The 115,343-nt window shown below is 55.2% G+C and carries 102 protein-coding genes, 1 rRNA gene and 2 pseudogenes (1 of these 105 running past the window's edge); 34 read left to right on the top strand and 71 right to left on the bottom strand.

Translation table 11 applies throughout. The features are described from left to right. The 3 genes in view from FEAC_RS01500 to FEAC_RS01490 are tightly spaced (at most 51 nt apart) and all read left to right on the top strand, a layout consistent with a single transcriptional unit that may run on beyond the window. Positions 1–155: the 3' portion of a 4Fe-4S dicluster domain-containing protein gene (locus FEAC_RS01500; protein ID WP_081900951.1), read on the top strand. It extends 1,378 nt beyond the left edge of the window; only the last 155 of its 1,533 coding nucleotides appear in the window; its start codon lies off the left edge, out of view; its stop codon occupies positions 153–155. A gap of 51 nt (positions 156–206) precedes the next feature. After that, entirely contained in the window at positions 207–3,110 is a 2,904-nt protein-coding gene (locus FEAC_RS01495) for a molybdopterin-dependent oxidoreductase (RefSeq protein WP_035388361.1), read from the top strand. Between the two features lie 9 nt (positions 3,111–3,119). Next, complete coding sequence (locus FEAC_RS01490) at positions 3,120–3,959, top strand: molecular chaperone TorD family protein (protein ID WP_035388359.1); 840 nt, start codon at positions 3,120–3,122, stop codon at positions 3,957–3,959. Between the two features lie 97 nt (positions 3,960–4,056). Here FEAC_RS01490 and FEAC_RS01485 read toward each other — a convergent pair whose 3' ends face one another. Then, entirely contained in the window at positions 4,057–5,016 is a 960-nt protein-coding gene (locus tag FEAC_RS01485) for an NAD-dependent epimerase/dehydratase family protein (protein ID WP_081900941.1), read from the bottom strand. 330 nt (positions 5,017–5,346) lie between these two features. On the opposite strand from FEAC_RS01485, the gene FEAC_RS01480 reads away from it, so the two are divergent. Next, positions 5,347–5,859 (top strand): GtrA family protein, encoded by a 513-nt coding sequence (locus tag FEAC_RS01480; protein WP_035388357.1) that lies wholly within the window; start codon positions 5,347–5,349, stop codon positions 5,857–5,859. Positions 5,860–6,020: 161 nt separating this feature from the next. Here the strand turns inward: FEAC_RS01480 and FEAC_RS01475 are convergent, their stop codons facing one another. Continuing rightward, entirely contained in the window at positions 6,021–6,917 is an 897-nt protein-coding gene (locus FEAC_RS01475; RefSeq protein WP_035388355.1) for a hypothetical protein, read from the bottom strand. Between the two features lie 468 nt (positions 6,918–7,385). Next, positions 7,386–8,726, bottom strand: a complete 1,341-nt coding sequence (locus FEAC_RS01470) for an MBL fold metallo-hydrolase (protein WP_035388353.1) — start codon at positions 8,724–8,726, stop codon at positions 7,386–7,388. Between the two features lie 199 nt (positions 8,727–8,925). Between FEAC_RS01470 and FEAC_RS01465 the strand changes: the two genes are divergently transcribed. Continuing rightward, entirely contained in the window at positions 8,926–10,176 is a 1,251-nt protein-coding gene (locus tag FEAC_RS01465; RefSeq protein ID WP_035388351.1) for an MFS transporter, read from the top strand. A 10-nt stretch (positions 10,177–10,186) separates the two neighbouring features. On the opposite strand, the gene FEAC_RS01460 is transcribed toward FEAC_RS01465, so the two are convergent. From FEAC_RS01460 to FEAC_RS01445, 4 genes are all read right to left on the bottom strand, one after another. Continuing rightward, on the bottom strand, positions 10,187–11,425 hold the full coding sequence (locus FEAC_RS01460) for a type II secretion system F family protein (RefSeq protein WP_081900940.1): 1,239 nt from the start codon (positions 11,423–11,425) through the stop codon (positions 10,187–10,189). Continuing rightward, entirely contained in the window at positions 11,388–12,485 is a 1,098-nt protein-coding gene (locus FEAC_RS01455; protein ID WP_272866999.1) for a type IV pilus twitching motility protein PilT, read from the bottom strand. The genes FEAC_RS01460 and FEAC_RS01455 overlap by 38 nt, the downstream gene beginning before the upstream one ends. 30 nt (positions 12,486–12,515) lie before the next feature. Further along, positions 12,516–14,222 (bottom strand): GspE/PulE family protein, encoded by a 1,707-nt coding sequence (locus FEAC_RS01450; protein WP_081900939.1) that lies wholly within the window; start codon positions 14,220–14,222, stop codon positions 12,516–12,518. Between the two features lie 422 nt (positions 14,223–14,644). After that, a complete protein-coding gene (locus FEAC_RS01445; protein ID WP_160290304.1) occupies positions 14,645–14,956 on the bottom strand; it encodes a sigma factor in 312 nt (103 codons plus the stop codon). A 322-nt stretch (positions 14,957–15,278) separates the two neighbouring features. Here FEAC_RS01445 and FEAC_RS01440 point away from each other — a divergent pair, with 322 nt between their 5' ends. Further along, positions 15,279–16,268 carry a hypothetical protein gene (locus FEAC_RS01440; protein ID WP_035388341.1) on the top strand — a complete coding sequence of 330 codons (990 nt, stop codon included), beginning with the start codon at positions 15,279–15,281 and terminating at the stop codon, positions 16,266–16,268. A gap of 592 nt (positions 16,269–16,860) precedes the next feature. Here FEAC_RS01440 and aroE read toward each other — a convergent pair. The 13 genes from aroE to FEAC_RS01375 form a co-directional block, all read right to left on the bottom strand. Further along, the gene (gene aroE / locus FEAC_RS01435) at positions 16,861–17,712 is read right to left on the bottom strand and encodes a shikimate dehydrogenase (protein ID WP_052565174.1); all 852 of its coding nucleotides are present in this window, start codon (positions 17,710–17,712) and stop codon (positions 16,861–16,863) included. After that, positions 17,712–18,716 carry an endolytic transglycosylase MltG gene (gene mltG / locus FEAC_RS01430; protein WP_035388340.1) on the bottom strand — a complete coding sequence of 335 codons (1,005 nt, stop codon included), beginning with the start codon at positions 18,714–18,716 and terminating at the stop codon, positions 17,712–17,714. Before mltG ends, aroE begins: the two co-directional genes overlap by 1 nt. Continuing rightward, complete coding sequence (gene ruvX, locus FEAC_RS01425; RefSeq protein ID WP_035388339.1) at positions 18,709–19,113, bottom strand: Holliday junction resolvase RuvX; 405 nt, start codon at positions 19,111–19,113, stop codon at positions 18,709–18,711. Before ruvX ends, mltG begins: the two co-directional genes overlap by 8 nt. After that, positions 19,110–21,677, bottom strand: coding sequence for an alanine--tRNA ligase (gene alaS, locus FEAC_RS01420; RefSeq protein WP_035388338.1), 2,568 nt, complete (start codon positions 21,675–21,677; stop codon positions 19,110–19,112). Before alaS ends, ruvX begins: the two co-directional genes overlap by 4 nt. Continuing rightward, positions 21,664–21,906: a hypothetical protein gene (locus FEAC_RS01415; protein WP_035388337.1), complete on the bottom strand. Its 243-nt coding sequence runs from the start codon at positions 21,904–21,906 to the stop codon at positions 21,664–21,666. Before FEAC_RS01415 ends, alaS begins: the two co-directional genes overlap by 14 nt. Next, a complete protein-coding gene (locus tag FEAC_RS01410) occupies positions 21,906–22,259 on the bottom strand; it encodes a hypothetical protein (protein ID WP_035388335.1) in 354 nt (117 codons plus the stop codon). Before FEAC_RS01410 ends, FEAC_RS01415 begins: the two co-directional genes overlap by 1 nt. Before the next feature lie 140 nt (positions 22,260–22,399). After that, a complete protein-coding gene (locus tag FEAC_RS01405) occupies positions 22,400–24,598 on the bottom strand; it encodes a RelA/SpoT family protein (protein ID WP_236684577.1) in 2,199 nt (732 codons plus the stop codon). An 11-nt stretch (positions 24,599–24,609) separates the two neighbouring features. Next, entirely contained in the window at positions 24,610–25,707 is a 1,098-nt protein-coding gene (gene secF, locus FEAC_RS01400; RefSeq protein WP_052565172.1) for a protein translocase subunit SecF, read from the bottom strand. Positions 25,708–25,713: 6 nt separating this feature from the next. Beyond that, a complete protein-coding gene (gene secD, locus FEAC_RS01395) occupies positions 25,714–27,216 on the bottom strand; it encodes a protein translocase subunit SecD (protein ID WP_035388334.1) in 1,503 nt (500 codons plus the stop codon). Positions 27,217–27,275: 59 nt separating this feature from the next. After that, positions 27,276–28,385 carry a tRNA guanosine(34) transglycosylase Tgt gene (gene tgt / locus FEAC_RS01390; protein WP_236684576.1) on the bottom strand — a complete coding sequence of 370 codons (1,110 nt, stop codon included), beginning with the start codon at positions 28,383–28,385 and terminating at the stop codon, positions 27,276–27,278. A gap of 11 nt (positions 28,386–28,396) precedes the next feature. Then, on the bottom strand, positions 28,397–29,461 hold the full coding sequence (gene queA / locus FEAC_RS01385; RefSeq protein ID WP_052565170.1) for a tRNA preQ1(34) S-adenosylmethionine ribosyltransferase-isomerase QueA: 1,065 nt from the start codon (positions 29,459–29,461) through the stop codon (positions 28,397–28,399). Between the two features lie 333 nt (positions 29,462–29,794). Then, a complete protein-coding gene (locus tag FEAC_RS01380) occupies positions 29,795–31,288 on the bottom strand; it encodes a CoA-acylating methylmalonate-semialdehyde dehydrogenase (RefSeq protein ID WP_035388332.1) in 1,494 nt (497 codons plus the stop codon). After that, positions 31,285–32,571, bottom strand: coding sequence for an aspartate aminotransferase family protein (locus FEAC_RS01375; protein ID WP_035388331.1), 1,287 nt, complete (start codon positions 32,569–32,571; stop codon positions 31,285–31,287). The genes FEAC_RS01380 and FEAC_RS01375 overlap by 4 nt, the downstream gene beginning before the upstream one ends. Positions 32,572–32,681: 110 nt before the next feature. On the opposite strand from FEAC_RS01375, the gene FEAC_RS01370 reads away from it, so the two are divergent. Further along, positions 32,682–34,067: an aminotransferase-like domain-containing protein gene (locus FEAC_RS01370; RefSeq protein ID WP_052565167.1), complete on the top strand. Its 1,386-nt coding sequence runs from the start codon at positions 32,682–32,684 to the stop codon at positions 34,065–34,067. A 150-nt stretch (positions 34,068–34,217) separates the two neighbouring features. Here the strand turns inward: FEAC_RS01370 and FEAC_RS01365 are convergent, their stop codons facing one another. From FEAC_RS01365 to FEAC_RS01330, 8 genes and pseudogenes are all read right to left on the bottom strand, one after another. After that, positions 34,218–34,688, bottom strand: a complete 471-nt coding sequence (locus FEAC_RS01365) for an SRPBCC family protein (protein ID WP_052565166.1) — start codon at positions 34,686–34,688, stop codon at positions 34,218–34,220. An 11-nt stretch (positions 34,689–34,699) separates the two neighbouring features. Then, on the bottom strand, positions 34,700–35,812 hold the full coding sequence (locus tag FEAC_RS01360; RefSeq protein ID WP_052565163.1) for a glycosyltransferase family 4 protein: 1,113 nt from the start codon (positions 35,810–35,812) through the stop codon (positions 34,700–34,702). Next, entirely contained in the window at positions 35,812–36,798 is a 987-nt protein-coding gene (locus FEAC_RS01355) for an epoxyqueuosine reductase (protein ID WP_035388329.1), read from the bottom strand. Before FEAC_RS01355 ends, FEAC_RS01360 begins: the two co-directional genes overlap by 1 nt. After that, positions 36,795–37,052, bottom strand: coding sequence for a DUF4031 domain-containing protein (locus FEAC_RS01350; protein ID WP_052565161.1), 258 nt, complete (start codon positions 37,050–37,052; stop codon positions 36,795–36,797). The genes FEAC_RS01355 and FEAC_RS01350 overlap by 4 nt, the downstream gene beginning before the upstream one ends. After that, complete coding sequence (locus tag FEAC_RS01345; RefSeq protein WP_160290303.1) at positions 37,052–37,822, bottom strand: FAD-binding oxidoreductase; 771 nt, start codon at positions 37,820–37,822, stop codon at positions 37,052–37,054. Before FEAC_RS01345 ends, FEAC_RS01350 begins: the two co-directional genes overlap by 1 nt. Next, on the bottom strand, positions 37,822–38,049 hold the full coding sequence (locus FEAC_RS01340; protein WP_052565157.1) for a hypothetical protein: 228 nt from the start codon (positions 38,047–38,049) through the stop codon (positions 37,822–37,824). Before FEAC_RS01340 ends, FEAC_RS01345 begins: the two co-directional genes overlap by 1 nt. A gap of 533 nt (positions 38,050–38,582) precedes the next feature. Then, a pseudogene (locus tag FEAC_RS16230) lies at positions 38,583–39,325 on the bottom strand (transposase); the annotation flags it as partial. A gap of 149 nt (positions 39,326–39,474) precedes the next feature. Further along, a complete protein-coding gene (locus FEAC_RS01330; RefSeq protein WP_052565153.1) occupies positions 39,475–42,921 on the bottom strand; it encodes a bifunctional proline dehydrogenase/L-glutamate gamma-semialdehyde dehydrogenase in 3,447 nt (1,148 codons plus the stop codon). A 139-nt stretch (positions 42,922–43,060) separates the two neighbouring features. Here FEAC_RS01330 and FEAC_RS01325 point away from each other — a divergent pair, with 139 nt between their 5' ends. Continuing rightward, complete coding sequence (locus tag FEAC_RS01325) at positions 43,061–43,798, top strand: AraC family transcriptional regulator (protein WP_081900936.1); 738 nt, start codon at positions 43,061–43,063, stop codon at positions 43,796–43,798. Between the two features lie 711 nt (positions 43,799–44,509). Here FEAC_RS01325 and ruvB read toward each other — a convergent pair. The 11 genes from ruvB to FEAC_RS01270 all read right to left on the bottom strand — a co-directional run bounded on the left by ruvB (position 44,510) and on the right by FEAC_RS01270 (position 53,291). Next, positions 44,510–45,565 (bottom strand): Holliday junction branch migration DNA helicase RuvB, encoded by a 1,056-nt coding sequence (gene ruvB, locus FEAC_RS01320; RefSeq protein WP_052565151.1) that lies wholly within the window; start codon positions 45,563–45,565, stop codon positions 44,510–44,512. Then, positions 45,562–46,125, bottom strand: a complete 564-nt coding sequence (gene ruvA / locus FEAC_RS01315) for a Holliday junction branch migration protein RuvA (protein ID WP_035388325.1) — start codon at positions 46,123–46,125, stop codon at positions 45,562–45,564. Before ruvA ends, ruvB begins: the two co-directional genes overlap by 4 nt. Further along, the gene (ruvC, locus tag FEAC_RS01310; RefSeq protein WP_035388324.1) at positions 46,122–46,604 is read right to left on the bottom strand and encodes a crossover junction endodeoxyribonuclease RuvC; all 483 of its coding nucleotides are present in this window, start codon (positions 46,602–46,604) and stop codon (positions 46,122–46,124) included. Before ruvC ends, ruvA begins: the two co-directional genes overlap by 4 nt. A 137-nt stretch (positions 46,605–46,741) precedes the next feature. Then, positions 46,742–47,230 carry a peroxiredoxin gene (locus FEAC_RS01305; RefSeq protein ID WP_035388323.1) on the bottom strand — a complete coding sequence of 163 codons (489 nt, stop codon included), beginning with the start codon at positions 47,228–47,230 and terminating at the stop codon, positions 46,742–46,744. After that, entirely contained in the window at positions 47,231–47,980 is a 750-nt protein-coding gene (locus FEAC_RS01300; protein ID WP_035388321.1) for a YebC/PmpR family DNA-binding transcriptional regulator, read from the bottom strand. Between the two features lie 55 nt (positions 47,981–48,035). Beyond that, a complete protein-coding gene (pdxT, locus tag FEAC_RS01295) occupies positions 48,036–48,629 on the bottom strand; it encodes a pyridoxal 5'-phosphate synthase glutaminase subunit PdxT (RefSeq protein ID WP_035388320.1) in 594 nt (197 codons plus the stop codon). A gap of 12 nt (positions 48,630–48,641) precedes the next feature. Then, positions 48,642–49,529, bottom strand: coding sequence for a pyridoxal 5'-phosphate synthase lyase subunit PdxS (gene pdxS, locus FEAC_RS01290; protein WP_035388318.1), 888 nt, complete (start codon positions 49,527–49,529; stop codon positions 48,642–48,644). Between the two features lie 57 nt (positions 49,530–49,586). Further along, positions 49,587–50,423, bottom strand: a complete 837-nt coding sequence (locus FEAC_RS01285; RefSeq protein WP_035388317.1) for a M48 family metalloprotease — start codon at positions 50,421–50,423, stop codon at positions 49,587–49,589. 119 nt (positions 50,424–50,542) lie between these two features. Continuing rightward, complete coding sequence (locus FEAC_RS01280) at positions 50,543–51,616, bottom strand: glycosyltransferase family 4 protein (protein ID WP_052565149.1); 1,074 nt, start codon at positions 51,614–51,616, stop codon at positions 50,543–50,545. Continuing rightward, positions 51,613–52,473, bottom strand: coding sequence for a lysophospholipid acyltransferase family protein (locus FEAC_RS01275; RefSeq protein ID WP_052565147.1), 861 nt, complete (start codon positions 52,471–52,473; stop codon positions 51,613–51,615). The genes FEAC_RS01280 and FEAC_RS01275 overlap by 4 nt, the downstream gene beginning before the upstream one ends. A gap of 35 nt (positions 52,474–52,508) precedes the next feature. Further along, on the bottom strand, positions 52,509–53,291 hold the full coding sequence (locus tag FEAC_RS01270) for a CDP-alcohol phosphatidyltransferase family protein (RefSeq protein WP_052565144.1): 783 nt from the start codon (positions 53,289–53,291) through the stop codon (positions 52,509–52,511). Positions 53,292–53,419: 128 nt separating this feature from the next. Between FEAC_RS01270 and FEAC_RS01265 the strand changes: the two genes are divergently transcribed. Further along, positions 53,420–55,420, top strand: coding sequence for an elongation factor G (locus FEAC_RS01265; protein ID WP_052565142.1), 2,001 nt, complete (start codon positions 53,420–53,422; stop codon positions 55,418–55,420). 6 nt (positions 55,421–55,426) lie between these two features. Here FEAC_RS01265 and FEAC_RS01260 read toward each other — a convergent pair whose 3' ends face one another. The 4 genes from FEAC_RS01260 to npdG are packed head-to-tail and all read right to left on the bottom strand — an operon-like array spanning position 55,427 to position 59,624. Then, a complete protein-coding gene (locus FEAC_RS01260) occupies positions 55,427–55,915 on the bottom strand; it encodes an HIT family protein (RefSeq protein ID WP_035388315.1) in 489 nt (162 codons plus the stop codon). Beyond that, on the bottom strand, positions 55,915–57,846 hold the full coding sequence (gene thrS / locus FEAC_RS01255) for a threonine--tRNA ligase (protein WP_081900933.1): 1,932 nt from the start codon (positions 57,844–57,846) through the stop codon (positions 55,915–55,917). Before thrS ends, FEAC_RS01260 begins: the two co-directional genes overlap by 1 nt. Then, positions 57,843–58,964: a cysteine--tRNA ligase gene (locus FEAC_RS01250; RefSeq protein ID WP_035388313.1), complete on the bottom strand. Its 1,122-nt coding sequence runs from the start codon at positions 58,962–58,964 to the stop codon at positions 57,843–57,845. Before FEAC_RS01250 ends, thrS begins: the two co-directional genes overlap by 4 nt. Next, positions 58,965–59,624 (bottom strand): NADPH-dependent F420 reductase, encoded by a 660-nt coding sequence (gene npdG, locus FEAC_RS01245; RefSeq protein WP_052574644.1) that lies wholly within the window; start codon positions 59,622–59,624, stop codon positions 58,965–58,967. A 92-nt stretch (positions 59,625–59,716) separates the two neighbouring features. Here npdG and fabI point away from each other — a divergent pair, with 92 nt between their 5' ends. The 3 genes from fabI to FEAC_RS01230 all read left to right on the top strand — a co-directional run bounded on the left by fabI (position 59,717) and on the right by FEAC_RS01230 (position 62,371). Continuing rightward, positions 59,717–60,490, top strand: coding sequence for an enoyl-ACP reductase FabI (fabI, locus tag FEAC_RS01240; protein WP_035388311.1), 774 nt, complete (start codon positions 59,717–59,719; stop codon positions 60,488–60,490). 203 nt (positions 60,491–60,693) lie between these two features. Then, positions 60,694–61,518 (top strand): hypothetical protein, encoded by an 825-nt coding sequence (locus FEAC_RS01235; RefSeq protein ID WP_035388310.1) that lies wholly within the window; start codon positions 60,694–60,696, stop codon positions 61,516–61,518. A 178-nt stretch (positions 61,519–61,696) separates the two neighbouring features. Then, positions 61,697–62,371 carry an HAD family hydrolase gene (locus tag FEAC_RS01230; protein ID WP_052565138.1) on the top strand — a complete coding sequence of 225 codons (675 nt, stop codon included), beginning with the start codon at positions 61,697–61,699 and terminating at the stop codon, positions 62,369–62,371. A gap of 79 nt (positions 62,372–62,450) precedes the next feature. Here FEAC_RS01230 and FEAC_RS01225 read toward each other — a convergent pair whose 3' ends face one another. Then, positions 62,451–63,293 (bottom strand): deoxyribonuclease IV, encoded by an 843-nt coding sequence (locus FEAC_RS01225; RefSeq protein WP_052565136.1) that lies wholly within the window; start codon positions 63,291–63,293, stop codon positions 62,451–62,453. Between the two features lie 106 nt (positions 63,294–63,399). Between FEAC_RS01225 and FEAC_RS01220 the strand changes: the two genes are divergently transcribed. Genes FEAC_RS01220 through FEAC_RS01210 form a run of 3 tightly spaced genes read left to right on the top strand, consistent with a single transcriptional unit; the run spans position 63,400 to position 65,513 of the window. After that, on the top strand, positions 63,400–64,719 hold the full coding sequence (locus tag FEAC_RS01220) for a hypothetical protein (RefSeq protein WP_035388308.1): 1,320 nt from the start codon (positions 63,400–63,402) through the stop codon (positions 64,717–64,719). A gap of 3 nt (positions 64,720–64,722) precedes the next feature. Further along, on the top strand, positions 64,723–65,082 hold the full coding sequence (locus FEAC_RS01215) for a GNAT family N-acetyltransferase (protein ID WP_035388306.1): 360 nt from the start codon (positions 64,723–64,725) through the stop codon (positions 65,080–65,082). A 38-nt stretch (positions 65,083–65,120) separates the two neighbouring features. Then, positions 65,121–65,513, top strand: a complete 393-nt coding sequence (locus FEAC_RS01210) for an NUDIX domain-containing protein (protein WP_052565134.1) — start codon at positions 65,121–65,123, stop codon at positions 65,511–65,513. Between the two features lie 51 nt (positions 65,514–65,564). Here the strand turns inward: FEAC_RS01210 and FEAC_RS01205 are convergent, their stop codons facing one another. From FEAC_RS01205 to arc, 15 genes are all read right to left on the bottom strand, one after another. After that, positions 65,565–66,131, bottom strand: a complete 567-nt coding sequence (locus FEAC_RS01205) for a hypothetical protein (RefSeq protein ID WP_035388305.1) — start codon at positions 66,129–66,131, stop codon at positions 65,565–65,567. Positions 66,132–66,179: 48 nt separating this feature from the next. Next, the gene (locus FEAC_RS01200) at positions 66,180–66,704 is read right to left on the bottom strand and encodes a DUF4193 family protein (protein ID WP_052565132.1); all 525 of its coding nucleotides are present in this window, start codon (positions 66,702–66,704) and stop codon (positions 66,180–66,182) included. Positions 66,705–66,788: 84 nt separating this feature from the next. Continuing rightward, on the bottom strand, positions 66,789–68,384 hold the full coding sequence (locus tag FEAC_RS01195; protein WP_052565130.1) for an FAD-dependent thymidylate synthase: 1,596 nt from the start codon (positions 68,382–68,384) through the stop codon (positions 66,789–66,791). 72 nt (positions 68,385–68,456) lie between these two features. Next, the gene (locus FEAC_RS01190; protein ID WP_152623011.1) at positions 68,457–71,027 is read right to left on the bottom strand and encodes a DEAD/DEAH box helicase; all 2,571 of its coding nucleotides are present in this window, start codon (positions 71,025–71,027) and stop codon (positions 68,457–68,459) included. A gap of 38 nt (positions 71,028–71,065) precedes the next feature. Further along, complete coding sequence (gene tatC, locus FEAC_RS01185; RefSeq protein ID WP_052565126.1) at positions 71,066–71,791, bottom strand: twin-arginine translocase subunit TatC; 726 nt, start codon at positions 71,789–71,791, stop codon at positions 71,066–71,068. Between the two features lie 53 nt (positions 71,792–71,844). Next, positions 71,845–72,276 carry a Sec-independent protein translocase subunit TatA/TatB gene (locus FEAC_RS01180; RefSeq protein ID WP_035388304.1) on the bottom strand — a complete coding sequence of 144 codons (432 nt, stop codon included), beginning with the start codon at positions 72,274–72,276 and terminating at the stop codon, positions 71,845–71,847. Beyond that, positions 72,266–73,285: a tryptophan--tRNA ligase gene (trpS, locus tag FEAC_RS01175; protein WP_035388302.1), complete on the bottom strand. Its 1,020-nt coding sequence runs from the start codon at positions 73,283–73,285 to the stop codon at positions 72,266–72,268. The genes FEAC_RS01180 and trpS overlap by 11 nt, the downstream gene beginning before the upstream one ends. 394 nt (positions 73,286–73,679) lie before the next feature. Further along, positions 73,680–74,021 (bottom strand): hypothetical protein, encoded by a 342-nt coding sequence (locus FEAC_RS01170; protein WP_152623010.1) that lies wholly within the window; start codon positions 74,019–74,021, stop codon positions 73,680–73,682. A 604-nt stretch (positions 74,022–74,625) separates the two neighbouring features. Beyond that, on the bottom strand, positions 74,626–75,213 hold the full coding sequence (gene lepB, locus FEAC_RS01165; protein ID WP_035388299.1) for a signal peptidase I: 588 nt from the start codon (positions 75,211–75,213) through the stop codon (positions 74,626–74,628). After that, on the bottom strand, positions 75,210–76,565 hold the full coding sequence (gene pafA, locus FEAC_RS01160; RefSeq protein WP_035388432.1) for a Pup--protein ligase: 1,356 nt from the start codon (positions 76,563–76,565) through the stop codon (positions 75,210–75,212). The genes lepB and pafA overlap by 4 nt, the downstream gene beginning before the upstream one ends. Before the next feature lie 14 nt (positions 76,566–76,579). Continuing rightward, positions 76,580–77,266: a proteasome subunit alpha gene (prcA, locus tag FEAC_RS01155; RefSeq protein ID WP_035388297.1), complete on the bottom strand. Its 687-nt coding sequence runs from the start codon at positions 77,264–77,266 to the stop codon at positions 76,580–76,582. Then, positions 77,263–78,072, bottom strand: coding sequence for a proteasome subunit beta (prcB, locus tag FEAC_RS01150; protein ID WP_035388295.1), 810 nt, complete (start codon positions 78,070–78,072; stop codon positions 77,263–77,265). Before prcB ends, prcA begins: the two co-directional genes overlap by 4 nt. Before the next feature lie 35 nt (positions 78,073–78,107). Beyond that, the gene (locus FEAC_RS16060; protein ID WP_035388294.1) at positions 78,108–78,302 is read right to left on the bottom strand and encodes a ubiquitin-like protein Pup; all 195 of its coding nucleotides are present in this window, start codon (positions 78,300–78,302) and stop codon (positions 78,108–78,110) included. Between the two features lie 31 nt (positions 78,303–78,333). Then, positions 78,334–79,827 carry a depupylase/deamidase Dop gene (gene dop, locus FEAC_RS01140; protein WP_035388292.1) on the bottom strand — a complete coding sequence of 498 codons (1,494 nt, stop codon included), beginning with the start codon at positions 79,825–79,827 and terminating at the stop codon, positions 78,334–78,336. Between the two features lie 50 nt (positions 79,828–79,877). Further along, positions 79,878–81,626 carry a proteasome ATPase gene (gene arc / locus FEAC_RS01135; protein WP_035388291.1) on the bottom strand — a complete coding sequence of 583 codons (1,749 nt, stop codon included), beginning with the start codon at positions 81,624–81,626 and terminating at the stop codon, positions 79,878–79,880. A gap of 156 nt (positions 81,627–81,782) precedes the next feature. Between arc and FEAC_RS01130 the strand changes: the two genes are divergently transcribed. Continuing rightward, positions 81,783–82,019: a ferredoxin gene (locus tag FEAC_RS01130; RefSeq protein WP_035388290.1), complete on the top strand. Its 237-nt coding sequence runs from the start codon at positions 81,783–81,785 to the stop codon at positions 82,017–82,019. 326 nt (positions 82,020–82,345) lie between these two features. Here FEAC_RS01130 and FEAC_RS01125 read toward each other — a convergent pair whose 3' ends face one another. Genes FEAC_RS01125 through FEAC_RS01110 form a run of 4 tightly spaced genes read right to left on the bottom strand, consistent with a single transcriptional unit; the run spans position 82,346 to position 83,913 of the window. Continuing rightward, positions 82,346–83,155: a tRNA (adenine-N1)-methyltransferase gene (locus FEAC_RS01125; protein ID WP_052565124.1), complete on the bottom strand. Its 810-nt coding sequence runs from the start codon at positions 83,153–83,155 to the stop codon at positions 82,346–82,348. Next, a complete protein-coding gene (locus FEAC_RS01120) occupies positions 83,152–83,400 on the bottom strand; it encodes a hypothetical protein (protein WP_035388289.1) in 249 nt (82 codons plus the stop codon). The genes FEAC_RS01125 and FEAC_RS01120 overlap by 4 nt, the downstream gene beginning before the upstream one ends. A gap of 10 nt (positions 83,401–83,410) precedes the next feature. Then, positions 83,411–83,614: a hypothetical protein gene (locus FEAC_RS01115; protein ID WP_035388288.1), complete on the bottom strand. Its 204-nt coding sequence runs from the start codon at positions 83,612–83,614 to the stop codon at positions 83,411–83,413. Between the two features lie 2 nt (positions 83,615–83,616). Further along, positions 83,617–83,913: a phage holin family protein gene (locus FEAC_RS01110; RefSeq protein ID WP_160290301.1), complete on the bottom strand. Its 297-nt coding sequence runs from the start codon at positions 83,911–83,913 to the stop codon at positions 83,617–83,619. A 144-nt stretch (positions 83,914–84,057) separates the two neighbouring features. Between FEAC_RS01110 and FEAC_RS01105 the strand changes: the two genes are divergently transcribed. The 11 genes from FEAC_RS01105 (at position 84,058) to FEAC_RS01060 (ending at position 97,149) form a co-directional block, all read left to right on the top strand. After that, positions 84,058–84,792 (top strand): 6-phosphogluconolactonase, encoded by a 735-nt coding sequence (locus FEAC_RS01105; protein ID WP_052565122.1) that lies wholly within the window; start codon positions 84,058–84,060, stop codon positions 84,790–84,792. Positions 84,793–84,972: 180 nt separating this feature from the next. Beyond that, entirely contained in the window at positions 84,973–87,279 is a 2,307-nt protein-coding gene (gene cofH, locus FEAC_RS01100; RefSeq protein ID WP_052565120.1) for a 5-amino-6-(D-ribitylamino)uracil--L-tyrosine 4-hydroxyphenyl transferase CofH, read from the top strand. Further along, positions 87,276–88,289, top strand: coding sequence for an LOG family protein (locus FEAC_RS01095; RefSeq protein ID WP_052565118.1), 1,014 nt, complete (start codon positions 87,276–87,278; stop codon positions 88,287–88,289). The genes cofH and FEAC_RS01095 overlap by 4 nt, the downstream gene beginning before the upstream one ends. 285 nt (positions 88,290–88,574) lie before the next feature. Then, positions 88,575–89,633, top strand: coding sequence for an ice-binding family protein (locus FEAC_RS01090; protein WP_052565116.1), 1,059 nt, complete (start codon positions 88,575–88,577; stop codon positions 89,631–89,633). After that, on the top strand, positions 89,620–90,327 hold the full coding sequence (locus FEAC_RS01085) for a class F sortase (protein ID WP_052565114.1): 708 nt from the start codon (positions 89,620–89,622) through the stop codon (positions 90,325–90,327). Before FEAC_RS01090 ends, FEAC_RS01085 begins: the two co-directional genes overlap by 14 nt. A 443-nt stretch (positions 90,328–90,770) precedes the next feature. Further along, a complete protein-coding gene (locus FEAC_RS16225; RefSeq protein WP_419195359.1) occupies positions 90,771–91,064 on the top strand; it encodes a zinc ribbon domain-containing protein in 294 nt (97 codons plus the stop codon). Between the two features lie 496 nt (positions 91,065–91,560). Next, a complete protein-coding gene (locus FEAC_RS01080) occupies positions 91,561–92,631 on the top strand; it encodes a ferritin-like domain-containing protein (protein WP_035388285.1) in 1,071 nt (356 codons plus the stop codon). A gap of 136 nt (positions 92,632–92,767) precedes the next feature. Beyond that, positions 92,768–94,015, top strand: coding sequence for a carboxypeptidase-like regulatory domain-containing protein (locus FEAC_RS01075; protein ID WP_035388283.1), 1,248 nt, complete (start codon positions 92,768–92,770; stop codon positions 94,013–94,015). Next, on the top strand, positions 93,993–94,616 hold the full coding sequence (locus FEAC_RS01070) for a PulJ/GspJ family protein (protein WP_035388281.1): 624 nt from the start codon (positions 93,993–93,995) through the stop codon (positions 94,614–94,616). Before FEAC_RS01075 ends, FEAC_RS01070 begins: the two co-directional genes overlap by 23 nt. A gap of 13 nt (positions 94,617–94,629) precedes the next feature. Then, the gene (locus FEAC_RS01065) at positions 94,630–96,255 is read left to right on the top strand and encodes a hypothetical protein (protein ID WP_035388280.1); all 1,626 of its coding nucleotides are present in this window, start codon (positions 94,630–94,632) and stop codon (positions 96,253–96,255) included. Between the two features lie 603 nt (positions 96,256–96,858). After that, on the top strand, positions 96,859–97,149 hold the full coding sequence (locus FEAC_RS01060; RefSeq protein WP_052565112.1) for a hypothetical protein: 291 nt from the start codon (positions 96,859–96,861) through the stop codon (positions 97,147–97,149). A 236-nt stretch (positions 97,150–97,385) separates the two neighbouring features. Here the strand turns inward: FEAC_RS01060 and FEAC_RS01055 are convergent, their stop codons facing one another. After that, positions 97,386–98,396 (bottom strand): NADP-dependent oxidoreductase, encoded by a 1,011-nt coding sequence (locus FEAC_RS01055; protein WP_035392293.1) that lies wholly within the window; start codon positions 98,394–98,396, stop codon positions 97,386–97,388. Positions 98,397–98,398: 2 nt separating this feature from the next. Continuing rightward, positions 98,399–99,157 carry an HAD-IIA family hydrolase gene (locus tag FEAC_RS01050; protein WP_052565110.1) on the bottom strand — a complete coding sequence of 253 codons (759 nt, stop codon included), beginning with the start codon at positions 99,155–99,157 and terminating at the stop codon, positions 98,399–98,401. A gap of 174 nt (positions 99,158–99,331) precedes the next feature. On the opposite strand from FEAC_RS01050, the gene FEAC_RS01045 reads away from it, so the two are divergent. Then, a complete protein-coding gene (locus FEAC_RS01045; RefSeq protein WP_035392296.1) occupies positions 99,332–100,078 on the top strand; it encodes a hypothetical protein in 747 nt (248 codons plus the stop codon). A 153-nt stretch (positions 100,079–100,231) separates the two neighbouring features. Here FEAC_RS01045 and FEAC_RS15030 read toward each other — a convergent pair whose 3' ends face one another. Beyond that, positions 100,232–101,254: a tetratricopeptide repeat protein gene (locus tag FEAC_RS15030; protein WP_152623009.1), complete on the bottom strand. Its 1,023-nt coding sequence runs from the start codon at positions 101,252–101,254 to the stop codon at positions 100,232–100,234. 287 nt (positions 101,255–101,541) lie between these two features. On the opposite strand from FEAC_RS15030, the gene FEAC_RS01035 reads away from it, so the two are divergent. The 4 genes and pseudogenes from FEAC_RS01035 to FEAC_RS01020 all read left to right on the top strand — a co-directional run bounded on the left by FEAC_RS01035 (position 101,542) and on the right by FEAC_RS01020 (position 106,146). Continuing rightward, entirely contained in the window at positions 101,542–103,146 is a 1,605-nt protein-coding gene (locus FEAC_RS01035) for an ABC-F family ATP-binding cassette domain-containing protein (RefSeq protein WP_035391542.1), read from the top strand. A 64-nt stretch (positions 103,147–103,210) separates the two neighbouring features. Further along, positions 103,211–103,579, top strand: a complete 369-nt coding sequence (locus FEAC_RS01030) for a DsrE family protein (RefSeq protein WP_052565106.1) — start codon at positions 103,211–103,213, stop codon at positions 103,577–103,579. Between the two features lie 238 nt (positions 103,580–103,817). Then, a pseudogene (locus tag FEAC_RS16220) lies at positions 103,818–104,048 on the top strand (integrase core domain-containing protein); the annotation flags it as partial. Between the two features lie 709 nt (positions 104,049–104,757). Beyond that, positions 104,758–106,146 (top strand): FAD-binding oxidoreductase, encoded by a 1,389-nt coding sequence (locus FEAC_RS01020; protein ID WP_052565242.1) that lies wholly within the window; start codon positions 104,758–104,760, stop codon positions 106,144–106,146. A 290-nt stretch (positions 106,147–106,436) separates the two neighbouring features. Here the strand turns inward: FEAC_RS01020 and FEAC_RS01015 are convergent, their stop codons facing one another. The 3 genes from FEAC_RS01015 to FEAC_RS15415 form a co-directional block, all read right to left on the bottom strand. After that, positions 106,437–108,485: an ABC transporter ATP-binding protein gene (locus FEAC_RS01015; protein WP_035391547.1), complete on the bottom strand. Its 2,049-nt coding sequence runs from the start codon at positions 108,483–108,485 to the stop codon at positions 106,437–106,439. A gap of 8 nt (positions 108,486–108,493) precedes the next feature. After that, positions 108,494–109,903, bottom strand: a complete 1,410-nt coding sequence (locus tag FEAC_RS01010; RefSeq protein ID WP_052565105.1) for an NAD(P)/FAD-dependent oxidoreductase — start codon at positions 109,901–109,903, stop codon at positions 108,494–108,496. 388 nt (positions 109,904–110,291) lie between these two features. Further along, positions 110,292–110,474, bottom strand: coding sequence for a hypothetical protein (locus FEAC_RS15415; RefSeq protein WP_160290300.1), 183 nt, complete (start codon positions 110,472–110,474; stop codon positions 110,292–110,294). 317 nt (positions 110,475–110,791) lie between these two features. Here FEAC_RS15415 and FEAC_RS01005 point away from each other — a divergent pair, with 317 nt between their 5' ends. Both FEAC_RS01005 and FEAC_RS01000 read left to right on the top strand, forming a co-directional pair. Then, positions 110,792–111,694 carry an ABC transporter permease gene (locus FEAC_RS01005; protein WP_035391549.1) on the top strand — a complete coding sequence of 301 codons (903 nt, stop codon included), beginning with the start codon at positions 110,792–110,794 and terminating at the stop codon, positions 111,692–111,694. 96 nt (positions 111,695–111,790) lie between these two features. Beyond that, a complete protein-coding gene (locus FEAC_RS01000) occupies positions 111,791–112,732 on the top strand; it encodes an ABC transporter permease (protein ID WP_035391550.1) in 942 nt (313 codons plus the stop codon). A gap of 444 nt (positions 112,733–113,176) precedes the next feature. Here the strand turns inward: FEAC_RS01000 and FEAC_RS00995 are convergent, their stop codons facing one another. Together FEAC_RS00995 and rrf are read right to left on the bottom strand one after the other, a co-directional pair. Next, positions 113,177–114,994: an ABC transporter substrate-binding protein gene (locus tag FEAC_RS00995; protein WP_052565103.1), complete on the bottom strand. Its 1,818-nt coding sequence runs from the start codon at positions 114,992–114,994 to the stop codon at positions 113,177–113,179. Positions 114,995–115,252: 258 nt separating this feature from the next. Further along, positions 115,253–115,343, bottom strand: a 5S ribosomal RNA gene (gene rrf, locus FEAC_RS00990); the annotation flags it as partial.

The raw sequence follows: 115,343 nt of genomic DNA, 5'->3' as shown, positions 1-115,343 counted from the left end.
GTTTCCGATGGATCTTTCTCGCAGGCATCATTTTGAACCTGATTGCTATCGCCACACCGTTTGTGGGCATCGACCTTGGCGTAGCGGCGTTGCTATGCATTCTGCCTCTCGAGCACGCCTTTGTACAAGCTGGACAGGCGGTTCCACTCGCCTAATGGAGCGTAAAATCAATCTATCAATCGACCAAACACGCTAAGGAGCAACCAATGAGCGAACTAGCCAAGTTAAGCGACCGGCTCCGGGCAAAGCGCGAAGCTGTCGACGCCGCCGGAGAGACCTTCTACCAGGGCCCATCAAAAACTGACCTGGCGAGCTTTCCCCCTAAAGAACGTTGGGACGACTGGATAGAGCTGGATTCGCGTGAATGGCCACGGCGGGTTGAGCGTCACTCGATGCTGATACCGACGACCTGCTTTAACTGTGAATCTGCCTGTGGCCTACTCGCCTACGTCGATCCAAACACGCTCCAAGTCCGCAAGTTCGAGGGCAACCCAGAACACCCTGGATCACGTGGGCGTAACTGCGCCAAGGGGCCGGCCACGATTAACCAGGTCACTGACCCTGACCGCATCCTCTATCCGCTCAAGCGAGTTGGGCCAAGAGGACAAGGACGTTTCGAAAGAGTCACGTGGGACGAGGCGTTACGCGACATCGCCAATCGTATTAGAACTGCTATCATCGAAGAACGCCAGAACGAGATCATGATACACCTTGGTCGTCCTGGTGAAGATGGCTATACAGAACGCGTACTGGCGGCCTGGGGCGTCGATGGGCACAACTCGCACACCAACGTGTGCTCTTCGGGTGGACGAGCTGGCTATCACTACTGGAGTGGCATCGATCGCCCGAGCGCAGACTTTGCCAATGCCAAGGTGATCTATCTAATCAGCTCCCACCTTGAGACTGGACATTACTTTAATCCACACGCCCAACGGATCACCGAGGCGCGCCAGCGGGGAGCAAAGCTCATCGTCGTTGACACCCGCCTATCCAATACCGCAACGCACGCAGATCTTTGGATATCGCCATGGCCAGGAACGGAGGCGGCCATGAACCTTGCCTTCGCTAACTACATCATCCAAAATGATCGCTACGACCGTGACTTCGTCCGCTCCTGGTGGAACTGGCAAGAGTATCTCTCCGCCAAGGCTCCGACAGAGCCACAGACCTTTGAGAACTTTGAGGCCCATCTCAAAACGATCTACGCAGACTACACCCTCGAGTATGCGGCCGCGGAGACGCGAGTCTCGATTGACACACTACGGGAGGCTGCGGAGACAATAGCTACCGCCGGGACGGCGCTCGCTAGTCACAATTGGCGCTCAGCCGCTGCTGGCAACCTTGGTGGTTGGCAAGTATCGCGCACGATATTCCTACTCAACGCTCTTCTTGGTGCCGTGGCGACCACTGGTGGGACGAACCTGAATGCCTGGAACAAGTACATTCCGCGCCCGATTCACACGCCAAACCATCCCAATGTCTGGAATGAGCTCTCATGGCCACTGGAGTTTCCACTTGCCATGAACGAGCTTTCGTATCTCTTACCCCACCTCGTCGAACGCACCGGACGGCGCCTAGAGGTCTACATGACTAGGGTCTACAACCCAGTCTGGACCAACCCTGACGGCTTCTCATGGATCGAGATGCTCCTTGACGAGCGCAAAGTTGGTTGCTACGTGGCGCTAACACCGACCTGGAACGAGACTGCATTTTTTGCCGACTATATCCTCCCGATGGGACATGCCTCCGAACGACACGATAGCTTCTCCTATGAGCAGTATGACGGCCAATGGCTAGGGTTCCGTCAGCCCGTACTTAAGGTTGCACGTGAACGTCTCGGCGGACGAGTCTATGATACTCGCGAGGTCAACCCCGGAGAGGTGTGGGAGGAGAATGAGTTCTACATCGACCTCTCATGGCGCATAGACCCCGACGGCTCACTTGGAATACGCCAACATTTCGAATCTCGAGTGCATCCGGGGTCAAAACTCACTGTCGAAGAATACTACCGCTGGATGTTTGAAAACTCGGTACCTGGTCTGCCGGAAGCGGCGGCGACTGAAGGTCTGACCCCGCTCGAATTTATGCAACGCTACGGGGCATTCGAAATTCGGAACGGGGTAGGACAAGTCTTTGCGGAAGAGGTTCCGGCGGCGGAGCTAAGCGATCTGGCTATTACTGAATTCGGGCGAGTCTACTCTAGAGCACCCAAACCTGCGACATCGAATATCGTTCCCTCAGGAGATCCCTCACCTGACGACGACGGACGTCGGCCGGTTGGAGTTGCCGTTAACGGAGTCGTTCGCCGAGGCTTTCCTACCCCATCGGGCAAGCTCGAGTTCTACTCCACCACCTTGGCCGACTGGGGCTGGGAGGAGTACGCTACACCCACCTACATCAAGAGCCATGTCCATCCAGAACATCTCGCAGAGGATCAATTCCCACTTATCTCTACGTTTCGGTTGCCGGTGCAGATCCATACTCGCTCGGCAAACTCGAAGTGGCTAGATGAGATTGCCCACACTAACCCAGTATGGATCAATCCAATCGACGCCTCTCGCCTAACCCTTGGCGATGGCGACCTCGTCCGAGTGAACACCGACCTCGGGTACTTTGTCGCTAAAGCTTGGGTAACCGAGGGTATACGACCTGGTGTCGTCGCGTGTTCGCATCACATGGGGCGCTGGCGCATTGGTGATCTAGGCTCATCGGCGATGATGCGGTCGGTGAAACTCGAGAAGCACGGAACTCGGTGGGGACTCCAACCACAAGGAGGAGCAGAGCCGTATGAATCAAGTGATCCCGACACCGCTCGTATTTGGTGGACCGACATCGGTGTACACCAAAATTTAACCTTTGGTGTACACCCAGATCCGATATCTGGCATGCATTGTTGGCACCAGGTGGTCACAATTACTAAGGCTGAGCCAGGCGATAGCCACGGCGAAGTACATGTCGACACCTCGCGGTCAAGAGTTGTTTTTGATCGCTGGATGCAACTCACTCGCCCTGCACAAGACGTATCGCCCGACGGAACACGTCGGCCACGATGGTTATTGAGACCGCTGAAACCATCAGCACGCGCCTTCAAACTCCCCTCCTCCGTCTGAGACCGTGCTGTGCAACAAGAGAGTAACGCAGAACTCCTCGATGCATTGGCTGAGGTCATCGAGAATCCAGATCCACATCCAGCCATCCAGGAGGTATTAGGACTCGAGTGGACAAGGGACGGTTTTACAGAGCTATTTGACTTTGATCTGCCGCCATTTGCGAGTTACTACCTAACCATCGGCCCGATCCTTGGTGGCGAACCTGTTGGTTATCTACGAGGTATGCTTTCGGTCTACCTACGTCCGGAGTTACAGCCCTCACAGCCTGACTCACTCGCACTGCTGCTGCGATTACTGGCCCTACTGCTGCGTCAAAGGAGCGAAGATCGCGCTCATGTCATCTTCTACGAGGCACTAAGTCCGTGGCTCTACAACTACGCGCGTGCTGTCTCATCCTATGCACCCCATGGTCTGACAAGAATCGGTTCGCTCCTCGATGAGGTCTACCAGGACTGGAGTGCAACGATGCCATCGGCTCTATCGCTTCCCTACCTGTTGCGCAGCGCCCCGGAGCAGCTCATAATCAAAGATAGAGAGTCTGTACTTGACTCCCTACTCTCTCCAGTCGCCTCTGGGTTGATACTCCCTAGGTCCGAACTCATCAGGATTACACACCGTCATGGACTTGGAATGCGACCAGGTGGTCGGCGATTTAGTTTCGAATCGTTACTTGACACCTCCCCCAACGAGACACTGGGGGCGATACTCGGGACGATAGCCACTCAATTAGCCTGGTACCGCGACGTCGACTCACCGATAGCCCGCTGGTGGCATGGACGGCTCGCAGCCACACAATCTTCGGTCACCGAGTTGCTAAGTAGTTCTGAGTGGGCAGACCTTCTGCGCTGAACTCCAAGAGTATCGAAGCCCACTAAGAAGGAACCGTTTCACTTAGCAGTGGAGGGGGTTCTACCAGATGGAAGCAACTGCAGCTATCGTAGATGAGTTAGCGCGCGGCTCCGTTGGCAAGAAAGTCGGTCCAAGCCTGCCGGAGACCGTTTGCCAGATCGACATCGGCCTTGAGCCCGACACCACGAGCGCGGTCGAGCGAGATCCGAACACCAGGCATCTCGCCTGCCTTCGCGGGCACGCTACCTGGGCGCAACTCCTTGCCCACTACCTCACTCACAAGCCTGACCAGTTCGTTCACCGAGACACTCTCACCAGAACCGAATGATACTGGCCCAGCAAACTGGCCCTCTGCAAGGGTCAAAAAGGCGGCAACCACGTCTTGAACATTGACAAAATCCCTAAACTGCTGGCCATCACCGTAGACGGTAAAATCTCCCATCCCCTGGGCGTAACGGAAGATTCGGGGTACGATACTATCTTTCCGCCACATGTTTGGCCCGTATACGTTGGTCAAACGAACCGCCGCTACGCGCACGCCGTAACACTCGGTGTAGGCCGATCCCAACATTTCATCAGCCGCCTTGCTGGCCCCGTAAGGGGTAAGAGGTGCCAATGGAGACAGCTCGGTGATCATCTCGGCCTGACTAGCGCCAACCACCGCATTTGTGGAGGCGAGAACTACCCTGCCGATCCCATTGAGTCGACAGAACTCGAGCGCGTTATGAAAACCCACGAGGTTGGAGTTAAAAACGTCAACTGGATCCTTGATCGACTCGAGCACCGACGTGCGTGCGGCCAGATGCACGAGTGTATCTGCAGCATCAGGAATCTCACGAGCTAGCCTCTCCCAAGTTGATGGATCCTCGATAGCTCCTTGCACAAAACAATCGACGCCACCGATACGCGGCTGGTTCCTGTCCACTACGGTGACACTGGCACCCTCTGATTTCAATCTCTTAACGAGATGGGTCCCAATAAAACCGGATCCCCCTGTCACTATTGCATGACGAACCGCACTACCCTGCTCCAAAGTACCATCTTCCAATTTCCGCACCTAACCAATCCTGATAGCTACCTAACCAATCGAGGTAGCCGTCTCGACAACTGCGTGCAAGCGAGTCCATCACCAACGATCAGATCAATAGCCCTTGCCCTAGTAGAGCAGCTCTGGTTATCTACCCGCTGAATAGGTGAACGTTCTAATCACGTACCTAAATCACGTATCTGCTTAACAGTATCTGAGAGTCTAGTGGCACTAGCCAGCACTCATGAGCAACACGCCTGGGACACCTAACCGAATGGTAACATTTGAGCAGGTAATCAATACCATGTGCTGCGGCATTAAGTTGGAGGGCCGTCGCCAAGGCTGCTATACTGAACCCAAGTGGAACCGATTGAGTTAGTTGTTCAAAGACTTGCAACGCTGATTATCAGTGAAGAGCAATACCAGAGGATTCGAGCGCTCTGGTCGCGTTTTTGGCGCTATGCCACCGGCTCTCTCATAACAGCCATCTTCTCACAGTTGGTGCTCTTTCTGGTCTTTTCCGTGTTTCGGCTTGAGAATGCACGCGATTCAGCTATTACTGCCACCCTTGTCGGAGCAGTTCCCTCGTATTTCATAAATCGCTACTGGGCATGGGGTAAAACAAGTCCGTCATCATTCAGGCGCGAGGTGGTTCCCTACGTCGTGATGGCACTGATAAGCCTGGTCTTCTCGACCTGGTTTGTTGATTTCTCGCATTCTCATGCAGGCTTTTTGGGTTCGTCGCGGCTAGCCGTCGATATCGTTGTGCAGGGATCCTATCTGCTTTCGTTTGTTATTCTGTGGTTTGGTAAGTTCGCCTTCATGCACAAGTGGCTGTTCCGTAGTGCTCCTGCAACCGATTCGGTTCACTAGGTAGACGAGTTCTAGTAATCGCACGCCGGTGCTGAGAGGATCCGAGATCACGTCCGCGAATCAAGGAGAGCCCTCATTCTAGATTCCCGGACGCCCACCAGCCCTTCGACATCATCTGGTAGCCGCGGACACATTCTAGAGGAGTAATTATTCACTTGGAATTAGGAGCTCGCTAGCTCTCGAATACGGCTTCCTAGGCGCTCCCAATCGTCAAAACCTCTGCGCAAAAGGCGCTGTGACCCGTTTGGTTGAATAACCGCGTCAGCGCACCCTATCGGCCATTGCGATTCCGATAGAATGCCGTGGTATTGCAGGGCTGCTAATGGATCCACTAGCCGCACTGGATTACCACTCAACACAGCTAGATCCCTCGCGATTGCAGAGATCTCTCTCGTCCAGCCGCTGACGACGTATTCAGTTGATCGACCTCTTTTGAAGATGGCAGCAGCGCAATCGAAGATGGCAGCAGCAAGTACTACCTCTACCGTAGTGCTCGCCGATACCCCCACCACCACGCGCTCCTCCCCCCACACCGCACTGAGGCAACCATCGAGAGCAACCATCGACGCACCCCGAATCGCCGCACAGTCATGACCCAAGATTGCCAGTATCGGCTGTATATTCGCCGTTCCAGTCCATACACTCCGCGCCGAGCTAGACGACTCCATCACACTTGTCTCTTTCATCGCAATAGATCTCTCACCTACCACCACAGGCACATTATCAGGGTAACGAAGTCCAAGTGGGTCTAGGAGGTCTACGGCGTAGATCGCTAGGTCATCTGGCCGGAGGCAAAGCACGCCAGGCCCGATCGGCTCTACGTCGCAATCTCCGAGTCCAAGAGTCGACCTTACATCCTCCCCAACGCCCGCAGCCCTATCCAAAGGATGACCGACTACAGACACCAGCAACGATCGCGGGTTGGCTGCTCGTAGCCGCTCCCAGTCGTCTGGAGTATTTGGCCGCAACTGGCTCGAAGCACCTCCGGTTGAGCTAAAGACATAGACGTTAACAAAATCGACGAAGAAGACACGATCGATGGATTCCACAGAGTTCACCGCTATGACCCTAGCTCGCAGCCGCCAATTCAACCTCAAGACTTCCTATGACGTTGCAGACACCGTGGAAATGCTAGTGCTGGCGGCGGGGCTGTCAGGGGTAGTCATCCTCCTGGCTTGTAGCCGTGAGTAGGTCAAGACTTTGGCGCAGGACCGCTCAAGGAGCAAAGAAGGTCGCCATTAGAAAGAACGCCAGACTCCACTTCACTGTGACCTTTGGCTGAGAACCTCCACAGATTGGCAACAATCGACCGATCTGTCCCAACTGGAACAGGTCGATGATACTTCAAATAGCACATCCGAAGGTCAGCAGTCGCCACCTTGCAAGCTAGGTATTTGCCGACCCCGGTGCCAGCAGGCGCAACCAGACGATCTGCGAACTATATGCAATCGGCCCCTTGGGCAGAGTTGTACTCTGATCTACACGAGGTTCAGACCATCTAGACGAGATCGGTAGTTTTAAGCTAACTAGAGACGCGCCAGGCCATTAGCTAGATCATCGTTGATGACTACTACATTGAATCCACGCTGGGTCAACAACGAACCTGCAGCAGAGGCTCGGAATCCAGCCGCACAATGGACAACCACAGGGATGGAAGGATCGAGTTCGTCGATCCGATTCGCAACCTCATAAATTGGAATCTGTATCGCTCCAGGAAGCCGGTTTTGCCGGTGCTCAGAAGGGTTACGTACATCGAGCAACTGATGTGGTGTAGTACGTAGGTGGTCAAAGTACTCAGCAAAATCTATCGCCGTGATCGAACCCTCTCCGAGCACCAAACTCAGCTCCGCCGCCTCAACCTGACCGACTATCTCCTCGATACCGATAAACCCTAAAGACCTAACCGCAGCAACCGGATCAGATGAGCTATCGGTAACTAGTATGAATGCCGAATCACTCGGGAACATCCAGCCTAGGTAAGTCGAGAACGAACTCCCATACTCCATTAGATACGAACCCCGAGGGTGACTCGCGTAGTGCTCATGACGTGAACGAATGTCGATAGCTATGGCACCGGCACCGCAGAGTTCGGCGGCCTCAGGACCGCTCAGTCGTCGAGGCGCCATGGGTCTAAGTGCAGACGCACCTGCACGGTTGGCCGGTCCCATATGTCGATAGTAGGCAGGATATGGATCGTAACTAGCCATCAGCATCGCTACGAACTCGTCCTCGTCTGGGTACTTGAACACAATGTTGACACGACGCTCTCCACCAACGGTGCCGTCAGAGACCTCCTGCACCGATACCGCAGAACAAAATGATCCAAAACCATGGGTCGGCATCAGCTCCGTCTCGCTCGGCAACGAATCGGCTATCCGATGTGCAGATCGATACTGAGCTCGTGATAGCGGCTCGGTCATCTCTTCAGAGATCAGATCGGTACGACCTACGCTGCCATATAGCATCGACCCCCCACTCATAACCACTCCAGTCGGGTCACTCACCGAAGTTACCCGAAACGAAATGTGGTTCGGTGTATGGCCAGGGGTATGGAGGACTTCGACGTTCAGGGGGCCAAATTCAAAGACATCGCCGTCCCGTACCGCCACACGCTCAAAAGCCACCTGATCGTCCGCGTGGACAAGGTATGGTACGCCGAGCTCACTGGAGAGTGCCAATCCTCCGCTCACATAGTCATTGTGAATATGCGTGTCGCCCACTGCAGCGACAATCAGTCCATGCTCGGCGCAGATCTGGATGATTCGATCGATATCACGCTGCGGGTCCACGACAAACGCAACGGTCCCTTCAGCAACAACATAAGACCTATCGCCAAGCTCCGGTGTGGCCACGACAACAATATCCATGCAAACCTCTTCCTCTTCGACACAACCGTATAGATACCCTAGCCGGTATCCGAAAGTCTAGCAGCGACCGACTTTGCGATTGTCAACCGCGGAGAATGCTCGACGCCAAGGTGACTCAACTGGTGAGTTGGCTGAAGTGTCGCAGATCTGGGGTGTGGGACCCTTGATCGGACAGGCTGGCGGCTAGACTTGCAAGGCTATGTCTGAGGCCAACCACACCACACGCTCCACAACACGGGAGATTCTGCGAGATCCGGTAATTCAACGGCTCACGATCGCTCGTAGCTTCGTGTCGCTCGCCAACGGCATGCTCCCTGTCGCACTTAGTTTCACCATCCTCGAACTCCTTCACTCAGCAACAGACCTCGGCTTGATCCTCGGCGCTGAGACACTTACTATGGTGCTGGCGATCCTATTTGCTGGCGTCCTTGCTGATCGAGTTCCACGTAAGTGGCTCCTAGTGGCCTCCGATGGCCTCTTTGGAGTTAGCATGCTCGCCTCTGGTATCCTCGCAGTGTTCGCTATCAAGCAGCTCCTCTATTACGCTCTCGCAGCTGTACTCATTGGATTTGCCGACGCGCTATTCGTCCCGGCCTTTGAGGGATGGGCACAACAGGTGATCCCACCCGACAAACGACAGCAAGCAAGCGCTGTGCGTAGTGTCTATCGGAATCTCGGGAGTATCGCAGGCCCTTTCCTTGCAGCACTCTTGGTCGCAACCATCTCAGCTCCCTGGGCACTCGCCGTCGCCGGCCTCTTCCCACTGGTAGGAGGCGTGATCTTCATGAAAATGCCCTCAGGCTCTAACGCCAAAGTGCTGACAACATCACTGTTAAGTGAGCTACGCAGCGGTTGGGGAGCCTTTCGGTCGCGAACCTGGATATGGACAATAGATTTACAGTTCGCCATTTGGCACGTAGTGATCTGGGCGCCACTCATGGTTCTTGGACCAGTCTTGGCGGAACACTACTATCATGGCGCGACAAGCTGGGCATTAATCTGGGCTGGAGTGGGCATAGGAGGGGTGGCTGGCGGAGTCATTGCCTTTAAGTACCACCCAAGATTCCCAGTGAGAACGGGGACTATAGCGATGGTCGCGTTGATGCCGGTGATGGTTCTGCTGGCGTTCCATGCCAACATCTGGCTGACCAGCACAGCTGCTATCTTAGGTGGTGCTGGTCTCGAATTCTTTGGTGCCCTCTGGTCATATAGCTTTCAGACGCACGTACCCTCTAACGTCATATCCAAGGTTGCTAGCTTTGATTTCCTGGCCTCGGTGGGGTTCCTCCCCATCGGCCTAGCGTTGGCGGTGCCGCTGTCTCGTCTTGTCTCCGTCGAAGGTGTCTTTCTTATCGGCGCAGGATACCTGCTAATCTCCGCCTTCATAGTCCTTTTGGTACCCTCGGTTCGCCAATTGCCGAGGACACCTCCAACCGATACTAGCGAATAGTGGAGTAGTACTACTTCAGCAGTTTGATGATGTCGAGCATCGGGAGGTAGAGAGCAATCACCATGCCACCGACCACCGCTCCCAGAACGACGATGAGAAGTGGCTCTAGCAGCGAAGAGAGTGACTCGGTCATGGCCGAGACCTCTTGCGAGTAGAACTTGGCTATCTTCTCGAGCATGTTGTCCAGCGACCCTGACTCCTCGCCTACTGCGATCATCTGCGCTACCATAGGAGGAAAAATCGGGTGAGTGCCAAGTCGCTCGGCGATTCCTTCGCCCTGTGAGACCCCCCGCCTGGTATCCATGGCTGCCGCGGCTACCAGAGAGTTGTTCGCGACCTCACTCGCTATCTCCAGTGATGGAACCAACGTTACCCCACTGCGAATCAGGGTAGAGAGCGTGGACGCAAAGCGGGCTACAGCATACTTTTGAATCAACACTCCAAACACTGGGAGCTTGAGCACAAGTCGGTCAAGCATCGCCTTGCCACGTTTGGTTCGGCGCAACCGTATGAACCCGATCACAAGTGCAACATAGAAGAGAATTAGTAACGGAAAGAAGCTAACCACAAGGTGTGAGATGAACATCAAGATTCGAGTAGGCAGAGGCAGTTGGCTTCCAAGCGAGCTGAAGATGCTCTGGAAGGTTGGAACCACATAGACAAGCATTGCAGTGAGGATTACAATCACCAACACCACAACTACCGCTGGGTAGGTAAGTGCTGACTTGATTTTTCGTTGCAGTTCCACCCGAGTCTCGAGGGTTTCAGCTGCCTGGGTTAGCACTTTATCTAAGGTTCCAGATACCTCACCAGCTCGGATCATGGCCACAAACAGGGTATCAAATACCTTTGGGAAACCCGCTACCGCCTCAGAGAATGACCTACCGGCGGTAATCTCTTGACGAATCGTGGTCACCGCATCGCGAAGCGTTGGGTTATCGGTCTGCGTCTGGAGAATCGACAACGCTCGCACGATCGTAATTCCCGACTCGATCATCGTTGCAAACTGACGAGCAAAGACAGCTACGTCGGCGAGCTTTACCCTGTGCGAAAGACCGAAGTTGACATCGCGCTTGAGAACGGGCACACGTTTTGGGTTAACCGACACCGGCAATAGCCCAAGATCATGGAGATGGCGAAGGACCGCCTCACGACTGTCGGCATCGATTGCCCCCTGCTTTACGTTGCCCTTGGTGTCGCGGGCACGGTATTCATAGGTTTCGAGCACCCAACCCCCCCATCGCTTCATAGAGCTCTCGCTGGTTGGTAGTCGCAAGAAGTGCAGCCTCACGCGAGATGTGCCCTAATTTAACTAGCCTTATAAGTGCCGAATCCATAGTCTGCATCCCCATCTGTGCACTTGACTGCATGATCGAATAGAGCTGATGGCTCTTGGCCTCTCTTACTACGTTGCGTACCGCTGAGGTCGCCACCAAAACCTCCACCGCCACAGCCCGTCCTGGTTGATCACATCGTGGGATCAACTGCTGGGTGAGGATGGCCTGAAGTGAGGCCGCCAGCTGAACGCGAATCTGCGCCTGCTGATAGGAGGGGAAGACATCAATCATTCTATCGATCGCCTGCGGCGCATCTTGGGTATGCAAAGTTGCAAAGACCAGGTGGCCAGTCTCAGCTGCCGTAATCGCAGCAGCAATAGTCTCAAAATCACGCATCTCGCCAACCATGATCACGTCCGGATCCTGGCGCAGCACCTGGCGAAGTGCTGTGGCAAAGGCCTTTGTATCTGTACCAACCTCACGTTGATTGACAATCGAACTCCGATGTGAATGAAGAAACTCGATCGGGTCTTCAATAGTAACGATATGCCTACGCTGAGTGCGGTTGATTAGATCAACGATCGCTGCGAGGGTGGTGGATTTCCCCGAACCAGTAGGGCCAGTCACCAGCACGAGACCCTTTGGGATCTCTGCGAACGTCTTGACTACAGGTGGCAGCTCCAGAGTCTCCAACGCAGGTATCTGGTGAGGAATAACCCGGAAGACAGCACCGATACTCGATCGCTGTCGGAAGAGGTTGAGGCGAAACCGACCCAAACCTCGCAGCGAGTAGGCGAGATCTAACTCCCATGACTCCTCAAAGCGCTCTCTTTGCGCCTGGGTTAGAATAGCGTAGACACCGTCGCGAATGATCTCTGGGTCGAGCTCAGGTGCACCCTCTAACTCCCTGAGGGAACCATATACCCTAATCTGAGGACGCGCTCCCACCGAAAGATGGAGGTCGCTTCCTCGAGCCGCCACTAACTCACCGAGCAGCGAGTCGATCGAAATTTTATCGTAGGTGCCTAGCACTTGCCATACCCTTCCTTGAGTCTGGTGTCATCAGATCAAAACTCGTAGTATCTCTTCTATCGATGTAACACCCTGTAATACTTGAGTGAGACCAGCCTGGCGAAGAGTAATGAACCCTTGTGCGTTGGCGATCGATTGGAGCTCCTCTATGGGTGCACGGGCAGCGATCGCCCTGCCCATGGCTTCGGTTATCTCGAGCAACTCGTGCAGGGCTACCCGTCCGTAGTACCCAGTGCGTGAACATCGTACGCATCCTTGGGGTGCTGGATGAAAGAGCTGGAACGCCTCCTCGGAGGCTGGTGTGACGAAGCCAAGCTGATTCAGTTCATCTCTGCTGATAGTTGACGGAACCCGACAGTTGAGACAGAGTCGCCTAGCAAGGCGTTGGCCGATCACGGCTGTGAGAGCACTGGCAACCAGATAGGGCTCTACCCCCATCTCAAAGAGTCGCGTAGGAGTCGATAACGCATCATTTGTATGCAGCGACGTAAGCACTAGGTGGCCAGTGAGCGCAGACTCGATAGCGATCTCGGCGGTCTCACGGTCACGCACCTCACCCACCAGGATGATGTCAGGATCTGCGCGCAGTATCGAGCGCAGAGCCGAGGAAAAGGTGATGCCGGCACCAGCATTAACCTGAATCTGAGCGATGCCGCTCAGTTGATACTCCACCGGATCCTCTACGGTGATGATATTGGTCTCTACTCGATTGAGTCGATTAAGCGTCGCATACAGAGTGGTAGATTTTCCTGAACCCGTGGGCCCAGTGATGAGGATGGTGCCCCAAGGTTTATCGGTTAACCTGTCGTAGAGTCTGCGCACCTCTGGCAAGAAACCCAAGTCCTCAAGGTCGAGCCTAGCGGTCCCGGTGTCGAGCACCCGGATCACCACCTTCTCGCCGAGATAGGTTGGCAGTGTCGCCACTCGAAGATCAACTTTTTGCCCTTCGATGCCCACGCTGAAACGGCCATCTTGGGGTCGGCGGCGTTCAGAGATATCAAGGCCGGCAAGGATCTTGATCCGTGTCATCAGCTTGGCATGAACATTGGCGTTCAATCGTCCAACTTCGTGCAGTACCCCATCGATACGGAATCGGATGCGAATTGCCCCGTTGATCGGCTCGACATGGATGTCGGACGCACGATCGAGCACGGCCTGAGAGATCATCTGATTCACCAACGAAACGATCGGTCCATCCTCGACGACGTCGGCAACGTCAGCCTGTGATGCCTCATTCCTCTCTTCGGCTAGCTCTGAGAGGTCAAACTGCTCCTTAAGGTTCAGCTGCGATCGCTCAATCGTGGCAAGCAGCTGTGAATAGGCGACGACGACGAGGTGTAGATCCCGCCTCAAAACGGTCTTTAGATCATCCTTGGCCACCACATCAGTGGGATCGACCATCGCGACCATGATCGAACTCGACTCTTCACGAATTGGAAGCGCCAGATAGCGACGAGCAGCACGAGATGGAAGAAGGGCAACCACGCCAGGGTCAAAGCTGAGTCCGTTGAGATCAAGCTCTTCCACCCCATAGCGTTCGGACAAAAAGTGACACAGCGCCATCTCGTCAACTCGACGCTCCTCAACCAAGGCTCTGATCAAAGAGAGCTGTTCTCCCTTGGTGGTGAGAACCTCTCGCAACTCCTCCTCTGAGACCAAGCCGGCGTTGACAAGACCACGAGCGAGCGAAGACAGCTCAGGGGTGGTGAAGGTGCGCTGCACCTCGGGATCGCTCATACTCAAGGCATCGGTAGAAAACCATCTTTACCAAAGTTTCGGCTTCAATCGGTTTGGCTCCCATGGTGTGAACATTTATATTTCGGACAAGCCGAAGTCCATGGTGTTCGATAGAGGCTCTCCAGGTTGGCTTGTTTCAGTAACACATTCTGGCAGAGCCTCTGTGAGACCCCCCAAACTTTCCCTGGTACGTGGCCACACCCGACTGAATTCCCCACCTTCATTCGAAGTCAGGGTCGATCTCAGACATCTTCTTCCTCGCATACCACTTGGCGGAGGGTGACGAGCGCCCAGGCGGTGCGGGACTTCAAGCTTCCCGTGGGGATATCGAGCAGCCCTGCAGTGTCAGCCACGGAGAGGTCCTCGATGAATCCGAGGACGACCACCTGCTGCTGGCCGAGCGGTGACGTCTGCAACGCGTTTCACAGCTCGTCTTGGCCTGCCACCTGGTCTTCTGCGATATCAGGTGCAGGGTTGACCCGACGGCGCAGTTCTTCGCGGCGCACTACGAAGCGGTGCCGTCGCCAGCTGGCAGTGTCGTTGACCACGGCGCGCCGCAGGTACGCAGCCGGATCGTAGACCTGGCCTCGGACGAGACGAGGCCAGGTTCGGACATAGGCATCCGCCACGATGTCTTCAGCGTCGGAACGGTTCTCGCACAGCGCGTAGGCGGGGGCCACCAAGCGCCGGTGATAAAAGCGCACCAGACCTTCGAGCGCATCGCTGCCGGCCACGTCACCAGTATAGGCAGCAGAACATTTCGGCATCGAGCGAGCCGGTGCGAATGCCAACTCGGGACACCGGTGAAGCTCGTCTACACGGGAACTGGCCTGTCTCCTCGTCGCGTCTCATCTCTGTTGCCATCCACGAGAGCATTGACAAACAAGCACATCGATAGGTTCCACGCCAGAGGTGCTCGTCCACAGAGCGATTGGAGCACTGGCGAGGCGCCGCAGAGGTGGTCACGTCATCCACCACCGACAGGGGTGACGCAGCTGAAGAGGTGAGGGAACCTCCGCGGTGCTTGGTGCGTCTAAAATTACTATGATCTTCCGTATGTCGAAGTCGATCAGGATCCCAGCCCCTGACCCGAGCGACACTAGTCCTGCCGTCACCCACGTTCCGGGGACGAGCGGGCCCTCGAGAGCCCTGGTCGCCGGAGTAGCGCTCGGCGCAGCCGCGCTGGGCTTGGCCGCATGTGGGCCAGCTGGCGCCGGGGTCGCCTATGTCACCAGCCCGGCGGTCTCGGCGTCATCCCCGTCAGCGAGTGCGGTGGCTGGTGGCCGCTACACCAAGATAGTGGCGATGAGCGGACTGCAAGTCTCACCCCCGACCACTTCGGCCACCTCGGAACATCTCGGGCTCACCTGGGCCCAGGCGGCAACGGCGTTCGCGGCGACCTCCGCGGTCCAAGGGTCCCACGCGCAGGCGATCCTCGGCTACGGGCTCGTGACTCTCAGCGGATCGACGCTTCCGGGTGGGACGTCGCCTCTTGATCGCCGCGGCGCCTGGGTGGGGATCACCTGGGGTGAGACCACAAGCTGCCCCGCCGCGGCCGTCCCACCAGCAGGTTCCTCTACGAGCAGGGCCTCCTACCACCAGATCTTTACTGCGGTGGTAATCTACGGCCAAGGCGGTGACGGTGCGATCGTCTACACCAGTCGGGGGACCCCATCGTGTGGCGGCCCGCAAACCGGACCAACCGTCACAGCAGCCCGGGAAGTGCTGTCGATGCCGTGGCAGCAGACAACACCGCTACACAACGGGTCGGTTCGCGTCAGCTACCAGGCGCCGAGCTGTGCCACGCTGTTCTCAACCGCAAGCAGCGGCAACATGGGTGTGGGCAAGTACATCCTCACTGTGGAAGCCACCGAGCCCTTTGACCACGCCAGCTGCCCGACCACCACGCACACGACCAGCATCAGGCTATTTCCATCCCCAGTTCCACCTGGTGCCCCCGCCGTCCCGTCACATACAACCCTTGGTCACGGCCCGACCGGCCCGGTTAGCGTCCTCCAGACGGGTCGCATAGCCGGAGGCCCCTAGGGTTCCGGGGCACGTGGCGCTCCAAGACGCAGCGCCGGTGTTGGCTGGCATCCTTGGCGTCGTCGTTGAGATCGTCGGTTGTCCAACGTCCGGCTCCCGACATGTCGGGCCTGCAACGGTCACCATCCGCCGTTCTCGGCGTACGCTCGTCCAAGGTGAACACCGCAGTAGACGGCGCCTTCAGCCTCAATCATTCCGCCGGCATCTACGAGGTCACCGCGCACAGCCCGCGCTAGCACGGCGGCGCTGCGGTCTGTGACCCGTCTGTCGGAAGCACCACGGGGTCCAGCCCGGTCGGACCATCGACATCCAGATCGACTACGATGCCAGATGCCAGATGCCAACGGGATAGCAGATGTTCGGCTATAAACGGTAATCCGGTACCAAGATCAACCAGGGATCGGCAAGCCGTTGAGCGTTCTGAGGTGATTGTGGCCAGATTGAAGCCGTCATTTGGAGAACTCTAGGCCGCACAACCCGTGAACGGGCAAGAGAGGGCAACGAGTATTCCCTACGAATCGGCGGGAGAAGCACGCGGGTGTCGGCCAGCTCTCGAATCTAGCTAGTTGACGACGACCACGCTTCTCGTGCCTCAGGCGATGCCCGCATCATCTTGATCCAATGCTTCCAAAAACACATCTAAGCTCGGAAGGGCGTTGAAGAAATGCTCAAAGGCAAACCTAGCCTGAGCTGCGAGCATAGAGCGGCCCCCAAAACCAGAGACTCCCAACCGTTGAGCTGACTGAAGCAACGGCGTCAGAGTTGGTCGATAGACCATGTCATAGACGACATCGCAAGCCCCAAGCCTCGTCAACTCGATCGGCGTCTCGCTCTCCGCACCGCCGCCCTTCATACCAACCGTAGTTGCGTTTATGATCAAGTCAACCGACAACCCATCGGTCTTCTCGCACATCTGGATCGCGCCATCGAAGCCATTGGCTAACTCCAGAGCCCGATCTCTACTCCTACCGTTGACATAGACCTCTGCGGCCCCTGCATCTGTCATAGCTGATGCGGCTGCACGTGCAGCGCCACCAGACCCCAGAATCAGGATTCGTTTGCCATGAGGCTCGAAACCCACCACCGTTCGCAACGCCTCCAAAAGCCCGCGGGCATCGGTATTGTAACCAATTAGCGAACCTTCAGAGAAGACAATGGTATTTACAGCGCCGATCCGTCGCACCTCCGGATCCTCGACCTGCAACATACTCCGGGCCACCACCTTGAGTGGTGCAGTCAGGTTGCAGCCTCGAAATCCAAGCGTGACAAGCGATCGTAACGTATCAGCTAAGCCAGTAGTCCCAGTCTGGAAAGCCAGGTAACGACCTTGCAATCCAGAGTGTGCCAACCCAGTCTCGTGAAGAAGGGGGGACAGGCTATGGGCAATTGGATCACCAAGCACACAGGCTAAAGGAATAGCAGGTTTCGTATGTTCGCCGGACATCACCGCACACCGTACCGTGAGATCGCAGCTTGCTGCTGTCCGAAGGTATCGAAGAACGAGAGGTGCCGATGCCCACGAAGAGCAACGAAGTAAAGCCACGATCCTCGTTGCGGATGTAAAACACCCATAAGGCCAGCCGAATCGACAGCTCCGATAGGTCCTGGAGGGAGCCCGGTGTGGGAGTAGGTATTGTACGCAGACGGGTCCTTTAGTTGTGCGCCGGTGATTGGGTTCGAGTAGTTGGCGGTCGCAAAACGAACTGTGGAGTCCATCTGAAGTGGCATGCCTGCGGCGAGCCGGTTTAGGATCACGCGTGCAACCTTGGCATATCCGGTCGCAGAGTTGGCCTCCTTTTCGGCTATGGAGGCTGCCACGATCACCTGTGCCGCGCTCAAGGAGTGATAGTGTCCCGCGGGCGACAGCCCATCCGCCTCGAACACCTGGGCAGATCTATTCAACATCTGCTGAATAAGTTCCTTTGCCGTCCCAAGTGGATCGACAAAGTAAGTATCGGGATAGAGCAATCCTTGCAGACTCGTTGCATGAGCTAGAAAGGGGGAATGAAACACCGCAAGGTTGGTGCTTGCTCGCAGAAATGCCGATCCAGATAGGCTATTACCTGGTATTGACTTGAGCTCCGAGGCGATTGTCGACACCGTCATACCCGGCAATACTGTGAGCTTCAGCGAGGATGGTCCCGCCGTTAAACGTCCAAGGGTGCGAGCATAGCCCTCGTTCGTGCGCAGAAAATAGACACCAGCATCGATGACTCCGACACCCTTAATCGCTGAGTACGCCTTAAACAGGAACGGGGAACGTACCACCTTTGCCTGAGCGAGTCGATCAAAGATCGAGCTCACTGACTCCCCTGGGGTAACGATAACCGCCACTGGCTGCCCATGTGGACTCGGCTGCGACTCCACATAGAATGCAACGCCACCAACAACTACGATCAGCACAACAAGACCGGCCAACGCGGCCAATACCCAACGAAGTCTACGCATTACCTAGCCCGTCAAGGTATCGCTGCAATATATCAGCAGCAGCCAGATCATCGACACGACCACGTTGGTCGCGCATCGACACTCCCGCCTCGGTTAAGGCACGCTCGACACTTCGGCTTGAAAATCGCTCATCCACCTCTACGACCGGCAGGTCGACGATCCTACTGAGCTCAGCGATAAAACGTCGTGCCATACGCGTACTCTCGGTCTCGCCACCATCAAGTGACAGCGGGACTCCCACCACCAACACGTCAACCCCATACTCCTCGAGGAGCTGACGAACCCGGTCGAGCCAACCCTCCACCCTCTGAATCACCTCAAGCGGGAAACTCGCCTCGCCAACGCTGATTGCCATACCAATCCGACGCTCACCAGGATCAAACCCCGCAGCCCTCATTTCGCCGATTCGGATCCAGCACGGAGCTCCGCCAACGCCTGATCCAACTTAGCCACCTCGCGGCCACCGGAGAGCGCAAGCTCCCGTTGCGGGCCAACCCGACCACCAACCGCACTCGCAACAGGCTCTAGAACCTCATTGGCCGGGTGCAACTCCGGATCGATCGCCGTGGCTACAAGCGCAACTTTATGATCGACGACGCTCGCCAAGACGACAACCTCTACACCTTCTAGTCGTCGAAGTTCGAGGGCTACAAAACGGAGTTCTTGCCCGTTCAGACCATCGACACGCTCAATGATCCAGGAGGAGTTTCGCTTCGCCGCAAGCTCGCGGGAGATCGATCGCAGTTTCTCCTGTCGGAGATTGCCAAGCTCGGCATCCAGGGTCTTATTCTTTGCAACCAGGGCCTCCACGCGCTCAGTCAACGCCTCACGCCCACCAGGAAGTACCCTCTCAAGGGCATCGAGTTGGCGTTCGAGCCCATGGACAACATCGAGTGCCGCTAGCTGAGTCACCGCCTCGATCCGTCGCGTATTGGCTCCAATAGAACCCTCGGAGATTACCTTGAATAGACCAATCTCGCCAAGCGACCCGACGTGAGTACCACCACAGAGTTCGACCGAATGATCACCAGCGTGGACCACACGAACGACGTCTTGGTACTGGTCGCCAAAGAAGGCGATCGCTCCCTCGCGGACCGCGGTCTCCTTGTCCTTAACCTGAGTCACAACGCCGCTTGCGCTAACAACCTCGCCCATGATAAGACGCTCCACCTGTTGGATCTCATCGGCGGAGAGTGCCGACCAATGGGTGAAGTCAAAACGCAACCGATCGGGTGCTACCAGTGATCCCTGCTGGGCAACATGGTCACCAAGCACCTCACGCAATGCCCACTGGAGCAGATGGGTCGCGGTATGATTCGCTCGAACTCTCGCTCGTCTGCCAGCATCGACCACAAGTTCGACAGAGTCGCCTACAGCTAGCTCACCTTCGATCACCTCAACCCAATGTCGAATGACACCTTGCACCGGTTGATCGGTATCGATGACCTTAGCACGGAATCCGGCAGCGTTGATCCAACCGGTATCGCCGACCTGTCCGCCACCCTCGGGATAGAAAGGAGTCCTATCAACATAGACGGCCACTCGCTCTCCCTCTTGTCCAACGAACTGGATCTCGCCGACCGTCACCTCGGCCTCATAGCCAAGAAACTCTGTCTTACCGAAGGATTCCAGCACCCAGAGCGCACCCGTAGGCTGTTCACTCACCTCATCATCTCCAAGACCGGCTTGGCGAGATCGACTACGCTGTTCTGTCATCTCGCGCTGGAAACCCTCGAGATCCACCGGTACCCCACGATCTTGGGCGATCTCAGTCGTCAACTCGATCGGCACGCCAAATGTGTCGTGGAGTCGGAACGCAACCCCACCGCGTACCTCACCGCTCTCGATGGCCGCATTCAAGATCGGAGCACCGATGGCCAACGTCTGTTCAAATCGCCCCTCCTCACGAGTGGCGAGCTCAAGGATACGCTCCCGTCGGTCTCGCAACTCGGGGTAGGCATCTCCCATCGTATCGATCACCCCGGTCACGAGACGTTCCACTACTTGTTGGCGCGCTCCTAGAAGCTGCGCACGCAACACAAGACGGCGGATGATTCGTCGCAACACATAGCCCCTACCCTCGTTGGTGGGGACGACGCCATCAGCAAGCAGGAAGGTCATCGCACGCGAATGATCAGCAATGATCCTCAGTCCTACGTCATCACGGTGATCGACGCCGTAAGACCTGCCAGTGAGTGACTCAGCCTCCTGCAGGATCGGGTAGACAAGATCGGTCTCGAAAACTGATGGTCTCCCCTGAAGGATGGGAACGATTCGCTCTAGGCCGGCACCAGTATCGATACAAGGCTTCGGTAATGGGATAAGGTCGCCCTCGGATTGTTGGTCGAACTGCATGAACACAAGGTTCCAGATCTCGAGAAAACGCTCGTCAGAGCCGAACGCCGGCCCACCGTCGGCACCATACTCTACACCCTTGTCGTAGTAGATCTCAGAACATGGTCCACAAGGACCTGTATCCCCCATCTGCCACCAGTTGTCCTCTTCGAGTCGTTGAATCCGGCCCGGGTCAACCCCCACGCTATCGCGCCAGATCTCGGCTGCCTCGTCATCACTGGTGTGCACCGTTACCCAAAGCCTATCGGGCTCAAGCCCTAGAACGGAGGTGACAAGCTCCCATGCATACGGAATCGCTTGCTCCTTGAAGTAATCACCAAAGGAGAAGTTTCCGAGCATCTCAAAGAAGGTCAGATGCCTGAGTGTCTGGCCGATCTGATCGAGGTCGTTATGCTTGCCCCCTGCACGCATGCACTTTTGGATGCTTGTCGCTCTCTGATAGGGTGCTGGCTCCTCTCCGAGGAAGTAGCGTTTGAAGGGCACCATTCCAGCGACCGTAAATAGCACCGTTCGATCAAAGGGAATCAAGCTCGCGGATGGCACCTGAGTGTGGCCACGCTCGACGAAGAACTCCCCAAATGCTCGCCTGAGTTCATTTGAATCCATGAAACTCCCTTACCTCTCCCTCCAGGATCCGACCTTGACGTTGGTCACCACGGTAGGCTGCAACGCCTTCACGCACCGCCACCCGAACATCGGCTCGCATGCGCCGTAGAGCGCGCTCAGCCGACTGTTCTAACGGACGCCGTAGCACCGGTGTGGCCAGCATGGCCACTCGTTTGGCACCAAACGCGCCTACACCAACCCCCAATATGAACCAGCGACTACGCCGCATCAACTCAGCCCCTCCCTTCGATCCTTAAAAACCTTACGGCCGCGGTGGACAGCGAGTCGAAGTCGTCCTGCCGAGACAAATGGATATCCAATGGTGTTCACCACCGTCTTCGTCATTCGATCTATCGCCTGTACATCACTTGCCCGCTCCTCGAGCAGCTCCTTGGTCTCACTCGCCGTCGTGGTAGCATCATGAGCGAGAGTAGTGGCATACTTGATCAGATCAATCATCTCTTGACGCCACTCGCTTGCAAACGCATCCATCTGCGACTTCAGCGTCCTCACCTGCGCGATGAGAATGAGACAGATCACAAGCAGCACAATTGAGGCGATCGAAGCAATCAAAGAAACCAACGCGCGACCTCCAGGGCAAGGTTTGCGCCCAGTCTACCGACCTCAACACGCCAAAGGAACACGCCCGGGCTCGATCAATCTAGGGTAGCCGACTCAACCTAACCAGAACCCCCTACTCCTCCACAATCACCACTCGCGCCCTAGGGGGCAGGGGCTCCAGCTTCGGCCTGCTCACCGCCAGGAGCTCGGCGCGATCCACCAGGCAACATGCGATAGGCATTGAACACTCCGTCAAGCTGCCGGATGGCTCCGAGTACTGAGGAGAGATGTCCTGGATCGACGAGTTCGAACTCAAAACGCATCCGAGAGACATGATCGCCCCCCGTCCGCGTTGAACTCATCGTGATATTGACGTGATGCTCGCTAAGCACCTTTGAGACATCAGCGAGCAGACGCGCGCGATCCAAGGCCAACACCTCGATCGCCATCTGGTAGGTGGCACCACCCTCGTGAGCCCACTCAACCTCAACCCGTCGCTCACCTGCACGCTTGAGCAGATCGAGGACGTTGGGGCAATCGGCTCGGTGTATGCCCACGCCACGACCTTGGGTAATAAAGCCTACGATCTCATCACCTGGGATTGGATTGCAACAGCGCGAGATGCGAACGAGGACATCCTCCATCCCCTCGACGTATACCATCGGGCCCTTAGACATCCTGCGAGGGCGCTGATGAGACACAGTGGGTGCATACCCCTCGGTTTCGAGCTCGTTGCGCTGCACCCGCTGAGCCACCGCACGAGCAGAGACGTGTCCCTCGCCCACCGCAACCAGCAGTCCCTCACCATCGTGTAGACCATTTACCTTCGCTAACTTAGCGAGACCGGCCTGAGAGAGATGGGCGTTGACCGCCAAGTTCTCGCGACGAAACGCCTTCGTCAGTTCGTCCCGGCCAATCTCAATCGACTCCTCCCGGCGTTCACGCGAAAACCACTGCCTAATCTTCGCCTTAGCCCTCGGCGTTACGACGATCGACAGCCAATCCCGGGATGGTGCCGCAGAACTCGAACGAGAGCTGACGATCTCGACGGTGTCGCCAGAGCGCAGTGTGGACTCAAGTGGGACAAGACGTCCATTGACCTTGGCGCCGATACAGCGGTGTCCAACCTCAGTGTGGATAGAGTAGGCGAAGTCGAGTGGGGTGGCACCCACCGGTAACGTAACCACCTTGCCCTTTGGCGTGAAGACGTAGACCTCGTCCATCTCGAGATCCGACTTCAGATGTTCGAGGAACTCTAGAGGGTCTGGCAACTCCTCCTGGAGCTCCATGAGCCGATCTACCCAAGCGGCGTTAGTAGAGCTCGAACCCTCTTTGTAACCCCAGTGGGCAGCGATGCCGAACTCTGCGCGTCGATGCATCTCTCGCGTGCGCACCTGCACCTCCAGCGGGTTTCCTTTATCGAGGAGGACGGTGGTGTGGAGCGACTGATAGAGATTGAACTTTGGGGCGTTGATATAGTCCTTAAACCGACCCGGAATAGGCGCCCAGAGCGAATGCACTACCCCAAGCGCTGCCCAACAGTCGCGGTCGCTCTCGGTGACGATGCGGACACCGATGATGTCATAGATCGAGTCGAAGTCCTTGTCCTTGATGATCATCTTCTCATAGATCGACCAGAGGTGCTTGGGACGCCCATTCACCTCTGCGTCGATTCCAACCAATGCAAGCCGCTTACGTAACTCCTCAGTCACCTCAGCAAGATAGAGCTCACGCTCCGGTGCTCTGGTGGCAATCATGTGATCGATCTCGGCATAGCGTCTTGGGTGCAAGGTGGCAAAGGCGAGGTCCTCAAGTTGCCACTTCATCTCCTCGATCCCCAGGCGATTCGCGAGAGGGGCATAGATGTCCATCGTCTCCTGGGCGATACGGCGCTGCTTCTCTACCGGCAGCGCTGCGATCGTACGCATGTTGTGGAGCCGGTCGGCCAATTTGATCACCAACACCCGCGCATCCTTGGCCATCGCAATCAACATCTTGCGCATGGTCGCAGCCTGTTGAGCCTCGCGAGAATCAAAGCTGATCCGATCGAGCTTGGTGAGGCCATCCACCACCTCGGCGACCGTCGTAGAGAACTCCTCGCCGATCTGCGTTAACGTCACCGGGGTGTCCTCGACGGTATCGTGGAGAAGCGCAGCCACCACTGCAATCAAGTCGCCGCCTAGCGATGCGGTGATCAAGGCTACACCGATTGGATGGGTGACATATGGTTCACCCGATCGCCGCCGCTGCTGATCATGCGCCAACCGCGCAAACTCCAGCGCCCTCTCGATGGTCGCGCTCGCCTCACTCGACGGGTCAAGTGCCATCGCATCCAAGAGCGATTGCAGATCGCGATCCATCCCCACGATCCCTACGACGCCGGAAGTCCCTCAGCCTCGACAGGAGCGTTTCTGCGCTCAAGGCGAGCTCTGATTTGGCGATACCTACGTTCGTGTTCTTTGAAGCGTGCCAGCAACGGCGCCGCAATGAACAACGAGGAGTACGCCCCACTAGTAAGTCCAACAACCAGGGCGAGACCGAAGTTTTTTAAGGTAGTAGCGCCCAGAACATAGGCCCCCAAGATGAGCACCGACAGGATCGGGATCACCGCTACCAGTGAGGTGTTCAACGATCGCGCCAACGTTTGATTCTCCGACAGATCCACCGCATCGGAGTAGTTCATCTTTCCAGGATCGACGAGACCGCCAACGTTTTCCTTGATCCGATCGAAGACCACGATCGTATCATAGAGTGAGTAACCAAGGATAGTGAGCACGGCAATCACCGTGGATGGAGTCACCTGAAACCCGCTTAGGGCATAGATGCCAACAGTGACCAGAAGATCGTGAATCACTGCGATAAACGCCGCAGCCGCCATCTTCCATTCGAAGCGAATCGAGATGTACAGGATAATCCCAACAAAAAAGGCGATAAGCGCCTTGACCGCGGAAGATGTAATCTGTCCTCCCCAGGTTGGGCCCACGAACTGAATCGCCACCGCCGAAGAGGGTAGATGCGCCTTGGCCGCCAACAACGATGCGACCTGGTTCTCTTTGGCGGTCCTCGCAGCGCCAGAGAGTTTTGTGAGCCCTGCCTGGATCTCAACCGTCCGAGCAGAGTGTGAACCGAGCGTCACCACCGTCGCCTGGGTTACACCAGCATGGGCAACGATCTTACTTGCCTGTGCCACAGTCAAGGTCGCCGAAGGCACGTCCCAGCTCACCCCGCCTTTGAAGCTAATCCCAAAGTTGAGCCCTCGAGCCGAGAGCGCAGCCGCACCTGCGACGATCACTAGGAAGGAGATGACGAAGTAGTACCGCGACCGATGCACAAAGGGATAGTGGGTGGCGCCAGCTCCCAAGCGACGCCACCAGGAAGCCTCGCTGGCATCGATCGTCTTGGTTCGAAAACCATCGGCCTCTTCGCCGACTGCGGTCTCCGTTGCCTGAGGAGGCTCTACGGTGGCCATCTACGCTCACACTCCTTTTGCCGCTACGCGGCTCGGCTTAATCACTCCACTACCCACTGTCGACTTTTGCGTAACCTGTACGACCGGGACTCCGAGCCAACGATAGTGACGGGGCGAGAGTGAGTTCCCAATCCACAAGACGAGTGGCCGGGTAAAGAACCATGCTGAGGCGACGTCCAAGATCGTAGATAGACCTAGGAAGAAGGCAAAACCACGCACATCACCGATGCTAAAGTAGTACAACAACGCTGCGCCAATGAAAGAGACCAGGTCGGCGGCGATGATCGTGCGAAAGGCCTTAGTGAAGCCGGTGTCTACCGATGCCCGCAAACTCCTTCCATTACGAGCCTCATCCTTAAGACGTTCAAAAAACACGATGTAGGAGTCGACGATAACACCAATCGAGACGATGATGCCGGTAACCCCCGAGAGGTTCAGGGTTAGCTGAGCACTATGCCCAAGATAAGCGATGATCGCCCACAGTGCCGCAAAGGTGGTCACGAGACCCCCAACGACGACCAAGCCGAGCAAGCGGTAGTACAAGATGGTATAAATCATGACTACGATAAGGCCGGCGATGCCGGCGATGAGACCAGCGCGGAGAGATGCAGCACCCAGAGTTGGTGAGATTGTCTGTACAGTCTGTTGAACAAGCTGTACCGGAAGAGCACCATAGTGCAAGATGGTCGCCAGATCTGTAGCGGATGCCTGCGTGTAGTTGCCGGTAATCTGGCCCTGGCCGTTGAAGTTAGTGGCGTTGATCTGTGGTGCAGATTGCACCGTGCCGTCAAGGACTACCGCCAGTAGCTGATGGTAGTAGGTCTTGGCGATCTGGTTGAACACAGGGGCACCCTTAGCGGTGAGCGTAAAGTTAATTGCCCACTGATTCGATGCACTCTGAGTGACTGGAGCCGCATAAACGCTCTTAATTGCGTTCCCAGTCAAGAGCGTTGGGCCAACCACATATCGACCAATAACGGTCTTGGAGTTGTTGCCCTTATACTCCGGCAGCAGCGCGGTGGACGCTGAGGTGGCCTTAAGTGGATTAGTCGAGGGCACATACTGGAGCGTCGAAGCGGTATTTGTCGTCGACGTTGGGCAGGTCGGCGTCAACTGAGACTTCTTTAGATGCAAGCTGGCTGGTGGCTTCGTATATAGAGGCGCTTGGCAGAGTACAGGGCGAAACTGCAGAATCGCGGTCTGGCCGATGTAGCTAAGAGCAGTTTTAGGATCCTTGACTCCAGGGAGATCTACGACGATATCACTTCCCTGCTGCCCGATCGATGGCTGGCCCACCCCAAGCGCGTTAACTCGATTCTGGATGATCGATATCGTCTCGTTCAGCGTCGCCGTAGACACCTTGTGCGCCGGCTTGTACACTACCGAAGCCCCACCCTGGAGGTCAAGTCCAAGAACAGGGGCGTAATGGAGGGAGATCACCACGGCAAAAGCAGCGAGCGCCACCACCGTGCTAATCAGGACCGAACGGATCCAACGCCCTTTACGCATTCTCCACCTTTATTATCGAAACCAAACACATGATCCTAGCCACCTCTGGCCCTATAAAGTTAGTCGGAGCTAACGCCAGTTCTTATGGCTGGTCGACTCCACACGCTATCGACATCAGCTAGCACTTCTTCAACAGTGTTCTCCACTATTGCTTGCCTTAGCCGGGAGATGAGCCGGAACTGGAATGCAAGGTTATGCAGCGATAGCAAAGCGCCGGCACTCTCGGTGTCAACATGGGATAGGTGGTGAAGCAGACCCCTAGATACCCGCTGACAGACACGACAACCACACCCCGACTCCAATGGTTCATCCAGTCCACGATTGGGCAATCCTTTTACACGCACTGGACCCTGGTCGGTGAGCGCGGTACCGTGCCGTGCTATACGGGTAGGCGAAACACAATCAAACATGTCGATCCCCAACGCGGTTGCATGAGCGAGCAGGTATGGGTCGCCGACACCCATTAGGTAACGAGGCTTATCCGCCGGGAGGCCATCTACCACAGTTCGCACCGCCTCAAGGGTGCTCTCATGCGACTCGCCCACTGCCAGACCACCAACTGCGTAGCCATCGAAGTCGAGGGCGGTGATCGCCTCCGTGCTCTGTCTACGCAGTTCGAGATCGATACCTCCCTGAATGATGCCAAATAACGCCTGGGTGGAATCGGTATGCGCCAGCCTTGAACGCTCGGCCCACTCGCTGGTCAGGCGTAGATTTGCCTCCAGTTGATCCCTGCTACTCGGAAGCTGTGTACATACGTCCAACGCCATAGCGATATCAGCACCGATGCGCTGCTGATTTACCATTGCTTGCTCTGGCGTTAGAGTCACCCAGGAGCCATCGTAGACGTTGCGAAATCTGGCACCTTCTGTTGTGATCGAGGCCTCGAGTGACATAATTTGAAATCCGCCTGAGTCGGTCAACGACGAACCTTGGAACCCAGTAAAGGCGTTGAGGCCGCCCATCTGCTGAATAACCTCGACTCCCGGGCGCAACATGAGATGATAGGTGTTGGACAGTAACACCTGGTATCCGAGGTCGGCAATGAGCTCGGTGGGAACGTAGCGGACGATACCGCGCGTGGCCACTGGCATAAAAAAAGGTGTGTCAACACTGGCTGACCGCAGTTTCAAGCTACCCCGTCGGGCACTACCCGCATTGTCAGTCACACATAGGCGCGTCAATGGTCTCCTCGGGAGTGGCTAGGAAAACGCGCAAGAGAGGGGTCATCCACACGTCCAGTGGGGATTAACATCGCATCGCCAAGTGAGAGGAGGCGGAAATCATTCGCAAGAGCATACTCGTAGAGTACGCGCCAGCGCGAACCAATCGCCGCTGCCACCAACGCCAACAACGTGGACTTTGGTACGTGAAAATTGGTGAGCAGTAGATCTACGCAGCGGAAATCGAAACCCGGAACTATAAACAGTTCAGAGGATCCGGTAAGTGCTCCCCCATGACTGATGGTCTCGAGAGTACGCACCACAGTTGTCCCAATCGCAACCACCCTTCGAGCAGAAGAGATTCGCTCAAAGGCATCTTCGCTGACCCGATAACGCTCAGCGTGCATGACATGGTTGGCAAGCTCCCTCTCTTTAACGGGTGCAAAGGTTCCAAGCCCGACTTCAAGCTCTACTCTCACCACCTCGATACCGCGTCTAGCGAGGTCACCGAGTAGTCGAGCATCAAAATGAAGACCGGCCGTCGGTGCTGCCACCGAGCCTGGCCGATTGGCATAGATCGTCTGATAACGGTCTGGGTCGACAGTGACACCCTCTAGGTATGGAGGCAACGGAATCTCGCCTAGGGCAAATACGGCATCTCCCAGAACCTCGACGTACCTAGTGCGCAGCCCAGAACTCTGTTCGCCGATACCGGAGACGCGAAACACAGGACGACCGTCGATATAGAGAAGCTCGCCATTACGAACCCGGGCGTTTGGACGCACTAACGCCTCAAACATCGCCCCATGCGGTGAAAGGAGCAGAACCTCGACCTGGCCACCGGTGTCACGACGGACGTGAAACCGCGCCGGAACTACCTTCGAATCATTGACCACCACCACGTCGCCTTCCTTGAGCAAGGAACCAAGATCAGCCACCGTGGTCACAGACGGTGGATCGTCTAGTCCGACCAAGAGCTTGGCTGAGCTTCGTGGTTCTGCCGGAACGCGTGCAATTCGGTCAGAGGGAAGCTCATAATCGTACGAATCGATCACTGACCAATCATCGCTCTGCGCGACCAAACAAATCCTCCTAGCCCTGGCTCATCAAAGCAACGCCGACTAACACGCGTGCATGTATCAGCTTACTCATGCATAGCAACGTGACATCCTCCCCGTCCTCATGGACGGGACTTGCGCTCCCGTTGGGTCAAAGGCGTCCATCACCTTAGGGACGACGTACATCGTTGTGCTTTGCTGACACTCCTAAATGAGGAGTTCTGTACTTAGATCCAAGATAGCAGCGAGGAATAGGCCAAAGAAAAGCCGCCAAAGACAGTTTGACAGACGATCAGCCCGTGCCCAATCATAGGGTTGAGCACGGACCGATCTGAGGTTTTAGCTCATGGGTGGCGACTACGAATTAGTCACAAAGTGCATACCGGTAGCGATCTTAGCCTCACCGGGCCAGCGCATCGTGACCGCCTTGGCTCGCGTGTAGAACCGGATTCCCTCCTCACCATGCACATGGGTATCGCCAAAGAGTGACGACTTCGACCCTCCGAAGGAGTGGTACGCCACAGGTACAGGAATCGGGACATTCACACCCACCATACCTGCATCGATGTGCCGAATAAAGGTTCTGGCAGCCCCGCCATTGCTGGTAAAGATAGCCGCGCCATTCGCGTAGGGATTCTCGTTCACCAGTGCGATAGCGGCATCGAGTGTAGGAGCGCGCAGAACCAACAGCACCGGACCAAAAATCTCCTCTTGATAGGCATCCATATCGACACGTACGCCATCTATCAGGGTCGGACCAAAGAAGAAACCTGGCTCCTTGGCCATCGGATGCTCGCGACCATCTACAAGGATGTTCGCACCCTTCGACTCCGCCTCACCCACCAGTCGCGCTACGCGATCACGATGTACATTGGTGATAAGCGGTCCCATCTCAGACTTAGGATCTAGGTACGAACCTACCGTGAGTTGCTGCATCCGAGCCCTTATAGCTTCGAGATGCTGATCCCCTCCGTCGCCAACCAAGACCATCACCGAGATCGCCATACAGCGTTCCCCTGCGCTTCCATAAGCCGCCGACACCGCGGCCTCTGACACCGTCTCAACATCTGCATCAGGGAGCACAACCATGTGATTTTTGGCACCACCTAGGGCCTGAACCCGCTTGCCTGCCTGCGCTGCGCGCTCATAAATCGAACGCGCGATCGGCGTCGATCCCACAAAGGAGATCGCCTTGATATCTGGGTGCTCCAAAATGCGCGCCACCGTACGTTGGTCACCGTTGACGACATTGAAAAGTCCGGGTGGACCACCAGCCTCGACAAACAGCTCGGCTAGTCGTAACGCGGTGGACGGGTCCTTCTCGGATGGTTTGAGAATAAAACCATTGCCAGTTGCAAGCGCTACCGGGTACATCCACATAGGTACCATCGCAGGAAAGTTGAAAGGTGTGATGCCTGCTGCTACTCCCAATGGATAGCGAACCGACATGGCATCGACTCCACGTGACACCGAGTCGTTGTACTGTCCTTTAAGCAGCTGCGGTATACCAGTCACGAATTCGACTACCTCGATACCACGAGCGAACTCTCCACCAGCGTCACCAAGTACCTTGCCATGCTCCTCGCTAATGAGCGCCACAATCTCGTCGCGATGCGCCAACAACAGACTTCGGTAGTCAAACATCACCCGTTGGCGACGTGCGAGCGACTCCTCGCCCCATCCTGCCTGGGCTGCCTTCGCAGCCGCTACTGCACTGTCAACGACGCCATCATCAGCGAACAGTACCTCGCGCACCTCGCGACCGATGGCCGGATTAAAGACAGGACCGCGATCCTCGCCTTCGAAGACTTCCTTACCGCCAATATAGTGTCCAACCAGTTCACGCGTCATGATTGACTCCCTCCTAATACGTCCTTGAACACCGCAATCGCCTCGACCATCTCTTCCTGGGTTACCGACAACGGTGGGGCGATACGCAAAACATTTCCGAAGAGTCCACCCTTGCCAATCAAGAGTCCATGCGCCTTTGCACGCTCCAGAGCCTCATTTGCCAACTTCGGAGCCGGATCCTTGCCAGCCCCCTCGACGAACTCTACTCCGAGCATTAAGCCCTTGCCACGTACTTCACCAATGGAAGAATTGTGAGACGCAGCCTCCTCGAGAGCACGGCGGAGTTCGGCGCCACGCAACAGTGCATTCTGTTGGAGATCGTGCTTCATCAGATAGTCAAAGGTTGCGACACCCGCACTCGCAGCGACCGGCGAACCGCCGAAGGTAGAGATCGAGCTGGCGCCAAGCGAATCCATAATCTCGGCACGAGCGATAACACCGGCGAGTGCCATACCGTTGCCCACACCCTTGGCGAAGGTGATCATATCCGGCTGCACGCCTTGAGCCTCATAGCCCCAAAAATGCTCACCAGTGCGTCCAAATCCGGTCTGGACCTCGTCTGATATATAGAGAATGCCGTGTGGCGCCAGGATCTCCTGAAGCTGGCCGAAGTACCCATCGGGTGGAAGACAGAAACCGCCAACGCCCTGGATTGGCTCTGCAATAATCGCAGCGACATCTCCGCTAGTGGTCGTCATCAGCACATCTTCTAGATCCGCCTTGCCACGAGCGACATACTCTTCATCTGAAAGACCTGCGAGTGGCCCTCGAAGTCGAGATCCTCCTTGTAGCCAACTCACAGATAGAGGCGAGTACGACGAAGGTGACCAGTTGCGGTTACCTGTTACTGAGATCTGAGTGAAGGATCGTCCATGATAACTGTTCTTTATCGCGATCACCTGATTCGAGCGTCGATAGGTCGAGGCTAACAGCAAAGCGGCATCATTGGCCTCGGTGCCTGAGGTCGTAAAGAAGACCTTGGCATCGGGTATACCTGATCGGGCAGCTAGTCGTTCAGCGAGTTCAATCATTGGTTCTATCAAGTAAAGCGTGGAGCTGTGAATAATGCGACCCGCCTGATTAGCTATGGCATCCACGACCTCTGGTATCGCGTGACCAACCATGGTCGTCAAGATACCACCGAAGAAATCAAGATATCTCTGACCGTTAGCATCAAAAACGTATCTACCATCGCCACGAACGATTTGAATCGGATCGTCGTAATATAACGAAATCCATGTTGGCAACACCGCGCGATGGCGCTGCAGAAGACTATCTGGCATTCTGTCTCTCCTTTACTCGAGTCTGACTCCCCTATGTTAGCCAACTTTGTATGACCCAAACGGGATTTAATGTACCAAACATTAATAGTCTTCGACTAAACTCAACTTCGATGAATGAGAGAGTCTCCTACCACACCACCGATGAAATCTGTCAGATGATCGCTGACACCGTCAATCGAAGTGGCATGCGCGGCCTTACCGAAGCCTTCGTACAGTTGACCAAGGAGGGTCAGTTGAGCTCAGGTGACCGGCTACCATCCATACGTCAACTTGCCGAATATCTGGGAGTCTCTCCAACGACGGTGGCATCAGCATGGTCACACCTGGCACAGCTTGGGCTCTTGAGTTCGCATGGGCGTAGGGGAAGCTTTGTGACAGAGTTCACTAGATCAGTTCCAACAAACCCTCGATGGCACTTCTACGAGGACCAGCAGAGTTATAGTCTTGACTTCGCCTCCGGTGTGCCGGATCCACGCCTACTCCCAAACCCAATCACGACCATCATCGATCTCCCTAGCTCAGCAATCTCCTCGTACCTCGACCCACCTGTCTACTCTCCTCTTGGCGAGACCCTCGGCACCCTTGTACCTAGTCGTCTTGGGGGTTCTGACTTCGACCTCACCATCGTCGATGGAGCGCTTGACGCCGTCGATCGCCTCCTCGGCACCATCCCTTCCCACCAGCGTGCCGTCGTCCTCGAAGAACCTAACTTCCCTGCGCTCTATGACCTCGTTGAACGCCATGGACTAGAGATAAGGTCGGTGGCGATTGACCACGAGGGGATGAGTGCCGATGGGCTGCGAGTCGAACTCGCCAAAGGTGGTGTTGGCGTCGTTCTCCTCCAACCAAGATCACAAAACCCGACCGGCTATTCACTCTCGGAATCGCGTGCTAGAGAGATCGCTAACGTCGTGGGGCAATACCCGGAGGTGCTCGTCGTCGAGGACGACCACTCAGGTCTTCTGTGCACTGAATCTCTCTGGACCATGGCCGAGACTCTTGGCACACAGGTCGCCTACATACTTAGCTTCTCCAAGTCGCATGGGCCCGATCTTCGGCTCGCCGCTTTATTTGCCCACCGCGACCTTGTCGACGAGCTCAACCGTCGACGCACGCTTGGACCATCCTGGTCATCCAAGCTCCTGCAAGCTACCCTGAATCAGATGCTCAACAACCCAGCCACCAGCGACCTTATCCTAGAGGCACAGCATGCGTATGCACAACGTCGAGCGGCAGTGGCAGACCTCTTCCGAATCGCCCCAACCGGTTCAGGGATAAACGTTTGGGTAGACTCACCAGACTCGTTATCTGCGTTACTCCAACTCACCCATCACCACATTCGAGTTGCACCCGGAGCAAGTTTCTATGCCACGCCAGCTACAGCTTCCAACCAGTTCCGCTTTACTCTTAGCGAACCCACAGTAGAGTTTAAAGTCGCCCTCGATCAGGTAGCATCGGCGCTCGCAAAGACACCACGGACGAGTTCGTACCGCTAGCCTCTGACCTTGCTGGTGGCCGGTTATCGAAACGAGACATCTCAAGATCAGCTTTCGCATCCATGGACGTATCACCACATCCCTCAGCGATTACAGCCAGACGAAGCACTCCAACTTCATGGAGGCGACACTACGAGCCGGAACAGTGGGCTAGCTATGGCTCCCATCAGCAAGCTGGCCTGTGGAACGGGAGCGTACTCGCTCCGCTAGATCATCAAGCGCAGTCCGAATGATCTTCACCTCAGCCCGGCGCTTCACAAAGGATGGCAAAGGAACGACGAGCTCTGCTAAAAGTTCATAGGTAACATGGGTGGACTCATTGGCTCCCTGTTCGAAGGTGTAGCGACCATCCATTCGCGAAGTGATATCACCAGCGACTTGGCTCCAACTTACCGAATGAGGCGCATCGGAGTAGTCATAGAGCAACGTGTAAGAGGCACTACGTCCGAAAGCTCCAGTACGGAACGCGACTCTAAGCGGTCGCTCAAGGTCGTCACGATCGACCACCTGTACGCTTCGCACGTCAGATGCCCACGTTGGATAGCTCTCTACATCAATGACAGCCTCGAAACAGGACTCTATGCTCGCTGGGATCTCTTTCGAGTCCGATGTGACATCCATCGCTACCTCCTCTACCCATTGACCAAAGCGCACAATGCAGATTCATATGCCTTACTCAGCTGATCATAGTCAAAATGTTCACGTACGTATGCGCTTGTCGCTCGACGAGCGCTGCCAAGTTGGGTAGAATCCGCAATAACTCTACGCAACACGGCCGCCAACTCCGCTGGGTCTCCTCTCCTCAAGAGCTGCCCACTGGAGGGTACCAGCGCCTCCGGGGTGCCACCAGATGCGCCAACGATGGCAGGCGTTCCGCACGCCTGCGCCTCCAGGATCACGATTCCGAACCCCTCCTGTTCAACTCCGAGCCAGCGATCGCGTGCTGGAAAAACAAACACGTCCGCCGCCTGGTAGAGTTCGATCTTGGCCCGTTCGTCGAGGCGGCCATGAAACACTACTGGGTTCGAAACAGCCATAGCCAGCCGGTTAAGGCGTCGCCTATCGCGTCCATCACCGACAATATGTATCTCTAGGCCCTGCATTGGCCCAGCAGCTGCCAGCGCTCGCAATAGCGTGTCTGCCCCTTTCCGAGGCACCAAACGAGAGACGAACAACACCAGCTTACGTCCCGGATCCTGCATCCACCTACGCCGAAGGCTAGCTCGTGTGCTATCGTCAGCCTCACAAAACCGGCCACGATCGATCCCGGGAGGCACCACCACGACCCTCGCATCAGGCACCAGTTTTCGAACCTCCTCGGCTGGGTATCCACCGGCAGCAATCACGCCACGAGAGCCCTGAATCGTGCGGCGCAACTGGGCACGTAGAACTGGCAAATATGCTGGCACTCGCACCTCGGCGCCGTGGGCTATGAGCGCGTACGGGATCTCGAAGGCATCTCGAGCCACTCCAATCGGGACGATAGGGTCATACACCAGCAGGTCTGGGGAGAAGTCTGCGATCGGGCCAGCGAGGTCGCGAACTGTAGCCGGTGTTGGCAAGAGACGCTTCCCAAGTCGCACGATAGGAGCACCGAAACCACGATCGAACTCTTCGCATCCCGGGACCCGAGTAGTGATCACCAAAAATGACTCCGGATCCAGGCGACTATAGATCTCTCCTAGATAGGCTTGGATGCCGCCAACCTTGGGCAAAAAATCATTGGTGATCAGTACGTGGCGCATCATCGACCCCAGCGCACTCTGAGCAGCGATCGCAACCCTTCGATCCGCTCACGTGTCTGACTTCTAACGCAGAGGAGTGCGAGCGCACGCCGCTCATCACGAGTGAGCGATCCACGGTTCCCGAGTGCGTTGGCCACGTTGCGACGAACATAGAAGGGGTCACGTCGGGGTATGTACCAATGTCCGACCTCCTCTAGAAGCTCCTGGTCACCCGCTGTAAGCCAACGTACCAGCGGTGCTGGAGCCGACTCCTCTCGACTCGGCCAGCCGATTGGGCATGAATCGATACAACTGTCGCATCCATAGACTCGCGCACCTACCAGTTGACGGTCTACTGGTGACCATGAATCTTGTTGGAGGATACTAGCTATACAGTGCTCAGCGACGAGCGTCCCCGGCAAACGGATCGCTCCGGTAGGGCAGGCATCCACGCAGCGACGACAGTTGCGACAGGGATCGCTGCGAAATCGTCTTCCGACACTGACACTGAGTAGCCGTTCTGTAAATATAGATCCGAGCACAACACGCGACCCAGCCTTCGGAACCATCACCATGGTATGCCGTCCCACTAACCCGATCCCGGCCCTGCGCGCTAAACCCTTATCAAAAGCCTGATTCGAATCAAAGAGCGACGCTGCCCGCAACCCAGATTCACGCAAATAGGCCACAGCGACCGCCAGTACCTCGCGTAGGTCTTCATAACTGCGATTGTAGGCATATCCCGCTACCTGAGTCTCAGCGTCGCGAGTGGTTGCATAAGACACTGCTACGGAGACGTACCCGTGGCTCCAAGGGAACGCCCTTGCAACGACAGCCGCTCGCTCCGGATTGCGATAGGTGAAATGGGCTGGATCAACAAAGCCGGCAGCGATTCGAAGCCGACTTTGTTGAGCATCGAAATGCAAAGGAACAACGGCACCTGAACCAGCGGCCACCACTCCTTTGTCAATCAATAACCGCTCAAACTTACGTTCGAGTTCACTCATCTTTGCAGTCGAGAGGCACGAAGACCAGCCCGGCGAAGTGCATGCACAATCTCGCGTGGATCGACTTGGTGCACACCTGCAGCGAGTACTTCGCCTACATACTCCTCAGGAATGTCATAATGATCACGATGGAAGCTACGGTCTAGACCGAGCCTACGCGCACCGTCATGGAGCTCGTCCAACGACAAGTCGCTGATCAAATGGGCGAATCGACGTCCATCACGATGGAAGATCGGCCGGTCTATCAGCAGCATCAGTCGTATTTCTCAGTTTTTATCCCGGTCGGCTCCATGCCCAATTCAAGAAGTGAACGCTCACAATCGTCGACCATATCCGGGGGTCCGCAAAGATACGCGAGCCTTGGGGAGGTTTCGAGAAAAACATCGCCCACCATCTCCTTGTCTATCCGACGATGGTAACGAGCTAGAGGATCTATAGCATCACGAGTAAATGTATGGGTAACCCTCAGCCATGAGTGCTGCTGTGTCAGCTCAACGAGTTCTTCGCGATAGATGACGTACTCAGCAGACTTCGAACTGAAGACGAGGTGCATCGGTATCGTGGTGCCCTTGGAAACCTGATAACGTATCATCGCCATCAACGGAACCACGCCCGATCCTGCACCAACAAGCAGCACTGGACCACCATCTTCCTCAGTCCAGGTGAAAGCACCATAGGGGCCACGAACCTCGAGAATCGACCCAACCGGTCTCTGGCGAACCAAAACCGGCGAGACCAAACCGCCCTCCATCTCCTTAACCCCTACTTCGATGACATCGAAGCGTGGGTGCGGACTCGACCCGACCGAATAGGCACGTTGAATTGGCCGTGGCCTACCCTCCACAGGGATACGGATGTTATAGTACTGTCCAGGCACAAACGGCTCAGGCTGTGGCAACAGGATGCGTAAGCTACTCGTCTCAGGGGTCTCGACGACCACCTCGACCACCTCGCCGGATTGCCACGCCGGTGCTGGTCGACGCACTCTGGCTGGTTGGGTTGGCTCATCAACTACGTCGCTCATCATGCCTCGCTAACGGTATGTTGAGGCTCCTCGGCAACGATCTCGACGAACTTTGGCGTAGCACACCATCGACAAGACACCTCCTCCACCACCCTCGAGAGCTCTTCGGGCTCCTCGATCTCAAGATCACCAGCCACGCTGTAATGGTAAAAACAACGGCTACGCACCACCGAGGTGACGTCGAACCGGGTAACATTCCCGCAATTCGTACACCGATATCTTCTCATGCCTTCTCCTCATGCAAACTTCTTCTCTAGGCTAGCAGAACAAGACGCGAGCAAGAATTCCGCCCACTCTCCAGCTGTCCACTTCAGACCAACATTGCGATGCTACGGCTGATTCCAGCCATCCATGATCCAGCAGCGCCCGCGACGCCTATACAGCTCTCGGCTCCTATCGAATGAGCGCGCGCACCCTCCGCCCTGACAGGCGAGACTTGCCACTCCAAAATACGTATACGTTTAGTTACGCCTCTCTTGTTTTCGCTCTCCAGTCGCCTTTGTGTTCTGCCTTATCCACAGGGACAGAACCGAGGCTAGTCCATGGTTGTCCATCTTCCACGTCCAACTTGGGTTGTCGTGGTTTGCTTGGAGTCTCAGCCGTTGAGCGATAGTCAAAGCATCTACTATGACGTTCCGGCTTTCCATTGAGATATGCACAAAGATTGCGTGCGAACCATTCTAAATCTGCGATCGGAACCAGTTTGGGTGTCAGTTGATAACCGGTTCAGCAATCGGGTGTGATTCCCACTTAGATGTCAGAAACCAAAAGCACCATCTCCAATGGCGAGCAAGGGTTCGTTCATTCCTCTACTCTTTAGATCGATGAGGACCTCTCGCCAGGATTGGGTGGACTCTCTCGTTCGAATTTCCAAGGCCAGGAGGTGTTTCCTCCCCTGGTCATCGACTCCGATGACGACTAGCACGCAGAGCTTCTCGATTATCCCCTCTGATCTCTTGGTAGATGCCGTCGGCGTAAATGTAGGAGAAGGTATCTCTAGAGAGGCCACGCTTCTTGGCACTCGTCGAACTTGGTCTTCCACTCGACTTTGAGGGAGGAGACGATGCCCCATTGTCAACGATTGGGTGTCAGCTTCTTGGCTCGCTCGCCTTGGACAAGCTTTAAGAACTTAGGCTTTATCGCATTCTGAGATTCCCTTCAGGTAGGCATAGGCGACCCAGGCGTCGATGGACTTGGATCTGCGTAGGTAGGGAGGAATGAGTTTGGATGAGAAGTTGATCGACCCATTGCCGTCACGAGAGCGGATTCTTGGTACCTCAACCTCGCTCGTCAGCGATCGCGGTAGTGACCGAATGTTCCGGCAGGTAGTCGTTGCGCACTACGTCCCTACCTGTGCTTTTGAGATCTGCTAGCACTTGGGTCACCTCGAGTTCGAGAGCGGGAGCGATCAGATGCCTTCCCATGAACGCGCAACAGCTCGGTTACCGCATCAGTTGCGGTGTAGCTGGGCTTACCCGAGAAGTCAGGGGTTATCATGGTCAGCTGCGATATCCTCCCTGATCGTTGCCCTTCCGTACTAACGAACCAGTACGGAGATCTGCACCCAACCAGGTCACTCACCTCAAGCTTTTTCCTCCGCGCTCATCGGTAGGTCATACACAACTTTTTCGAATACCTCAGGCTCAGGGCTATCATAATCGCTTGGGTGTCAACGGACGAGGAGTACTGGGGCCGGGTCGTCGATCGGTGATGTTGCCGTAGCGGTGTCGAGTCTCGCTCAAAGCCTGCTCACGAACCCAGTGCAACGCTTCAAGACGAGGATGACGGACGAAGGGAACGTCATCGACACTGAGCCCCGCGTCGATGGTCGCAAGCCTAAGCTTATCATCGACAGATCCAAGAAAACGGACTTTAGCAACACGCAACGTCTGTAGCCTTCTTTCGAAGGTGTCGTCATCTTCGACGATCACCGATACAGCACACTTGGGCCGACTGTTTAGGCTTGAGACCTGAACGGGCACTCCAATTGCCGCAGCTGCCCCAAGCACAAGGGCGAGGTCGTCATCGCTCACCTGCGGTCCAACACGCACCAACACCGACGGCAAGCGTCGATAGCGAAAGACGTTGGCCTCCGCTTTGAGTTCACTTGGATCGATTCCTATGCATAGTTCGTCGTTCCATAGCCGAGTAACGCTCTGGACGAAGGCTTCGGGGTCATCAGATCTAGCGGCTGCCACCTGCCAGGTTCCCAGAGTGCTGACGTAGTTTGGCCCACCGGCCTTAGCACCGGGTCCGAATGAAGAGCGCTTCCATCCTCCAAAAGGCTGGCGACGGACGATAGCGCCTGTGATGGATCGATTCACATAGAGGTTCCCAGCCTCCACGCTGTCGCGCCACTTGGCGATCTCCAGAGGGTCAAGAGAGTGTAGACCAGCTGTGAGTCCGTACTCGGTTTGATTCTGCCAGGCGATCGCCTGATCGAGGTCGGCGGCGCGCATCAACCCGAGAACCGGGCCGAAACACTCGGTCAGATGAAACGACGATCCTGGCTGCACGCCAAGCTTCACGCCCGGCGACCACAGGTATGAACTATTCCCCACCTGAACCGGCTCCACCAGCCAACTCTCACCAGGATCGAGACCGTGCAAAGCCGCGTCTAGTGCACCTTCCGGTGGACGGATAAGGGGACCCATCGTGGTTCTGGGATTCCAACTCGGGCCGGGAACAAGGGTGCGTACCGCATCGCTAAGCTGACGACGGAATCTAGGGTCGTCATAGACCGATGCCTCTATAATGCCGAGGCTGGCCGCGGAGCACTTCTGGCCAGCGTGGCCAAAGGCGGAGCGAACGAGATCAGCTACTGCAGCGTCTAAGTCTGCGGCCGCAGTAATTACGAGTGCATTCTTGCCACTGGTCTCTGCATGGAGTCGAAGATCCGGGCGCCACCCCAGAAACATACGAGCTGTAGCCCAAGCACCGGTCAAAATAACGGCATCGACCCCCGGATGGGTGATAAGCCGACGACCAGCGTCGTCGTCAGCGCAAGGAACGAACTGCAAGACATCACGAGGGACGCCCCCTGCCCAGCATGCCTCTGCGAAAAGCCACCCGGTAGCGACGGTCTCTGGGGCAGGTTTAAGAATTACCGCACTGCCAGCTGCTAAAGAAGATAGAACACCACCGGCGGCAATGGCGAGCGGAAAGTTCCAAGGGGATGCAACTACAACCGTCCCATAGGGTCGGAAACTGATTCCATCGGACTCGAGACGAACAAGTTGATCGGTATTCAAGGCATACCAGCGGGCGTAGTCGACAGCCTCAGATACCTCGGTATCGGCCTCTGCCACGGTTTTCCCACCATCGTAACTCATACAGGCTACCAACTGACCTCGGGCCGCCGAAAGAGCGGCAGCCACCTGGAAAAGCACAGCCTTGCGTTCAGCCAAAGTTGTCGACTGCCAAAGCTTGCCAGCATCGGCTGAAGCTTCGACCGCTGCATCCACCGTCGCGACATCGGCTTGAACCCACTCATAGATCGGTCGCTCTGGATCGGATGGGTCGATCCCTACCCCCTCAGCTGGCGTAGTTACAGTCTCTCCTGCCGCAATCACCGGCACAGTGAACATCGGACGTTCACGCCACGCTTGGAGCTGACCTTGTATCCAACGCCTGTTCGCAGCGATCGAGAAATCGGTATCGGGTTCATTGACAAACGCCGAGTCCGAAGAGGATGAGATCACCTGCTCATGATTTCGGTCTTGGATGCGGTAGGTAGGCGGGATCTGCTCAAGGCGTCCGACAACCGACTCCCGGAATCTGTTACGCTCCATTTCCCACGCTTGCGATCCAACTGAGAGCCCAAACTGATTACGCAGGAAGTTCTCCGGTCCAGTATTCTCGTCGAAGCGGCGTACAAGGTAGGCAATCGCTGACTCATTATCGGAACGGCGTGCGATTGGAGCGTAAAGCAGCATCTTGCCAGCTACCCGACGAACCGCCAATGCCGTTGAGTTCGCCATCCCTTCCAACATCTCAATTTCCACACGATCACTGGCGTTGTAGCGCTCCCTTTGCACCAACGCCCACGCCACTTCGAAGAGATTATGACTCGCTACCCCAACCTTCACCGCACCAGCGTTTGCAGGGTCAAGTGCGACATCAAGCATCCGCTTGTAGTTGGCATCCGACTCAACCTTCGTAGAAAATGGGGCTTGAGGCCATCCATGAAGCTCCGCTTCTACCTGCTCCATGGCCAGATTCGCACCCTTCACGATACGCACCTTGATGAATCCTCCACCTCGCTCGTAGCGAGAGCGAGCCCATTCACACAGCTCTTTCATCACGATTAATGAGTCCGGAATATAGGCTTGAAGAACGATACCGGCGTTCAAGCCGACATAGGCTGGCTCATCGAGGACTTTACGAAATGCCGCAAAAGTGAGACCAAGATCCCGGTACTCCTCCATATCCAAGTTCACAAACTTCGAAGGGTGGTACTGAGCGGCCACATCATAGAGTTCACGAAGTCGGGTGGTGATCCTGTCGACCTCCTCTTCAAAGGCAAGTACATTAATCTGCGAGCAGATCGAGGATATTTTTACCGAGACGTAGTCCACATCATTTCGAGAAAGCTGACCGAGGACAGCGTCAAAACGTCGACTAGCTTCGTCCTCACCGAGAACCGCCTCTCCAAGAACGTTCATGTTGAGGCGAATACCCTGACGGCGTCGTCGCGCGATATGGCGAGTCAAGGCTCGCTCCTCGGATGGCAGAACTACGCCACCAAACTCAGCACGAACCCGCCTCCGGACCAGTGGAAGCACAACCTCGGGGAGATAGGGTGCCAGTGCGGTCCCAACGCCAAGCGCCAGAGCGTCAAATCGACCAAGAAAGGCGGGCTTGGAGCTAGAGTGGACCAGCTCGACTAGATGACGAGCCACCCTCTTAGGATTGCGGATTCGTAGAACCTCGTCGGTGAGCGCCAGGATAAAGTCAAGCCCCTCCGGATCGTCGAGAAGGCGTGAGATACGGGCGCTACGAAGTCGTTCGATAAAACCTTGACCGCTGTTGGCAGAGGCAAGAAGCTCGCTGGCGAGACGCTCGACTTGATCGATCGTCTCGGTGTCATCTTGTAGCATCACATACACTCCCGTTGAGAAACTAGGCGGCGCTTAGCGACGCTGACTAACTGCTTCCTGTATTATTATGTCCGGAATTTAACCCACTGTCTTGTGCCGATCTGCCCCAAAAGGCCCGGACTGTAATACAATCTCTTGAATGTTGCCACTTATGGCCGATCCGCTCATGAGTCTCTTTGAGGGTCTGCCCCATGTCATGTTTAGCCTGAAGGGAATAGACGGTCGCTATATGGTCGCGAATCAGGCCTTCGCCGAACGGGCATCGTGCAAGTCACCCGCTGCGGTGCGCGGCAAGCGGGCAGCCGATCTGTTCGCTCCTGAACTCGCGGCGTCCTACGAGGCACAAGATGCCGCTCTATTGCAAAGCGCTCGACCGATGCTCCGTCAACTCGAACTCGTCACCCGACCGGATGGCAAACTCGGCTGGTATGTCACCAATAAAAGCCTGCTAGTTGGAACGGATGGATCACCAAAAGCCATAGCAGCGGCGTCGGTAGACGAGCAGTCACCGGTGGATCGGGCGGGAATATCCGAACTCGAGAGCATAATTGTCTATGTACACGAGCACTTTGGAGAACCTCTCACAGTCGCCGAGCTAGCCGTAAATGCAAAAATGAGTCCCGAACTACTCGGGCGCCGGATGCAACGTCTACTGGGCTTATCACCCCAGCAACTAATTATGCGCGTGCGAGTCGAGGAGGCCTTTCATCGAGTCGTTCACAGCACAATCCCCCTGGTCGACATCGCACTAACCTGTGGATTTTACGACCAAGCCACCATGACACGCCAGGTAAAATATCTACTCGGGATATCGCCAGGTGCACTTCGCACAGTGACTAGACAGTCACAGCAGGACTCGAAAGTACTGTCGCACTAGCTAAGCACGCTTGTTTTTCCACTATCGACATATCCGTACACATGAGACGACCTTGCATCTACTGCACACATTCGCTGATCTTCTGAAACCCTTCAACAGTAACTCTTGAAGCCCTTCAACACCAAGTGGGTCAGCTGGCGCGCCACTAGCGATGGCAGTCCCAAAGGGCAGGCAGTCGGCTGGGTTCCTCGCTAATATCGTGGTGGTCAAACTTCGCCCTGGGATCCCGATCAACCGGGTCCTCGCAGCACTTGCGATACAAACAAGGAGCCAACCTCGCTCCTTCGAGTCCGTCGGGAGTGCTTCGTAGCTTGGGCGTGCTCCTCACTCGGCTTACAAATGCATCTCGTTAACACAACCCGTCATCTCCTCATCCGCTCATGGACGAGACATATTTCGAAGGTCTTCCTGGTCGCAGCGGCAAGGCCGAAGTCTCGTGACAACTGTCTAGAAGAGCCACCCGGCGAACCGAGTCCTCCTTGTTCCCGTTGGTGGACAGCCCCGAATAGGTGATGGTGATTCTCGTATACCCGGTTTATGAGGCACAGCCGTGCGGAGCGTAGAGACGTCATAGCCCCTACCTGCCAGGGTGCGCACACGAGGATGAATGCCTCTGTGTCTGTTACCCCATTAAGAACTAGCCTCGCAACATGGATGCCGCCAAGACCACGTTAAGAAGTGCAAAGCGGCAACAGCAGCGTACCTTCCAAGTTAGACATTTTGGCCCTCCGGGGATGGCGGTGGATAACCGAGGTGATGATAGGCACGTTCGGTTGCGAGTCGCCCACGCTGGGTTCGCAACAAAAGGCCTCGTTGGATGAGGAAGGGCTCATAGACCTCCTCTAGAGTGCCAGCATCTTCATGTACGCTTACGGCGATCGAGCTCAAACCGACCGGCCGACCGGTGAAACGCTCACACAACACCCGCAAAATCTCGAGATCTACCTTGTCAAGCCCCAGTTTGTCAACGCCAAACAGTGCCAATGCATCTGAAGCAAGCTCGTCGGTGATCTTTGCAATACCCTCCACCTCTGCGTAGTCACGTACACGTCGAAGGTGTCGGTTGGCGAGTCGTGGCGTGCCTCGAGAACGTGATGCTATCTCATCAGCAGCAGCCTGGGTCAGCTGCATGTGCATCAATTTCGCAGAACGCAATACGACCTTGCGCAACTCCTCATCCCCGTAATAGTCGAGTCGATACGAATAGCCAAAGCGGTCCCTAAGGGGACCAGACACCATTCCCGAACGAGTCGTAGCCCCGACCAGTGTAAACCGAGGTATCTCAAGCCGCAATGTCCTGGCACCTGGTCCCTTTCCGATCACCACATCCAGCCGAAAATCCTCCATCGCAATATATAGAAGTTCCTCCACCGGTCGAGGGAGGCGATGGATCTCATCGATGAAGAGTACATCACCGGCCTTAAGGTCAGACAGTAAAGCAGCTAGATCTCCAACGCGGCCAAGCGCTGGCCCCGAGGTAACCCTGATCCCTCGTCCAAGCTCCTCGGCGACGATAAAGGCGAGCGACGTCTTACCAAGACCTGGTGGACCTGCAAACAGCAGATGGTCTGGTGGTTCGCCACGCGACTCCGCTGCCTGTAAGACGACACGAAGTTGCGACTTGAGCTCGCTCTGCCCGACAAATTCATCGAGAAGGGAGGGTCGAAGCGCCGAATCAACCTGCGCATCGTAGGTATCGATTAAATTCTTCTCAACATTGACCTCGCTGCGAAGGTCACCTCCTAGCACCTCTCTACGTGGACTCAATTTCGCAACTCCTTCAATGACCACTTGAGCGCATCCTCAAGGCCGAGATCGGCGGGGATGCGACTGAGCACCGGCTCACACTCGCTCGCACGAAAGCCGAGTCCGAGCAACGCCTCTCGCACCTCAGAACGAGCTGCCATAGCAGCAAGAGGGACTCCTGATCGTCGCGCAGCAGCACCAAGATCGACGATAATACGCCGCGCCGTCTTCTCGCCAACTCCCGGCGCGCTCTTCAACAGTGTTAGATCCTCGCTTGCGACAGCTTCATAACACCCCTGAACCCCAAGAGCGGACAGCATGCCAAGGGCCACACTTGGTCCCACACCTTGGACCTTGAGGAGCTCGTCAAATAGCGATCGTTCGAGTGTATCAGCGAAACCGTAGAGGGTGATCGCGTCGGCTCGAACGATAGTGCGGATCGAGAGTTCGATGTCATCCCCAGGGGTCAAACGGGATAGCTGTGCGGTCGACAGTGCAACCTCATAGCCAATACCGCCAACTCGCACAACCACACAAGGAGGAGCAATACCTTGCACAATACCGGCCAAAAAACCTATCATGATCTACTCCAATCACCGGAAAGATGTGCATACGCAATAGCGATAGCATCAGACACATCCGCTGGCTCCGGCGCCCTATGCAGTCCCAACAAAAGCACCACCATCTTCTTCATCTGCGCCTTGGATGCATGGCCATCGCCAGAGAGCGCGAGTTTAACCTGGTTTGCACCGATCTCGCTGGCCTCCAAACCATGGCGAGCGCCTGCCAGCTTGATAACCCCAACGGCCTGCGCTACCAGAAGTGCCGAGGTCACATTCTTTGCGAACAGAATCCGTTCCAAGACCAGTTGTGAGGGTCGGTACTCACGAATAATATCGTCAACTGAGCCAAAGATATCTGCAAGGCGCTCACCAAGCGGAACCGTGGGATCAGTAGCGATCAACCCCGCGCATCGAAGACCAATACCCGAATTAGTCTGCTCTAGCACCGAGTAGCCGACTCGTTTCAAGCCAGGGTCAACTCCAAGCACTACTGTCATCCCAGCCGCCTCGCAGAAGTCCGCAGAGGCAACACGTTAGCCGTCTCCGTACTCACGGACTCAATCACCTTCTGCACACCTGTCGAAGCTAGCATGCTACCAAACTAATACATATGATCGATAATCCGATACCTCAGCTATCCGCGCCTAGGCGGCCCGTCAACTGAACCATCGATAGCCTCTTGGACTGCACGCAATAGCTCGTCAGAGCTACGGAAGGTTAGACCAGCTCGCGACACGTGGCAATAGCTGATGCGCTGCCCACGGTCGAGCACGAACACAGATCTGCGATAGAACCCAAGCGGTCCCAACACTCCATAGTTTCTCGCAACAGAGCGATCCTCATCGCACAGTAGTGGGAAACGGATTCCCAACCGCTCGGTGAACGACTCGTGAGACACCAACGACTGCGGCGAGATACCAAGCATCACTGCACCGAGTTGTGTGAAGTCGTCGATGCTGGCGGAGTAGGCACGAAGCTGGGTGGTGCAAACAGGCGAAAAATCATCGGGGTAGAAGGCGAGCACTATCGGATTGCCTGCAAACTCCCGAACCCGGTAGGGCCGGCCGCCGGTACCGATCAGACTGAACTCTGGAGCGAGATCACCCACCTGCAACTCGGGCACCTAGTCGTCTAGCTCCTCGAAGAACTCATCAGGTATGTCAAAATTGGCAATAACGTTTTGGACGTCATCGAGATCCTCAAGCGCATCGACAAGTCGAAGCACCTTTCTCGCTTCGCCAGCGTCGTCAATCGCTAGTGTCGATTGCGGGACTAACTCTACCTCTGCAGAACGAATCGTATAACCCTCGCCCTCTAGCGCCGACTTCAACTCGGTCAACGTATTGGGTGGAGCAGTGATCTGCCAATCCTCATCGACACGCGTGAGATCCTCACCACCTGCATTGAGAACAGCTAGCATCAGCTCCTCCTCGGGAACATCTCCGGCTACGACTATGACAACTTTCCGTGAAAACTGCCAGGAGACTGCCCCAGGTTCAGCCAAAGAACCACCCGACTTCGAAAATGCAGAGCGCACATCCGCACCGGTACGGTTTCGATTATCACTAAGACACTCAACCATTACCGCCACTCCACCAGGTCCGTAGCCTTCGTAGGTTATGGCTTCATAGCGGACTCCTTCGAGTTCACCGGTCCCACGCTTGATTGCCCGATCAATAGTCGCTACCGGCACCGAGTTATCGCGAGCCTTTTGCACCATGCCTCGAAGGTTGGCGTTTGACCCTTGGTCGCCACCACCCTCACGCGCTGCTACCTCTATTTGGCGAATTAACTTCGCGAAGAGCTTGCCGCGAGCTTTATCCTGTGCACCCTTCTTGTGCTTGATAGTCGCCCACTTGGAGTGACCCGACATGACATACCTCTCTTCATACCAACCTACTCACGATAGCAGACCAAAGCCGATTGGCCTAACGACGAAAAGCCAACTCGTGCAAGCGAGGATCTTTAGATATCTCCGGATGAAATGAAGTAGCTACTATAGATCCCTCAGCGACCACAGCTGGCACATCACGAGTACTACCGTCGGCAAACCGATAGCCGACCGAGGCGAGCGTGGTCACCTTCTCACCAACCTCAGTGATAGCAGGAGCTCTGATAAACACAGCACGCATCCTCTCGTCAAGCCCTTGAACAGCTAGATCCGCCTCAAATGAACGAACCTGACGGCCAAATCCATTGCGCATCACCGCGACATCTAGAGCCTCAAAACTCCATTGATCTGAGCGACCACCAACGACTGCTCGAGCGAGCATGATCAACCCAGCACAGGTGCCAAGAACAGGAAGGCCAGCATGAATCTCTGCCCCTATTGGGACTCGCATGTCGCTAGCTTCTAGCAGTAGACACTGGGTTGTTGACTCCCCACCAGGCAATATCAAGCCGTCGAGCCCTTCAAGTTGGCCAGGCTCCTTAACCGCAATGCCCTGCCAACCGAGTAGGGCCAGCATATTGAGATGCTCGCGGAAATCACCCTGGAGGGCGACGACTCCGATTCGGATCAAAGACGGACCCTCTTACCAGCCGCGATCAGCCAGATGCTGATCAAGATCATCCATCTCGATGCCAACCATAGCTTCACCAAGATTCTCCGAGACGCGGATAAGCGTCTTGGCATCTTGATAGTGTGTTGTGGCCTCAACGATTGCACGAGCACGCTTGGCCGGGTCGCCGCTCTTGAAAATTCCTGAGCCTACGAAGTTCGCCTCTGCCCCTAGTTGCATCACCAGGCTCGCATCGGCAGGCGTTGCTATCCCACCAGCGCAGAAAAGCGGAACCGGAAGATGCCCTCCGTTGGCGTGGATCTCGGCGACAAGCTCATAGGGTGCAGCAAGCTTCTTCGCCCATCCATACAACTCTTGTTCTGATGCGGCGGCAATCGCACGGAGGTCAGAGGTGATAGATCGTAGGTGGCGCACCGCCTCAACTACATTACCGGTACCGGCCTCACCTTTTGACCGGATCAATGCTGCACCCTCTGATATACGTCGTAGCGCCTCTCCCAGGTTGGTGGCTCCACACACGAATGGCACCTGAAAGGCCCACTTATCAACGTGGTAACTCTCATCAGCTGGGGTTAGCACCTCACTCTCATCGATGTAGTCAACCTCCATCGCCTCAAGGATCTGTGCCTCAGCAAAATGTCCAATGCGTACCTTGGCCATTACTGGAATCGTTACCGTGTCTTGGATCTCGCGGATCAATGACGGATCACTCATGCGAGCGACTCCCCCATCACGCCTAATATCGGCCGGCACACGTTCAAGGGCCATAACCGCCACAGCTCCGGCATCCTCAGCGATCTTTGCCTGTTCTGCATTGACGACGTCCATGATCACGCCACCACGCAACATCTCCGCCAGCCCTCGCTTTACCCGGGCAGTTCCTTCTGTCAACTCAGCCACCGTCGCCTCCTCACTAACGTCCTAGTACACAGCCTAGTTCGTTCCACTACAAAACCGCTAAGATGCACCTATCGTCCATATTTCGTCGAGAAGAAGCTGTTCTCTCAGTGCGAGGTCCGCATCGAGATCCGCGACGCCAACGGGACACAGCCAGAGCCAGGCCGGAAGGCTGGTCGCAGTTATCGAGCGACTTGACTTGGCCTTCTCGAGAACGGCAGCCATCGCCGGCGGGTAGCGAGTTACCGAGACCCCAAGACGATCTAGCAACACCGCCTCGGCACGCTGCCAGTCGCTCAAACGTCGTCCCGCGCGATGAAAAACCTTATCCCAATAGGCGACCGTCGCGTTCAGGCCAACTAGCCCAAGGCGCAGTTCGCCTAGCTCCCGTGCGAGCAGTGCCTCGAGCTCAATCGTCTCCAACTCACGAAGCGCGCCAGTAGTGATCACTACCACGGGCTCCTTCCGACCCAACTCGAGCACGGCGCCATTCACCATTGGATAAGCCACCACCGCCACGCTGCTAACGGAGATGCCAAGTTGGAAACCCAAGCCGGAGAGGAGTGTGTCTATCCTTTTACGGTCTCGTTCCTCAGGTTCAACCCAAGGGAGCCTGCTACCGAGTCGCCGTGGCCCCACCACAGTAGCGATCACCGTAAATAAAAGACCGATTATCACACCTGCTAACGCAGTCACCTCGATCGGAAGCACACCTGTCAAGCCAAGGGCGACCGTGATCACAACACCCGCGATAACAGAAGCGACGATGAAGGCGACAACAAGTCTCGCAATGACCTGACGCATCCGAGCTGCCCTCACGTTGGGAGAGTCATACCCCCAAACCAGTACCCTATCTGAGTTCACTTCGACACCATCCTCGTAGTCATCAATCCTCATACGACTGCGATCAAAGCTGCAGTCATGATGTTTCCTACCAATCTACCGGCTGGTCGATGAGGACAACCCCGAGCTGACAACTGCAATCGGCATTATCAGCTTCGGACGCCATAACTCGATCAGGTGGCCTCGAACAGGGTCAGGTACCGCTTCCCAATCTCAGCGAAGCTAAACGATCGAACGCGAGCATAGCCACGATCGCGCAACCTCGCCTGAAGAGATGCGTCTTCGAGCAGTTCAGTCAAGAGCCTAGCTAAAGCCTCGCTGTCACCTGGTCGGAAAAGCGCGGCGCTATCCCCATCTGAAGTCAACCAGCGATAAGCGGGTATGTCGCTCGCCGCGATAGGAGCACCAGCCGCCATCGCCTCCAAGAGCACAACACCAAAGGACTCCCCGCCAATAGAGGGTGCAACCAGTGCATCTGCACTCCTGTAAAGCTCAGCTAACTCTGCTTGATCGACTGCACCCAACCATCGCACTCGATGATCTCGATAGTGGTGTTGGAGCGATACGGTCAAGGGTCCAGTGCCAACCACCATGAGTTCTATCTCTGCAGGCATCAACTCGAGAGCTCGGAGCGCGACCTCAAGACCTTTACGCTCCTCATGACGCCCGACAAAGAGCACCCGAGGAACCCTATGTTGGCGGCCAAGCCTGTCCATCGTCTCGCGTTCCGACCGATCCTTGATCTCTACCCCATTAGGGATCTGCGAAGGTCGACTAGCTGTAACCATTTCTGCGGTATTAGCTGCGAAAGGAGAGACCGCAATCCGGTGGTCGACCGGTGGCAATAGATACGACCACCAATGAGACCAGTGTTGGTAGCCCTTCGAGACCCCATCTCGATGAAAGGTTACCCAGAGTCGGTCCAACTCGCCCCGGAGGTAGGCCCATCTGAGGATGGAGACACCGCCCATTGGCGTGAGAGGTTCGTGTACGTGGATGACGTCAGCCCACTGCAAAACTGGTGTGAGCCGGCGCGTACGGGGTAGGAGAACAACCGGCGCGATCGATCCATTAGCGCGCCAGCTCGAGGTTCGCCCGAGCGAATAATCAGCACCATTCCCACTACCTGCCGCCAGTACCTTGACTTCACAACCCAGGGAACGCAGGCTATTGGCGATCCCTAACACTTGAGCCTGCACGCCACCGGCCACACCTAAGTCATAAGGTGATACTTCAACAACCTTCACGCCATCCCTCGTTCGGTAACGGCGTCGTAGTCCTGGAAGTTATGCCACTGGCCTGGCTCCTCCTTTACGATCTTCTCGATGGCGACAGCAACCTGCTTCATCACCTCGGCGACTCGGTCAGCTCTCGTACCATCAGTAGGTGGATAGATAGGTGGATAGAACCTGACCTCCTGCCGACCTGAGCGTCGCTGAAAGGTGCCAACTGGATAGATCGGAACACCACTCATCACACTGATTACACCGGGACCGCCAGAAAGTGGGACTCGCGTGCCAAGAAAGTCAACCATCTCGCCAGTACCGCTCACGTCTCGATCCACTACTAGCGCAACCAGCTTTCCGTGGCGCAACCCCTTCAACAACGAACGTACGACATCGCCTCCGGTTAGGACGATCTCCATCCCAAGCCGTTGGCGCGCCGTCAGAAACCACTCCGTCATCCCCTCATCCTCGAGAGCCTCAGCTACCGCCATAACTCCATTGCACGCAAGCGAGACCCAGGCTCCCCCCCACTCCCAATTACCTACATGGGCAAGGATCGCAATAGTCGGCTCCTTAGCCATCCGTCGTGCGACAAACTCGTCTGCGTTCACCAGATCAACCGCGAGCACAACCTCCTCCGGCGAGAGGCTCTGAATCCGCAATACCTCTACCCAGTATCGAGCGTAAAAGTAGAATGCACGATATGCCGAGAGCTCAAGTTGCCACTTTTTGAGCCCTCCTACACCGGAGCGAGATAGCAATGCCAGCCGTTGATTCCTACGCACAGTGTTGCGTCGTCTCTCGTTACCGAGATAACTCACTACTCCAGCGATGCTCCACAACACTGGATCCACAACACGAGGTAGTCGGCCAAGCATGGCCCCTGCCATTCGAATAAGACGAGCGCGCGAAATCAAGCTCGCTTGCGACCCGAGGAGTTACGCCGTGCGAACGTTGGGCGACCTGTGCCTGGTAGAAAACGCTGCAAGCTAGCACGAGACCTAACGCGCCGTCGACGATTCACTCTCCGAAGGTTAGTGATGCGTGCGAGGGCGGCCACTCGATCTGGGCGGCGAGAGGCCTGACGCCAGATGCTCACGAACCGTTGTATCACTGTAACCATCGACCCGAGCAGCAACAGCAACAGGACTAGTCGCAATAGAGGATGTACCAACAACCCCACCAAGAGGAGAAGAACTCGCTCCGCACGCTCCATTACCCCACCTTTGCCGCTCAGTCCGAGCGACTCCGCCTTCGCGCGCTGGTAGGAGATTAACGAGGCAAAGCCATAGGCAAAAAAGGAGAGAACGGCGAAGAGTTCATCATGAATGCTGAGGAAATAGATGGCGAGACCACCGAGTATGGCAAGATCGCTCACCCGATCGGCGAAGGAGTCAAAAAAGGCACCACGACTCGAGGAGATTTGTGAGGCCTTTGCCACCGGCCCATCTAGAAGATCTGGAACAGCTCCCAGCAATAACAATCCAAAACCCAGATAGAGGGCTCCATACCCGACCGCTACCCCAGCGCCAACAGAGAAAACAATCCCTATCACGGTGAGAAGATCAGGACTAATGCCAGCCCGGGAGAGCGCCCGGCCAACGGGAGCTGTTCGGCGGTCTACCGATGCCCTAAAATTACCATCAAACACTCGAGCTACACCTCCGTGGGCCGCGCCCAGTGAGCTTGCACTCATTCTAGCTGCTCAAAGGGATCCAGAAGACGGATAGCACCATGTTTTTGCACTTCGCACACGTCGCTATCTGCTCTGCTACTGTTAAAAGAACGACGCTCGCGCCGTTCTTACTTAGAGGAGGAGCTGGAGTGAACGAGTATTCGACAGACAAGTTACGCACGATCGTGTTGGTTGGCCCTCCAGGAGCCGGCAAGACAAGCCTGTTGGAGGCGTTGTGCTACAGCAGCGGAGCAATATCCACGAAAGGGAGGGTGGAGGATGGGAATACAGTATCTGACCGCACCCCTGAGGAGATTCGCCACGGATACTCGATTGACCCCACCACCACCAGCATCGTTCACCAGGACGTGAAGCTCAACTTAATCGATACCCCTGGAAGCTCAGAGTTTCTGGCCTCCACCGCCTTGGCCATGGAGGCTGCGGATGGGGCCCTGATCGTCATTGATTCACAGAGCGTCATGAATCCTGAACTGCTCCTGCTTTGGAACCTAATAAACGATTACGAATTGCCCCGAATGATCTTTGTCAATAAATGCGAACGAGATCCACAGAGCTTTTCCAAGACAGTAGATCGCTTGCACGAGACGCTCAGCGAACATATCGACCCACTCGAACTCCCTCTGCCCGACGCTAATGGGCTCAGTGGGGTGATCGACCTCCTAGCCAATCGAGGGTTCCTCGATAACGGAGCCACCGAGTCTGAGGTTGGGATCCCCGAGGATCTCGCCGTCGATGAGCGATCGGCACGCGACGTCTTGCTTGACGAAATTGTCCAGGAAGATGACGCCATTATGGAGCGCTATCTTTCAGGGGAAGACTTAACCCCAGAAGAACTCTCGTGCGCACTTGCACTGGGCGTAAAAGCAACTCATCTCACCCCTCTCCTATGTGGGTCTGCTACCTCCGATGTAGGTCTTCACCACCTCCTCGACGCGATGGTAGCGCTGATCCCGCCGCCAGATGAGACCCCGGGTCCTGACCCAATTGCACTCGTCGTGTCGGCCACGCATGACCAGTACCTTGGGCGCCTTGCTGTCTTAAAAAACCTGGGTTCACCGCTTCGACCAGATGCGCTCCTTGGCACCGCCAACACCAACGAAGAACGGCTACACCAGCTCTTGATCCAAACTCCAACTGAACTGACCCCTGTAAACTTGGTCGACCACGGAGATATCTTCATCGTCGCCAAGTTGCACGCAGCCGTCGGTACCTTCTTAACCAAGGGAGGAAACTCCAACAACATCAAGCTCCATCGAACGGTCACCCCAGGCTTCGCCATCTCCCTAAGCACCGAGAATCCCCAGGACGAGGAGCGCCTTGCGGCAAACCTTTTTAAGCTGGTCTCCGATGACCCTGGGCTTGAGGTAGAACGTGAAGCTGGCACCCATCGACTTCTACTCAAGGGACTTGGAACCAATCATCTGGGAATCACCATGGAACGAATCCAACGACGCAGCCAAATCACGCTACAGAGTCACGAACCAATAACCCAGTATCGCGAGACCTTCCGCAGAAGCGCTCATGCCGAAGGGCGCTATAAGAAGCAAACCGGCGGGCATGGACAATTCGGGGTGGCCACGATAGTCGTGGAGCCCCTGGAGCGAGATGCCGGCTTCGAATTTATCGACGAGATCGTTGGTGGGGCAATCCCGCGAAACTTCATTCCAGCCGTCGAGAAGGGAATCCATGAGGCGATGACAGCTGGGGGCCTCTTTGGATATCCACTTACCGACATTCGAGTACGACTCACAGATGGAAAGTACCATAGTGTCGACTCATCAGAGATGAGCTTCAAGATGGCTGGGTCGATCGCACTGAGAGAGGCTCTTGAACAGGCAGGTTCCCAACTTCTCGAACCCATCCTTCGTCTCACAGTCACGGTGACAGCCGCGCAACAGGGAGATGTACTCGGTTACCTAAGCTCCAAACGCGGGAAAATCCTCAACACTACGTCCACAGACGCTACCTGGGTTCAAATTGAAGTAGACGTCCCTGCTGCCGAACTCACCTCCTTCGCCCCCGATCTACGAGCGATGACCAACGGTCTTGGTTCATTCGTCAGTCGACACCATCACTACGATACCGTTCCTGACCATATCGCCGAGAAGCTCAAGACCACCAATCCATAGCCAAGCTCAGTTAGCTGGCCAGTGCGCGCGCAACTTTGCTAGTGAATCCGACAATGTTTCCGGTAACACACGCGTCTCTGCAACCGTCGACATGAAGTTAGCGTCACCTGACCACCGAGGAACCAGATGAACATGGACATGGTCCGCTATGCCGGCACCGGCCGCACGACCCAAATTCATGCCAACGTTAATTCCCTCAGGATGATACGCCGCCACCAGCGCGTCATGTGAACGACGAACAAGTCCAAGCATCTCGTTGGTGAGTTCCCCATCCAGCCCGGCAAGGTCTCCTACATGTGAACTCGGCACAACCATGAGATGACCAGAGGTGTAGGGGTACAGATTCATAACGACAAAGGAGAGCTTGCCACGTGCAATCACATAGTTAGAATCGTCATTCTCCGACTCGGCACCGATAGTGCAGAACACACATCCAGCCGGCCTCTCTCCACCCGCTACAAACTGCGCCCGCCATCCCGCGAAGAGATGCTCCATCAGCGTCGCACCTCTAACACAGGCTCAGCGAGGGTTAGACAAGCCTCAGCAATAAATGCATCGAGCTGAATGTCACGTTCCTCCTTGGCTGCACCTCTACGATTCACGCCCACGGTACCGGCGGCGACATCACTACTCCCCACCACTAGCACATACGGAAGCTTGTCCATCTTCGCCTTACGAATCCGACCACCAAGAGGTTCACCCGCGGCCCCTACCGAAACTCGCAGATTGCTGTCTTGGCAGCGCTTAGCGACAATATTTGCCCACTCCTCTGCCTCTTGGGCTACCGGAAGAACACGAATCTGTTCACGAAGTAACCAGCCTGGCAGAGCGCCAGCATAGTGTTCAGTGAGGATTGCAAAAAACCTCTCTACCGACCCAAACAGCGCCCGGTGGATCATGTACGGACGGAGCTTCTGATTGGTAGAGTCCTGGAACTCCAAGCCAAAGCGCTGAGGCTCCTGCAGGTCAATCTGAAGGGTAGAAAGCTGCCAGCGTCGTCCAATCGCATCGGTGAGATGAATATCGATCTTCGGCGCATAGAAGGCTCCCTCTCCCTCGGCTACCGAGTACTCGATATCGGAGGCATCGAGCGCTGATCGTGCTGCATTGGTGGCGAAATCCCACTCCGCATCATCCCCGACCGACTTCTCAGGACGCGTCGAAAGTTCGGCATCAAAATCCTCGAGGCCAAAGGCCCGCAACATGTCGATAACGAATTTTAACAGCCGTGAGAGCTCGTCCTCGAGCTGATCAGGGGTGCAAAAGATATGCGAATCATCCTGGGTAAGCCCTCGAACCCGGAGGAGGCCATGGAGGGTGCCGGATCGCTCATAACGATAGACGGTACCAAACTCAAACAGACGCAACGGGAGATCTCGGTAAGAGCGTGGTTGCGCTGAATAGACCAGTATGTGGCCCGGGCAGTTCATTGGCTTTGGATAGTAGAGATCCCCTTCATCAAGCTCCATCGGAGGATACATCCCATCGCTATACCACTCCAAGTGTCCAGAGGTCTCATACAGCGTCGACTTTGCGAGGTGCGGAGTCCATGCCAACTCGTAGCCGGCGTCGAGATGCCTAGCTCGGGAAAACTCCTCCATCCGGTATCGGATGTAGGCGCCTTTGGGGTGAAATACAGCAAGTCCAGGACCAATCTCAGACGGAAAATGGAACCAGTCCATCTCCTGGCCAATTCGACGGTGATCTCGCTTCTCAGACTCCTCAAGAAAGCTCAAATACGCATCAGTATCCTTCGCAGTTGCAAATGCAAATCCATAGATACGCTGGAGTTGAGGACGCCCCTCGTCGCCACGCCAGTAGGCACCGGATACCCTTCGCAATCGAAAACTCTTCAGATATCTTGTTGAGGGGACATGAGGGCCTCTGCACAAATCGACGAAACTCTCACTGTTTCGATAGATCGACACAGGTTGGGAGGCATCAATCTCGCGAATCCCCGACAGAATCTCCCTCTTGAATGGCTGAGCCTGAAACAATTGCTCGGCCTCGTCTATCCCAAGCTCACTGCGCACGAACGGTTGGTCTTCGGCCACAATTCGTCGCATCTCAGCTTCGATCTCACTGAGATCAGAGACCTCAAAGCGCCGGTCATCCGGCAGTGCAAAGTCGTAGAAGAAACCGTCCTGGGTTGTCGGGCCGATGGCGTAGTGCGCACCTGGAAATAGCCTCACCACAGCCTGAGCTAGCACGTGTGCACAAGAATGACGGAGGATGTCAAGACCATCTGGGGTGTCGATTCGTACGAGTGCAACGTCATCTTGTGAGTCAAGAGTGTGACTGATGTCCACCAACTCCCCGTTGACTCGAAGTGCTACCACATCTTTGACGCTGCCTCTTGGCAACTGAGCGAGCAACTCAGTTCCCTTGGCTGCACTGGAGTCGAATGACTTACCGTCTAGGTTCATGAGACCTCCAAATCGAGTCCTAACAGCCGAGCTGTCTCCCAAACACCCTTGCCTTCGGCGACGCTTCGTTCAATAGCAGCGATGGCGGTAGGGGTATCGAGATCGTAGTCGAGCGCGGCAACAACCTCTTCATAGCCACCAACACCTGGTCCACTCGCCCTCCACCTTGCGATGCGTTCCTTGGCCAACGCCAAAACAGCATCGGACCAATCCCATGTCGATCGATAGTGATGGCTAAGTATTGCAAGCCGAATCTCTTCGCCAGTGGCATGTTTTAAAAGATCGCCGACAAAGACGAGGTTGCCAAGCGACTTAGACATCTTGACGCCATCGAGGCAAACCATGCCGACATGCATCCAATGTTTCACAAACTCGCCACCGGTTATCGCCTCAGTCTGAGCCGCCTCGCACTCGTGGTGAGGGAAGATCAAATCCGAACCACCGCCATGGATGTCAACTACCGGACCCAACTCACGCATTGCGAGCGCTGAGCACTCGATATGCCAACCAGGACGGCCGGGTCCGAAACGAGACTCCCAGAAAGGTTCATCAGAAAGTGACGGTTGCCAGAGCACGAAGTCAAGTGAATCTCGTTTACGAGGATCATCCGGGTTGCCACCACGCTCAGCAGCCAATTCGAGCATCATCTCACGTGACAGGTGCGAAACCTTGCCAAAGTTTGGGGCCTTGGCTACCTCAAAGTAGACCCAGCCATCAACCTGATAGGCAAAACCAGCGTCCATAAGATCACCAACCATGGTCAGTATCTCGGGAATTGCTGATGTTGCTCTCGGCTCGGAGTGAGGACGAGCAAGCCCAAGGCCGGCCATGTCGCGATCAAACTTAGCTATTTCACGCGCCGCTAAGTCGAGGTAATTCGCTCCGATCTCGCGCGCCTTGCGAAGGATGTCATCGTCGACGTCAGTGACGTTTCGTACACAAGTTGAGACGATGTTCTGCCGTGCAAGCTGGCGTTGGAGCAAGTCGAAGGTCACATACACCGCGGCATGGCCCATATGCGCCGCATCGTAGGGTGTGATCCCACAGGTGTAGATCCGGGCCACCTGTTCAACATCAAGTTCAACTATAGCTTCACGCGCGGTGTCAAAGATCTTCACCTAAGCAACCTCCACTCCAGTTAATCGAATCGACGCAGTCGCCTTATATCGCAGGTTGATATTCAGCAAGACCGCTGTCATCGCCTCGATAGCCGGTGCCTGAGCTAGCGATCCAGCCTCTAGCACTCTAAGACCAGGAATTCTCGACAGGATACCAGCCACTTGACTTCTTGCCCCAGAAGAGTCCGCACACACCAACGCATCGACCTCCACAGGACGAGAGAGATTTGCCAGTGAACGCGCCGGCACGTGATGGAGCGCGGCCACTACCATAGCCGCTGGTAGTCGCGCCTGTAGAAGCTGGGCGGCAGATCCTCGCGGCAGCGTAAGTGCTGCGAACTCATCCCCAACCTTGACTAGAGCATTAGCCATCGATACAACGATCTTGCCTTCCAGGATATGTTCCAACGGTTCAACCAGGCGAGCAGTCGCCTCCCACGGAACGGCGACGAAGACCATTTGCGCCCTAGCTACCTCATCGTTACTGGCACCAACGAGGTATCCATCCACCTCTGGCCAGCGTTGGATCAAGTCTTGTACAACCCCAATCGCCCTTTTAGCATCTCTCGACCCTAAACCGACCGAGAGACGGCTCGCAGCGAGGCGCGCCGCCAAGGCACTCCCCAAGGGACCAGTGCCTCCCAATATTCCAATCTGCAAACCCAGCTCCTCACTCACGCTCTTTAGACATGTGCTCTTTTCAACCAACGTTGCTATTACTCTGAGGTAGAGTTTAAGGCCAGGGAGAGGGAATGGGCATCCTAGACGACAAGCAGCTTCTGATCACCGGTGTTCTCAACACCTCATCGATCGCCTATCACATAGCGCGCGTCGCGCGTGATGAAGGCGCCGATACCATACTCACCGGTTTCGGGCGAGGGTTATCAATTACACGCCGAGTCGCTACCAAGTTGGGTTCAGACGTTAGGGTGATAGAGCTAGACGCTGCCGACCCAGCATCGGTTGACCAAGCGGCATCAGAGGTCCAGACCACCTGGGACCATCTAGATGGTATCGTCCATGCGATCGGTTATGCCCCGCCCAGCTGTCTCGACAAGCCCATGCTGGAGGCACCCTGGGAGGACGTCGCCACCGCTATTCAGGTCTCTGCCTACTCATTAGCCGAACTCGCCAGAGCTTTTCGCCCCCTTCTTGCAGCCGCACAAGGCGCATCCGTGGTCGGTCTTGACTTTGACGCAACCGTGGCATGGCCAGGCTACAACTGGATGGGAGTGGCCAAAGCCGGTCTCGAGTCACTGAGCCGATATCTTGCTCGCGAACTTGGTGACTCCCAGATCAGAGTTAATCTAGTTTCAGCGGGACCCATCAGAACAATCGCCGCCAAGTCGATTGAGGCCTTCAAGATGTTCCAAGACAACTGGGGAGATCGCTCTCCACTGGGTTGGGATCCCGAAGACGCGGTGCCAGTTGCGCGCAGTGTCGTCGCGCTACTCTCAGACTTTTTCCCGATGACTACCGGCGAGTTAATACACGTAGATGGCGGCTACCACGCCTTTGGTGCCTAACAGGCCCACTAGCCCTGGTGTCAGCTTGATTCTTGGTGGCTTGATCAGCTGACTTAATTGCGATACCCTCGGTTGTGGTTCATGGATGAGCCACCTAGTTCGCAAAAAGCGAGTGCAGAGATATAACGACCGAATTGCCTGTCATTGGCATCATTTGCTAATGGCGTGACTCTTCAGGTCGTGCATACAGCCAAGGAGGGCCAATGCGTCAAAGCTTCCGTCAACCGCCATTGTTCGGTGCAGCGATACTGTTCGGTGCAGCGATACTGTTCGGTGCAGCGATACTTGCCATGGTGATATCCGTCAATGTTCGCTGGCCAGACCAACTCACCAGTGTGATCGTCAATGGCGGTGGTTCAGGCTCGACCTATCACATAGTACTTCGTGGATCACATGGTACAGATGGCACAACCGGAGGACAGATCGGCCCGGTCTTCATCCCGTCACTCATCACCCACACCGGAGCCTCGCTGGCTATGAGTTGCGTCAGCTATCGGACCGTGGAACCTTCATCGAAGACTCTGTACCAAGCTGAGCTGTCGTGGGCTCAGGCGATGTGGGCTCGCTTGAGCGTCTACCCAAGGTGCGATGCAAATCCGGTGGGCACTCTGAACATAGAGGTTATCTGGGAGCAGGTGGTCAACGACCGTCTACCCACACCCAAGATCAGCGCGCACCCGCAGCTTGGCGTCATCAACGTACCCATGGAGCTGATTACCTCAACCACCACTGGAGTCACGACAACAGTCTCCACCAACGATGGACCGCTCACAATCCGCGCCTGGTCATGGAGCTCGTGGCAGTTCAGCTCCAACTCACCCAAAGGTACTCCTCCGCCCGGAAGCAATCGCGTGACATGGTGTCGACCAACTCGCGCTGGCCTCGTGGACGCCGGGCTAAGCGAACACTGGTCGGGTTACTACTCCGTTGGAGGACTCTCTGGAACCTTACCAACGTTGACGGTATCAAGCAATTTGATCCAGTACCCGGTTATAGCGCTCACGACATTACTACACAACGTTCTCTAACCATACTCTTGACTATCACCTCAACCCTGGTACCCAACAGTAGGTAACTCGTGCAATCCGCTCGCGCTTACAGACGCAGATTGCACCACTGTTATGGTAAACTGCCGCATCGATATGCCATAGGCCACAGGAGTCGCCATCTTTTTGGAGAGCAACGCATCGAACTATACTCTCTCGAGTGAGAGCCGACTCCACAACGCCCGCCGCGAGCACAGAGGCGATCGTATTCGATCTTGGCGGCGTCTTTATCGAATGGAATCCGAGAAACTTATATCGTAAGCTCATCCCTAGTGAGGCTGTGATGGAGCATTTCCTCGAGACCATCTGCACGCCAACATGGCACCTCCAACTCGATGCCGGAGTGTCGTTCACAACAGCGGCCGAACCATTGATGGCCAAACATCGACCGCTGCGTTCGCTAATTCAAGCCTACAACGACCGTTTCGACGAGATGTGGGGGGCGCCCAGCTCCGCACTGGTCCAGATGCTGGCAGAGATCCAGCTATCAGGCGTTCCCACCTACGCAGCCACGAACTGGCCGGGTGAGTACTGGAAACTAGCTCTTGACACCTTCCCATTCCTCCGATCGTTTGACGGCGCCCTTGTATCTGGCCTGATCGGTGTCACCAAACCCTCGCCTGCGTTCTATCAGACGCTGACTACCACCTTCTCATTGACCCCAGCTCGCACGCTATTTATAGATGACCGCCTCGATAATGTCTACGCGGCTAGCAAGGCTGGCTATCGTACCCATCAATTCCTCGATAATCTCGATCTTCGAACATTTTTGTTGGAGAACGGCCTGTCGATCAACCAAGGTGATGTCGATGAAGACGATCGCCCACGGTGGTAAACATCGGCTCATCCAATCTTGCCCAGCTATCATCTATATCAAAGCACACGTGCTAGACAGGGCCCAGACAAACTCTTGTCTATTCGCGCTGCTTGAGCGCTTCCCGAAGCAGTGACACGTCCTCTACACGTGGCCCATCACCCGAACCAGGGACCTCAAGGATGATGTCCGCGAAACGGAATACCTCATGGCCGATGAAATCGATTAAAGCCTCAAGGCCAATCGCGCCCTCGCCTAGGTTGGCGTGCCTGTCGTGAGCCGAGCCAAGCTCGGTCGCTGAATCGTTTAGGTGCACAACTGGGATGTCTCCAAACTCGGACAACAATTGCGCTGCGAGCTCCGAAGCCACCCCACGATCCCGCAGATCATATCCAGCTGCGAACAGATGCTGGGTATCGATGCAGATACCTACCGCATCCGGTCGAGCACAGAGATCTAGCAGTGCACGAAGCTCCTGTACAGATCGCCCCATGGAGGCACCCCCGCCAGCGGTGTTTTCAAGAAGCAGTCTTGTGTCCGCCGAGGCAAAACCGAGGCCTGGCTCGACACCGTTGAACCATCTGTCGAGGCTGGCGTCGAAACCATGGCCCTTATGCGACCCTGGATGGAGGACAACAGCTGAGAGCTGATCAGCAGAGGCAGCCCTCATCACGGCGGCGAGCAATTCGCTCGATTTGCCTGCGAGCACTGGATCATCGGAGCCCAAGTTGATCAGGTACGACGCATGCACAACCAAGCGCTGCACCCCTTGTGCAAGTGCCACAGCCTTAGTCTTACCGGCTACCGATGGAGCAATCGGACGAAACTTCCAGGTACGAGGAGAGGAGAGAAAGAACTGCGCCGCCTCAACACCGAGAGAGTTCGCACGCTGTATCAATCCATCAACCCCACCTGCAGCGGAGACATGGGCACCAACTCTCATTCCGGCAAGGCTAGCTGCTGACCCCGATCGACCGTCCGACTAGTATTGCCCGGTGGCGATCAACCGACGATCGCCACAAATCGATACAGGTGGCAGGTGGAGGCTCATGGCAACCAAACTAGAGATTGAGCTGACGAGTCAGCTCAACAATGACAGCTGGACTTGGCGAGCGGCAGGCGCTCGCAGTCCCAAGGGAACTGTCGCTGCTGAGCTCCTCTACGACGGGGCGAAAATCGGCGACGTAGCTCGCGCGGAGGTGTCCATGGGGCTCGATGGCATCGAAGTCCTTGCCGTCACAGCTCCGGCACCGAAGAAGTCAGCCGATAACAGAATCGAGATCATTGGATCGTCTTCAGATGATCCGTTAGTGACGATATCGGTTCGCAAAAAGGGTCGTCCCGACCGTCCTGGTCGCGGCTCTCGTGAAGGCGGCGAACGCCCACGTCAAGGCACGGACAGAGGTCGACAGGGTCAGGGGCCGCGCAATCGTCAAGCAGATGGCGAACGCCCCCAACGCACGAACGATCGAGACCGACCGGCATCCCAGGATAGGGGTGCTCGGGGTCGACCTACTTCAAATGATCGACGTCGATCGGGTAGGTCTGAGGCTAAGCGCCTGCACCCAAAGGAGACCCATCGCAGGGAGGTGCTCGAATCGCTACTGCCCGAGCATCGTCCGATCGGCGAGGCTCTCATGAAGGGAGGGCTGCCTGCAGTTCGCGCCGCCATATCAGAACAAAATGCACGAGCCGCTGCGGCTGGAGAGCCCGAGACACCTGTCGATGCAACCCTCAAAATTGCCGAAGGCATCCTACCAAAGATTCGTGTAGCTACATGGCTCGACAGAGCCGAGGCGGCCAATGAGATAGCCCAAGAGATCTCGCTAAAGGATCTACGTTCCATACTTGCCGCCGCCGATAGATCGGCGAAGAATCAGCAAGTCACAGAACTAGCCAACGCACTCACCGAGGTGCTAAATGCTCGCGCCAGCACCGAAACTGAGAAGTGGCAGAAGGAAGTCGCGGGGGCGGTCGACGAGAACCGCTTAGTGCGTGCACTACGGCTTAGCGCAAAACTTCCTGATCCAACAGCCAAGTTACCTGCGGAACTTGCCCAGCGCTTGGTGACACTCTGCAACGAAGAGATGAGCGCCGATACTCCTTCAGAACGATGGATGGTTCTCATAGATGCAGTAGCCCAGAGCCCGATCCGGCGTCATGTACAACCTACGAGCCTCCCGAGCGACGCAACGCCCGAACTCATGGAGTTTGCCAAGGAGAATGCAGGACGTATCCCAGCATTAGCCCAACTGACAGGAGTCTCGGTTCCTCCTCCACCCCGGCCTGAGATACTAGCGATGGTGCCGAAGACTTCACGACCAAAGAAACCAGCTGCTACCGAAGAGACTCAAGTCAACGAAGATTGAACCATGACGATCCGCACATATGCGGTCGACAGAACTCCGCCTGATTTCCACGATTGGATCCCAGAGATCAGCCCTGAGGAACGACTCGTGGTCGCCTACTACAACGACATACCAGCAGGATTGATTCGATTCACAGCGCGTGCACCGGAGGCGGAGGTGACCTTCCACTTCGTGCAGCCAGAACTCCGAGATCTAGGTATCGGTGAGCAGCTCCTTGAGGAGGCCATCGCGGTCGCCAAGAGGGCGAGATGCAGCGCCTTTTACGGGTGGGTTTCACCTGGCGACCGGGTGGCAAAGCTCACCTACGAAGCCCAGGGCTTCCGTTCGGATAAGATCCGAGTGCGAAGGGACATCGAACTATAGCTAGCCAAGCTGACATCAGAACCAGCGTTAGGACTGCAGTGTCCGCCGTTAGCATCGACCATGGCCGCGTCCTGCTCATCAGGAGGTCTCCGCCTATACCGGAGCTCTGGGCCCCACCTGGCGGCAAAGTAGAACCGCACGAAGGTCTGCTAAAGGCTCTGATGAGAGAGACCTACGAAGAGATAGGGATCTCCCTGCGTCCACTACGGCTGATAGCCGAGATCGAACTCTACGCCCCGAGCCGCTCCTACGTCCTCTTTAGCTTCCTCTGCGAGCCACCCATTGATCCAGACGCGATCTCAGCACACTCCGACGCACTAGACGCCCGTTGGTTCCAGCTAAATGAGGCGATGGCCATGCCGCTTGCCCCAGGAGTGACCACCACGCTCATGGCGATCTCCGACGGACGCAAGTCAACCCACAACACTTAACTAGCCGTGAAATCGACTCACCTTATGGCGGTGGCGGTACCGCCACGCCTGCTAGTGGTGATCCTCACGCAATTTTGACACCCGTCCAAGCACAGTCCGGCGACGCCGATGCTCGAGCTCAAAAGCCTCTACCTCGCCGAGCTCCGAAAGCGTCAAGCCATCGAGGTGGCTAATTACCTCGGCAGCAGTCATCGATTCATAACCGACAATACCGCCAACAGTCTCGCTGCCCTCGGCCTCGTGAACGGTAGCCTCACCGGCACCGCCATCGTCTGTGGTACGTGGCTGAGATTCAGCACCGAAACCACCGACCCTAGATTGAGCAGTCTTGATGACAAGATCTGCAGCACCCTCCACGGTGCGCCTCACGTCTGAGACCTTCCCCTCCAGGTCGCTGATCTGAGCGCCGTACTTAGCCTTCATCACGCCGGCCGCCATGTCTCCCACAAATTTTGCGGTCTGAAGCGGACCTTCAACTACCCTACGACCCTCTTCGGCTGCGTTTGGAAGTGTCCTGACAACCGCCGCCAGGAGCCCAATCGGTTGAAAGATCAACCGATTAACCACCTCCTGTTTAAGATCATCGAAATCGAACGATGGAGTCTCTTGCGTAGCCATGTCACTCCTTTCTAACCGAGCCGAGATCAGCTCGCCAACTACATCCTACTAGACACAGTCACGGCAGAACATCTTGTCAGTGTCCGCCAGCTGTATCATACTCTTAACCAGGAAGCATGACTGACAGACAAACTCATCAGGTTGTCGTGGCTTGACCCGGATAACGGTATCACCAGACTCATCGACCTCCTCCTCGTCGTCAACCTCAGTGACCACAAAACGCTCACGCAGGATGTCATCTAGCGCTGACTCCACCTCATCGTCATCGGCGTCGTCAACCTCCTCATCATCGGCGTCGTCAACCTCCTCAACGTCCTCAACATCTTCGTCGTCCTCCTCTAACGGCAACTCATCAATCTCAACGCCGTCGATTCCATCGAGAACGATCTCGTCGTCCGTCTGCTCATCAGCGTCAAGGTCGTCATCTAGATCGAGCTCCTCGTCGATCTCGTCGTCAACCTCAAGGTCATCATCTAGATCGAGCTCCTCGTCGATGTCTTCATCCAGATCGAGTTCCTCGTCTGTGGGTGCCGCCATCGACTCCTCTGCAACCTTCTTCTTACGACCTGCCATCATTACCTCTTTCGCTCTATCATCACGTGTTTCAATTCGGCAATGCTAACCACTTTGAACCCTTTTTAGTTCCACAAATCGGGTCTAATTTTCAAGTTTCTCGATTAGGTGCTCCTCTTCGGAGGTCCGACCCAGCGAGTAAGTGTCTAAGTCAACAAAACGCATAGCTTGGGCTATACGTCGGTGGCCAACACGTTCCAACAACCGATACATCTCTTGGGCTATATGCCGGTAGACTGGATGGCCCTGAGGTTGAGATCGCAGCTCCACTAGGTGCAAAAGCTCGCGAGCATTGAGCCTAACGACGAAACGCACTCGTGTCGCCAACGGAAGTACCATGCGAGCGGTCGGAGCCGATACCTCGTTATGGAGATCGTGCGCAAAACGGAACGCTGCCTCAAAGACCGGGTCAATTGACTCGAGTAGCCCCTCCTCGGCCAGCTGAGGGTCTACCTGGTAGCCGGAGAGAGTAACAGGATCCTGCTCGAGTAAGGTCAAAAGTCGATGACGAGCCAGATCACGATACGATCCGTAGTCGGTTTCGATCTCAAACGTATACGAGCTCATCTCCCACGCACGAGAGGGCTTATGTCGGCGATTCTCCCTATCCCCAACATAAGCCCGGAATACAGCAACCCGTTCGGCTTCGGTTAAAGCTATCGAATAGCGCTCGCACTCTGTAAACGACGCACCACTTAGCTCATATAACATCCACGGGATTAGATCATCATCGTTGCGCGGCTCTACGTTCAACAAGCGAACCGTTGGCTCGGCATACGGGGTCGGCGACACAGAAGGCTCATGTGCCCCCAGCTGCCCAAGCAGAAACTCTACGTTATCCCGCCTATCCACAAGGTACTTGGTCCATCGGTGCCCACGATCAGGACGATCCATCCTAGACACCAGCAAGCCAAGAACCTTTGACACCTCCTGTGCGATTGCGTCAGCAACGAACAGGCTCTCAGACGAGCCGACCGAACGCAACCGGATCACCAGATACTCCAAGGCTTGCGCACTTCCGACAATACCGACATTGGTCATGGTGGACATGGGAAGACAAGAGCGTGCGACATCGAGCGCGGCTGCTCTTCCTGCTCGACGCCTAGCCACATCATCTTCGTCTAGCCCCTTGCTAAAGCGCGCCTCCATAGTCCCAAAGACAGTGGAGTAGAGGTCGAACTCCTGGGCGACAATGAGATGATAGCGACGGCGAACCTCACTCGCGAACTCCTGAGGGATAACCGCACGCAAACTTCCGTCAGCGCGTAGAGAACTTAAATTAACATAGCGCGTCGATTGCTCGAGAAAGGAGAGTAGACGATGACGCTCAAGCGATCTGGTAAGCACGGTAGACACCTGTTCAACCGCCACATGTGCGACGGCAAGCTGAGCCACAGAGTCATCGCCATACTCTCCGATCACCCTCTTCATCAACTGCCTTGTGCGTGATCCCTCACCGAGGCCAGCCTGTACGTTAATTGACTCCACGTCTTCGATAAACTCATCAAGGAAGATACGTCGTAACGACTTGTTCGACCTCGAATACCGAGCAAACAGCGCCGCCGCCAACTCCTGAGGAATGTTCTGGAGACAGAAGACGGGTCCATCAGTATTGGTGAAGTACGGGGTTAGCGCCTCAAGCTCGGCGCCAGAAAAGACTTCGGGTAGGTAGTTTTCCACGCCGCTAGCCTACCGACAGCGTAGCTCCAACGACGCAGCTCTCACGACGACGTCTGGCTAGCCACCGCAAGCTCAGAGACCGACGACATCAAATCCACCGTCCTCGACGAACTGAACATCCTCGTTGGTCAACACCTCCACCTCCGATGAGATCGCCACGATCCCTCGGACAATCGATGCCTCAGTGCGGCGAGCAAGCTTTCCAAGAGGATGATCCTGGTAGACCGCGGCTACCTGTCGAGCAAGGTCGGCGATCTGCTTGGTATTGCGTACAAAGTCTCCTGGAGGAATAGGCGCTACACGCAGAATGCGCTCCAATGGCTTTTGATCTGCCCAGTCGTAGACGAGTTCGCTAAAACCAACATCGGGTACACGGGTAAGCGGCAATTCTCGTACCCCTTCTAGCCGTTGCAGCTCGCCTGACATGCGCCGGACCTCGCGAAAACGATCGATGAGTTCAGGATGGGTAGAGCGAAGACCGGTTCCGGTAAAGCTCGGTCGAGGTTCGAATGTCATCCACGAGAGCACTGAGGCGAATCCCGGCGCGTTAAGCGCCTCCAACTCTAAGGTGTCGAGCGCCAGTGCCAACAAGATATCTGACTCTGAATAGAGATTTGCGAGAATCGAACCGGTTGCGGTAAGTGACCAGCCTCTCGAGAAGCCAAACGCCTCCATCACCGACAACACTCGGTCAAAATATCCTGAAAGGGCGGCACGCCGTTGGCTGATACGCTCCTCTATTCTTGCAACCCTGCCCTCCTCGCGCAGCTCGCTCTCTCGGGCGACTCCGGTCTCGAGAAACTCCTTAGACGGCTCCTGATGATGTCTCGCCTTCAGACTACGCTTCAGCTCCTTGGCCGCCTCACGTCGCATCAGCTCTTTGCGTCCGCGATCCACCGGGGGTAACGTGATTCGCTTTTGTAGCCGCGCCTCACGCAAGTGGGTCGCCTCCAACGTATACCCTCGACCTGATGGGGACACGGTCTGGATCTTCATACGACCATGATGCCGGGTAGACACCGATAGCACCAGCAGCGAAGCGCGATGACGTGCACCCTCAGCTGCAGGGACCGAGATAACCGATCCAGGCACCACTCGGATCTCATCAACCTCTCCGAGCGGCCGAGACGACGAACGTCGACGTCGCAAACCTCGGAGCTCAGCCTCTAGCCTTACCACCTCGGCATCCTGGGAGAACTGGGCAAACGAAAGGTTCAACAGTTCCCGAGCAGCCTCTGGAGTGTAACGTTTGACGAGATTGGCGGCCATATTATATGTCGGGCGAAACGAACTCGTAATTGGATAGAACTCACCTTCGACCACTCGAGCCACATCAGCGAAGGCTACCCCGCCGCCCCAGGCGACGTAGCTGCTTCCTCGATGATCGATCCCGCGACGCCCAGCTCGCCCAGAAAACTGGGTGTACTCGCCCGGAGACAAAATTTTGTGAGTCTCGCCGTTGAACTTGACCATCTTCTCGATCACAACCGAACGTGCCGGCATATTAATGCCGAGCGAAAGTGTCTCGGTTGCAAAGACAACCTTTACCAGCAGACGCTCGAAGCACTCCTCAACAATCTCGCGAAAGGGTGGGATCAAGCCTGCATGATGCGGCGCAAAACCGGCCTCTAGGCCCGCCAAGAACTGAGCGTACCCAAGCACCTTCAGGTCTCTTGGGTCGAGCTTTGCCAACCTCCGATCAACCACCTCGCGGATCATTTCGCGCTCTAACTGTGCCGTCAGTCGGAGCCCACTCGCTAAGGTCTCATCGGCTGCCGCCTGACAGCCAGCCCGTGAGAAAATGAAGACGATCGCAGGAAGTTCCCGATTGGCAGCCAAGAACTCAATCATCTCCGGCCGAGCGACACCTCGAGCCTTGGGGCCGAAGGAACGACGAGAGCTAGATAGCCACGGAGGATCGAGCTCAGAACCCTTAGGATTAGGCCGACCTCCCTGGAGAACCGGGATTGCCAAAACCTGGCGGGATCGTCGATCCGCATACAGGTAACGGTGCTCAAGTGGTACAGGGCGCCCTCTTGCCTCGACTACTGTCATCTGTCCACGCACCTCACGCATCCAGGCAGCGAAATCATGCACATTGGAGACGGTGGCAGAGAGGCAGACGAGCCTCACGTTCCGAGGAAGATGTATGATTACCTCCTCCCATACCGCACCACGATATGGATTCTGGAGGTAATGGACCTCATCGAGCACGACGAGTCCTAGATCATCCAGCGCCTCCATGCTGGCATAGATCATGTTGCGCAAGACTTCGGTGGTCATAACGACCACCCGAGCACTAGGATTGATCGAGTTATCCCCAGTGAGAAGACCTACGTTCTCAGCGCCAAAAGCACGCACGAACTCGGCGTACTTCTGATTCGAGAGCGCCTTCAACGGTGTAGTGTAGAACGTCCGAAGCCCAAGATCTAAAGCGCGGCATGCCCCAAACACTCCCACGAGTGTTTTGCCTGATCCGGTGGGCGCCGCAACCAATACCGACTCATCCCGAAGGATGGCCGCGATGGCCTCCTCTTGAAACGGGTCGAGTTCGATATCGACCCGACCCTCAAAGTGAGAGACATAAGTCACGTATCTCCCCATTCGACACCGTAGACCTGAAGTGACGGTTGTCAGCTTCAACGACACGTATCTTTATCTATGATCCTACCCGAGGGCTCCTAGCTCTCCTGACGCGATGCCTTCGCACCCGGACGGAGAAGGACTCTTCCAACCAGAATCGCAAGCTCGTAGAAGAGCAACAACGGCACCGCCATGGCAGTAAGTGAATAGGGGTCGTTGCTTGGAATGAAAATAGCCACCACCACGATGATACCCAACCAGGCGTAACGTCGCCGTTTGCGCAAGGCAGTCGTAGACACAACACCAAGTAGCTCCAAAACTATGAGCACCAGTGGGAACAAGAACGAAACCCCAAAGGCAACCATCAACAGCATAAGAAAATTGAGGTAATTCTGAGGTGTGTAGATGGCGTGCACATGAGCACCAGCAGCAGATTCAAAAAAATGCAGCGCATGAGGGAAGACGAGATAGGCTACCATCGCTCCAATACCGAAGAGCAGCAATGAGCTAAGCACAAAGGCCAAGCCGTAACGTCGCTCTTTAGAATGCAGCCCGGGAGCTATAAACTTCCACAGCTGCCAGAGGACAACCGGCGACGCAAAGAAGAGACCGGAGATGACGGCCACCTTCAACCGAACCGAGAAGCCATCGAAGGGGCCGGTGACATAGAGACCGCAGTTATTTGCACCATTGGTGATACAGAGTGGATGCATCAGAAAAGTGAGGACCGACGGATACACGATGTAGCCCACCACAGCACCTAGAGAGACGGCAATAATCGAGATGATCAACCGCTTGCGCAGTTCGCGGAGGTGCTCGATCATCGACATCTCGTTGGGTGGCGTCGACTGACGACGATGGATGCTCAAACCCATGACTAGTTAAGGTCCGGTGATCCGAGGGTGTAACCCGGATTGAGCGTCGACGCCTGCTTCGTCTCGGACTCAGCAGATGACGGGTCCTGTAGCGTTCTGGGGGTAACCGAGAACGGCTGGGTTGCCTTGCTCCTCGGCTGGAGTACCGAGTTCACCATGCGCGCTGGTTGGAGGACTGAACCCACGACTCCTGCGGGCTGAAACATAGAGGTGACCGTCCCGGCGGTCTTCAATGTCTCTCCGAGAAAACCACCCATCGCCGAGCTCGGCAGGTTGGTGACGGAGTTGATCTGACTGGTCAACGAATCGCGGTGGCTCCGGAGCGTATTCAACAGCTCTCCCGCCTTCTTTGCCACCTGAGGGAGTCGCTCTGGACCGAGGAGCACAAGTGCGGCGATCGCCACAAAGGCAAGTTTTATAGGATCAATCTGCAAGGGTCACCTCCTTGATTGGAAGAAAGCCAACGGCATCATAAGCCCGCTCCAACGTCGAGGCTGCCAACCGGGTAGCTCGCTCTCGACCAACTGCAAGCCAGCTCTCAAGTTGTGCTTGATCAGCTAGATAGTACTGATAGCGCTCTCGAATCGGAGAGAGCTGCTCGATCACAGCTGTGGCGGTTGCCTCTTTGAGATCACCGTAGCGGTGGAAATCCGCCGCCACCTCCTTTGGCTCACGATCGGTCAACGCCGCCAGGATCTCTAGTAGGTTGCGCACACCTGCACGCTCAGGATTATCTTCCACATACTGTACTTCGTTGAAGAGGTCGGTTTTGGCTTTCGCAATCTTTCGACGAATCTGATCATCTGAATCCAGAAGATAGATGTTGCCCTGGCCATCAGCGGAGGACTTGCTCATTTTCATCTCCGGGTGGCCAAGATCCATGACTCTCGCGGCAACAGCTGGTATCAGCGACCGAGGGAGTGTAAACACCTCACCATAGGCATGATTGAATCGGGTGGCGACCGTGCGAGCAAGTTCGATATGTTGGATCTGATCTTCGCCGACAGGAACCAGATCGGTCTGGTACAGCAGTATATCAGCGGCCATCAGTGCCGGATATGTGAATAGGCCAGCGCGTACCATCGCTGAACCCTTCGACTTATCCTTAAACTGGATCATCCTCGACAGCTCACCATAGGTCGCCGTGCACTCCATCAGCCAGGCCAACTGCGAATGTCCAGGTACGTGACTTTGGATTACCACGGTGGACCGTTGCGGATCGATCCCAACTGCAAACAGAAGCGCAGCCATCTGGAGTGTGCCTTCACGGAGGCTAGCAGGTTGGTGTTCAACCGTCAAAGCATGCTGATCGACGATCAAGAACACACTCTCGTACTGTTGCTGTTGGGTTCGCCACTGCCTGAATGCACCAAGATAATTGCCGAGTGTCGGCTGACCAGTAGGCTGCACGCCCGAGAGTACTCGTTCAAGCTTCGCCGTCACCAGCGTCTACTCCATTCCTGAGCAACCAAACTCTACGATCACCCACTCCGTCCCCGTCCACGACAGCCTAAATCCAGCTAGCCGAAACTATGAACCTAAACCCACAACTTCACTCGCCTGTTTGACCAATTATCGCTGTGCACCTTAAAGATGATGGCACCATAGTCTCGGACCGCGGACCCAAAGAACATCTCTCCTCAGCCGACTCGTGAGAGCATAGGTATGCCACCTAATCAGACTAGCGCCATGGCTACGAAAATGCTACGGGCAAGTATCGAGTACTGCATGGGTATTGCGCTTACAGTGTAGTAAAGTCCTGTTTTACTCACACAGACAGCAAAGCGACCTCTGCACGCTCGTCCAGATCTCGAGCTGGCGGACCGACGAGCGGCAACTACTGTTCATATTTTCCCTGGCTGTAACGGATAAGACGCTCTAGCCAAGTCGGGTCGGAGAGCTGATTGTGGAACTCAATGAGGTCGTCAAAATCAACCGGTGGACCGGTCATCTCCTCCTCAGATTCATCCGGGAGGCGCCAAAAATGGATCCGCACTCCAGATGACACCAGGATCTCTACAATCCTCTTGTCCACCGCCTTGGAGACCACCATTGCACAGTTCGGGCATCGAAACACATAGCTGGCCTCACCGTTGGATGAACAGAGCATCACCGTCATGGCGTCAGGCGCTATGTCGACGTCCCCGCACGTCGGGCAGGAAGCTCTTATGATAGGCATTGCGACTCCCTTCGCAGCTTCGAATTCATCCAATGCCCAAGGTATCGGTACGTTCGGCCACAACACTGAGCCGAATCTGAATAATTTCAAACTTTTGCCTTCCGGAGCCGTAATGAGCAGGGTAAATCCTCCTCTTCTAGCATGCCAAACCGCCCGTAGCTTGACCGAAATACTTGACCGATGAGGGGCGCCAGGGCCGCCGAATGTACTGTCATACCTCGCCAAGGTTCGATGATGTCCATTGGTCGATGAAGATACGGCTCCCCAATCCAACTCGCCCACTGTCTATGGGCCGAGCTAGTGGGAAGCTCCATGCGACGGTTGCAGGTCAACCAGCATCTACCTTTGCTAGAGCCACCTTCTAGCGCGAGCTGCCTGTCGGTGATCGACGGAAGGAGCCTGAGTATGGCTGACTCCGCCGGCCACCATGCCCGCCTCGAATGACTAGCGATCCAATTAGCAGCTCCACTCGCGCCAAGATGAGAATCGCCTACCTCCTCCGCGAGTTTGTGCATAAGTAGCTGCGCTTCAGGCAATCTTGACAGCCAAGCAGAACTGAGGGCGAACCTCCGGTGTTGGATCACACCACGAGAGTCGCTCTAGTTCAGAAGTAGTGCCAGTGTGACAGAGGCCAGTAGATCAGAATTACTCTCCCAACGATAAGCGAACCAGGTATAGCCCCAAATACGCGCGAGTCAGCCGAGTTCCCCCGATTATCGCCCAATACATAGTACTCATTCTTTGGGATATGGATTGGTGCCCCAGTGGCCGTGTGAATGCCATGTGTCTGCACTCCCTTTGGCAGGAACGGCTCTGCAATCGGCTTGCCATTGATGTACACCTTGCCATTGTGGCTCCAGATAGTCTGACCCGGTAGCCCAATCACGCGCTTTACCAGATAGTGGATATTGGCGGTAGTGGGGTCGTTGGCTGGCTTATGAAATACGATGATGTTGCCAAAGCCAACGCGATGCAGGTGATAGCTGAGCTTGTCAACGATCATATGATCGCCGATCTCGATGGTGGGTATCATCGAGCCCGACGGGACGAAAAACGACTCAAAGACGTAAGCACGCACGATGATCGCCGCCATCAACGCGACAACGACGACAATCAGCCAATTACGTAAACCGTGGCGCTTCCGCGCGGATTTAGGCTCTGAGGGCGCTCCGTCAACGGCTTGTTCGCTCATAGTCCCGCGATCAACCTCTCCACACGATCGTCATAGGACGCAAACGGGTCTTTCAACATCACAGTTCGTTGTGCCTGATCGTTCAACTTCAAGTGCACCCAATCCACGGTGTAATCGCGATGATGCGCCTTGGCGGCTGCGATGAACTCTCCTCGTAATCGTGCGCGTGTCGTCTGCGGAGGAACATCCACCGACCGCTTGATACGCTCTTCGTCGACCAGCTCAACCGTCCTACCATGCTCAACAAGCTTGTAATAGACACTTCGGCGACGGCTAATATCATGGTACTGCAGGTCTAGCAACGACACCTGTGGATGTGAAAGCGGCAACTCATGACGGGTCCGATACTCCTCAATCAACCGATACTTCGTCACCCAGTCGACACGGCCGTCAAGCTTGAGAGGATCGTTGCGTAGGAGCTCCAATGCCTCTCCCCACATCGAGAGAGCACGCTCCTCATCAGGTGGGACTGAGTGCTTGGCGCAAAAGCGTTGGACTCGCTCGTAATAGCTCTCTTGAATCTCCAACGCCGTCATCTCTCTACCATTGATCAATCGCACTCTCTTGGTCAGCGACTGATCATGCGAGATCTCCCTGATAGCTCGGATCGGATTCTCCATGGAGAGATCGCGTAGAACGACGTCATGCTCGAGCAGACGCAAGACTAGCGACATCGCACCCACTTTTAGAAAGGTGGCCCATTGTGACATGTTGGAATCACCGACAATAACGTGCAGACGTCGGAAGCGTTCCGCATCGGCGTGAGGCTCATCACGAGTGTTGATGATAGGACGCGAGCGGGTTGTGGCCGAAGATACCCCCTCCCAAATATGCTCGGCTCGCTGTGAAAGCGTGTAGACCGGCCCTCGAGAGGTCAGCAGGACTTTGCCAGCACCAGCATAAATTTGCCGGGTGACAAGGAAGGGTATAAGAACCTCAACTAGACGGGAGAGGTCATCGACACGCAACGTCAGGAAATTCTCGTGGCATCCGTAGGAGTTACCGGCCGAGTCCGTGTTGTTCTTCAAGAGATACACCGAACCCCGAATACCCTCCTCACGCATGCGCACCTCGGCTGAGTAGGCCAACGACTCAAGGATCAGTTCACCTGCCTTGTCGTGACTTATGAGGTCCTCAAGAGAATCGCACTCTGGGGTGGCATACTCGGGATGACTGCCTACATCGAGGTACAATCGCGCACCGTTCTCGAGAAAGACATTGGAGGATCGTCCCCAGCTCACCACCCGACGGAAAAGGTAACGTGCCACTTCATCAGGACTAAGACGACGCTGACCTCGCAGAGTACAGGTAACTCCGTACTCATTCTCAATTCCGAAGATTCTACGATCCAGCTCGCCTACCCTACTCAATCAACGTCACCCAACAGGTTTTGCAACTCACTACCAGCGATCCTTCGAAAGGTCCGGCGCTCCCCGCGATCCTCAAGTACTGCAACCTCTAGATCTTGGTAGACAAGAGGGCGCTCCTCCTCCCCAAGGGCGGCGACGCAAGCTTGAAGTGTCTCCTGTAGACCTCTAACCTCACGGTAGCTGCCCTCGAAACGTTCTGAGATCGTATCAGAATCACCACCAATCACAGCAAACTTCTGTTCATCGACGACAGTACCGTCGTAGAGGATGTGAAACAACTGTGCCTCCTTGCCGGCGGCACCCAGCTCGGCGACCAGGATCTCAACCTCGAGTGGTTTTACCTCGTGTGTAAAAACCTGGCCGAGATACTGCGCATAGAGGTTAGCAAGACTCCGTGCATCAACATCATCGCGAGCATAGGCGAAACCCTTGGTGTCGGCATGACGTATGCCAGCAACCCGCAGCTGGTCAAACTCATTGTATTTACCAACCCCGGCAAAGGCAATCCGGTCATAGATCTCAGATACCTTGTGGAGCGACCGTGATGGATTCTCAGCACACAACAAAATCCCAGTCTCATAGACTGCACCAATCAGCGCGCGTCCTCGGGCAATCCCCTTGCGTGCGTAATCAGCACGATCCTTCATCATCTGCTCTGGAGCAACGTAGAACGGCATGCTCATTCTGGGTGCCTCCTCGTCGTAAGCTCCGTCTCTAGCTCTCGAGCGAGCGCTATAAGCTCCTCGTCAGCCACTCGCTGATAACCTGATTCGTCGATCACACCAATCACTGGAAAAATTCCACGCAGGAGATCGGGGCCACCAGTGGCCGAGTCCTCTTGAGCTGCTTCAAAAAGTGCCTTGGTCACCAGACGCACGATGTCGTCACGGCTCATCCCCGGACGAAATCCCAGGCGAAGAGTCGCTCGAGCGTCGCGCCCTCCCGAGCCGGTCGCAGCAAACGCCTCCTCTTCGTACTTACCACCCGCGATATCATAAGTGAAGATCCGCCCTTGGCTACGATGAAGATCCCATCCTGCAAAGAGTGGGACCACGGCAAGTCCTTGCATCGCCATCCCGAGATTTCCACGAATCATCTGTGCGAGCTGGTTCGCCTTTCCTTCGAGCGAAAGCACCGAACCCTCGACCTTCTCATAGTGCTCAAGTTGCACCTGGAACAGGCGGACCATCTCAATCGCAGGTCCTGCCGCTCCCGCAATAGCAACAGCCGAGAAGCGATCGGCAGGAAAGACCTTCTCTATCGTACGGTTTGCGATGATATTTCCCTCTGTTGCCCGGCGATCGCCAGCTATGACCACACCGTCGCGAAAGCGTGCAGCGGCGATGGTGGTCCCATGCGGAACACCGCCCACGGGGCTGGCAGCGCCCTGGCCCTGTCCATCTCGAGCACCACGCTCATCGAGGAGCCCCAGCAGCCCGACAAAATCGGGACCTGGATCCCTCACTACATCAAACAATGGCAAGGCCAACGCCAACCGCCTCTCTAATCTCGCGCCTCAAGCGTCTACTGTCCACCCTTTTGTACGTAGTTACGAACAAACTCCTCAGCGTTATCCTCAAGAACCTCATCAATCTCGTCAAGAATGTCGTCAAGTTCAGCCTTCAGCTGATCAGAGCGCTCGGCCGAGGGCGCAACCTCCTCTTCCGTGACCTCTTCACGGCTCGGTGACGATTTTCGCACTTGTTCACGTTCAGCCATACATCCACCTCATCTTTGCACTTTATCCTAGTTACGAACCTAATGCCTCGACTAACTCTGCTGCACTCTTCACGCGACGCAGAAGTTCGCCAACATGACCCTCTGTGCCCCGCAACGGGTCCATCATCGGAACTCGTCGCAATGGGTCGGTCCCAAGGTCAAAAATAATTGAGTCCCAGTTCGCCGCCGCAATTGACCCAGGAAATCTTGCTAAGCAGGTGCCGCGAAAATAAGCACGTGTATCTGGAGGGGGATTGGTTACCGCAGCCTTCACATCCGTATCATCGAGTATCCGTCGCATTGGCAACCGTCGAAATAATGACTTCTCCGGCCTCATATCGTGATACTGGAGGTCGATCGCCGCTAGTCTAGGGTCTTGTTTGTCTGCACCATGACGTTGCTGGTACCCCTGTACCACCTGCCACTTGGCCACCCAATCTAAGCTATCCGCCAGCGTCATAGGATCATGCTCAAGGGCAGCCAGAACCCGCTCCCACTCTCGAAGAAGAGCTGGACCATCCGTACTATTGCCTAGGTACTCCATACCATAGTGTTCAGCGTGTTCGAGAGCGTGCTCGAGGTAGGCCTGCTGAATCTCAAGGGCTCGCAAACGGCGACCATCCCGAAGTAGAACCGTCCCTGTAAGCGTTGGATCCCAAGAGATCTCACGCAAAGATGTAACCGAATCGGCCAACTCGATCTTCAAATCCTGAAGGAATCCATCTTCAATCATGGCTAACACAATCGCGGTTAAGCCGAGCTTTAGCCATGTCGAGGTCTCCGACAGGTTCGCGTCTCCCAAGATAACGTGTAGACGACGAAAGCGCTGCCCATCGGAGTGGGGCTCGTCACGGGTGTTGATGATAGGACGCTTCAACGTCGTCTCGAGGCCAACCTCCTCCTCGAAAAAGTCCGCGCGTTGTGAAAGCTGGAACGCTACCTTCGAACCCGCTTTACCTGGAAACTCGGAGCCAACCTTTCCAGCTCCTATGATGATCTGCCTGGTAACAAAAAAAGGTACGAGCTCACTTACGATCTTCTGGAAGGGAACGTCCCTGTCAACAAGATAATTCTCATGGCAGCCATAGGAGTTACCCTTGCGGTCGGAGTTGTTCTTGTAGGCCACGATCTCCTGACCAGATGGGAGCATTCGCTTAGCATTCGCCATAGCGCGGATAACCACCTCCTCACCCGCTTTGTCATAGAGGAGGGCTTGCGATGGCGAGATGCACTCCGGTGACGAATACTCCGGGTGAGCATGATCAACATAGAGTCGAGCTCCATTGGTCAACACCGCATTCACCAAATGAGTGTCAAGCTCGATGCCTGAACCTCCTTCAAGAGCAAAACCACGGGCATCTACCCCTGGCGACTCGTCGACAAAGTCCCACTCGACGCGATCAGCCAGCGACGAGACGTAGGCATTGATCAACGTAGATGAAGTCGTGATCGGGTTGGCCTCCGGCGCCCCGGCGACAACAATTCCGTATTCAGTCTCTATGCCGAGCACTTTTGGTATTGGCATCGCTCCTCCTTCGACTCGACCCTATATCCGACGGTTACAGAACCAAAGCTCTACAGGTACTGTCCGGTGGCTACTCGCTCAATCGCGCGCCCTCCTTCTGAACCCTCCTCTTGCGACAAGAGGATTCGCATAAACACAATTCGTTCCCCCTTCTTGCCAGAGATCTTTGCCCAATCATCCGGGTTGGTCGTGTTCGGCAGATCCTCATGTTCTTTGAACTCTTTGGCGATAGACACCAATAGGTCCTCTTGGTTGATACCAGGGGGGTCCCCTGCGATCTCCCGCTTGATAGCCAGCTTCTTGGCGCGTCGCACGATATTCTCGATCATCGCCCCAGATGAGAAATCCTTGAAGTAGAGTATCTCCTTCTCTCCATTCTGATAGGTGACCTCAAGGAAGCGATTCGCATCTACTGCTGCATACATGGTCTCGACAGTCGTCTCGATCATCCGCTTGACAGCTAACTCAGCGTCACCGTTTCCGAGACGGTCAACCTCGTTCTTGTCTATCGGCAGGTCATGGGTAAGGTAACGCGAGAAGATCTGACTCGCCGCCTTCATGTCTGGACGCTGGATCTTGATTTTCACATCCAACCTGCCTGGCCTGAGAATAGCGGGGTCGATCAAATCCTCGCGGTTAGACGCACCAATAACGATAACGTTGCGAAGCGTCTCCACCCCATCGATCTCCGCAAGCAACTGAGGCACGACCGTTGACTCCATATCCGAACTAATACCGCTCCCTCGCGTCCGGAAAAGAGAGTCCATCTCATCAAAGAAGACGATAACCGGCATCCCCTCCTCCGCCTTCTCTCTCGCACGTTGGAAAATCAACCTGATTTGGCGCTCGGTCTCACCGACATACTTGTTGAGGAGCTCAGGGCCCTTGACATTCAGGAAGTAACTTTTCACACTTCGACCGGAGGTCTGTTCGATCTTCTTTGCTAACGAGTTCGCCACCGCCTTTGCAATCAAGGTCTTACCACAACCCGGAGGGCCGTAAAGCAAGATACCCTTTGGAGCCGGCAAGCGATAGTTAGAAAATAAATCCCGATATAAAAATGGCAACTCTACTGCGTCTTGGATCTCCTCGATCTGACGGTCAAGTCCACCGATATCAGAGTAACTGATGTCTGGGACCTCTTCAAGGGCGAGCTCCTCGACTTCTGGCTTAGGGAGCAGCTCAAGCACCATCGACGAGCGTGGATCAACCATAACGCTGTCACCCACACGAATCCGGCTCTCTCGCAATACCCCGCTCAAGAGAGCAACGCGTTCGTCGTCTCCACGTCCGACGACTATCACACGTTCCCCGTCGTCCAAAACGTCCTTGACCATCGCTACTTCGCCGCTTCGGTCATGTTCGCGCACCCCAATGACCGCGAAGGACTCATTGAGCGTAACCTCTTGCCCATGCCGAAGATCTACAGGAGAGATGTCGGGGTGAACCGCCACCTTCATCTTGCGCCCAGACGAGAAAATATCTACCGTCCCATCGTCATTAGTGCCGATAAAGACTCCATAGGCCGCCGGAGGTTGTGTTAATTTCTCGACCTCCTCGCGTAGGTTTGCAATGTGCTCTCTAGCCTGCTGCAGCGTGAACGTCAACTTCTCGTTCTTTGCCTGAAGCTGCGAGAGCGCACCTGATACCTCTAGGAGCTTCTCCTCCAATGCGCGCTCGCGCGAAGGCGCGTCACTCATCCGACGCCTAAGTTCTTGAATCTCAAGTTGAAGCGCATCTACCGTCTGTCGCTCTTGCGCTGTCAACTGTTCCTCGTTAGGATCTCTGCGATCGACCATCACGCCTCCTTCCTTTCTTCACGCTACCCGAGTGGTGGCGAAATTAGAACCACTCTCAGGCGACTACACTTGATGCTGTTCTTCATAGCAAAATATTACAGAACATAGCGCGGCGCAGCTTGCTCCGAAACAGTAACCTAAATGGAAAGGACCTCGATGAAAGTCTGGATTGACCAGGATCTTTGCACCGGCGATGGCTTATGCGAAGAGATCTGTCCGCCGGTCTTCACCCTGCTCGATGACGGGTTGGCCTATGTGAAAGAAGGCCAAGAGGTTTTCAATAACCCTGGTGGAGCTACTCAAATGGCGCCGGTACCTGAAGATCTAGAGGACGCAGTCACTGAGGCAAGCGAAGAGTGCCCAGGAGAGTGCATTTTCGTGGAGAACGACTAGCCGCAGCTTCCTCTACGGTTCAGCGCTTAAGCTCGCCCACTTGACAGTATGAGCGTGACCAGCTCAGTGAGATCTCCTCTCCTCGGGCGGCTATCACGAGACCCGGGTTTTGCGCTAGGTCTCCTCCGATGAGCCGCCCTAGTTAGGCTGATTTCAACGGCGCTGCCTGCAGCAGGCCTGTTGAGAGGGCGCCTACCTAGAGCTGAGTGCTTCAGGAGAGGTGCCTCCTGGCAAGATAACACCTGAGGCCAGTATGGATACATGCAGAACCGAATGCCTCGGAGATGTCATCGAGACCTTGAACCAGCTCTTGCAACCCACTACTCTCAGTCAGATGAATGCCCCCTGGAGAGTGTTGGTTGCGTCGTCCTTGCACTGATGATAAAGCCGGTGTGGCCGATCATCTTCTGTTCGGGTCTAACGACATCACCGTTGACGACCCAGCATCGCTCAAGAATCTCCTTGACCGAGTCGATGATGAGCGAGTTGCTCCGCATGGCACGTACCGTCTCTTGTACCTGATTTATATTTGTAACATAGACCACCACCCTGCCGTCGGCTACCAGCAAGTGGCGCACGAGCCCGACAACGAGCCAGGGATCCAACAGATCGAGTACGATTCTGTCAAAGCTTCCTTCGAGTTCAACCTCGGTAACGTCGCCGTTCACCACGGTTAGATTTTCGCTGAGACTGGCTGGAAGATAGCTCTCTACATTTTTGCGTCCGCGATTCGCAAAATCCTCTCGCTTCTCCACTGTCACCACCACGACCCCACAGCGCAACATCCCCATGGTAAGCGCACCTGACCCAAAGCCAGCCTCAAGAACGCGCATCCCTGGCTCCAACGAGAGCTCCCCAAGCATAGCCGCAATGTCCTTAGGATAGATGATCTGCGCACCTCGTGGCATCTCCAGGATGATGTCCGAAAATGACGGCGCATACACGACGAATTCGGATCCGGATCGTGTCGGCACTGTCGAACCTGGAGGTACGCCAATAATGCTGTCGTGCTCGAGCAGACCCCGATGAGTACTAACGCTCGCACCAGCCTCGAGCAGAAGAAGAGATCGACGACCGCGTGGATCGACGACTAGTGCAAACGTACCCTCGCGAAAAACTCGCTCTACAGTCGTCACGCCTTCGAACGAGACTTCAAAGAGATCATGTAGCTAGCTCCATCACTGAGGTTCACCTTGGTCTTCCCATGAGGTGAGAGAAAGCGTCGACTCAGTCTTCCTTTAGTAAGGCTCAAAAAGACATAGGCAGCGAAGGCAGCAGCCAATACCCACCGATTGTTGGAGTCAGCAAAAACCTTACGAAGAAATCGAGCCACCAACGCAGACGGTCGGAGCGACGAAAGGACAACTCTTCGTCTCACCACATTCCTCTCCTTACAGCCGCGTGATCTCGATAACCGAAGTTTTGTTGCGGCCCCTGCGATATCCAGCAACGAATGCAATAAAAACCAATAAGCCAGCTGCTACGCCAACGAAACCTGGAAAAGCTGGTCGCAAAGCGTTGAGTGACCCATTAGCCGACCTCTGGATGCCACGGATGGAGTCCTCTACGTCACTGAGGCTGATCTTGTCCGCCATCTTCACCTTCCTCGCTTTCCAATTCGCTTAAGCGTGACTGCAAGTACCACCACCACGACCACCAGGGTAATCAGGTATGGGAGCCAGTTAAGATGCCCTTGAAAGGCCGAACCAGTCTCATCTTGCAACAATCGAAGTAACCCCAGCGCAACAAGTACGAATCCAAAAGCGGTGAGGATGGAGGCGATCAAACCCCATGCAAGCAGGCCACCAAGCCGCTTGGCCGGATCGATCGTCTCTTGCTTCACATATTGCAACGACGTTGAGACTGCAGACTTCACACCATCCCGTTGACTCACGTCAAAAGCCTCCCCATCGAAGATCAAACCGCACTAGCCTAAATTAGGATAGCAGCGTAGCCAGTGGCTAACTTCATTCGCGCTCCCCGTACAGGTCCTAGGACAGGAAGGCTAGCCTCCAGTTGGTGGGTAGAAAGGAGTGATGTGGCACAGTTTCAGTATGAAATAGCCGACGACGTCCCTGATCGATTCGGAACGCACGTCATAGAACACCTTTCAGATGGAGGACTCCTCCTTCTCTCTGGGGGTCATACCATACTCGAACTTCTCGCACCGTTACGAAGCTCACTCGCTGAGTATTCCGGGCAACCGTTCGCAATTGGACAGGTAGATGAACGTCTAGTTCCCTCCGACGACGACCGTTCCAACTGGATGCATATATCTACTGGGCTTGATGCGCTCGACTATCTGCAGCTTCCGATGATCACCTGCCACACTCCTACCGAAAAACAACTACTCGCCGATTGCGAGACACCCGACTCTGGAGTACTAGAGGCTCGAACAGCTTTGGCTAACGGCTATGCGAAACGCTATGAGTTCTTGTTGGCAGAGTATCAACCCTGGTCAGTAGTGCATCTGGGCCTGGGAACAGATGGACACACCGCTTCGCTCTTCCCTGACTCCTTAGCCCTCTCCAATCGTAGCTCATTGGTGACCTACAACAGAGATCCCTCCAATGCCAACCCACTCGAACGCATCACTCTGACGTTTCCTGCACTTAACCGCTTCCAGTTCAGAATTGTCGTTGCGACCGGACCAGACAAGGCGGCGGTTGTTGAGCGCGCTATCCATGGCGACGGATTGCCTATTCACTCGCTCGATCCAACGAACACGCTTTTCCTTGTTGACAGAGACGCCGCACAGGGGCTCACCAGCTAATACCGCTGCGAGCTGGCAGTGGAGACGGAATCACCAGGTCTGCGGATTGGCTAAGCGTGAAAAGATGATCGGGCCACGAACGCCAGTGGGTGACAACGCAACTCAAGCGCTGAGTACCTGATAGACACATAGGACTGACCGCCATCTACCCCTCGGTTCAGTAAGAACTAAGGTATTGTCATGCAGATAAACCTGACACGTTGGTCAACGCAAAAACTATTGAGCGAGTCAAGCAAACTCCGGGACGCCACCTTCGGCACCTTGGTGACCTATTCACCAAAGGCATTCTTCCCATTCACTATGTTGTGTCGTGATAGCTGCGGCTACTGTACCTTTGCAAAAGCTCCGGCACGCCTCCAGCGGGCGTATATGACCGCAGCGGAGGTTATCGATCTGGCGCGTTCAGCCCACGATCAGGGGGCAATCGAAGCTCTATTCACTCTCGGAGAACGACCGGAGGATCGCTACACCCGAGCAAGGGCGGAGCTCGACGAGCTAGGTTTTGCCTCAACGGTCGACTATCTCCATACGGCGGCCAAGTTGGCGCTTCAAGAACACATGCTTCCGCACATCAATGCAGGAACGCTATCGACTGAAGATCTAGCGAAACTACGTTCAGTTGCAGTCTCCATGGGGATCATGCTGGAATCTATCAACGATGCCCTCCCCTGCCATCGTCTCGCACCTGATAAGAAGCCTCAGCTACGAATACAGACTCTCCGCGACGCTGGAGAGTTAGGTATAGCGATGACGACTGGGCTACTCATTGGGATCGGCGACACCGAGGAAGATCGATTGCTCGGGTTGCACGCAATCCGCGAGATAGCTGAAGACTACGGCAACATCCAGGAGGTGATTATACAGAATTTTACCCCAAAGCCAACGACACAGATGGCTAATGTTCCGCCACCATCGCGAGAGGAGTTCCTACGAGCTATCGCAATGGCTCGCCTTGTTCTACCAGAGTCGGTGAGTCTGCAGGCGCCACCTAACCTCTCAGAGGCTCCGACCGAGCTCTTGGCCGCTGGAATCAATGATCTTGGAGGCATATCGCGAGTCACGCCAGACCATGTCAACCCAGAGAAACCATGGCCAAACATCGAACAACTCAGCAAGACAATCCAAGATCATGGTTTTGCACTTGTGCCTAGACTCCCGATCTACCCCAACTACATCCATGAATCTGATCGATGGGTAGACCCAGCGCTGGTTCCAGCCATAAACTACCACCGCGATCAGCTAGGGTTTGCCCGAGAGCATCTGTGGTTCTCAGGCGAACCCTCTATCCTTCCGACACCCGTCTTTCCTACAGCAAGCCATGCGACTGACACGCCCGGCTGGTTGCATGAGCTCCAGGATGAACTGGATGCTGGCCGCGAAGCACCTGTTGAACTCTTGACCATGGCCGGCTCCGCTAAAGGATTCGACATAATGGGAGTGATCGAATTAGCAGATGAGTTGCGGAAAAAGACGGTTGGCGAAGTTGTCACTTACGTAGCAAACCGTAACATCAACTACACCAATATTTGCACCTTCAAGTGTCGATTCTGCGCCTTTTCCAAGGGCCCGCTCTCACTGAACCTACGCGGAACCCCATACCTCCTAAGTATGGATGAGATACTGGCTAAGGTCGGTGACGCTCAGGAGCGTGGAGCAACAGAGGTATGCCTCCAAGGAGGCATCCACCCAACATTCGACGGTGAGTACTATCTAAACGTTGCCAAGGCGATCCACACCCACTTCCCTGCCATCCATCTTCACGGATTTTCAGCCTTGGAGGTGCTGACTGGCGCTAGACGCCTCAACCTGGAGCTGAAGGATTACCTACGAGAGTTAAGCGATGCAGGCCTCAAAAGCCTACCGGGAACAGCTGCCGAGATTCTCTCTGATCCGGTTCGTGCAATACTTTGTCCGGACAAGCTATCGACGGCCGAGTGGCTAGAGGTGCACGCAACCGCACACGAAGTCGGATTACGCTCCAACGTCACCATCATGTTCGGGAGTGTTGAAGATATCGGAGACGTGATAGAACACCTTGACGTGACTCGCAAGCTTGGACGTCAGACACACGGCTTCACCGAGTTCGTCCCACTTCCGTTTGTCCACATGGCAACGCCAGTCTTTCGCTTGGGCAAGGCACGGCGTGGACCAACACTCCGTGAGGCCGTGCTAGTGCATGCACTCGGACGCATCGCCTACCACGGCGTAATTGACAATATCCAAGTCAGCTGGGTGAAGCTCGGCGTGGAGGGTGCAGCATTCCTACTCGGATGCGGCGCGAACGATCTTGGTGGAACTTTGATGGAGGAGAGTATCTCTCATGCCGCCGGAGCGACCCATGGCACCTTCCTCACACCGGAACAGTTTGGAGAAGTTGCAGGCAAGGCTGGTCGAACTCTGCAGCAGCGCACCACCTTCTATGAACCCGTGGTCACCGACGAGTATCAGTATCCAGATACTCGGCATGTCCAGCGGGTTGCCCAGTGACCGAACCCTCAGCCAACGATCTCGACAATCCCCAACAACGATCGGTTGGACTTAAGAATCCCAATCGTGACCTCAAACTCGTGTTGGTGAATGAGCTTGAGGCGACCCTGTCCGCCGACATGGACCGACTCGACCTGAAGATGATCACCTCAGCAATCAGAGAGCTTCGCGAGGCCTTCACTACGTTCGCCCCCTACCGCAGTCAGCGCAAAGTGACTATTTTTGGGTCCGCAAGAATCCAGGCAGACGACCCTCGTTACCTTCTCGCCCACCACTTAGGTGCCGCCTTTGCGGAGCAAAATTGGCTAGTGATAACCGGAGGAGGACCTGGCCTCATGGATGCCGCCACCTCTGGCGCTGGGCCACTGCATGCCTTTGGCGTCAACATTCGACTCCCACACGAGCAGGCCGCAGCCCATGGACTCGATGAATCCGGCCATCTGATCGAGATGAAGTACTTCTTCACCCGCAAGGTGCTCATGATCAAGGAGTCATCAGCATTTGTCTCCATGCCTGGTGGTCTTGGCACCCTTGATGAGACCTTCGAGCTGCTAACACTTTTGCAAACCGGGAAGGCACAACTGGCTCCACTTGTTCTACTCGAACCCAAAGGTGATGACTACTTCGAGCTGCTGCTCAAATTCATGACAGACGTCCTACTGCCACAAGGTCTAGTCACAGCCGCCGACCTAAACCTCTACCGTCGGTGCTCAAGTGTCGAAGAGGCAGTCAGAGAAGTCACCGACTTCTATCGCAATTACGACTCGGCACGTATTGTCGGAAAACAACTGATCCTGAGGCTCCAGCGGCTTCCAAGTCCGACACTGCTTGACGCCCTAAATCGAGATTTCGCTGACATCTTGCGATCCGGAGCCATCTCGGTCATTCCACCAACGGCGTGGGAGGTGCGGGAACAGGATCACTTGAACCTGAAGCGACTGTCTTTGGACTTCGACCAACACTCCCTCGGACGGCTACGATCCATGATTGATAGGCTCAACGAGATTTAAGAGCAATCCTGAAGCGAAAGTTTGTCAAAGATTCATCGGCGATCGAAATTCCGAGATAACCTTCACACCCAAAAGCTACAACCTCACCCGGCGCAGGTGTGTCTATGACGGCTACAAGCATCCCTATCCCAACTGCTTGGCATCACCCACAAAAACATGCAACCCTCCTAAACATGAGCTATGAGGCCCAATCATGAATACAGCAGCTACAGAAACTTGGTTTTAGAACAGGGTCAATCGAGAAATACCGCTGTAGGTTGATGGAATAAGGCTACAGTTCCTACTATGAAGACAAAATATGTTCCGTCAGCTAGAAAACGAAATCTTTGGCCACTCATCCCGCTGGGTGTAACCCTTGTGGTGTTGGGGAGTTCCTTGCGATCTCCGCCACAGTTCGAACTCGCCAGTTCAACTAGCGGAGTGCAGTTAGGGACCGCTGGTGCGTACTCCGTCCTCGCAGCCACTACGGTCACCAACACCGGTGCCACGACGCTGGCTGGTGATCTCGGCCTCTCACCTGGCACCTCAGTAACTGGGTTTCCTCCTGGCACTGTCGCTGGTACTACGAATATCAACAACTCAGCAGCCGTGACCGCTGAGACGGCCACGACCAACGCCTATCTCGTAGCTGCCGGCATGACACCAGCCACCACAGAGGTGGCGGACCTTGCTGGATTAACACTCTCACCAGGGATCTATGCCGTTCCCGCCGCGACCTCCAACCTCACCGGAACTCTCACTCTGAATGGTCAAGGAAACCCAAATGCAATTTTTGTATTTCAACTGCCTTCTACCTTGATCACTAGTAGTTCCAGCAAGATAGTCCTAACGAATTCTGCGAACCCTTGCAATATTTTCTGGCAGGTTACCAGCTCTGCAACACTCGGAACCTCCTCAGTTTTTCAGGGAACTATTCTGGCGCTGACATCAATTGCTGCCAACACAAGCGCTACAATTGACGGCCGACTGTTAGCTCGCAATGGAGCCGTGACACTCGACTCGAACACGATTACAAATCCGGTATGTACTACATCGACGACGACAACGCCACCAGCAACGACCACTACTACGCCGCCGAAGACCACTACAACGCCGCCGAAGACCACTACAACGCCACCGACGACCACTACAACGCCACCGACGACCACTACAACGCCACCGACGACCACTACCACGCCACCAAGCCCGATTACCATCTCAACCGGTCCTCTCTCGCCTCCGGCTTCTCACACCGATGCGCTACCTATTGGTTTGGCAATAGGCGGAGTTGGTCTCGCAGGTCTTGGTTATCTATTCGTAGAGCGCAAGAGGCGACAAGCGGCAAGCTCCAATGAGGTTGCTTAAGCACCGCCACTACGAGCGTAGAGGAGGCAGCGCCCTTAGTGGGCGTGGCCTCCTCGCTCTTGTTGCTGGCCTTGCGATCATCACTGGCGGAGTCTTGAGCTACATGGGAGTTCACAACTCCCCAGCTGCCAGGATTGCACGTCTCACCCGGCAAGATCACAAACGCGCCCTTCATCTCGCCAACCATACGACCCCAGCTACCGCTGCTACTACTACCCACGCAACCTGGAGACCAACGCTGCCCAACGAAGTAGCAACGATCTCGATTCCGGCGCTGGGTGTCTCTGCAGTTATCCTGGCCGAGTGGCCGGCCAATGGAGCACTCACCATCCCACCCGATGTCCATAACGTCGGCTGGGATAGCCAGACTCCAACTCCTGGGCTCCCAGGGGTCACCCTGCTAGCAGGTCACGTCAACTGGGTAGGACAAGGGGAGGGAGCTCTTGGCGCCATTGGTCAACTGGTCCCCGGCGACAGAGTAAACCTGGACTGGAAGGGAAAGATCACTAGCTGGCAGATCAGCACCAAACCGGTACTCTCTCCAAACACCGAGGTGCACACGTCACTCTTTAGCAACCAAGGTCCCCCACGCCTCGCACTCGTCACCTGTGGTGGTCCCTTCAAGGAGATCCCGGGAGTGGGAGGCTCCTATGCCGATAACGTCATCGTTGAGGCAGTCCCGGTTGGGGTGTGAGATCCAGGGGGGAGCTCCAGCGATTGCTGGATGAAGATGAACTCGTATTGCAGGCGGCATTCGCAGCATCAATCATCAACTGAATTCATAGACTTCAGGGAGCAAAGCGTAGCCAACTTGCGGTTGAAACAGCCATAGATGCAGATAGGCACGCCGTTGGAGTTCGTCACCAAAGGAGAGCGGCAACCAAAGGCGACTTCAATGCAAACTCGCCAGACAAGTCAAAGGCTCCAACCGGTACAATGTCACAATCAGTCAGACCGACGTAAGGACTGAATCGAAAAGATGACAATCAATCTGGTGCGTGGTTACGACCTAATTGCACTAGAGGCTCTCAAGATCAAGAACCTGACCAAATCTGTCAAAGGACCAAGAACAAGCCTGGCAAGAACGTTCAAGCAAAGTCTGGACTCAACAGGTCGGTTCTAGAACAGGGCTAGGGCATATTCAGTCAACGGCTCACCGACACGGCCACCAGCGCTACAACAGCAGTAGAAGTCATCACTATCAATCCCGCATACACAAACCTACGTTGTAGTGTGTGTGGTTGTGGACGGCCGCTGAGAATCAAGCTCTCTTCTTCTGTCTATACGGATAACGCAGACGTGAATGCGGCCAACAACATCGTTGCCGCAGGACTTGCGGTCACGATGCGCAAAGCGACATCGCACGCTAGGTCTAACAAGACACAGCAGCCCGACCCAATGAAGCGCGCCACCACGCCTAAAGCTGCATGAGCAGCTTAGGAAGTCCCGGCTGCGAGGGAGGATGCCACCGAAATACGACGGATCGATTGTTACAGTGTCAGAGCCTCGTCTCACACTGTAAATATGACAAAGACGCAACTAGAACTCTTTGAACAGCAGCAGCATTCAATATCATCTGAATATCGTCGCGAACTAGGATTGCACGGGGTGGCCAAGCTTCGCCAAACCCTCGCTACCACCAACCGGCATCAACAGAACGTTGCCCGACATACCTGACACCAAAGCCAGCACGCTCGCCGACTGCCAACACAAGCCTGGTACTGAACCAAGCACAGGAGGGCAAGCCCCTCCAACCAGACTTCCCCGTGTTTTCTTCTGCGCTATTTTCTTCTGCGGAATGCGATCGATTCTCTAGACTTATCCCACGTAAAACGCAGTTAACCAACTAAGTTCCACCACCGGCTGAGCGATGAACCTTCTCGAGAGGTGATAGCGTGGGGAAGAGCAACCCAAGGTAGGTGACCCAATGTTTGAAGAACACTACGCCTTGCCAATCGACAAAACGCAGTGGGACACAGCCGACAAGAGCGGTTCAGCCGTGTTCACCTGGAGCTACGACACCGAACGCGAACGTCTTTTGCGTCTTTACTCTCAAGGTAAGCGCCGCCAGTGGGATGCACAGATACGCATTGATTGGTCGCTGCCCGCCTACGCCTCTTCGCCTGAAGTTGACAGTGCTATCGGACTCGCTGGAAGTCAGCTGTGGTCAAAACTGTCTGAAGATGAGCGTGAACAGGTTCGGCTTCATCTTTTGGCCTGGCAGTTTTCTCAGTTTCTACACGGTGAACAAGGCGCCTTGATATGCGCCAGCAAAATTGTCCAGACAGTGCCCGAGATCGATGCAAAGTTTTATGCCGCAACCCAGGTGATGGATGAGGCGCGACACGTGGAAGTTTATTCAACCTATCTAGACACACTCGCCATCGCCTACCCAATCAACGCCAGTCTGAAGAGTCTGCTTAATGACGTTCTCTCAGATACTCGCTGGGATATCACCTTTCTTGGCATGCAAGTCCTCATCGAGGGACTTGCCCTGGCAGCCTTCGGCTTAGTCCGAAACAACACCTCGATCGAGCTAGTCCGTAACCTCACCGCCTATGTAATGCAAGACGAAGCTCGTCACGTCGCCTTTGGGAGAGTTGCCCTGCGCGACTACTACCCACAGCTGACCGAGCACGAGCGGGCCGAACGAGAAGAGTTCTGTGCAGAGGCGTGCTTGGTTATGCGCGACCGCTTCCTAGCTCAAGACGTGTGGGAGCGTTTCGGTTTTGATGTCCAAGCCTGTACTGAGCACCTTAACAACTCAGAAAGCCAACAACTCTTCCGTGGCCTGCTTTTTCAGCGTATTGTCCCAACCATCCGCGATATTGGCTTGTGGAGCCCCAAGATGCGCGACACCTTTGCATCGATGGGAGTCATGGGCTTTGCAGATACCGACCTCGATGCCATCGAGGCCGAGGATGACGCAATCGCCGAAGGGATTGACGGCCTGCGCAAAGCACAAGTCAACGACACGATCCAGGCCGGTGCAGATTAGCGTTACCCAAAGTGCCGAATACGATTTAATACCACTCTAGGCGTTCAGTTTTACCGCCTGATCTGCCGATACTGCTGATGTGTTCGACCGTGTCGCATTGTTCCATCGAGACCAGCAAGGGCTCTCAATCATTAGTGTGGTCGTCGCGTTCACTATTTTGGCTGCAGTCGTTGGCCCGTCTACGTATCTCATCGAACGATCCACCCAGCTGTCGGTTGCCTCACGTCAACAAGTCACCGCCTCCAACCTAGCTCAGTCGGAGATACAGATCCTAAACACAGAAGCCGCTCAATCGTTTAGCAACCTAACCAACATGCTCGGCACCTCCAGCCACACCGATGTGATCGCAGCAGTCACCTACACCATCACCGACAATTTGTACTGGACACAAGGAACCTCCAATCCTGATGGCTGTAATGCCAACATGAGCAGTAGTCAGATATTGGAGCCCATTCTCTCGGCATCAGTAACCGTCACCTGGAGCAACATGGCGCCATTCCCCCCAGTGCGAAGCACGACTGGCTACCACGCTCCAGCTGGTTATAGTTCAACGACAACAGGATCGTTGCTCGTGGTGGCACAAAACCAAGCAGCAGGAGCAGACAGCGGCCTTTCCGTGAGCCTGACAGCCCAGAACGCGGCCAGCGACACGGCCACGACGATACAGACCGACTCCCAGGGTTGTGCCTACTTTCCGTTCCTAACACCGGGCACCTACACCGTGACCCTTGGAGCACCAAGTGGGCAGGACTGGACCAGTCCGTTCGGAGATCCCTCTCCATCACAGACCATCACTATCAACGCATCCGCTAATACGCAAGCCGATTTTACCTATGCCCAGGCAGCTACCATCACCTTAGTTACTCCAAGTATCTCAATACCCTGGCAGTTTGGAGTCTCGCTAGGATCCACATCGCTGCCCAGCGGAGAAACCGTCTATGCGCCTGGGGGCACAAACCCTATTACCAACATATTCCCGGCCTCATCGGGCTATCAAGCCTGGCTTGGGCAATGCTACCTATACACCTCGTTTCCTGGGACCAGTCTGGACTCAGCTATCGTCGCCCTTCCCGGTGGAGACACCTCCCTCGATCTACTGGGGCAGCCGATCACCGTAACCGTGACCAAGTCCGGGAAAGCAGTCGCGAACGCCGCAATCAGCATCATCCAAACATCCACCTCTGGGGCACCTCTTGCCGGCTGTTCCAACTCTCTTACGCAAGTAGCAACCACCGACAGCACCGGACAGGCGACATTCTTGGCGCCCATCGGAGCAATCACCATGTCAGTTACATCCGGTTCAAGCAGTCTTGTGTACCCCTCGACCGGAGCCCTCTCGACACCTGGAGGAGGATCGATCGATGTCCCGATCGCACTCCCTTAGAGCAGAGGATGGCTTCAGCATCGTTGAGCTCGTCATTGCCATGGCACTGACTGGGCTCTTGAGCCTAATCACCTATAAAGTCATCACCTCTTTCGAAATTGTCCAGCAGGTAACGCTCAGCTCACAAGCGGCCACCGCGTCTGCCGATCTCGGATCCACTGAGTTGACAAGATACCTCAGTGAGGCGGTCACTACAGGACGAGGGGCGCTGTTGACAGCCTCACCATCCTCGGTCAGTTTCAATGCGATAGACAGTGCCGGACAACTCGGCATCGAGAAGATCTGGTTGACCACCACCACATGTCCATGTCACATCGACGAGGAATTCCTAATCAACGGCAAGACGGCGCCAATAACAGACCTAGGTCTAACTACTGCATCGCCACATCTATTTTCGTACTATCAAACCCCGTCCAACCCAAGCCAGCTCTCCCAAGCAGCCGTAGCGGTACCTACCGCTGGTACCACCGACCCAACCACATTGGCAGAGATCGAACTCGTCGGTGTGGACATCACCGAGAATGTGATTGATCAAGGCATGACTACCACCCAGTCACTTGTAGCTCTCCCGGGATCAACTCAGCCAGCACCAACCACGTAGGAGGAACACTTTAATGAAGAGAACGAAAGGTGAACGCGGAGATGCATTGGTTCTTGTCATCATCGCTGTAATGTTAATCACGATAATCCCAGCTGGACTGGTCGCTGCCTCGGTTGGTCAGCTACCTCAGACCAAGCAGCGCCAGGAGAACCAGACAGCACTCGCAGCCGCAGAGGCCGGAGTGGCCAACTACGAGAACCTCTTAGATCAGTACTCAATAAATCAACTCGGCAACTACTGGCAGTACGACGCCAATAATCTGCCACCAGTGGCCAACGCCGCACTCACCAGCTGGGAGTCAGTCTCTGGATCGACAACCGAATACTTCCATTACTCAGTCAACAACGCCCAAACTGCCTACAGCGGGGTGGTGAGCCTACTTGTTACTGGTGTCGCAACGAGTGGTGCGAACACTCAATACGTCACCTTGAAAGCATCTTTTCGCTCTCAAAGCTTCCTCAACTACCTGATATTTGATAATAAGATGGTCGTTGATCCAGTCTTTGCCGTCCATGCCGCTCAACTTCCCAACAACAAGGCTGAGGCCGATTGCAACTACCTGTTCTCGCAATCGAATGGTACTAGTGGTCAACCACCAAATGGGCCGATCCTTCCCACATGTAAGTCGCTACTTAACTACTACGTCACTGGCCAAACGTTCAATGGCCCGGTGTTCTCGAACGACATGTACTATCTCGCTGGTAGTCCGGTTTTTAACGGCCCGGTCTATTCCGCCTCCACCCTGAAAAGCGGCATCGCCGCTCACCCCTATTGGATCGATCCCACTAACGCATATCTTAATGGATCCAACGTCGATAATCCAGTCTTTAAAGTAGGCGGCAATGTGCAGTATCACACTCCGTTGTCTCTGCCTCAATCAGACCAACATCTCGAACAAATGGCGTCCGCTGGCGGCTGTCTCTACTATGGACCAACGCAAGTTACTCTTCATGGCACGACGATGACAGTCATATCCCCACAGACCAAGAACACCACCTGTGTTGGATCTGACCTTCCGCTCCCGGCGAATGGGGTTATGTATGTCGCCAGTCTGGCCCAGGCCAACAGTAATACGTGTGCCTCAGGAACACTCAATATCGATCAGCAAGCCTCACCCTGTCAAGAGGGGAATCTCGACATTCAAGGGACGTTGAGTGGCCAGCTCACCGCCGCCTCGGAGAACAACATTACCATCACCGGCAATCTAGAGTACACCGGTTGTGGCGCGAACGGAACCTCCGACCTCCTGGGGTTAATCGCCAACAACTTCGTCCAGGTAAGTAGCAAGTTCTCGAGCACCAACACCACCCCTGACACCTGCTTCTCACATCCCTCGAACGATCCAGTGATTATGGGGGCAATCCTGACTCTCCAACACTCATTTGCGGTCCAAAACTTCTGGAAACTACCCTTCGAGGGAACGATTTATCTCTATGGAGCTCTCGCTGGGAACTACGCCGATATCGAAGGGACTTTTCAGGGGACCTCGATCACCAATGGCTATGCAACAAACTACACTTACGATCCCCGACTGGCCTACCTCTCCCCACCCTACTTCCTCACTCCGGTGGCGAGTTCCTGGAACGTGTTGAGTTCGGTAGCTGTAAACAATCCAGCTAACTTACCAACTCTCCCATAGTCTTAGCCTAGAGAAACCTCACCAGAATGTCATGCATGTGCTGCGAAGTAACCACGGAGTCGGTATAAACCAAGACTTCAGTTCTAAGGCTCCATTGACATTCATGTGAATGACCGAACCTATGTGGAAGTCCCATAATCCCCGTGCAACTTAGGTGTCCACCCCTGTGCAGGTTGAGATGGCCATTGACAAGTGTTGGCATTTTGACACGTTTGCGAACTATCGTGTCTACCAAACATTTTGATGGAAGAGTGTGACTTGTCATCTTCTGATAAGTGCCAGGATCAGAAGTAGAAGGCTTCCCTACTTCTGATAACCGGTTTAGGAGTTGTGCTAAGCACCCGCCAAGACGTCTTGGACCGCTCCTCCATCGCGGCGGCCACTAAGCGTACCCATAGATTTCGTGTGACTGGATTATAGCTTTTGCTTTCGGGTGTGGGGATTCTCACCAAAATCTGCCACCCGTTCTCGCTGAAATGTGCCACCCCCTAGAGGGTGCGAGAAGGACTCAGGAACAATGGATGCAAAGAGGCTGTGGCATCCTTATGTGGTGACTGAAAACCAACCACCCAAAGGTGCCACATGCCCAATAGGAGGATACCAATGAGAAAGATCGAAGAGGTACTGCGTCTCAGTGCGCAGGGCAAGAGTGTCAGGGTAATCAGCTGGGAGACGGGGATGTCTAGGACGACCGTGACGAGATATCTTGAGAAGGCAGCAGAGCACGAGATTGGCTGGCCACTTCCAGCGGGAATGGACGTACAAGCCCTGGAGCAGTTGTTGTTCGCCGCGGTTGAGACACCAAAGAGTACGCCCGTTATTCCCAACTGGCAGGAGGTGGCCACCGAGATACAGGCTCATAATCACCTGACCCTACAACTGCTCTGGTTCTAAGTACAAGGAGCGCAATCCAAATGGGCTCAGCTATTCACGGTTCTGTGCTCGCTACCGAGAATGGAAGAAGATCAATGAAGTGGTCATGCACTTTGAGCATCGCGGCGGAGAGAAGCTCTTCGCGATCGCAGCCTACCCACACTCCTTGGGTTTGTTACTGCGCACACACCGATACTGAGACCTAGGGGATAGTTGTTGTGCTTCCAGGTGCAGCGACCAAATCCGCGCGAAGCCACCTACGGCGCACTGCTAGTTGCGTTAACGAGCATCTTGCCAATATTTCCGCCACTAAATAACGAGACGAAAGCGGTGGGAAGTTCGGTGAACCCGTCAGCGATTGTCTCCAGAGACTGAAGTTGACCATCGCGAATCCATTGAGTCGCCTTGGAGAGGTATTCACGGTAGTGTGACTGGTGGTCAGAAACTATGAATCCCTGTATGCGTAGACGTCGACGTACAACCAGTCCTTCCAACCCTCGAGGACCAGGCGGAAGTTCGGTATCGTTGTATTGAGAGATAGCTCCGCAGGAGAGAATGCGCCCGAAGTCCTTCATGCGGTGCAGTCCAGCCTCAAATTGCTTGCCACCAACATTGTCAAAAAACAAGCTAATACCATCCGGGAAGCTGACATCTAGGGCTTGGGCAAAATCGCTTGACCGATAATCGATACCTGCAGTGAAACCGAGTTTGGCGAGCTGTTCGACCTTGGCTGATCCACCTGCGGAACCGACAACACGAGCGCCAAAAATCCTAGCAAGCTGCCCAACTACTGAACCAACCGCCCCTGCAGCCCCGGTCACAAGCACCTCGTCCTCAGCGGTCACCTTACCAAGTACGACAAGCCCGACATAGGCGGTCAATCCGGTCATCCCAAGGACACCGAGATAGGCCGAAGGATCCACCTCAAGATCAGTCGGGAGCTTCCACAAACCAGCGGTACCCAACACAAAAGAGCTGGCCCATGGAAACTCTCCACGGACAAAGTCTCCCACTGCAAAACCCTCAGCCCTAGATTCCATAATTTTTCCAATACCAGCCGAGGCGATCGGAGCCCCAACCTCGAAAGGGGCGACGTAGGAACGAGCATCCGACATACGACCGCGTAGATAGGGGTCGACGGAGAAAGTCACGGGCTCAATGCGGAGCTCGCCATCGCCCAGCGAATCCTCTTGCAGGCTAACGAGATCGAAATCCTCGAGTTCTGGCACTCCGACCGGTCGTTTGGCCAACACGAAAACCTGTGACATCTCTAGCCTATCCTCATCTCAACTACCGCCGCCAAGCTGGCAGCGTGCAAACTAACCGGGATTCCGGGATCATGTTCCTCGCGAATGCCGGAACTTACCAGCCCAAAGTCCACTCCAAGACGAGCAGCAAATCGTCCGTCTGTGCTCAATCGATCTCCCACCATTATGGTGTCTGCAGTCAGTAGAGGCTTCAACAGCTTGACCATAGGATCCTCTGGTTTCCCGGCTACGATCGGCTGTGCACCCGTCGCGGTCGCCACAGACGCGACCAATGCCCCAGTGCCGGGAACTACCAGGCGTTCAAGAGGATACGTGGGGTCTGCATTGGTAGCGATAAACCGGGCCCCTGAACGTATGGCTACACATGCATTTGACATGTCCGAGTAGCTGAACTGACGGTACCAACCAAGCACAACACAGTCAACCCCTTCAGCATCCTCAAGAGAATTCGGCACAACCAGCTCTGCCCCTACCGCTTCTAGCTCCTCTAACAAACCGCGCTCCCCTATGGCAAGCACCCTATCCCCACTCCGAACGAGCGTGGCCGCCGCCATCGCCGAGGTGATGATCTCTTCACGTATCGCCTTGATTCCGAGACGCGCCAACTTCTCGAGGTACTGATCACGCGACAACGATGAGTTATTCGTGACAAAGTGAAGCTCGTGTCCGAGGCTACGCAGTCGCGCAATAGCATCGACGGAACCTTCTATTGGGGTGTCCATTTTCCACACCACTCCGTCAAGATCGATCAGCCACTGCATACTTCACTCCGTCCTACGCATAACCTAAAGTCTCAGATGCAAAACCCAAACTCCCATGACCCAGGCTACCCGGCTACCCTGTTGACGCCAACGAGAATACCAACTGTTCAACCAACCAGCCTCATACACGTCAACCCTGAAGCGTCTGGGACGGAAGGCTTCGATGACACCACCATGTCATTTCAGTCAGGGGCCATGATCACCGAAGAGTCACCAGCTTATTATCGCTATACGCTAGCGGCAGCGCGTTCAGTTGAACGGCTGCGCCTGGTGGGTTTAGTTGTTGGACTTTTATGCTCTGAGTTACGTGCGCCACTTTGGATCGCTGTCGACACACCAGATCTCGATGCCATGTTAACTAGCCAGGGGGGTTATCTTGGCAACCTAGCTGACTCCAGCGGCGTCGTTCATCGCCTTGAACGATATGAGGGACCAGCCTTGGAGGCAGTGGTGTCAGATATGCTCACAAATCAACCTGCAGTCACAATTATGGAGAGGAATGCTCAAACTACTCCTGTCATCGTTCCCGTCTTCATCACATCGTTCGAAGCTGCCTTAACCTGCATTCGAGCGGGGGCCACCAACCTGGCAAACCATGAAGACACCGCCAGAGCTTGGCAATGGCTCACCGCGATCGCGGATAGCTCAAATGTCCTCGACGACTCATCCGTCAGCTACACCCTCGGGAACGAGGAAATTGCTGCACAAACGCAAAGCACAACAGTCATCCGCGGTGACCAACGCCGATCTCCATCGCCTCAGGAGCAACCGACGAGCATAACTTGGAATCCACATCTGCCACTACTGCGCCAAATAGCTGAGACCAACGACCCTACGTTACACATTCCTGCAACCCTCGCACTACACCCAGCCACTTCAGTTCTTAACGGAGTTGCGGACCATCATGACCTCACGCCGTAGGTCAAACCTCCAGCTGGACTCTTCAACGGCTCACCCATTGGCGGAGTACAACCCGACTATTAGCAGCACCGACATCCGCTCGCCAGGAATCGGTGCCTTGGTAGCACACAGTCAGAAATACTAAGACTCAGCTCGGACTTCTTCGCAAGTTCATCAGCTCAGCGCAGCAAGACGCTCCGCAACGTCGTACAGACTCTTGTCTTCCTTGAACAGTTGCAGATAGATCTCACGAGCCCCCGAGGCGTCCCCTGCACGTTCAAAGAGTTGTGCCAGCAGATACCGTTGACGGATGCTAGTTAGCGCAGTTCCACGACGTTCTTTCCCTAGACCCTGCTCCATCAAAGTTATAGCCTCAGCGAGCTTCCCCTGGTCAGCCAGAGCACCGGCGTATACGATCCGACCCTCCACGATGACCTCCTTCGCTGGCGAAGCTTCGCGAAGACGCAGCCACCACCGATCTAACTCGTTGATGCGGCCAAGCGCCCTCGCACAATCCATTAGTACTGGCACTTGATCGAAGCTCTCAGTCGCCTTGTGCATCTTGCGGAGGACTCTTAGGGCCGCATCATAACGTGCTAGACGATACAGACTAAGACCCATTAACTCTAGGACCTCGGGTTCATCAGGATCCATCGCATCGATGCGTCTAGTTATACGTAACGTCTCCTCGAAACGATCGCGCTCATAGGCCTCAGCTGCCCGAGCGAGCAACTGACGCATCGCTGATCGACTTTTGCCACGCATTGATGGTCGCTGAGGTCGAACCTTGGAGTCGCCCACGTGATCCTCACGGATTCGAACGCGCGACGGAGCATCGACCGACTCCCGCTGCAACCACCGCGATGCCTGGAACCGCAACGAGGGCAGGTCCCTTGTCTCCGGTTCGGCCTCGGTGGTCCCGAGGGGATCAGAATTGACAGCGTCTATCAGACTATCGATGCCCTGTTCTGAATCTCTTGGGCGACCATAGCTTGGACGGTCACCCTCTGGTCGACGGGGTCGATCTGGACGATCGGATCGGTCTCGATCTGGGCGAGGACCAGAACGGTAGCCACCACGATCGCGATCTGAATCTCTTGGGCGACCATAGCTTGGACGGTCACCCTCTGGTCGACGGGGTCGATCTGACGAACCCGAGTCGCCGAATTGTTCAGGGCCGTCTGATCTAGCTGACATGTTGTGATACTCCGATGGTGAAGGGAAGGTTACAGGTAAACTTTTGTGCCAAACCATCCTAACCGGTTCTCAACCATGATGCCGATGGGCCACTCAACGCCGTTGCCAATCACCGGTAACGCATTACCTATTTCGGGCATCGGGCCGGAACTCAACACCCACGGCTTAATCTACGCTCACGAAGCTCGGGTGGCACAGAGATCAAATGACGGCAATAGACCCAGGCCAGATCCAGTTAGACTGTAACGAGCAAAACTAACACCTCTCCACTCTCGGAATTGAGAATCATGCTTGTCCACGCAAAGTCGTTGCAATTTGAATATGGCGCCAGACTCCTATTTGATGACCTCAACCTGCTCGTCGACAAAGGGGATCGCGTTGGACTAGTCGGTCGCAACGGCGCAGGTAAGACTACCCTAATGAAGGTCCTTGCTGGAGAACTTGAGGCCAAGGGAATTCTTGAGCGGGCTGGTTCAGTTGGCTACTTGCCACAGGACCCTCTCGCCGCAGACCCTAAGCTAACCGCACTCTCACGCATTCTCTCCGGACGTCAACTCGATGATCTTTTTGCAAAGCTGACCGAGCTTCAACATCTCATGACTGAAGCACATGGACCGGCACAGGAGCAGGCTACGAAGGAGTACGGCCATATAGAGACGCTCTTTGCCAACCGCGACGGTTACCGTGCCGAATCCGATGCCACAGTGTTGGCTAACTCCCTCGGCATCGAAGCTCACGTTCTCACACAACCAATCGGTGTGCTAAGTGGTGGACAGCGGCGGCGGATTGAGCTTGCACGAATACTTTTCTCGGAGGCAGACCTACTCCTACTCGACGAGCCTACCAACCACCTCGACGCCGACTCGATTAACTGGCTCATCGACTTCCTGAAAAACTTCCACGGTGGGCTGATAGTTATCTCACATGATGCAAGGCTCCTGGAATCGGTCGTTAATCGCGTCGCCTTTCTGGATCCGCAGCGATCTACTCTCGATCTGTACACCCTTCATTATCGAGCCTACCTGGTGGCTCGAGCCGAAGATGAGGCACGACGTCGACACCAGTACGAGGTCGAAACCAGCAAGGCGACCCAGTTGAAGCGGCAGGCCGACAAGATGCGTGGCTCGACCGCAAAGCGTGCGCGAAAAGCCAAGGTGCTCGATCGCCGTGTGACCCGGATCCTCGACAACGTCGATGATGTCCGCCAATCAGAGAAGGTTGCGAATATTCGCTTCCCTCAGCCATTGCCTTGCACCAAGACTCCCATACAGGCAAACGGACTCGCTAAATCGTACGGTTCGCTGGAGGTCTTAAGCGGCATTGACCTTGCAATAGATCGGCACTCACGCGTGGTAATCCTCGGTCTCAACGGCGCTGGGAAGACAACACTACTGCGCCTGTTGGCCAATGTGGAAGCTCCCGATGCGGGAGAGATTCATCCCGGCAAAGGCCTTGTTGTGGGCTACTATGCCCAAGAGCATGAGATGTTGAATCCAGACCTTACTCCACTAGAGAACCTGAGAAATGGCGCACCAGCTGATGTAACTGATACCGACCTCCGTCAAATTCTTGGTTCGTTCATGTTCACTTCGGAGATGTTTAATCAGCCGAGTGGCACTCTCTCGGGTGGCGAAAAAACGCGGCTGGCGCTGGCTACCCTTGTCTCACAGCGCGCCAACCTGCTCCTCCTAGATGAACCCACTAACAACCTTGACCCTGCTAGCCGCGACCGAGTACTCGCAGCATTACGCAGCTATACCGGCGCTATCATTCTGGTTACCCACGATCCTGGTGCGGTCGAGGCCCTTAAACCAGAACGGGTATTGATGCTACCAGATGGGGTTGAAGACTATTGGAACGAGGAACTTCTCGAGCTGGTAACCCTCGCCTGATTACGCATTCCAGTCTGCCATCTTCTTAAGTTCTTCCAAGCTTTCCCCGGTTAGCCTCGATCACATGAATTCCGACTCACCAAACGACTCCAAACTCGAAGCGGTAATCCAGCTCGATACTCCAGACCAAGAGGCGTGGAGCCAAGTTCTCCAGCAGATCGAAAACTTATTACTCGAGGACGAATCTGCCTCGATCGAGGTGGTATGTTCGGGTAGAGGCATCGACCTCGTCCGACGCGATACCACGCATCTGTCCGTCGAACTCAACAAACTTGCAAACCGAGGCGTCTCGTTTGTGGCTTGTAACAACTCGCTTCGCAAGCGCGCCATCGCCCAGGATGCGCTCTTTTCTTATGTGACGATCGTGCCAAGTGCTATCGGTGAGCTCATCAGGGCACAACGCGATGGAAAGGCATATCTCAAGCTTACGTAACATCGGAAGTTGGAGACGATCGTCGCCTGGCACGCACCCGGCTACCGATATCTAACGCAATTTTAGGCTCATACCGAGGAGGCAATGGATGGCCACCCAAGCTTGTGCCAGTTTTGCACAGGTTAGTTGCGCTTTTGTTCGCTGCGTCGTCAGCGTGTCGTTCACCATCATCGCATCCATGGGCATGGCCGATGTGAGTTGCTTGAGTTGGCTGCTTCCACCTTGAAAGGAGCTCGTATACCGAACCGACTTAAGTACGCCAGAGGAGGCAAGAACCGCAATCTTTGATTGGATCCAGTGGTACAACCGGAAGCGTAGACATTCGAGCATTGACTATTTATCGTCGATTTGCGTTAGAACAAACCGCTACGCTACAAGCTGCATGGGTAAGCGAGGTCCAGCGTCCCATTTGGTGAGCAATTCCATACCGTCTGTTAACGGGTGGTGCAGCTTAGAACTCTCGGAATGACGGCTTCAATTCGGCCAAGCACATCAGAACGCTTGACGGCTTACTGATTTATGGTCGATCTTGGTACCGGTATACCCGTTTTCTTCCGATGACCCGATTATCTAACGTGACATCCTCCCCGCTCTTACGCACGGGGCTTCCCAAGCTCCTCACGCAGCTTTAGGCGTGGTGGTGCGCGTCACTGGGTCGCTATGTTGCGTCTTGGTGGACGTAGCGTGCGATGTAGCTGTACACATCGTGACCGCGAACCTGAAACTACTCCCACCGGGTTGCAGCGTGCGCTCTACAGCATTGATCGCTATGTCGACAACTAAGTCGAATATGCGAAACTTAGAATGGTCTCTTGAATACTTGGCTCAAAATTGAAGACTACGACAACAGACGAGCACTAGCGCAGTTCCTTCGCGAACTAGTCACTACGGCCGAGATGCAGCTTCAACAACGTTGATCACAGGCTGTTCTGAAGATATAACACCTCGCTCAATCCATCTGAAATCCTCTTTGCCGGTCGAACAACTCTTGCAATGATGACCTCACGAACAAGCAACACCTACTGCACACACCCAACGGATAGGAGCTAGGTGATCCTTAGTGTCGACAGCCATGAGCCCTGGAGTAGTGCAGACATCCGGCAGTTTGCGCAGAGGATGGCGGTCAACTATTGTAATGTTTGGTGAACAACGACCCCTCGACTCAGACAACCAACGAGGTGACGCACTCCAACCATTCCGATGTCTTGGCTGAACTCGCACAGCTCCTGGATCCCGCTTCGATAATTACCGACCCGGACATCACCAGTTCTTACTCATCGGACCATGCAACCGGCGTGGCGGTAGGCAAACCCCTCGCAGTGCTGTTACCAAAATCGACAGAGGACGTCTCCAGGTCGCTCGCTATCGCCCACAGGTATAACATCCCGGTGGTACCACGTGGTGCCGGTAGCGGCCTGGCTGGTGGTGCCAACGCCATAGACGGATCTTTGGTGATGAGTCTGGCCCGCATGACCAAGATTCTCGAGATCGACCCCATCAACTTCATTGCCACCGTCGAGCCAGGCGTTATCAATAAGGATCTAAAGGCCGAAGCGGAGCGGTTTGGCCTCAGTTATCCGCCTGATCCAGCGAGCTTCTCATTCTCAACAGTTGGAGGCAATATCGCCACCAACGCCGGAGGGCTATGCTGCGTAAAGTACGGGGTAACTCGCGACTACGTATTGGGCCTAGAGGTAGTCATGGCTGATGGAACCGTTATGAACCTGGGGCGCCGCACCAAAAAGGGGGTCGCTGGCCTGGATCTGACCGGGTTGATCGTCGGTTCCGAGGGGACCCTGGCGGTCATCACCAAGGCCACTCTGCGACTTGTCCGACAACTTCCTAAGCCAGCTGGAACTCTGGTAGCGGTATTCAACTCACTCACATCCCTTGGCGAAGCTATCACTGAGATCTCCAAATCGTGCACGCCTTCTTTGCTGGAGGTAATGGACGACACAACACTCGCTGCGGTGGAAAAGATGACCCCAATGGGCCTACACTCCTCAATCGCAGCGATGCTGATAGCTCAATCGGACCTAGATGGTGAGGCCGGAGTTGCAGAACTCGACCTGATTAAATCGATCGCCGAACGATCACAGGCAACCGAGGTCTATCTAGCCACCGATACCTACGAAGCGGACGCTCTTTTACAGGCAAGGAGATTAGCACTTAGAGCCCTGGAGCGACTAGGTAAGGTACTTCTAGACGATGTCTGCGTGCCAACCTCACGCATTGCGGAGATGATGGCTGAGATCTCCGCGGTTGCAGAACGTTACAGTCTAACAATCGGCACCTTCGGCCACGGTGGCGACGGCAACCTTCACCCAACCATCGTGATGCCAACAGATGACGCGGGTAAAGCGGCAGCAGAACATGCCTTCTCAGAGATGGTGGGAAGGGCTATTGCCCTGGGCGGCACCATCTCCGGCGAACACGGCGTTGGTTTGTTGAAAAAGAGATACCAAGATATTGAACTCGGCGATCACCAGGTCAAACTGATAGCCGAGGTCAAGAGGGCCTTCGATCCAAACTGGATTCTCAACCCAACCAAGCTAGTAGATCAGTAGCGTTACACGCCGCAGACCAAGATATAGCTGGATCGTGCCCGAGCGAGACAGTAAGAGTTGAATCCGAGAGACCCGGCCCAACCGGCGCTATTCGAAATCTCACTACCACTGATCACCAGGGAAGCTGTATGAGCATTTTCTCTTAAACCTGACGCGGCCACAGGAGTCGCATTGCGTGTACCGCGTGATGACAACCTGGTCTCAGCTCGCCTGTAATGTGACCTCGTTCCTCCAGTTAATTGCCCGGCGACCAACCGACAAAGGTGACTCAGCCAGGCAACGTCTCATCCTCAATGGTCGATTATCCGTGCGAGTCCTTCAAGTTCCCATGCATCCTCTAGCACCTGTTCTGCATTGTGACAGGCAACGCTATGCCCAGTAGCCACAATGCGCAACTCCGGGTGATCTACTGAACACCTATCGGAGGCATAGGGGCATCGCGGATGGAAGCGACAACCGCTGGGCGGCGACAACGGTGACGGAAGTTCACCAACAATTTGGCCGATCCTCGCCTTCTCACGTTCGATGGCAGGATCAGGAATTGGCACCGAACGCAACAGTCCACGAGTGTATGGATGCGCAGGAGTTGAAAAGACGTCAGACGCGGTAGCCAACTCAACCAACTCGCCAAGGTACATAACGCCAATTCTGTCAGCCAAGTAGCTGACGACAGAAAGGTCGTGAGAGATGAGTGCATAGGTGAGCCGATAGCGTGCTTGAAGTCGTCGCATCATGTTGAGGACTTGACTACGAATCGATACGTCGAGTGCAGAGACGGGCTCGTCTGCTACCACCAGACCCGGCTCAAGCATCAGCGCCCGGGCAAAGCCTACTCGCTGTCGCTGCCCTCCTGAAAACTCATGAGGATAGCGCTCCACTGCAGAATGTCTGAGCCCCACCTCATCAAGCAGCTGATACATGCGCGCCTCCTGGTCGCGAGAACCACCAACATGCTGTACCCGTACAGGCTCAAGCAGTGCGGGCCCTATACGCATACGAGGATCTAGCGACGCGTAGGGATCTTGGAACATGAGCTGAAAGTTGCGTCGAAGCTTCCGCATCTCTCCTGAAGAACGCATCGCTATGTCGACACCCTTATAAAGTATCTGACCAGAAGTTGGCCGTTCCAAACCGACCATCATACGACCAAGCGTCGACTTTCCACAACCTGACTCACCAACGATTCCAATGGTCTCACCCTCATAGAGGGTAAGATCTATGCCGGAAACCGCGTGCACGCTGCCCGCTTTTCGTCTTAATGCACCTGCGAATATGTCGTATTCCTTGACCAATCCCTTCAACTCGAGGAGCGGAACGTCGCCAATCGAACGTGCGGCATGTCGATCTTTGGATGCAACCACCGCTGAACGAATTTCATGGTTCACCGGAAACCAACACGCATATCTATGCTCCTCGCCAACGAGTGCAGGATCCTCACTATGGCAGCGATCTTGCGCAAACCGACAGCGCTCAGCGAAACGGCACCCTTTAGGAGGATGGGCAAGATCGGGCGGCAGTCCTGGAATGCTGGTGAGTACCCGCTCGCGATCGTCACCGATGCGAGGGATCGAAGCAAAGAGGGAAAACGTGTAAGGGTGACGCATTGCTTCAAACAACCGGCCAGTCTCGGCACTCTCGACAACGCGACCCGCATACATCACCATCACCCGATCGGCACGACCAGCAACAACTCCGAGATCATGAGTAACCAGGATGAGCCCCATATTCAAGGTAGACTTGAGCTCATCCAAAAGACTCAGGATCTGCGCCTGAATGGTAACGTCTAGCGCCGTGGTCGGCTCATCGGCGATCAGCAGCTCGGGGGAGTTAGCCAGCGCAATTGCAATCATAACTCGTTGTCGCATTCCACCTGAGAGTTGATGCGGGAAATCGTTCAGTCGCTCCGCTGCAGCTGGGATCTTGACCAGCTCGAGCACCTCAAGCGCTCGTTTACGAGCCATTGACTTACTCGCAGCCTTGTGAATCATAAGCGACTCAGCGATCTGCCAACCAATAGTCTTCGAAGGGTTAAGACTAGTCATCGGGTCCTGAAATACGACCCCAATCCTGTCGCCGCGCACTGCACGCATACGGGCCTCGGAGGCACCCACCAGCTCTTCACCATCGATCTTGATGCTTCCGCTCGCGATCACACCACCGGCCGGCAAGAGCCGCACGATCGATAGCGCCGTCATCGTCTTGCCGCATCCAGACTCCCCGACCACACCAAGCGTCTCGCCGCGCTCCACGGAAAGACTCACGCCATCTACGGCGCGCACGACCCCACGACGCTGACGTATCTCTGTTGAGAGCTCATTCACCTCTAATAGCTTCGACATCTTCTCCCCTATGAATCGAAACCGACGCCTAAGCGGTCGAGTGTCCGTAACCAAAGATTTCGATGTCCGCCATGGGTATCGGCTCGCATCAAAGAACGCCTTGTAGCTGCGACCGCAAGTGAACGCAATGGCTCAGGCGGGAACGGCATCGGCTTTGTTCGAACCAGTCCAAGATGATCGAATGGTGACATCTTTGGCTCCATACGCGCACATAGAACCTGAGCTGCAAACCGAGTAGCCCCAACACCCAGTCCGGTAAACCCAAGGGCGTAATGGACCTTGCCCTGATAGCGTGACCCAAAAAACATCGAAAATCTCGTGGAAGTATCAATTGCACCGCCCCAAGCATGGGTAAAGCGAATACCCTCCAACATCGGGAAGGTTTCAAAGAAGTGACGAGCAAGCATCAAATGAGTTTTTGAGCGCAATCTGTAGGCGGTACTGACTCGAGAACCATAATGATAGATAGCATCATACCCACCCCAAAGGATGCGATTATCGCTGGTGAGGCGGTAGTAGTGAAATAGATTGCCAAGGTCAGAAAGTCCTTGGCGGCCGCGCCATCCAATCTCCTCAAGTTGCGATGACGACAAGGGCTCCGTCATTAGAACGTAGTCGTAGACGGGGACGATAAAACTAGCTACCCCTGAGAGCAGCGGAGGGAACGCGTTCGTCGCAAGGATAACCTTGGCAGCACGCAATGAGCCACTTTGAGCAGTATCGACCTCGACCATGCCTCCCACATCGTGCACACTGGTCACTACAGTTCCCTCATGGATCGTCACTCCCAGCTCGATCGCCACACGAGCCAGACCCCATGCCAAACGCGCTGGATTGACCAGCGCCGTGCGATTCGTAGTCCAAAGTCCTCCTTGATACAGCGGCGACCGCACAAGCTCCTGGACTCCGTTGCGATCGAGCACGCCAGCATCGTGGCCATAACGTCTGGCGGTCTCCGCGTACTTCTCTAAACCATCGAGCTGCCAGCGTTCCGTGGCAATATCCAGCGATCCACTGCGTTCAAAATCACAATCTATCGAATGACGTTCTATGAACTCGGCAAGGGCGGTAAGGTTATCCCCGCCGAGACGCTCAAGCTCCTCGATATCCTCGGGCCAACGACCGAGACCATTCTCAAGTCCATGCGTCAAACTCGCATCTACAAAACCGCCATTCCGGCCACTTGCTCCAAAACCAACCCGGCCGCCGTCTACGACCACAATCTCCCACTCAGGGAAGCGCTCTTTAATGAGGATGGCACTCCACAATCCAAGAAAACCCGCCCCAACAATCACCAGATCAACGTCTTGATGATCACTGAGCGGCGAACCAAATACGGGTACAACACCCTCGGCAAGCCAATAGACCCCGTCCCGAGCCGCAACCAAGGAGCGAATTGCTTCGCGTTCAACATCCAATTTGTACCTCTTCCGTGAGTACAGGTCGAACTATCATGGCGTCCTCCCACCTGGTAGTCGTTGAGCGCATAAGCACAAGATAGCCCAGCCGCTGCCACATTCGTAATTCCGACAGGCTTGAAGGCAACCGTTACCTCCAAAAACCACAACTACAACCTCCCGACGAGGACCTCACTTGCGACATTTGATGATTTACCTCCATAGGTTGCCCACTGTTGTACCATACATTCATCACGAGCATCCTGCCTCCTAACCCAATATCCACATCGTGGAGCGGCCGTCTAGCAGATACCAAAGCAACCCCCGCGGCGTGGATTTGCCTCTCCATCCCAACAAAGTGGGTCCACTGAAGTCAAATAGCAAACACACCCTCAGCGAGTCGATATTCTTATGCCATGCCTCGCACAGAAGACGAACTGTAGCCAATAGACATCGCTGGCATCCACACGATCTCTCGAACAAACGATCCCACCCTATGCTTACGAATACTCGTCGTCTGTATATCGCCGATGAGTGACAATGCCCTCCCCTCATACAGGCCGCCAGATCTCCCCTTCTCGAAGGCAATCACCAACAAGTGCTACTACGTAATCCCGTCTATCACATCACTCCCACGAAGACATTATTACCATTTGAACAACTTTGCAACCGAATCCGAATCTAGATCGACATTACCTCGATCCAGGTACACCAACGCTCGGAGGGACTGAAACCTTCAGGTTTGATGCCTCATAGTGCTACCGTTCTGACCAAGAAGTTCGGATCCGATGTTGTCCGTCTCCTCATATTGCTGTATCATGACTAGCAACTCATCGTCAGAGACGACTTGGTCATGCCGAGTTAGCGCGTCGAAGCGACGGTTGAGGATGGCCGGTTGAAGGAGGGGCAATGACGGCTATGAAGACTGAGCAGCCGAGTACTCACGCTGCAGCTGTCGACCAAAGGATGGGGGCACTGAGAGCCGCACTCAGCACGTTCATTGCCAACAAGCTAGCGGTAGGCAGCCTCGTCATCCTGATTCTAATCATCCTATTTTGCTTCATAGGTCCGTTGGTGTACCATACAAATCAAGTATCAGCGCAACTCCTGCTTGAGAATCAAGCACCATCTTCCACCCATATCCTTGGAACTAGCCCCACTGGGCGCGACGAGTTAGGAAGGCTAATGCTCGGCGGCCAAAGCACCATTGAACTCGGCTTGGCTGTTGGAGTCCTGGCCTCGGCTTTTGGGCTAGTGTGGGGAACGATTAGTGGCTTTGTTGGCGGCTTGGTTGACTCGGTTATGATGCGGATCGTAGATGCGCTCCTCTCGATCCCCTTCCTTTTCTTCGTCATCTTGCTCGCATCGATCGTTCGACCTACACTATGGCTGATCATCCTCGTGATATCCGGCGTCAGCTGGCTTTCGACCGCTCGGCTCGTGCGTGGTGAGACTCTAAGTCTGAAAACTCGCGACTACGTCGTAGCAGCCTCCGGATTCGGCGCACCGCGCTGGCGTCTCATTGCCCGTCACATCATGCCCAACGTGCTAGGTGTTCTCGTGGTAAACGGAACCCTCAAGGTGGCTGATGCCATTCTTACCTTCGCAGCTCTCGGATATCTAGGGCTCAGCATCCCCCCACCAGCTACCAACTGGGGAGAGATTCTCGCCGGCGGCGTGAATAACATATTCGACGGCTACTGGTGGCAGCTCTGGCCAGCCGCAGTATTCATAGTCCTAACGGTACTAGCGGTAAACGTTCTAGGTGATGCCCTGCGAGATGTCGTAGAAGCACGGCTGGCCCAACGATAGAGGACTCGAGATGTCAAGACACTACCATCGCCATAGCGACAATGCATTATGGCATACCCATACCGGCACCCGGGCTGCAGTTCGAAAGGAGCTCGTATGATTCGCTATATTCTTCGACGCTGCGGGCAAGCCATCATCACCATCATCGCGGTTTCAATCATCGTCTTCATCATCTTGCATCTCCTTCCTGGTGGCCTCGTTCGCGCTCAACTTGGGCAGAAGGCAAGTCCAATACAAGTGCATGCCCTAGAGGTCCAAGAAGGTCTGCTAAAACCTCTACCAGTCCAGTATCTGACCTGGGCATGGAATGCGCTTCGAGGCAATTTAGGATACTCCTATAAGCTCAGCGAGAATGTCTCCACCCTGCTCAGCGAGTACGTGCCACGCACGTTTCTGCTTGTCGCCGTCTCCCTACTCTTCGCCGTCGCCATCGCAATACCAATGGGGCTCTGGCAGGGATATCGTCGTAATCATCTAGACGATCATGCACTAAGCGGCACCATGCTGGTCATGTACTCGATGCCGACATTTCTCTTGGGGGTAGTGCTCATCGTCGTCCTCAACATCTGGTTACCGATCTTCCCTTCAACCGCCTCCAACTTCGGTGGCAGCCTCTCGATCGACGCCACCGACCTGGCCCTCCCGATCATCACCCTCAGTCTCGCCAACGTGAGCTACTTCAGTCGATATATGCGATCCTCGGTAATAGATAATCTGTTAGAAGATTACGTTCGAACAGCGAAATCGAAGGGAGCACGCAACCGCACCGTCCTGTTAAGGCATGTGCTGAGGAACTCACTTAACTCAACTCTCACTCTCCTAGGACTCTCACTCCCTTATACCGTCTCCGGTTCGCTTATAGTAGAAGCGCTCTTCAACTATCCGGGAGCGGGTCTGCTCTTCTGGAACTCCGCACAAACTCGTGACTTCCCGGTCCTCCTTGGTATAGTCCTTATAATCGCAGTGATGACCGTCTTGGGAAACCTAATAGTTGACATTCTCTATGGCGTTATCGACCCACGGGTCAGGGTCCAATGAGGCCGTCCCAGCCCGGGCCGTCCAGGTTCACGGTGAGACCTGAGCCCATTGCTTCACCCCGGTGAGCCTGAGGAGTTGAACTGGCCGCGATGCACCACGATATTGGCTTGCCTGCGCGTAGGCCAAGCAAAGCTAAGTTCTACCTCCGCAACCTTCCGCCCCTGACAGCTAGGTCTACTTGTGAACCTCGGTTAGTTCATAGGCTTGGTAGTAGTTGTAGCTGATCTTTTGTGATCGTCCGCGTCTCCATGAATTAGGTCGTTCGAGGGCTAGCTTTCATAGATAGTGAATATCAGAGCGGTGACCCACAAGAACTGGTAGTTCCAGACGGTCCTTGAGCTCACCCTTACAGACCGGATTTGCATTCCTGTCTGGTCTGATCAACCACGAACCGTGAGTGGGATATATGACAACTTCAGCCCAATCCCACTCGAACAACAACCGTTAAAAGTACCACCGTGATGGAACCGGATTACCAAACACCTGCTGCGGATTCCATCCATGTAGATGATTGGAGACCACCGACACCTGCCAGTCCCACGTCGGGAACCAGAGAGCAGCAACGTGGGAGGAGATATAGTTCTCGTAATTGAACAGCGGCTGTAGACCAGCCTGTGTATGGGTGGCGTTGATTAAACTCTGGGCCTTCGCCGAGCTATAACCTCCACCCCAGTAGTTACCAGAACCGAACATCTGTCCCCCCGTAGGCAACACATCACCTTGACCATAGTTCCAGAGAAAGGTCCGATACAAGATGATACCCCAATTGCAGGGTCCAGAGGATGGGCAAACCCCACCTACAGAGAACATGGTGGACTGCGACTGTGGATCCAAAACAAGATCAACTCCAGCTGACTTCGCCGCAGTAGCAAACGCCTCAACCTGTGCCTGTAGCGTAGGTGTACCAGTCTGATACATGAACTTCAGGCTCAATGGCTCATTTTTACTAATGCCAGCCCCACACTGTGAAGCCCCGGTGCCCGGGTTCGAACAGATCAGCACTCCACCAGAACCAGCGCTCCACCCGTGAGCCGCAAGCAAAGCCTTGGCGCTGCTGACAGAGTACGGATATGGGTCACGCTTCTCTTGAGCCGAGACATAAGGTGAACCGGGAAGATTCGGGACAGGTCCATAGGTCAGCTGACCATCACCATGAAGGGTAGCGCTCAAGTACAACGGCTCATTGATCAAGTGTTGCAGTGCCTGACGGATGTAGAGCTGCTTGACTAACGGGCCCCAGGTTTTGCTAGTGTAACCCAACTCCGCCCACTGCACATAGTCCGTTGCCCACGGTGCAATCGTGTAACCGCCAGCCTTGAAGGTCGACGCAAGCTTAACATCACTGAGCGGGAGGTAACCATAGTCAAGACTGCCGTTTCTCAACGCGTCGACCTCCGCAGTCTGCGAAGAAAAACTCTCCAACACATACCCAGAAAGCTTCGGCTTGTCTGGACCCGTGAAAGCTTTGTTTCGCGCGAAAACGGTCCGGGCTGTGGTTGGATCATACGATTGCAACTTCCAGGGCCCATCGACAACCTTCCAAAGAGGATTCGTAGCGTAGGTCGCCAACTTTGAAGACTGAGCGTAGAGGAACTTAAAGACAGCCTTAGCACCAGAAGTGGTCAGGTCATAGTTGCCAACCTTCCCAGAGAGCGACGTTCGATCCCAACTCTGCTGCGGCAACGGCACCACGTCGGTCAACTCGTTGTCTGTGAACCACAACGGGTTGACCGCACTCTTGAGCGTGAGCGTAAACTGGGTCGGTGAATCTACCGTAAACTTCGCGACATTATCTGGAAAGTTACCAGGTACATAGGTGGCTATCTGCGACTTATTTGCCACATAAAGATTGTAAAAGAACTGGACATCCCTGGCGGTCACAGCACTGCCGTCAGACCACTTCCAAGGATTGAGGGTCACAGTGACCGTCTTGTTACCGTTGGAGTACACCGGCTTCTGAGCAATACTATTGGCATAGTTGACCACCGGACTGGCCCCACTACCTGCGACATACAGTGGCCGATACATACCATATTCTGCATTCTGATCCCAAGGCTCATAATTAGCCTCATTCGGAATCGGAAGCACCCACGAATAAGTATCTCCAGTATGAAGCGCATAACTTGCATAATTCGCAGGTACTTGAGCCGTAGAAGATCCCGACGCCGCCGCCCCTGAGCTAGCGGAGCCACATGCTGCTGCTATCAGCGACATCGCACCTGCTAACAGACCAACCTTATACCAACCCCTACTTCCTCCCATACCGCAACAGTCCTCCCCGGTTGTATCATCCCTCAGACGATTACCTCAGTGAGCGAACGCCCTAGGTCTGGTGCAATCATCCGACCAACAAACGACGATACATTCCCTATCCGTATCCCCGAATTGGAACTATATTATTACCTTTAACCAAGAACCGCAACTGATTCCGCAGAAATTCAAAACTTTTCCGACGGTGCCACAGCAGGAGAGACCCCCAAAACAGAACAACCCCCCTCACAAGGAGGGGGGTTGTTAAACGAGCGGCAGTGCCCTACTCTCCCAGGGGGCCTCCCCCCAAGTACCATCGGCGCGGGTGGGCTTAACTGATCGTGTTCGGAATGGGAACGGG

Origin of the sequence: Ferrimicrobium acidiphilum DSM 19497 (assembly GCF_000949255.1) — a bacterium.
Taxonomy (GTDB): domain Bacteria; phylum Actinomycetota; class Acidimicrobiia; order Acidimicrobiales; family Acidimicrobiaceae; genus Ferrimicrobium; species Ferrimicrobium acidiphilum.
The sequence above is the reverse complement of the archived record's forward strand: the minus strand, read 5'-3'. Positions and strand labels throughout refer to the sequence as shown.

Coding starts and splice junctions, on each gene's coding strand:
- ruvX (WP_035388339.1), bottom strand. CDS start 19,113: ATGAGGGCTGCGGGGTTTGATCCTGGTGAGCGTCGGATTGGTATGGCA.
- FEAC_RS01345 (WP_160290303.1), bottom strand. CDS start 37,822: ATGAGCGACGTAGTTGATGAGCCAACCCAACCAGCCAGAGTGCGTCGA.
- FEAC_RS01460 (WP_081900940.1), bottom strand. CDS start 11,425: ATGAAGCGATGGGGGGGTTGGGTGCTCGAAACCTATGAATACCGTGCC.
- FEAC_RS01090 (WP_052565116.1), top strand. CDS start 88,575: ATGAAGACAAAATATGTTCCGTCAGCTAGAAAACGAAATCTTTGGCCA.
- FEAC_RS01380 (WP_035388332.1), bottom strand. CDS start 31,288: ATGACGCGTGAACTGGTTGGACACTATATTGGCGGTAAGGAAGTCTTC.
- FEAC_RS01045 (WP_035392296.1), top strand. CDS start 99,332: ATGTCATTTCAGTCAGGGGCCATGATCACCGAAGAGTCACCAGCTTAT.
- lepB (WP_035388299.1), bottom strand. CDS start 75,213: ATGAGCGAACAAGCCGTTGACGGAGCGCCCTCAGAGCCTAAATCCGCG.
- FEAC_RS01205 (WP_035388305.1), bottom strand. CDS start 66,131: ATGGCTACGCAAGAGACTCCATCGTTCGATTTCGATGATCTTAAACAG.
- tatC (WP_052565126.1), bottom strand. CDS start 71,791: ATGATCGAGCACCTCCGCGAACTGCGCAAGCGGTTGATCATCTCGATT.
- thrS (WP_081900933.1), bottom strand. CDS start 57,846: ATGAACCTAGACGGTAAGTCATTCGACTCCAGTGCAGCCAAGGGAACT.
- fabI (WP_035388311.1), top strand. CDS start 59,717: ATGGGCATCCTAGACGACAAGCAGCTTCTGATCACCGGTGTTCTCAAC.
- FEAC_RS01170 (WP_152623010.1), bottom strand. CDS start 74,021: ATGCCTATCATAAGAGCTTCCTGCCCGACGTGCGGGGACGTCGACATA.
- alaS (WP_035388338.1), bottom strand. CDS start 21,677: ATGGATTCAAATGAACTCAGGCGAGCATTTGGGGAGTTCTTCGTCGAG.
- FEAC_RS01065 (WP_035388280.1), top strand. CDS start 94,630: ATGAAGAGAACGAAAGGTGAACGCGGAGATGCATTGGTTCTTGTCATC.
- FEAC_RS01405 (WP_236684577.1), bottom strand. CDS start 24,598: ATGGATCGCGATCTGCAATCGCTCTTGGATGCGATGGCACTTGACCCG.
- FEAC_RS01465 (WP_035388351.1), top strand. CDS start 8,926: ATGTCTGAGGCCAACCACACCACACGCTCCACAACACGGGAGATTCTG.
- FEAC_RS01355 (WP_035388329.1), bottom strand. CDS start 36,798: ATGAGTGAACTCGAACGTAAGTTTGAGCGGTTATTGATTGACAAAGGA.
- FEAC_RS01450 (WP_081900939.1), bottom strand. CDS start 14,222: ATGAGCGATCCCGAGGTGCAGCGCACCTTCACCACCCCTGAGCTGTCT.
- prcA (WP_035388297.1), bottom strand. CDS start 77,266: ATGAGCATGCCGTTCTACGTTGCTCCAGAGCAGATGATGAAGGATCGT.
- FEAC_RS01360 (WP_052565163.1), bottom strand. CDS start 35,812: ATGCGCCACGTACTGATCACCAATGATTTTTTGCCCAAGGTTGGCGGC.
- FEAC_RS01005 (WP_035391549.1), top strand. CDS start 110,792: ATGACGGCTATGAAGACTGAGCAGCCGAGTACTCACGCTGCAGCTGTC.
- aroE (WP_052565174.1), bottom strand. CDS start 17,712: ATGTCCGGCGAACATACGAAACCTGCTATTCCTTTAGCCTGTGTGCTT.
- FEAC_RS01365 (WP_052565166.1), bottom strand. CDS start 34,688: ATGGATGTCACATCGGACTCGAAAGAGATCCCAGCGAGCATAGAGTCC.
- ruvA (WP_035388325.1), bottom strand. CDS start 46,125: ATGATAGGTTTTTTGGCCGGTATTGTGCAAGGTATTGCTCCTCCTTGT.
- FEAC_RS01070 (WP_035388281.1), top strand. CDS start 93,993: ATGTCCCGATCGCACTCCCTTAGAGCAGAGGATGGCTTCAGCATCGTT.
- FEAC_RS01440 (WP_035388341.1), top strand. CDS start 15,279: ATGTCGAAGTCGATCAGGATCCCAGCCCCTGACCCGAGCGACACTAGT.
- FEAC_RS01340 (WP_052565157.1), bottom strand. CDS start 38,049: ATGAGAAGATATCGGTGTACGAATTGCGGGAATGTTACCCGGTTCGAC.
- FEAC_RS01085 (WP_052565114.1), top strand. CDS start 89,620: ATGAGGTTGCTTAAGCACCGCCACTACGAGCGTAGAGGAGGCAGCGCC.
- FEAC_RS01030 (WP_052565106.1), top strand. CDS start 103,211: ATGAATTCCGACTCACCAAACGACTCCAAACTCGAAGCGGTAATCCAG.
- FEAC_RS01055 (WP_035392293.1), bottom strand. CDS start 98,396: ATGTCACAGGTTTTCGTGTTGGCCAAACGACCGGTCGGAGTGCCAGAA.
- arc (WP_035388291.1), bottom strand. CDS start 81,626: ATGGTCGATCGCAGAGATCCTAACGAGGAACAGTTGACAGCGCAAGAG.
- mltG (WP_035388340.1), bottom strand. CDS start 18,716: ATGCGTAGACTTCGTTGGGTATTGGCCGCGTTGGCCGGTCTTGTTGTG.
- FEAC_RS01060 (WP_052565112.1), top strand. CDS start 96,859: ATGAGAAAGATCGAAGAGGTACTGCGTCTCAGTGCGCAGGGCAAGAGT.
- FEAC_RS01130 (WP_035388290.1), top strand. CDS start 81,783: ATGAAAGTCTGGATTGACCAGGATCTTTGCACCGGCGATGGCTTATGC.
- dop (WP_035388292.1), bottom strand. CDS start 79,827: ATGCCAATACCAAAAGTGCTCGGCATAGAGACTGAATACGGAATTGTT.
- secD (WP_035388334.1), bottom strand. CDS start 27,216: ATGCGTAAAGGGCGTTGGATCCGTTCGGTCCTGATTAGCACGGTGGTG.
- FEAC_RS01495 (WP_035388361.1), top strand. CDS start 207: ATGAGCGAACTAGCCAAGTTAAGCGACCGGCTCCGGGCAAAGCGCGAA.
- FEAC_RS01325 (WP_081900936.1), top strand. CDS start 43,061: ATGTTGCCACTTATGGCCGATCCGCTCATGAGTCTCTTTGAGGGTCTG.
- FEAC_RS01235 (WP_035388310.1), top strand. CDS start 60,694: ATGCGTCAAAGCTTCCGTCAACCGCCATTGTTCGGTGCAGCGATACTG.
- FEAC_RS01375 (WP_035388331.1), bottom strand. CDS start 32,571: ATGCCAGATAGTCTTCTGCAGCGCCATCGCGCGGTGTTGCCAACATGG.
- FEAC_RS01220 (WP_035388308.1), top strand. CDS start 63,400: ATGGCAACCAAACTAGAGATTGAGCTGACGAGTCAGCTCAACAATGAC.
- FEAC_RS01370 (WP_052565167.1), top strand. CDS start 32,682: ATGAATGAGAGAGTCTCCTACCACACCACCGATGAAATCTGTCAGATG.
- FEAC_RS01470 (WP_035388353.1), bottom strand. CDS start 8,726: ATGGATATTGTTGTCGTGGCCACACCGGAGCTTGGCGATAGGTCTTAT.
- FEAC_RS01015 (WP_035391547.1), bottom strand. CDS start 108,485: ATGTCGAAGCTATTAGAGGTGAATGAGCTCTCAACAGAGATACGTCAG.
- FEAC_RS01350 (WP_052565161.1), bottom strand. CDS start 37,052: ATGCTGCTGATAGACCGGCCGATCTTCCATCGTGATGGACGTCGATTC.
- FEAC_RS01285 (WP_035388317.1), bottom strand. CDS start 50,423: ATGAGGATTGATGACTACGAGGATGGTGTCGAAGTGAACTCAGATAGG.
- FEAC_RS01200 (WP_052565132.1), bottom strand. CDS start 66,704: ATGGCAGGTCGTAAGAAGAAGGTTGCAGAGGAGTCGATGGCGGCACCC.
- FEAC_RS01415 (WP_035388337.1), bottom strand. CDS start 21,906: ATGCGGCGTAGTCGCTGGTTCATATTGGGGGTTGGTGTAGGCGCGTTT.
- FEAC_RS01215 (WP_035388306.1), top strand. CDS start 64,723: ATGACGATCCGCACATATGCGGTCGACAGAACTCCGCCTGATTTCCAC.
- FEAC_RS00995 (WP_052565103.1), bottom strand. CDS start 114,994: ATGGGAGGAAGTAGGGGTTGGTATAAGGTTGGTCTGTTAGCAGGTGCG.
- FEAC_RS01260 (WP_035388315.1), bottom strand. CDS start 55,915: ATGGAGCATCTCTTCGCGGGATGGCGGGCGCAGTTTGTAGCGGGTGGA.
- cofH (WP_052565120.1), top strand. CDS start 84,973: ATGCAGATAAACCTGACACGTTGGTCAACGCAAAAACTATTGAGCGAG.
- FEAC_RS01300 (WP_035388321.1), bottom strand. CDS start 47,980: ATGTCGGGTCACTCCAAGTGGGCGACTATCAAGCACAAGAAGGGTGCA.
- FEAC_RS01000 (WP_035391550.1), top strand. CDS start 111,791: ATGATTCGCTATATTCTTCGACGCTGCGGGCAAGCCATCATCACCATC.
- FEAC_RS01225 (WP_052565136.1), bottom strand. CDS start 63,293: ATGAGAGTTGGTGCCCATGTCTCCGCTGCAGGTGGGGTTGATGGATTG.
- secF (WP_052565172.1), bottom strand. CDS start 25,707: ATGGCCACCGTAGAGCCTCCTCAGGCAACGGAGACCGCAGTCGGCGAA.
- FEAC_RS01270 (WP_052565144.1), bottom strand. CDS start 53,291: ATGAGTGCAAGCTCACTGGGCGCGGCCCACGGAGGTGTAGCTCGAGTG.
- FEAC_RS01080 (WP_035388285.1), top strand. CDS start 91,561: ATGTTTGAAGAACACTACGCCTTGCCAATCGACAAAACGCAGTGGGAC.
- ruvC (WP_035388324.1), bottom strand. CDS start 46,604: ATGACAGTAGTGCTTGGAGTTGACCCTGGCTTGAAACGAGTCGGCTAC.
- FEAC_RS16060 (WP_035388294.1), bottom strand. CDS start 78,302: ATGGCTGAACGTGAACAAGTGCGAAAATCGTCACCGAGCCGTGAAGAG.
- FEAC_RS01035 (WP_035391542.1), top strand. CDS start 101,542: ATGCTTGTCCACGCAAAGTCGTTGCAATTTGAATATGGCGCCAGACTC.
- FEAC_RS01115 (WP_035388288.1), bottom strand. CDS start 83,614: ATGGCGGACAAGATCAGCCTCAGTGACGTAGAGGACTCCATCCGTGGC.
- FEAC_RS01275 (WP_052565147.1), bottom strand. CDS start 52,473: ATGCTTGGCCGACTACCTCGTGTTGTGGATCCAGTGTTGTGGAGCATC.
- FEAC_RS01330 (WP_052565153.1), bottom strand. CDS start 42,921: ATGCTACAAGATGACACCGAGACGATCGATCAAGTCGAGCGTCTCGCC.
- FEAC_RS15030 (WP_152623009.1), bottom strand. CDS start 101,254: ATGTCAGCTAGATCAGACGGCCCTGAACAATTCGGCGACTCGGGTTCG.
- FEAC_RS01050 (WP_052565110.1), bottom strand. CDS start 99,157: ATGCAGTGGCTGATCGATCTTGACGGAGTGGTGTGGAAAATGGACACC.